The organism is Kitasatospora sp. NPDC088548 (genome assembly GCF_044753005.1).
Taxonomy (GTDB): Bacteria; Actinomycetota; Actinomycetes; order Streptomycetales; family Streptomycetaceae; genus Kitasatospora.
This window is the reverse complement of sequence record NZ_JBIVMI010000005.1, coordinates 169,065-272,549: the sequence shown is the minus strand read 5'-3', so window position 1 is coordinate 272,549 and position 103,485 is coordinate 169,065. Positions and strand designations below refer to the sequence as shown.

78 protein-coding genes and 6 pseudogenes (1 of these 84 cut by a window edge) are annotated in these 103,485 nt (G+C 74.1%); 41 read left to right on the top strand and 43 right to left on the bottom strand.

The window, feature by feature from the left end; translation table 11 throughout:
* Positions 1–130 precede the first annotated feature (130 nt).
* Positions 131–1,618, bottom strand: a complete 1,488-nt coding sequence (locus ACIP82_RS10325; protein WP_363608305.1) for an AMP-binding protein — start codon at positions 1,616–1,618, stop codon at positions 131–133.
* Positions 1,618–1,851 carry an acyl carrier protein gene (locus ACIP82_RS10320; protein WP_363608303.1) on the bottom strand — a complete coding sequence of 78 codons (234 nt, stop codon included), beginning with the start codon at positions 1,849–1,851 and terminating at the stop codon, positions 1,618–1,620. The genes ACIP82_RS10325 and ACIP82_RS10320 overlap by 1 nt, the downstream gene beginning before the upstream one ends.
* Before the next feature lie 257 nt (positions 1,852–2,108).
* On the opposite strand from ACIP82_RS10320, the gene paaA reads away from it, so the two are divergent.
* From paaA to ACIP82_RS10280, 8 genes are all read left to right on the top strand, one after another.
* A complete protein-coding gene (paaA, locus tag ACIP82_RS10315; protein WP_400652751.1) occupies positions 2,109–3,188 on the top strand; it encodes a 1,2-phenylacetyl-CoA epoxidase subunit PaaA in 1,080 nt (359 codons plus the stop codon).
* Complete coding sequence (gene paaB / locus ACIP82_RS10310) at positions 3,185–3,496, top strand: 1,2-phenylacetyl-CoA epoxidase subunit PaaB (protein WP_363608301.1); 312 nt, start codon at positions 3,185–3,187, stop codon at positions 3,494–3,496. The genes paaA and paaB overlap by 4 nt, the downstream gene beginning before the upstream one ends.
* Positions 3,486–4,286: a 1,2-phenylacetyl-CoA epoxidase subunit PaaC gene (paaC, locus tag ACIP82_RS10305; RefSeq protein WP_400652734.1), complete on the top strand. Its 801-nt coding sequence runs from the start codon at positions 3,486–3,488 to the stop codon at positions 4,284–4,286. Before paaB ends, paaC begins: the two co-directional genes overlap by 11 nt.
* Complete coding sequence (paaD, locus tag ACIP82_RS10300; RefSeq protein WP_400652733.1) at positions 4,283–4,789, top strand: 1,2-phenylacetyl-CoA epoxidase subunit PaaD; 507 nt, start codon at positions 4,283–4,285, stop codon at positions 4,787–4,789. Before paaC ends, paaD begins: the two co-directional genes overlap by 4 nt.
* 9 nt (positions 4,790–4,798) lie before the next feature.
* Positions 4,799–5,902 carry a 2Fe-2S iron-sulfur cluster-binding protein gene (locus tag ACIP82_RS10295; protein ID WP_400652731.1) on the top strand — a complete coding sequence of 368 codons (1,104 nt, stop codon included), beginning with the start codon at positions 4,799–4,801 and terminating at the stop codon, positions 5,900–5,902.
* Positions 5,903–5,953: 51 nt separating this feature from the next.
* The gene (locus ACIP82_RS10290; RefSeq protein ID WP_363608295.1) at positions 5,954–6,766 is read left to right on the top strand and encodes a tryptophan 2,3-dioxygenase family protein; all 813 of its coding nucleotides are present in this window, start codon (positions 5,954–5,956) and stop codon (positions 6,764–6,766) included.
* Positions 6,759–7,637 (top strand): alpha/beta fold hydrolase, encoded by an 879-nt coding sequence (locus tag ACIP82_RS10285; RefSeq protein ID WP_400652729.1) that lies wholly within the window; start codon positions 6,759–6,761, stop codon positions 7,635–7,637. Before ACIP82_RS10290 ends, ACIP82_RS10285 begins: the two co-directional genes overlap by 8 nt.
* Before the next feature lie 169 nt (positions 7,638–7,806).
* Entirely contained in the window at positions 7,807–8,868 is a 1,062-nt protein-coding gene (locus tag ACIP82_RS10280) for an NAD-dependent epimerase/dehydratase family protein (RefSeq protein ID WP_400652727.1), read from the top strand.
* Positions 8,869–9,154: 286 nt separating this feature from the next.
* On the opposite strand, the gene ACIP82_RS10275 is transcribed toward ACIP82_RS10280, so the two are convergent.
* The 5 genes from ACIP82_RS10275 to ACIP82_RS10255 form a co-directional block, all read right to left on the bottom strand.
* Positions 9,155–9,964, bottom strand: a complete 810-nt coding sequence (locus ACIP82_RS10275) for a helix-turn-helix transcriptional regulator (protein WP_400652725.1) — start codon at positions 9,962–9,964, stop codon at positions 9,155–9,157.
* Positions 9,965–10,254: 290 nt separating this feature from the next.
* Positions 10,255–11,283, bottom strand: a complete 1,029-nt coding sequence (locus ACIP82_RS10270; protein ID WP_363608287.1) for a carboxymuconolactone decarboxylase — start codon at positions 11,281–11,283, stop codon at positions 10,255–10,257.
* A gap of 133 nt (positions 11,284–11,416) precedes the next feature.
* Positions 11,417–12,292 carry an SDR family NAD(P)-dependent oxidoreductase gene (locus ACIP82_RS10265; RefSeq protein WP_363608285.1) on the bottom strand — a complete coding sequence of 292 codons (876 nt, stop codon included), beginning with the start codon at positions 12,290–12,292 and terminating at the stop codon, positions 11,417–11,419.
* Positions 12,289–12,957 carry a carboxymuconolactone decarboxylase family protein gene (locus tag ACIP82_RS10260; protein ID WP_400652722.1) on the bottom strand — a complete coding sequence of 223 codons (669 nt, stop codon included), beginning with the start codon at positions 12,955–12,957 and terminating at the stop codon, positions 12,289–12,291. Before ACIP82_RS10260 ends, ACIP82_RS10265 begins: the two co-directional genes overlap by 4 nt.
* Before the next feature lie 284 nt (positions 12,958–13,241).
* Positions 13,242–14,795 carry a GMC family oxidoreductase gene (locus ACIP82_RS10255; protein ID WP_400652720.1) on the bottom strand — a complete coding sequence of 518 codons (1,554 nt, stop codon included), beginning with the start codon at positions 14,793–14,795 and terminating at the stop codon, positions 13,242–13,244.
* 283 nt (positions 14,796–15,078) lie between these two features.
* On the opposite strand from ACIP82_RS10255, the gene ACIP82_RS10250 reads away from it, so the two are divergent.
* From ACIP82_RS10250 to ACIP82_RS10230, 5 genes are all read left to right on the top strand, one after another.
* The gene (locus ACIP82_RS10250) at positions 15,079–17,058 is read left to right on the top strand and encodes a CRTAC1 family protein (RefSeq protein WP_400652718.1); all 1,980 of its coding nucleotides are present in this window, start codon (positions 15,079–15,081) and stop codon (positions 17,056–17,058) included.
* Positions 17,055–18,083 (top strand): hypothetical protein, encoded by a 1,029-nt coding sequence (locus ACIP82_RS10245; RefSeq protein ID WP_363608277.1) that lies wholly within the window; start codon positions 17,055–17,057, stop codon positions 18,081–18,083. The genes ACIP82_RS10250 and ACIP82_RS10245 overlap by 4 nt, the downstream gene beginning before the upstream one ends.
* Positions 18,080–23,956 carry an SDR family NAD(P)-dependent oxidoreductase gene (locus tag ACIP82_RS10240; RefSeq protein WP_400652714.1) on the top strand — a complete coding sequence of 1,959 codons (5,877 nt, stop codon included), beginning with the start codon at positions 18,080–18,082 and terminating at the stop codon, positions 23,954–23,956. Before ACIP82_RS10245 ends, ACIP82_RS10240 begins: the two co-directional genes overlap by 4 nt.
* On the top strand, positions 23,953–24,438 hold the full coding sequence (locus ACIP82_RS10235; protein ID WP_363608273.1) for an acyl-CoA thioesterase: 486 nt from the start codon (positions 23,953–23,955) through the stop codon (positions 24,436–24,438). Before ACIP82_RS10240 ends, ACIP82_RS10235 begins: the two co-directional genes overlap by 4 nt.
* Before the next feature lie 117 nt (positions 24,439–24,555).
* Positions 24,556–25,095: a flavin reductase family protein gene (locus ACIP82_RS10230; protein ID WP_400652711.1), complete on the top strand. Its 540-nt coding sequence runs from the start codon at positions 24,556–24,558 to the stop codon at positions 25,093–25,095.
* A 193-nt stretch (positions 25,096–25,288) separates the two neighbouring features.
* Here the strand turns inward: ACIP82_RS10230 and ACIP82_RS10225 are convergent, their stop codons facing one another.
* Positions 25,289–26,647, bottom strand: a complete 1,359-nt coding sequence (locus ACIP82_RS10225; RefSeq protein ID WP_363608271.1) for a cytochrome P450 — start codon at positions 26,645–26,647, stop codon at positions 25,289–25,291.
* Positions 26,644–27,624, bottom strand: coding sequence for a DUF1702 family protein (locus tag ACIP82_RS10220; RefSeq protein ID WP_363608269.1), 981 nt, complete (start codon positions 27,622–27,624; stop codon positions 26,644–26,646). The genes ACIP82_RS10225 and ACIP82_RS10220 overlap by 4 nt, the downstream gene beginning before the upstream one ends.
* 195 nt (positions 27,625–27,819) lie before the next feature.
* Between ACIP82_RS10220 and ACIP82_RS10215 the strand changes: the two genes are divergently transcribed.
* Positions 27,820–28,782, top strand: coding sequence for a hypothetical protein (locus ACIP82_RS10215; protein WP_400652706.1), 963 nt, complete (start codon positions 27,820–27,822; stop codon positions 28,780–28,782).
* Between the two features lie 73 nt (positions 28,783–28,855).
* Here the strand turns inward: ACIP82_RS10215 and ACIP82_RS10210 are convergent, their stop codons facing one another.
* Complete coding sequence (locus tag ACIP82_RS10210) at positions 28,856–29,497, bottom strand: TetR/AcrR family transcriptional regulator (protein ID WP_363608265.1); 642 nt, start codon at positions 29,495–29,497, stop codon at positions 28,856–28,858.
* A gap of 79 nt (positions 29,498–29,576) precedes the next feature.
* On the opposite strand from ACIP82_RS10210, the gene ACIP82_RS10205 reads away from it, so the two are divergent.
* Positions 29,577–30,926, top strand: a complete 1,350-nt coding sequence (locus ACIP82_RS10205; protein WP_363608263.1) for a carotenoid oxygenase family protein — start codon at positions 29,577–29,579, stop codon at positions 30,924–30,926.
* A gap of 247 nt (positions 30,927–31,173) precedes the next feature.
* The gene (locus ACIP82_RS10200; RefSeq protein WP_400652702.1) at positions 31,174–32,004 is read left to right on the top strand and encodes an SDR family NAD(P)-dependent oxidoreductase; all 831 of its coding nucleotides are present in this window, start codon (positions 31,174–31,176) and stop codon (positions 32,002–32,004) included.
* A gap of 83 nt (positions 32,005–32,087) precedes the next feature.
* On the opposite strand, the gene ACIP82_RS10195 is transcribed toward ACIP82_RS10200, so the two are convergent.
* Entirely contained in the window at positions 32,088–33,269 is a 1,182-nt protein-coding gene (locus ACIP82_RS10195; protein ID WP_400652699.1) for an acyl-CoA dehydrogenase family protein, read from the bottom strand.
* A 250-nt stretch (positions 33,270–33,519) separates the two neighbouring features.
* On the opposite strand from ACIP82_RS10195, the gene ACIP82_RS10190 reads away from it, so the two are divergent.
* The gene (locus tag ACIP82_RS10190; RefSeq protein WP_363608257.1) at positions 33,520–34,221 is read left to right on the top strand and encodes a DUF899 domain-containing protein; all 702 of its coding nucleotides are present in this window, start codon (positions 33,520–33,522) and stop codon (positions 34,219–34,221) included.
* Positions 34,222–34,296: 75 nt separating this feature from the next.
* Here ACIP82_RS10190 and ACIP82_RS10185 read toward each other — a convergent pair whose 3' ends face one another.
* Positions 34,297–35,178, bottom strand: coding sequence for an alpha/beta hydrolase (locus ACIP82_RS10185; RefSeq protein ID WP_363608255.1), 882 nt, complete (start codon positions 35,176–35,178; stop codon positions 34,297–34,299).
* A gap of 189 nt (positions 35,179–35,367) precedes the next feature.
* Positions 35,368–36,783, bottom strand: coding sequence for an MFS transporter (locus ACIP82_RS10180; protein WP_363608253.1), 1,416 nt, complete (start codon positions 36,781–36,783; stop codon positions 35,368–35,370).
* Between the two features lie 101 nt (positions 36,784–36,884).
* Here ACIP82_RS10180 and ACIP82_RS10175 point away from each other — a divergent pair, with 101 nt between their 5' ends.
* Positions 36,885–37,727: a helix-turn-helix transcriptional regulator gene (locus tag ACIP82_RS10175; RefSeq protein WP_363608251.1), complete on the top strand. Its 843-nt coding sequence runs from the start codon at positions 36,885–36,887 to the stop codon at positions 37,725–37,727.
* A 70-nt stretch (positions 37,728–37,797) separates the two neighbouring features.
* On the opposite strand, the gene ACIP82_RS10170 is transcribed toward ACIP82_RS10175, so the two are convergent.
* The 3 genes from ACIP82_RS10170 to ACIP82_RS10160 form a co-directional block, all read right to left on the bottom strand.
* The gene (locus tag ACIP82_RS10170; RefSeq protein WP_363608249.1) at positions 37,798–38,442 is read right to left on the bottom strand and encodes a copper resistance CopC family protein; all 645 of its coding nucleotides are present in this window, start codon (positions 38,440–38,442) and stop codon (positions 37,798–37,800) included.
* Positions 38,435–39,025 carry a hypothetical protein gene (locus ACIP82_RS10165; protein ID WP_400652693.1) on the bottom strand — a complete coding sequence of 197 codons (591 nt, stop codon included), beginning with the start codon at positions 39,023–39,025 and terminating at the stop codon, positions 38,435–38,437. The genes ACIP82_RS10170 and ACIP82_RS10165 overlap by 8 nt, the downstream gene beginning before the upstream one ends.
* Positions 39,026–39,179: 154 nt before the next feature.
* Complete coding sequence (locus ACIP82_RS10160; RefSeq protein ID WP_363608245.1) at positions 39,180–40,463, bottom strand: AarF/UbiB family protein; 1,284 nt, start codon at positions 40,461–40,463, stop codon at positions 39,180–39,182.
* A gap of 819 nt (positions 40,464–41,282) precedes the next feature.
* Here ACIP82_RS10160 and ACIP82_RS10155 point away from each other — a divergent pair.
* Positions 41,283–44,639, top strand: coding sequence for a hypothetical protein (locus tag ACIP82_RS10155; protein ID WP_400652690.1), 3,357 nt, complete (start codon positions 41,283–41,285; stop codon positions 44,637–44,639).
* Between the two features lie 161 nt (positions 44,640–44,800).
* Entirely contained in the window at positions 44,801–47,605 is a 2,805-nt protein-coding gene (locus ACIP82_RS10150; protein WP_400652687.1) for an AAA family ATPase, read from the top strand.
* A gap of 16 nt (positions 47,606–47,621) precedes the next feature.
* Here the strand turns inward: ACIP82_RS10150 and ACIP82_RS10145 are convergent, their stop codons facing one another.
* The 12 genes and pseudogenes from ACIP82_RS10145 to ACIP82_RS10090 all read right to left on the bottom strand — a co-directional run bounded on the left by ACIP82_RS10145 (position 47,622) and on the right by ACIP82_RS10090 (position 62,516).
* Positions 47,622–48,791, bottom strand: a complete 1,170-nt coding sequence (locus ACIP82_RS10145) for a thiopeptide maturation pyridine synthase (RefSeq protein WP_363608239.1) — start codon at positions 48,789–48,791, stop codon at positions 47,622–47,624.
* Positions 48,788–49,804 (bottom strand): lantibiotic dehydratase C-terminal domain-containing protein, encoded by a 1,017-nt coding sequence (locus tag ACIP82_RS10140; RefSeq protein WP_400652684.1) that lies wholly within the window; start codon positions 49,802–49,804, stop codon positions 48,788–48,790. The genes ACIP82_RS10145 and ACIP82_RS10140 overlap by 4 nt, the downstream gene beginning before the upstream one ends.
* Complete coding sequence (locus ACIP82_RS10135) at positions 49,791–52,439, bottom strand: lantibiotic dehydratase (protein ID WP_400652680.1); 2,649 nt, start codon at positions 52,437–52,439, stop codon at positions 49,791–49,793. Before ACIP82_RS10135 ends, ACIP82_RS10140 begins: the two co-directional genes overlap by 14 nt.
* Before the next feature lie 13 nt (positions 52,440–52,452).
* Positions 52,453–54,513: a TOMM precursor leader peptide-binding protein gene (locus ACIP82_RS10130; protein ID WP_400652677.1), complete on the bottom strand. Its 2,061-nt coding sequence runs from the start codon at positions 54,511–54,513 to the stop codon at positions 52,453–52,455.
* A 90-nt stretch (positions 54,514–54,603) separates the two neighbouring features.
* Positions 54,604–54,786, bottom strand: a complete 183-nt coding sequence (locus ACIP82_RS10125) for a hypothetical protein (protein WP_363608231.1) — start codon at positions 54,784–54,786, stop codon at positions 54,604–54,606.
* Positions 54,787–54,945: 159 nt separating this feature from the next.
* On the bottom strand, positions 54,946–56,718 hold the full coding sequence (locus tag ACIP82_RS10120; protein ID WP_400652674.1) for a SagB family peptide dehydrogenase: 1,773 nt from the start codon (positions 56,716–56,718) through the stop codon (positions 54,946–54,948).
* Positions 56,711–58,600: a hypothetical protein gene (locus ACIP82_RS10115; RefSeq protein ID WP_400652671.1), complete on the bottom strand. Its 1,890-nt coding sequence runs from the start codon at positions 58,598–58,600 to the stop codon at positions 56,711–56,713. The genes ACIP82_RS10120 and ACIP82_RS10115 overlap by 8 nt, the downstream gene beginning before the upstream one ends.
* A gap of 210 nt (positions 58,601–58,810) precedes the next feature.
* Positions 58,811–59,860, bottom strand: coding sequence for a ketoacyl-ACP synthase III family protein (locus ACIP82_RS10110; RefSeq protein WP_400652668.1), 1,050 nt, complete (start codon positions 59,858–59,860; stop codon positions 58,811–58,813).
* Between the two features lie 28 nt (positions 59,861–59,888).
* Positions 59,889–60,032 (bottom strand): hypothetical protein, encoded by a 144-nt coding sequence (locus ACIP82_RS10105; RefSeq protein WP_363608325.1) that lies wholly within the window; start codon positions 60,030–60,032, stop codon positions 59,889–59,891.
* A gap of 26 nt (positions 60,033–60,058) precedes the next feature.
* Positions 60,059–60,286, bottom strand: a pseudogene (locus ACIP82_RS10100) (alpha/beta hydrolase); the annotation flags it as partial.
* Between the two features lie 51 nt (positions 60,287–60,337).
* Complete coding sequence (locus ACIP82_RS10095) at positions 60,338–61,681, bottom strand: beta-ketoacyl synthase N-terminal-like domain-containing protein (protein WP_400652666.1); 1,344 nt, start codon at positions 61,679–61,681, stop codon at positions 60,338–60,340.
* 481 nt (positions 61,682–62,162) lie between these two features.
* A complete protein-coding gene (locus ACIP82_RS10090; protein WP_400652663.1) occupies positions 62,163–62,516 on the bottom strand; it encodes an ArsR/SmtB family transcription factor in 354 nt (117 codons plus the stop codon).
* 65 nt (positions 62,517–62,581) lie between these two features.
* On the opposite strand from ACIP82_RS10090, the gene ACIP82_RS10085 reads away from it, so the two are divergent.
* The gene (locus ACIP82_RS10085; protein ID WP_400652660.1) at positions 62,582–63,001 is read left to right on the top strand and encodes a GNAT family N-acetyltransferase; all 420 of its coding nucleotides are present in this window, start codon (positions 62,582–62,584) and stop codon (positions 62,999–63,001) included.
* A gap of 147 nt (positions 63,002–63,148) precedes the next feature.
* Here the strand turns inward: ACIP82_RS10085 and ACIP82_RS10080 are convergent, their stop codons facing one another.
* Positions 63,149–63,523, bottom strand: a complete 375-nt coding sequence (locus ACIP82_RS10080; RefSeq protein WP_400652657.1) for a hypothetical protein — start codon at positions 63,521–63,523, stop codon at positions 63,149–63,151.
* Positions 63,524–63,808: 285 nt separating this feature from the next.
* Here ACIP82_RS10080 and ACIP82_RS10075 point away from each other — a divergent pair.
* Positions 63,809–64,465, top strand: a pseudogene (locus ACIP82_RS10075) (MFS transporter); the annotation flags it as partial.
* A 70-nt stretch (positions 64,466–64,535) separates the two neighbouring features.
* Here ACIP82_RS10075 and ACIP82_RS10070 read toward each other — a convergent pair.
* Positions 64,536–65,168, bottom strand: coding sequence for an HD domain-containing protein (locus ACIP82_RS10070; protein ID WP_363608214.1), 633 nt, complete (start codon positions 65,166–65,168; stop codon positions 64,536–64,538).
* A 71-nt stretch (positions 65,169–65,239) separates the two neighbouring features.
* Between ACIP82_RS10070 and ACIP82_RS10065 the strand changes: the two genes are divergently transcribed.
* Positions 65,240–66,181, top strand: coding sequence for a helix-turn-helix domain-containing protein (locus tag ACIP82_RS10065; protein ID WP_363608213.1), 942 nt, complete (start codon positions 65,240–65,242; stop codon positions 66,179–66,181).
* Positions 66,182–66,388: 207 nt separating this feature from the next.
* Here the strand turns inward: ACIP82_RS10065 and ACIP82_RS10060 are convergent.
* Positions 66,389–66,685: pseudogene (locus tag ACIP82_RS10060) on the bottom strand (M4 family peptidase); the annotation flags it as partial.
* Positions 66,686–67,038: 353 nt separating this feature from the next.
* Here ACIP82_RS10060 and ACIP82_RS10055 point away from each other — a divergent pair.
* Both ACIP82_RS10055 and ACIP82_RS10050 read left to right on the top strand, forming a co-directional pair.
* Entirely contained in the window at positions 67,039–68,856 is a 1,818-nt protein-coding gene (locus ACIP82_RS10055) for a hypothetical protein (RefSeq protein WP_400652654.1), read from the top strand.
* An 83-nt stretch (positions 68,857–68,939) separates the two neighbouring features.
* The gene (locus tag ACIP82_RS10050; protein WP_363608211.1) at positions 68,940–69,113 is read left to right on the top strand and encodes a hypothetical protein; all 174 of its coding nucleotides are present in this window, start codon (positions 68,940–68,942) and stop codon (positions 69,111–69,113) included.
* A 53-nt stretch (positions 69,114–69,166) separates the two neighbouring features.
* On the opposite strand, the gene ACIP82_RS10045 is transcribed toward ACIP82_RS10050, so the two are convergent.
* The gene (locus tag ACIP82_RS10045; protein WP_400652651.1) at positions 69,167–72,358 is read right to left on the bottom strand and encodes a discoidin domain-containing protein; all 3,192 of its coding nucleotides are present in this window, start codon (positions 72,356–72,358) and stop codon (positions 69,167–69,169) included.
* A 537-nt stretch (positions 72,359–72,895) separates the two neighbouring features.
* Between ACIP82_RS10045 and ACIP82_RS10040 the strand changes: the two genes are divergently transcribed.
* Both ACIP82_RS10040 and ACIP82_RS10035 read left to right on the top strand, forming a co-directional pair.
* A complete protein-coding gene (locus ACIP82_RS10040; protein WP_363608209.1) occupies positions 72,896–73,207 on the top strand; it encodes a hypothetical protein in 312 nt (103 codons plus the stop codon).
* 391 nt (positions 73,208–73,598) lie between these two features.
* Positions 73,599–74,576 carry an MFS transporter gene (locus ACIP82_RS10035; protein WP_400652647.1) on the top strand — a complete coding sequence of 326 codons (978 nt, stop codon included), beginning with the start codon at positions 73,599–73,601 and terminating at the stop codon, positions 74,574–74,576.
* A gap of 487 nt (positions 74,577–75,063) precedes the next feature.
* Here the strand turns inward: ACIP82_RS10035 and ACIP82_RS10030 are convergent, their stop codons facing one another.
* Genes ACIP82_RS10030 through ACIP82_RS10020 form a run of 3 tightly spaced genes read right to left on the bottom strand, consistent with a single transcriptional unit; the run spans position 75,064 to position 78,142 of the window.
* The gene (locus tag ACIP82_RS10030) at positions 75,064–76,146 is read right to left on the bottom strand and encodes a glycerate kinase (protein ID WP_400652645.1); all 1,083 of its coding nucleotides are present in this window, start codon (positions 76,144–76,146) and stop codon (positions 75,064–75,066) included.
* Positions 76,143–76,997: a sugar phosphate isomerase/epimerase family protein gene (locus tag ACIP82_RS10025; protein WP_400652642.1), complete on the bottom strand. Its 855-nt coding sequence runs from the start codon at positions 76,995–76,997 to the stop codon at positions 76,143–76,145. Before ACIP82_RS10025 ends, ACIP82_RS10030 begins: the two co-directional genes overlap by 4 nt.
* On the bottom strand, positions 76,994–78,142 hold the full coding sequence (locus tag ACIP82_RS10020) for a dihydrodipicolinate synthase family protein (RefSeq protein WP_400652640.1): 1,149 nt from the start codon (positions 78,140–78,142) through the stop codon (positions 76,994–76,996). Before ACIP82_RS10020 ends, ACIP82_RS10025 begins: the two co-directional genes overlap by 4 nt.
* A gap of 38 nt (positions 78,143–78,180) precedes the next feature.
* Here ACIP82_RS10020 and ACIP82_RS10015 point away from each other — a divergent pair.
* Positions 78,181–78,561 (top strand): annotated as a pseudogene (locus ACIP82_RS10015) (RNA-guided endonuclease TnpB family protein); the annotation flags it as partial.
* A 207-nt stretch (positions 78,562–78,768) separates the two neighbouring features.
* On the opposite strand, the gene ACIP82_RS10010 reads toward ACIP82_RS10015, so the two are convergent.
* The 5 genes from ACIP82_RS10010 to ACIP82_RS09990 form a co-directional block, all read right to left on the bottom strand.
* On the bottom strand, positions 78,769–79,920 hold the full coding sequence (locus ACIP82_RS10010; RefSeq protein ID WP_400652639.1) for a Gfo/Idh/MocA family protein: 1,152 nt from the start codon (positions 79,918–79,920) through the stop codon (positions 78,769–78,771).
* Between the two features lie 89 nt (positions 79,921–80,009).
* Positions 80,010–80,990: a hydroxyacid dehydrogenase gene (locus ACIP82_RS10005; RefSeq protein WP_400652749.1), complete on the bottom strand. Its 981-nt coding sequence runs from the start codon at positions 80,988–80,990 to the stop codon at positions 80,010–80,012.
* Between the two features lie 152 nt (positions 80,991–81,142).
* Positions 81,143–82,048, bottom strand: a complete 906-nt coding sequence (locus tag ACIP82_RS10000) for a carbohydrate ABC transporter permease (RefSeq protein ID WP_400652637.1) — start codon at positions 82,046–82,048, stop codon at positions 81,143–81,145.
* Entirely contained in the window at positions 82,045–82,986 is a 942-nt protein-coding gene (locus tag ACIP82_RS09995) for a carbohydrate ABC transporter permease (protein ID WP_400652634.1), read from the bottom strand. Before ACIP82_RS09995 ends, ACIP82_RS10000 begins: the two co-directional genes overlap by 4 nt.
* A complete protein-coding gene (locus ACIP82_RS09990) occupies positions 82,983–84,329 on the bottom strand; it encodes an ABC transporter substrate-binding protein (RefSeq protein ID WP_400652631.1) in 1,347 nt (448 codons plus the stop codon). The genes ACIP82_RS09995 and ACIP82_RS09990 overlap by 4 nt, the downstream gene beginning before the upstream one ends.
* Before the next feature lie 326 nt (positions 84,330–84,655).
* Here ACIP82_RS09990 and ACIP82_RS09985 point away from each other — a divergent pair, with 326 nt between their 5' ends.
* Positions 84,656–86,617 carry a DUF2264 domain-containing protein gene (locus tag ACIP82_RS09985; protein WP_400652628.1) on the top strand — a complete coding sequence of 654 codons (1,962 nt, stop codon included), beginning with the start codon at positions 84,656–84,658 and terminating at the stop codon, positions 86,615–86,617.
* A gap of 6 nt (positions 86,618–86,623) precedes the next feature.
* The gene (locus ACIP82_RS09980; RefSeq protein ID WP_400652625.1) at positions 86,624–87,406 is read left to right on the top strand and encodes a sugar phosphate isomerase/epimerase family protein; all 783 of its coding nucleotides are present in this window, start codon (positions 86,624–86,626) and stop codon (positions 87,404–87,406) included.
* Positions 87,407–87,505: 99 nt separating this feature from the next.
* Here ACIP82_RS09980 and ACIP82_RS09975 read toward each other — a convergent pair whose 3' ends face one another.
* Positions 87,506–88,621 (bottom strand): substrate-binding domain-containing protein, encoded by a 1,116-nt coding sequence (locus ACIP82_RS09975; RefSeq protein ID WP_363608198.1) that lies wholly within the window; start codon positions 88,619–88,621, stop codon positions 87,506–87,508.
* 281 nt (positions 88,622–88,902) lie between these two features.
* On the opposite strand from ACIP82_RS09975, the gene ACIP82_RS09970 reads away from it, so the two are divergent.
* From ACIP82_RS09970 to ACIP82_RS09960, 3 genes and pseudogenes are all read left to right on the top strand, one after another.
* Entirely contained in the window at positions 88,903–90,693 is a 1,791-nt protein-coding gene (locus tag ACIP82_RS09970; protein ID WP_400652622.1) for a beta-galactosidase family protein, read from the top strand.
* Between the two features lie 122 nt (positions 90,694–90,815).
* The gene (locus tag ACIP82_RS09965; RefSeq protein WP_400652619.1) at positions 90,816–91,880 is read left to right on the top strand and encodes a substrate-binding domain-containing protein; all 1,065 of its coding nucleotides are present in this window, start codon (positions 90,816–90,818) and stop codon (positions 91,878–91,880) included.
* A gap of 222 nt (positions 91,881–92,102) precedes the next feature.
* A pseudogene (locus ACIP82_RS09960) lies at positions 92,103–92,386 on the top strand (transposase); the annotation flags it as partial.
* A gap of 235 nt (positions 92,387–92,621) precedes the next feature.
* On the opposite strand, the gene ACIP82_RS09955 reads toward ACIP82_RS09960, so the two are convergent.
* A complete protein-coding gene (locus ACIP82_RS09955; protein ID WP_400652617.1) occupies positions 92,622–94,157 on the bottom strand; it encodes an FAD-binding protein in 1,536 nt (511 codons plus the stop codon).
* 811 nt (positions 94,158–94,968) lie between these two features.
* Between ACIP82_RS09955 and ACIP82_RS09950 the strand changes: the two genes are divergently transcribed.
* The 8 genes from ACIP82_RS09950 to ACIP82_RS09915 all read left to right on the top strand — a co-directional run bounded on the left by ACIP82_RS09950 (position 94,969) and on the right by ACIP82_RS09915 (position 103,031).
* Positions 94,969–96,021, top strand: a complete 1,053-nt coding sequence (locus ACIP82_RS09950) for a serine hydrolase domain-containing protein (protein ID WP_363608193.1) — start codon at positions 94,969–94,971, stop codon at positions 96,019–96,021.
* Between the two features lie 240 nt (positions 96,022–96,261).
* The gene (locus tag ACIP82_RS09945) at positions 96,262–96,561 is read left to right on the top strand and encodes a YciI family protein (protein ID WP_363608192.1); all 300 of its coding nucleotides are present in this window, start codon (positions 96,262–96,264) and stop codon (positions 96,559–96,561) included.
* Positions 96,562–96,754: 193 nt separating this feature from the next.
* Positions 96,755–98,404: a phosphoglucomutase (alpha-D-glucose-1,6-bisphosphate-dependent) gene (gene pgm / locus ACIP82_RS09940; RefSeq protein WP_363608191.1), complete on the top strand. Its 1,650-nt coding sequence runs from the start codon at positions 96,755–96,757 to the stop codon at positions 98,402–98,404.
* 500 nt (positions 98,405–98,904) lie between these two features.
* Positions 98,905–99,408 carry an RNA polymerase sigma factor gene (locus ACIP82_RS09935; protein WP_400652747.1) on the top strand — a complete coding sequence of 168 codons (504 nt, stop codon included), beginning with the start codon at positions 98,905–98,907 and terminating at the stop codon, positions 99,406–99,408.
* Positions 99,405–100,229, top strand: a complete 825-nt coding sequence (locus tag ACIP82_RS09930) for a zf-HC2 domain-containing protein (protein ID WP_400652615.1) — start codon at positions 99,405–99,407, stop codon at positions 100,227–100,229. The genes ACIP82_RS09935 and ACIP82_RS09930 overlap by 4 nt, the downstream gene beginning before the upstream one ends.
* Positions 100,230–100,261: 32 nt before the next feature.
* Positions 100,262–101,071, top strand: coding sequence for an ABC transporter ATP-binding protein (locus ACIP82_RS09925; RefSeq protein ID WP_363608188.1), 810 nt, complete (start codon positions 100,262–100,264; stop codon positions 101,069–101,071).
* Complete coding sequence (locus tag ACIP82_RS09920; protein WP_400652613.1) at positions 101,068–102,462, top strand: hypothetical protein; 1,395 nt, start codon at positions 101,068–101,070, stop codon at positions 102,460–102,462. The genes ACIP82_RS09925 and ACIP82_RS09920 overlap by 4 nt, the downstream gene beginning before the upstream one ends.
* Complete coding sequence (locus ACIP82_RS09915) at positions 102,459–103,031, top strand: hypothetical protein (RefSeq protein ID WP_363608186.1); 573 nt, start codon at positions 102,459–102,461, stop codon at positions 103,029–103,031. The genes ACIP82_RS09920 and ACIP82_RS09915 overlap by 4 nt, the downstream gene beginning before the upstream one ends.
* A gap of 450 nt (positions 103,032–103,481) precedes the next feature.
* Here the strand turns inward: ACIP82_RS09915 and ccsB are convergent.
* Positions 103,482–103,485 (bottom strand): annotated as a pseudogene (gene ccsB, locus ACIP82_RS09910) (c-type cytochrome biogenesis protein CcsB); it runs 982 nt beyond the window's last position.

Sequence of the window (103,485 nt, the reverse complement as noted above, 5' to 3'; positions counted from 1 at the left end):
CGCTCCCTCAAACCCGAAAGATCATCGCGTCCAACAGCCACGGCCCTCGCAACTCCCACAGATCGCGGGTGTTGCGAGGACCGTTAGAACCCAAGGTCGACGGGGCCCCTCACCGTGCACCACGGGCCCGTCAACCGGCCGTCCGCAGCAGCTTCTTGACGATCTTCCCGGCCGGGTTCCTCGGCACCTGCTCGATGAACTCGACCCGCCGGGGCCGCTTGTAGGGGGCCAGCAGCCCGGCCGCGTGCCGCAGCAGCTCGGCCGCGCCGACCTCGCCGTCGGCCACCACATAGGCCAGCGGCACCTCGCCGTAGTCCTCGTCCGGCACCCCGACCACCGCGACGTCGGCCACCCCGGGGTGGGAGCGCAGCGCCCGCTCGATCTCCGTCGGGTAGACGTTCTGCCCGGCCCGGATGATCAGGTCCTTGCTCCGGTCGACCAGGTGGATCCGGCCGTCCCGGTCGATGAACCCGAGGTCGCCGGTGAGGGTCCAGCCGTCGACGGTGATCTCGGCGGTGGCCTCGTCGTTGCCCCAGTACCCGCGCATCACGCCCGGCCCCCGGACGCCGATCTCGCCGATCTCGCCCGGCCCGGCCTCGCCGCCCCGGGCGTCCAGCACCCGCGCCGACATCCCGGGGATCACCCGGCCGCTCGGGATGATGTCGGGGATCCGGTCCAGCGGGGGGTGCTCCTCGGGGCCGAGGGTGACGAACGGACCCCCGACCTCGGTCATCCCGTACACCTGGCGGAAGCCGCAGCCCAGTTCCTCCAGCGCCTCGCCGTACACGTCGACCGGCATCGGCGCCGCGCCGTACAGGATCTCCCGCAGCGAGGAGAGGTCCGTGCCCTGCCGCGCCCCGGCCCGCAGGATGAAGCGCAGCATCTGCGGCACCAGCCAGACGTGCGTGGCGCGGTTCTCCTCGATGGCGGCGAGCGCGGTCTGCGGCTTGAAGCCCGGCATCAGCACCACGGTGGCCCCGGCGGCCAGGTACGTCAGCGAGACGACCACGCTCCCGTGGTACAGCGGGCAGCAGTTGACCAGCACCATGTCGTCCTCGGGCCGGGCGAGCGCCAGCCAGCCGAGCGCGATCGCGCGGAACGACGCGTGGTCCACCGTGACGCCCTTGGCCTGGCCGGTGGTGGCCGAGGTGTGCAGGATCGCGGCGAGCGCGTCGTCCGGCACGGCCGGCAGCCCGGGGGCACCGGCCCCGCCGTCGCCGTCGGCCAGCGCGGCGTACTCCGCGCCGTCCAGGGCGATCCGCAGCCGCACCGGCAGATCCGGGTGCCGGCCGAGCAGTTTCCCTTCGCCGACGATCGCCGCCGGCCCGGTGCGCTCGACGATCCCGCCGATCTCCGCGGTCGTCAGACTGTGGTTGAGCGGCACGAACAGGACGCCGATCCGGGCCAGCGCGAAGTACGTCTCCAGCACCTCGATCCGGTCCAGCGACAGGACCGCGACCCGGTCACCGGCCCGCAGACCCAGCCTGGCGAACCCGTGGGCGAGGCGCAGCGTCCGGTCGTGCAGCTCGCTCCAGGTCACCGAGCGCCGCTCGTCCACGAGGGCCCGGCGGTCCGGGTAGCACTGGCGGTTGCGCTCCAAGAGCTGGGTCAGCCACATCAGGCGGGACCGCCGTGCCCGGCCAGGAACCGCTCGTAGTCGGCGATCGTCGAGAGCCCCTCCAGGTCCCCGGCGGTCACCTCCGCCCCGGTGTGCTGTTCGATCAGCAGGACCAGGCGCACCATGTCGCCCGAGTCGATGCCGCTGGCGGTGAGATCGGCGGTGTCCTCGATCGCGTCGGCGAACTCCGGCAGGCCGGTCAGGTCGACCAGCATCTTTCGTACAGTGCTCATGCCCTGCCTCTCGTAGCGGTCCCGTGCGGGGCCTTGCCGCCCCCGGGCGTGTCTGACCCGCCCTTACAGAGGAGCGGTCGCGGCCTGACCAATCCCTGTCATGTCTGTGATCAGCATCACTGGCGCGGTTGTACGGCCGGGGGATGGAGCACCCCGCCCCGCTCCTCCTCTACCCGTGAAGGCACGCGCCGGGCCGTCGGCCGGAGCGTGCGTGCGACGAGGAGGAGCGAGGGGTGATCCGGGTGCGTTCAGGGCCCGTGGAGGAGGCCGGCCGGGCACCGGCCGGGCCGGCGCCGGACGACGGCGACGGCACCGCAGGACAGCGGCTGGAGGAGCACTTCGAGGCGCTGCTCGCCGCCGACGAGCGGATCGAACCGCGCGACTGGATGCCGCCCGGCTACCGGATGATGCTGCTGCGCCAGATCGCGCAGCACGCCCACTCCGAGATCATCGGCATGCAGCCGGAGGGCTCCTGGATCACCCGCGCGCCCTCGCTGCACCGCAAGGCCTCGCTGCTGGCCAAGGTGCAGGACGAGGCCGGGCACGGGCTCTACCTGTACGCGGCGGCGGAGACCCTGGGCGCCTCCCGCGAAGACCTGCTCGACGCCCTGCACCGCGGCCACCAGCGGTACGCCGCCACCTTCAACCACCCGGCCCTGACCTGGGCCGACACCGGCGCCATCGCCTGGCTGACGGACGGCGCGGCGGTGGTCAACCAGGCCCCGCTCTGCCACACCTCGTACGGCCCCTACGGCCGGGCCATGCGCCGGGTCTGCCAGGAGGAGGCCTTCCACGTCCGCCAGGGCTACGACGTCCTGTGGGCGCTCTGCCGGGGCACGGCCGGGCAGCGGACGATGGCGCAGGACGCCGTCGACCGGTGGTGGCTGCCGGCCGTCGCGCTGATGTTCGGCCCGCCCGACACGGAGGCCGGCGGCCTGGACAGGCGCACCGCCGCCATCGGCGCCGGGGTCTCCCGCCGCTCGCTGGCCTGGGGCATCAAACGGCACACCAACGACGAGCTGCGCCAGCGGTTCGTCGACAACGCCGCCCCGCAGGCCGAGCGGCTGGGCGTGACCCTGCCCGACCCGGCGATCCGCTGGAACGAGGAGCGCGGGCACTACGACTTCAGCCCGATCGACTGGCAGCTGTTCCGGGACGCCCTCGGCGACGACTCGCAGTGCGCCCGGGCCCGGCTGGCCCACCGGGTCGCGGCGCACGAGAACGGCGCCTGGGTCCGCGCCGCGGTGGACGCCTACGCCGCCCGCCTCGACGAGGACGGCACCCTGCCGGACGCGGCGCGGCCCGAGGCCGCCGAACCGGCCGGGCGGCGGTCATGACGGCGACGACGCGGGGGAGCGGACGGGTGCAGACGCCCTGGGAGGTGTTCATCAGGCCGCGCCGCGGCCTGTCCCACCAGCACGTGGGCTCGGTCCACGGCGCCGACGCCGACATGGCGCTCGCCAACGCCCGTGACCTGTACGCCCGCAGGGGCGACCCGGTGTCGATCTGGGTGGTGCGCAGCGACGCCGTCCGCGCCTCCTCGCCCGCCGAGAAGGACCCGCTGTTCAGCAACGCCGCCGACAAGCCGTACCGCTACCCGGAGCACTACGTCTCCCTCACCGAGGACGGCGCCCATGACGACTGACACCACACCGGCCCGCCCCGCCGCCCCGGGCCCCGCCCCCCACCCGGACCTGGCCGGCTACGCGCTGCGGCTCGGCGACGACGCCCTGGTGCTCTGCCAGCGGCTCTGCGGCTGGATCACCCGCGCCCCGACCATCGAGGAGGACCTGGCGCTCTCCAACATCGCGCTCGACCTCCTCGGCCACGCCCGCACCCTGCTCTCCTACAGCGGGCAGCGCGACGGCACCGGACGCGGCGACGACGACCTCGCCTACCGCCGCACCGAGCGCGAGTTCCGCCACGTGCTGCTGGTCGAACTGCCCGACCCGGACTTCGCCGCGACCGTCGTCCGCCAGCTGGTCTTCTCCCACTACGCCGGACTGCTCTACACCGCGCTCGCGGACTGCGCCGACCCCGTCCTGTCCGGCTTCGGCGCCCGCGCCGCCGCCGAGGTCGAGTACCACCGGATGCACGCCGCGCAGTGGACCGTCCGGCTGGGCCACGGCACCACCGAGAGCCGCCGCCGGATGACCACCGCCCTGGACGCGCTCTGGCCCTACACCGACGAACTGTTCGAGGAGGACGGGCCGAGCAGCCGGCTCGACGCCGCCGGCACCGCCGTCGCCCCCGCCCGGCTGCGCGACGCCTGGCAGCGCGAGACGGCCGCCGTGCTCGCCACCGCGGGACTGGCCGTCCCCGCCCCCCGCTGGCGGGCCACCGGCGGACGGGCCGGCCTGCACACCGAGGCGTTCGCCCCGCTGCTCGCCGAGTTCCAGTCGGTCCACCGTCAGTACCCCGGCGGCACCTGGTGACCGCGCCGGCCACCCCGGCCGCCCCGGACCTCGACCGCGTCCGGGCCCGCGTCGCCACCGTCCCCGACCCGGAACTGCCGATGATCACGCTCGCCGACCTCGGTGTGATTCGCGCCGTCGGCCTGGCCCCCGACGGCGCGGTCGAGGTGGTCATCACCCCGACCTACCTCGGCTGCCCCGCGCTGCCCGCCATGACGGAGGCCATCCGGGAGGCCCTGGCCGACTGCGGCCACCCGGACGGCCGGGTCCGCCAGGAGCTCACCCCCGCCTGGACCACCGACGCGATCACCCCCGAGGGCCGCCGCCGGCTCGCCGAGCACGGCATCGTGCCCCCGGGCCCCGCCACCGCGCCCCTGCCGCTGCGCCTCGGCCTCGGCCTGCCCTGCCCCAACTGCGGCTCGGCCGCGACCAGGCCGCAGAGCCCGTTCGGCGCCACCCGCTGCCAGGCCGTGCTCGTCTGCACCGCCTGCCGGGAGACCTTCGCCCACCTGAAAGCGATGTGACGACCCGTCATGACAGCGACACCGGCGGCCGCCCCGCCCCGCACGCCCGGCTGGCACCGGCTGCGCGTCGCGGGCCTGGACCGGCTCACCGACGACGCCGTGGCGATCCGCCTCGACCTGCCCGACCCGCTCGCCCCGGCCTTCGCCCACCGGCCGGGACAGCACGTCGTGGTCCGTCACCGGGGGCCGCGGGGCGAACTGCGCCGCAGCTACTCGCTCTGCCCGCCGCCCGGCGAACCGCGGACGCTGCGCCTGGTCGTCCGCCGGCTCGGCCCCGGCGGCTTCGCGGACCACGCCACGACCGCGCTCGCCGCCGGCGACACCCTCGAACTCTCCACGCCCACCGGCGGGTTCGCCCTCGCCGACCGCCCCGGCGAGCACCATGTGATGATCGGCGGCGGCAGCGGCATCACCCCGCTGTTCGCCATGGCCGCGCACGCCCTGCGCACCGACCCGCACGCCAGGGTCTCCCTGGTCCACGCGGTGCCGACCGCCCGCGCCGCCCTGCTCGCCGACGAACTCGCCGACCTCAAGGACGCCCACCTGCGGCGGTTCACCGCCCTCCATGTGCTCTCCCGCGAGAGCCGGGAGAGCGGACTGCTCTCCGGCCGGATCGACGAGGAACGGCTGCCCGGCCTGCTGACCCTGCTCGGCGCCGCCCCCGGCGACCCGTGCTCCTTCTACCTCTGCGGCCCCTGGGGGCTGGTGCGGACCGCCCGGTCGGCGCTCGCCCGCTGGGGCGCCGAACCGGGCCGGATCCACTGCGAGTTCTTCACCGCCGACGACACCCCGGCACCGGCCGCCGCCCCCGACGCCCGCACCGCGGGCCGCCCGATCACCGTACGGCTGGCCGGCCGCACCAGCGCGGTCACCATGGCACCCGGCGACCGCGTCGTCCTGGACGCGGTGCTGCGCGCCCGGCCCGAGACCCCGTACTCCTGCCGCGACGGCCTCTGCGGCGCCTGCCGGGCCAGGGTCGTCCGCGGCGCCGTCCGGATGGACCGCCACTACGCGCTCGGCGAGCGCGAGGTGGCCGAGGGCTGCGTGCTCACCTGCCGGGCCCGGCCGGAGCCGGACGCCACCGGCGAGATCGCCCTCGACTTCGACCTCTGACACCGCTGACCGGCCGTCCCGGTCGACAGCCCCGATTCCCACGGAGTCCTCATGACCGACGCACCGTTCCTGGAATTCCAGGGAGTGACCCCCTACGAGGACTACGTCCACGCGGACCTCCTCGCCTCGCTCCAGCAGCCGCTGACCGACGCCCCCGACGAGATGGGCTTCCTGGTCACCGCACAGGTGATGGAGCTGTGGTTCGCCCTCACCGTGCACGAGTGGCGCTCCGCCGGAGAGGCGCTGTCCAAGGACGACCCCGAGGCCGCGCTCGACGCCCTGCGCCGCAGCGCCCGCGCCCACCGGGCGCTCAACGACTCCTGGCACCCCATCGCGACCCTCACCCCCGGCCGCTTCAACTCCTTCCGCGCCGCCTTCGGCAAGGCCTCCGGCTTCCAGTCGGCGATGTACCGGCAGATGGAGTTCCTGCTCGGGGACAAGTCCCGCCCGATGGTCGACTCCTACCGGGGCCACCGGGCGGCGCACGAGGCGCTGGAGGCCGCGCTCGTCCGGCCGTCGCTCTACGACGAGGTGCTGCAGTTCCTGTACCGCCGGGGCCTGCCCGTCCCCGAGGCGGTCCGCGAGCGCGACGTCACCGAGCCCTACCGCCCGGACCCGGGCGTCGAGGAGGTGTGGCGCCGGATCTACGCGGGGCCCGCGCACGACCCGCTGCTCACCCTGGCGGAGACCCTCACCGACATCGCCGAACTGGTGCTGCGCTGGCGCGCCGACCATGTGCTGGTCGTCCGGCGGGCGATGGGCGCCAAGACGGGCAGCGGCGGCTCACCGGGCGTGGTCTGGCTGGAACAGCGCGCCGCCCGGCCGGTCTTCCCCGAGCTCTGGACGGCCCGCAGCCATGTCTGACGCCCCCGGCAGCCCCGATGTCCCGGCCCCCGCACCCCGCGTCCGCCCGCCGCTCTCCGCCCAGGGCGCCGAGGAGGAACGCCGCGTCCTCTCCCTGAAGCCGGTGCTCGCGCCCGCGCGCGGCTCCTACGGCGGCCATCCGCACCAGACCTACGACCTCTGGACGGCGAACCGGCCGGACGCCCCGCTGGTCGTGCTGCTGCACGGCGGCTACTGGCGCTACGACCGGCTGCACCTGACGCCGTTCGCCGCCCACCTCGCCCGCCAGGGCTTCGACGTCCTGCTGCCGGGCTTCCGCCGCGCGGGCGGCGCCGGCGGCTACCCGGCGACCTTCGACGACGTCGCCCGGGCCGTGGACACCCTGCCCGCCGGGCGGCCCTACATCCTGGCCGGCCACTGCTCCGGCGGGCACCTGGCCCTGTGGGCCGCCGCCCGGGCGCTGCTCCCCGAGGACTCGCCCTGGTACAGCACCCGGCTGCCGGACGCCGTGCTCGGGCTCGCGCCGATCACCGACCTGGCCGGCGTGATCCGCGACGGCCTCAGCGACGACGCCGGGCTGCTCCTGCTCGGCGGTGACGGCCCGGCCGTCGAACGGCTGCCCGCGGTGGACCCGCTGACGCTGCTGCGCGGCGCGGGCACCACCGGCGTGCCGACGGTCGTCCTGCGCGGGGCGAACGACGAGGAACTGCCGCACGACCAGTTCACCGGCTACCTGGCCGCGCACCGGGACGCGCGGGAGATCGTGCTGCCCGGCACCGGGCACTACACCCTGATCGAGCCGGGCTCGCCGGCCGCCGGCTCCGTCGTCCGGACGCTCACCGACCTCGCGGCCGGCCTGCCCGGCCGAACCCCGCCCGGCCGCACCGCCTGACCGAACCCGGCCCGGCCGAACCACCTGGCCAGGGGGCGGGGTTCGGCCCACGGGGGGCACGCTGTGAGAAGACGCCGTCCACCCCGCTGCGGCACGATGGCCGGGCCACCGCGTCCACCCGGACCGGCCGGCTGAACGGGACCGTCGTACGGCCGAGGGTGGAGGGCTCATGCTGGTCTGTGTCACGGGGGGAACCGGGTTCGTCGGCGCCCATTCGGTAGCGGCGGTTCTCGCGGCGGGCCGCCGGGTACGCCTGCTGGTCCGCGATCCGGCGGCGGTGGGCCGGGCGCTCGGGCCGCTGGGCGTCGACCCGGCCCGGGTCGAGGTGGTGGTCGGCGACGTCACGGCCCCCGACGCGGTGGCCCGGGCGGTCACGGGAGCGGACGCGGTGCTGCACGCGGCCTCCGTCTACTCCTTCGACAGCAGGAAGTACGCGCAGGTGCGCCGCGTCAACGTGCAGGGCACCGGGCTGGTCATCGAGGCCGCCCGCCGGGCCGGGGCCGACCCGATCGTCCATGTCTCCAGCGTCGGAGCGCTCTTCCCCTCCCCGCAGGCCGAGCTGGGCGCGCACTCGCCGGTCGGGCGGCCGCGGGAGGCCTACCTGGCGAGCAAGGCGGCGGCCGACCTGCTCGCGCGCGGGCACCAGGAGGCGGGCGCCCCGGTGGTGATCAGCTACCCGCCGGCGCTGCTGGGGCCGCACGATCCGTACCTGGGCGACCAGAACGCGCGGCTGCGCAACGAGTTGCGCGGCCTGATGCCGCTCTGGCCGTCGGGCGGGCTCCCGCTCGGGGACGTCCGGGACACCGCGGCCCTGCACGCCGCGCTGGTCACCAGGCCGGCCGGCCGAGTCCCCGCCGCCGACCGGTACTTCGCGCCCGGGAAGTTTCTGACGACCCGTCAGTATGTCGAGGCGGTGGGGGAGGTGACCGGTCGGCGGCTGCCGGCCGGGTATCTGCCCGCCCGGGCGATGTTCCCGGTCGGCCGACTGGTCGGGCTGCTGCAGCATGTGTGGCCGTGGTACATCCCGGCGGAGTTCGGCGCGGTCTACACCTGCGCGGTGGCGGCGCCGGTGGCCGCGGACGCGCCGTCGCTGGGGCTGCGGGCGCGACCGCTCGCGCAGACCCTGGCCGACACCGTCGGCTGGCTGCACCGCTCGGGGCGGATCTCCGCCCGGCAGGCCGGCCGGGCGGCCGGCGGACACCCGGATACCGTCGCGTCCGGCCGGGTCTGAGCGCGTCCGGGTCGGTGCGTCCGGTCCGGGCGAGGCCGGTCCGGGCGAGGCCGGGCGGGCCCGGTCGGAGGCGGGCCGGGGCGGGACCGGCGGTCGGGCTTCCGGCGGCGGGACACCCTGGTCCCGGCCTGCTCCCCGAGGCCGTCCGCGGTGGGGGTGACGCGGCAGGGCACGGCTCGGCGGGCATGGTCGGCAGGGCACGACACGGCACGGTGGGGCGTGGTCGGCCGGTTCGTTCGACGGCACACCGGCCGGCGGTCCGGGGTGCCGGGTCCCGGCCCGGCCGTCAGGCCGGGTACGCCTGCCGGGTCAGCTCGGACCGCGCCTCGCGGCTCCACGGCGAGGACGCCGCGGGTGTGCACGCGGATCCCGAGAAGTGGCAGTCCAGTTCGGGCAGGGCGAGCAGGATCGGCATGTCCAGCAGACAGAGCGGTCTGGTGTCGATGTCGGCCTCGGCGCGGCCGCTGCGGACCGTCATCGGCGCGCTCGACCCGACGAACAGCGGCTGGTGCGAGCGCCGGCGGGGCTGGGAGTCCAGCGCGAGGACGGTGGCGCGGACGTACCAGAGCCCGTCGGGCAGCGCGTCGAGCCGGTAGCGCCCGGGGCCGTTCAGGACGGCGCAGGCCACCGGGAAACCCTGCACGATCGGTTCCTTGAAAGCCCCGACATAGACCCGGACGGCGCCTTCGGTGGGCGGCACGGTGACCGATCCGGTGACCGTGGAGACCCGTTGTCCTAAACCTGCCGCCGGCGGGCGGTTAATATCGTGAATTCCGGTTCGGGTAAACGCGCGAAATCGCGCCGGCGACATTCCGACGCTCCGGGTGAAACGGCTGGTGAATGTTCCGAGGCTGTTGTAACCGACCTGATAGGAGATGTCGGTGACGCTCAGCAGGGTGTGCTGGAGCAGGCCCTTGGCCTTGAACAGGCGGATGGCGGTCAGGAATCTGCCGGGGGAGGTGCCGGTCTGGTCTCTGAAGACACGGGAGAAGTAGAACTTGCTGAGGATGGCGGTGTCGGCCAGGTCGGCCAGCGAGAGCGGCTCGTTGTAGTGGTCCCACATCGTGTTGATCGCACGCTCGACAGCAGCCCGCATGACATCTCTCCAATCGGGGGAAGAGGTGCGCGGCATGAGACCGCGGGCGCCGCGGGAAGCGGCGCCCGGATCAGATGGCGCATGGAACCGGCCGGGCGCAGCCTCCGTCGAGCCTGTGGCGGCGCGCGGCCGTGGAATTCCGCCGATTCGGCGGGACGCTCTGTTCCGTTAGTGGAGAAACCGTCGTCAATTTGTGATGCCCCCGTGTTATGGGCCGTTACGTTAGCGGAGTCGTATGTCGAACTCAAGGTCACGCCCGAGGTTCGGGCCATGCCCGGGCGGGGTAGCCCTCAATGGCCGGTGGCGTCCTTCCGGCCGGTCTGCCGGTAGGTCCGGTCGCCGATTCGGCGGGCCGCCTCGAAGCTCGCCCAGGCGGTGATTTCGACGATGTCGCGGTCGGTCCGGCCGGGCCGCGCGGCGGCGACGGTCCGGTCGTCGACGCGGTAGGAGGCCATCGCGCTGAGCAGGGCCAGCCGGCCCGCCGGCCGGTCCTCGGCCGACAGGCCGGCCAGCGCCCGCTCCGGCCAGGGGGTGCCGAGCCCCGGCGGCTGCCCGTCCCACTGGTCGAGTTCGGCGGTCACCACGGCCCGGACGGCGGCCGGAACGGCCCGGCGGCCGGCCTCGTCGAGGGCGGCGCAGGCCCGGGCGAAGGCGTCCGCGACGCTCGGCTCGCCCGCCGCCCAGCGGAGGTCCTCCGGCAGCTCGGCCGCGGGGAGCAGGCCGTGATTGCGCGAGCGCGGGGAGGCCGTCCGGCCCGCCGAGCGGATCAGCCAGGTGAGCACCCGCAGGACCGGGCCGAGCGAGGTCCTGGGGGCGCCGGGCGGCAGCGGGACTTCGCTCAGGAAGACGTTGACCATCCGGTTGAGGTAGTGCATCACCACCAGGGTCCCGATCAGTTCGGGCACTTCGTCCGCCGGGACGGGGTCGGGCAGCCCGTCGCCGCCCGCGACGGTGGCGGGCTGCCCCGGACCGGCGCCGCCGCCGGGCAGCAGCACCGCCAGGGTCGCGGCGTGCATCCGGACGCAGAAGGGGCAGGAGTTGGCCTCGGAGACCGCGACGGCCACCGCCTCCTTCGCCGCCCGCCGCGCCCGGCCGGGGGCGACCAGCGAGGCGCGGAGGACCAGCCAGCTCGCGGTCATCACGTCCGGCGCGGGGGAGTGCAGTGCGATGGGCGGGGCGAGCACCCCGAAGTCGCGCTCCACCTCCCGGTAGACGCGGCGTACGGGCAGTCCGCCGCTGTGGTAGCCGGCCGGCGAGACGTGGCGGATCTGGGCGAGCGACAGGTTGCGCAGCCCGCGTTGGACGATTCTTCGGTGCACGCGGTTCCCCTGTAGTAGGTGTGTGGGCCGGAGGGACGGGAACGGGGCCGGACGTCCGGTGGGCGCCGGCGGGACCGGCGGTGGTTGGGGAGTCCGACTGAGTGCCAGTCAGGAACGTTCGGTGGACCGCATGTTAAGGGATCGGGAAGAAAGCTCGCACAAATCGCTCGAACATGCGGTCGCCGATGGTCCAGCGCATCCGGGGCAGCAGCCGGGACGGGACCCCGATCCGGTACCTGATCCTCGGGTTGTCGCTGGCCACCGCCCGCTCCACGACCTTGGCGACCGTTTCGGCCCGGACCGCCATCCGCCCGCGGCCGGTGGGGTGTTCGGTCTCGCGGTAGGCCCCGTGCCAGTCGACGAAGTGCTCCCAGAACGCGTCGTACAGGCCGGACTTCTCCTGGCCGGACATCCCGAGGTCGGCGACGCTGGTCGGCACGAAGCCGCCGAGGATCGGCGAGGGCTCGACCAGGACCACCTTGATCCCGACGTGGGCGACCTCGTGCCGCAGCGAGTCCCCGATGGCCTCCAGCGCGTGCTTGGTGGCCTGGTAGTAGCCGCGCCCGGGGGTGGCGAACTGCCCGAAGATCGAGGACATCATCACGATCCGGCCCTGCCCCTGCTCGCGCATGCCGGGCAGGACCAGCTGGGTCAGCCGGGAGAGCCCGAAGACATTGGTCTCGAACTGCCGGCGGACCTCCTCGATCGGCGTCTCGCCGATGGTCCCGTTGAGGCTGTAGGCCGCGTTGTTGACGAGCACGCCCACCGCGCCGTGTTCGGCGGTGATCCGCTCCACCGCCGCCAGCATCGACTTCTCGTCGGTCACGTCCAGGCGCATCGTGGTGATGCCCTCCGCGGCGAGCGGCGCGAGCATCTCGGGGTCGCGGGCGGTCGCGTACACCGGCCAGCCGGCCCGGTGCAGCCGGAGTGCGACGGCCCGGCCGGTGCCGGAGGAGAGGCCGGTGCCGGAGGAGGCGCCGGTGAGCAGAACGGCGCGGGAGGCGTTCACCGGGCGGCGTCCTCGGTGTCCCCGGCGTCCCCGGCGTCTCCGGTCGCCTGCTCCCCGGTGTCCTGCTCCTCGGTGTCCTGCCGGGAGATCCGGCTCTCGCGGACCGTCGTGCCGAGCCCGAGGCCGTCGACCAGCCGTGTGATGAAGTTGAACAGGGCGGCGACGAAGACCGCCTCCAGCAGTTCCTCGTCGTTCCACCCCGCGGCGGCGGCCCGCTGCCAGTCCTCGTCGGTGACCCGGTAGGCGCCGGTGGTCACCTTGGTGACCAGCCGCAGCAGTTCGGCGGTGGGCGCGTCGACGGGCAGCTCGTCGGGGGAGCTCGCGACGGTGATGGCGTCGGCGAGCTCCTTGCTGCCGCCGAACTGGAGCAGGAACCAGTTGTGCGTCCCGACGCAGTACGGGCAGCCGCAGACCTTCGACGTCCAGGCGGAGATGAGTTCCCGGGTGCCGCGCGGCAGCACGCCGTCGCTGAAGACCCCGGAATAGCCGGCGAGTACCACCTCCAGGAGGGCCGGCCGGGCGGATACCAGCCGGAACATGTCCGGAACGAAGGGAAGCTTCGTCGTCTCCTTGATGCGCTCGTACAGTTCCGCGGTGCGGCCGGTGGCCTCGGATTCGGACACCATCGGGACGCGGACCCCGGGGATCTGCTGCTGCTCCGTCATGTCAATCTCTCCTGCTCTCCGAGTGGTTCGGATATTCCGCGGACGGTGATTTCGGTGCTTTGCTTTCCCACGATGGTGGCACCGGGCGGTCGGTCTGGTGTCTCCGAGATTGCCCTCTGCCAGGTGGATTGAACGACCGGTCGGCCGGTTGGTCAAAGGCCGGACCGGGCACGGGTATTGGTCATTTCGGCCGGCCGGCGTCCCGGGTACGCGAACGGCCCCGGGCCCGTCCGCCTGGTACGCGAACGGGCCCGGGGCCGGCCGGCCGTGGCGGCCGGTGGCGGTCAGTCGCGGCTCAGCCAGTCCGCCAGCCGCTCGCCGATCATGATCGAGGTCAGGTTGGTGTTGCAGCTGACGATGTTCGGCATCACGGAGGCGTCGGCCACGTACAGGCCGTCGACACCGTGGACGCGCAGGTACTGGTCGACCACGGCGCCCGGGTCGTCGGCCGGCCCCATCCGGGCGGTGCCGACCGGGTGGTAGGCGCTGTCCAGGCTGACCCGGATGTACTGGCGCACCATGTCGTCCTGCTCGACCAGCCGCTCGTTGAGCACGATGAAGGACTCGCCGTACGGGCGGACGTCCGGGTGGTTGGCCAGCTGCCAGCAGGTGCGGACGCCGTCGGCGAGGATCCGCATGTCCCGCTCGGTGGAGAGGAAGTTCAGCCGGACGTCGGGCGCGGCCGCGGGGTCGGCGGAGGTGAGGGTGATCCGGCCGCGGGACTCGGGCCGCTGGTGGACGACCATGACGCCGAGGATGACCATGCCGCCGGCCAGCATCTGGAGGTCCGGGAAGAGTGTCAGGTCGAAGTGGTTGACCATGTAGAACTGCAGGTCGTTGAACTGGTCGGAGTCCTCGGCGGTGGTGCGCAGGATGGTCTGCAGGAACGGTGCCGCGGTGTCCACGGCGCCGGGCCGGGGCACCATGAAGACGCCGGTCCGCGGGTGGTCGATCAGGTTGGCGCCCACGCCCGGCAGGTCGGTCCGGACCGCGATGCCGTGGCGGGCCAGCTCGTCGGCCGGGCCGATGCCCGAACGCATCAGGATGGCGGGTGAGTTGACAGCGCCGGCGGACAGCACGACCCGGCGGCCGAGCAGTTGCTCGGCCGCGCCGCCCGCGGTGGACACCTCCACGCCCGTGGCGCGCCCGTCCTCCAGCAGCACGCGGTGGACGAGGACGCCGGGCCGGATGGTGAGGTTGGGGCGCTCGCGCACCTCGGCGGTCAGGTAGGCCATCGCGGTGGAGACCCGGACGTCCAGCGGCTCGCGCCGGTTGGAGGGGATCGGGCCGACGCCGGTCGCCTCGGGGTCGTTGTGGTCCTTGACCTCGGGGTATCCGGCGTCCAGGGCGGCCTGCAGGAACCCCCGCTGGATGTCGGTCAGTTCGTCGGGCTGCCAGCGGCGCACCGGGTACGGGCCGCCCCGGCCGTGCACTTCGCCCTGGTCGTGGTCGGCGTCGTCCTCCAGGCGGCGGAAGAACGGCAGGACCTTCTCCCAGGACCACTCGGGGTTTCCGACGGCGGCCCACTCGTCGTAGTCCTGCGGCACGCCGCGCAGGGCGATGGTGGCGCCCACCGCCGAGGAGCCGCCGGTCACCTTGCCGCGCGGGAAGCGGACCCGCCGGCCGTCGGCGATCTCGGCCCGGTACTTCCAGTCGTGCTCGTCCAGCGACATCGCGGCGCCGCTGCGGAGGTCCTCGGGGGTCCCGTCGATGTCCGGAAAGTCCGGGCCGGCCTCCAGCAGCAGGACCCGGCGGGAGGGATCGGCGCTGAGCCGGGCGGCCAGGGCTGCGCCGGCCGAGCCTGATCCGACAATGATCTCGTCGTACGTCTCTGTCATGACATGTCCTCGCGGCGTAGTACCGGTGGCGGCACCCCCGTTCGTGGTGGATCCACGGGGCGTGCGCTCGGGCGATCTGCCGGAGAGCATCACACGTGCCCGGGCCGCGGTCTTCTCCGAACGTGCCCATATCGGCCGTATCGGTGGGCAATGCGGGAGAAGCGTTTTCCGCGGACTCCGATCCATCATTCATTCTGCGAACTCCTGGCCATATCCGCCGTTCTTTTGACGGTATTTCACTGGTCCTGGCAGTTCCGTCCGTGCCCGATCCGAAGGGAATGAGATGCCTCTCCGTGAGCGGTTTCGCCGGATGATACCGGGGGTGGCGACCATCGTGGTCGCCGCCTCCCTGTTCTTCGCGGTCAGGACCTCCGTGGCGGTGGCCGGAGGTGACGAGGCAGCCGCCGCGTACGCCTTCCAGGAACTGCCGATCGCGATGCCACCGGGCTACGAGAACCGCCCGATGAAGACCGTCCGGGAGGTCAACCCGGCCTACTACAAGATCCGTTCGTGGATCTCCTCGGTCGGCGCCAGCATCGCCATCAACGACCTGACCGGACACGGCGTCGCCGATGGCATGTGCATCGTCGACACCCGGACCGACCAGGTGATCGTCACCTACACGCCGACCGCCCGGCCCGGCGACCGCTTCACCCCCTTCGTCCTCGACGCGGCGCCGCTGCCGATGGACGCCGCGATGGCGCCCACCGGCTGCACCCCGGGCGACTTCAACGGCGACGGCCGGATGGACCTGCTGGTCACCTACTGGGGCCGGACCCCGATCCTCTTCATGGCCAGGACCGACGCCACCGAGCCGGCGCCCGGCGCGTACGTGCCGCGCGAGGTCGTGCCCACCGCCTCGCCGGACGGCAAGTACCACGGCCCGCGCTGGAACACCGACGCGGACTACGTCGGCGACCTCGACGGCAGCGGCCACCCGTCCATCGTGATCGGCAACTACTTCCCGGACTCCGACGTCCTGGACCCGCACGGCCTCAACAACGTGGCGATGAACGACTCCCTCTCCAGCGCCCGCAACGCCGGCGGCGACCACGTGCTGCGCTGGGTGTCCGCCACCACCGGCAGCGACCCCACCGCCGCCTTCGTGGAGGAGAAGGACGCGATCCCCTACGACGCCTCCACCGGGTGGACGCTGGCCATCTCCGGCGCCGACCTGACCTCCGACGCGCTCCCCGAGCTCTACATCGCCAACGACTTCGGCCACGCCCACCTGCTGTACAACCGCTCCACCCCGGGGAAGATCCGGTTCACCGAGGCCACCGGGGAGCGGACGCCCACCACCCCGAAGTCGTTCGTCCTCGGCAAGGGCTCCTTCAAGGGCATGGGCGTCGACTTCGGCGACCTCAACCACAACGGCAACTTCGACATGTTCGTCAGCAACATCACCGAGGCCTGGGGCCTGGAGGAGAGCAACTTCGTCTGGGTCAACGAGGCGAAGGACGAGGCCGACATGAAGCGGCAGCTCGAACGCGGCACGGCGCCGTTCACCCAGAAGGCCCAGGAGCACGGCATGGCCTGGACCGGCTGGGGCTGGGACGCCAAGATGGGCGACTTCCTCAACAACGGCGACCTCTCCGTCATCCAGGCCACCGGCTTCGTCAAGGGGAACATCGACCGCTGGCCGTGGCTCCAGGAACTCGCCATGAGCAACGACAACCTGCTCTCCAACCCCCGGATGTGGCCGCACGTGCAGCCCGGTGACGACCTCGCCGGCGACAACGTGCTCGGCTTCTACGCCAAGACCGCCAACGGCGTCTACGCCAACGTCAGCAAGCAGCTCGGCCTCGCCGTCCCCACCCCCACCCGGGGCATCGCCACCGGTGACACCACCGGTACCGGCGCCCTCGACTTCGCGGTGGCCCGCCAGTGGGGCCCGCCCGCCTTCTACGCCAACATGGCGTCCAACCGCGGCGACTACCTCAACCTGAAGCTCTACCGCCCGGCCGGCGACAGCGCGGCCGGCAAGGGCCTGGCGGGCACCGGATCGCCCGCCTACGGCGCCCGGGTCAAGGTGACCTCGGCCCTCGGCACCCAGGTCTCCCAGCTCGACGGCGGTGGCGGCCACGGCGGATTCCGCAGCTTCGACGTGCACTTCGGCCTCGGCGCCACGAGCGGCCCGGTGACGGTGAGCCTCGAATGGCGCGACGCCGGCGGCACCCCGCACCAGAAGACGACCCAGCTGACCCCGGGCACCCACACCCTCGAACTCACCAGCGACATCAAGGAGGTCCCGAGCCGATGACCGCGACCGTACAGTCACCCGTCAGCGGCGTACCGGCCGGCGCGTCCCCGTCGCCCGCGCCCGGACCGAAGCCGAAGCCCGACCCCCGCTACCTCGCCCTGCGCAACTTCGCGCTCTCCATCAGCGTGTTCAACATCTTCGGTTACACCCTGCTCGGCTTCGAGCAGCCCTGGCTCTGGCCGATCCTGGCGGTGCTCACCGGCTACGCCACCGAGATCGCCTTCGAGCTGCTGAGCGCCTGGGCGCAGAAGCGCGGGCCGCGGTTCCTCGGCCACGGCGTGCGCGGCGTCTACGAGTTCCTCCTGCCGTCGCACATCACCGCGCTGGCCGCGAACATGCTCCTCTACGTCAACAACCAGCTGATCGCGATGCTCTTCGCGGTGGTCGTCGGCGTCTCCGGCAAGCACGCCCTCCAGGCCCCGGTGGCCGGGCGGATGCGCCACTTCATGAACCCGTCGAACTTCGGGATCACCGTCTCGCTGCTCTGCTTCGGCTCCTGGCTGAGCATCGCCCCGCCCTACGAGTTCACCGAGAACGCCAACACCTTCTTCCGGATGATGATCCCGCTGATCATCGCCACCGCCGGCACGGTGATCAACTCCCTGCTGACCAAGCGCACCCCGCTGATCGTGGGCTGGCTCGGCGGCTTCGCCATCCAGGCGTTCCTCCGGCACTGGATCTGGGACGTCTCGCTCTACTCCGCGCTCGGCGTGATGACCGGGGTGGCGTTCGTCCTCTTCACCAACTACATGATCAGCGACCCCGGCACCACCCCGTCCAAGGCCTGGCCGCAGTTCATGTTCGGCTCCGGGGTGGCCATGATCTACGGCCTCCTGATGGTCTTCAACGTCGTCTACACGCTGTTCTTCGCCACCTCCCTCGCCTGCGCGCTGCGCGGCGGCGGCTGGTGGGTCGCCCACCTGCTCAAGCGACGCCGCGAGCGCGCCGCGGCCGGCCCGCTCGGCGCGGCCGGCAACCCGCAGGCGGTCGGCCGGCAGTCCGGCACCGAGGCGGTGTCGGTATGAGCGACCGCCGCATCGCCGTCGTCGGCATCGCCTGCCGCTACCCCGACGCCGACTCCCCCCAGCAGCTGTGGCAGAACGTCCTGGCCGGGCGCCGGGCCTTCCGCCGCATCCCCGACGAGCGGATGCGGGCGGCCGACTACTACGACCCCGACCCCGCCGCACCGGACCGCTTCTACAGCCCCAACGCGGCCGTCATCGAGGGCTTCGAGTTCGACCGGGTCGAGCACCGGGTCGCCGGCAGCACCTTCCGCGCCACCGACATGACGCACTGGCTGGCCCTCGACACCGCCGCCCGGGCCCTCGCCGACGCCGGCTTCCCGGCCGGTCACGGGCTCGCCGACGCCAACACCGGCGTCGTCGTCGGCAACACCCTGACCGGCGAGTTCAGCCGCGCCAACGTCATGCGCCTGCGCTGGCCCTACGTCCGCCGGACGGTCGGCGCCGCGCTGCGCGAACAGGGCTGGGACGACGCCGCGCTCGGGGAGTTCCTGGACGGCCTGGAGGAGCGCTACAAGAGCCCGTTCCCGCCGATCGGCGAGGACACCCTGGCCGGCGGCCTGGCCAACACGATCGCCGGCCGGATCTGCAACCACTTCGACTTCAAGGGCGGCGGCTTCACCGTCGACGGGGCCTGCTCCTCCTCCCTGCTCTCCGTCATCACCGCCGCCGACGCGCTCGCCGACGGCCGGTTCGACGTCGCCGTCGCCGGCGGGGTCGACCTCAGCATCGACCCGTTCGAACTGATCGGCTTCGCCAAGACCGGCGCCCTCGCCACCGGCGAGATGCGCGTCTACGACCGGCACTCCAACGGCTTCTGGCCCGGCGAGGGCTGCGGCATGCTCGTCCTGATGCGCGACGAGGACGCCCGCGCGCAGGGCCGGTTCCGCTACGCCACCCTGCCCGGCTGGGGCTACTCCTCGGACGGCCGCGGCGGCATCACCCGCCCCGAGGTCCAGGGACACCGGCTGGCCATCGAACGGGCCTACCGGGCGGCCGGGTTCGGCATCGACTCGGTCCACTACCTGGAGGGCCACGGCACCGGCACGGCCGTCGGCGACGCCACCGAACTGCGCGCCTTCTCGCAGGCCCGCCGGGCCGCCGACGCCACCGCCCCACCCGCGGCCATCAGCACCATCAAGGGCAACATCGGGCACACCAAGGCCGCCGCCGGAGTGGCCGGGCTGCTCAAGGCCATCCTGGCGGTGCGCCACCAGATCATCCCGCCCGCCACCGGCCACACCGAGCCGCAGGCCGAACTCACCGGACAGCAGCCCGCGCTGCGCGTCCCGGACACCGCCGAACTGTGGCCGGCCGAGGCGCCGATCCGCGCCGGGGTCTCCTCCATGGGCTTCGGCGGCATCAACGCCCACGTGGTGGTCGAGCACGCCGACGGCGTCCGCAAGAGCGCCCTCGGACGGACCACCGAACGGCTGGTCCGCTCCCGGCAGGACTGCGAGCTGCTGCTCGTGGACGCCGCGAGCCCGGCCGACCTGCGGGCCTCGGCCGCCCACCTCGCCGACCTGACCGCCCGCCTCTCCTACGCCGAACTGGCGGACCTCGCCGCCACCCTGCAGTCCCGGCTGGCCGGCCGACCGGTCCGGGCGGCCGTCCTCGCGGCCAACCCGCAGGAGGCCGCCCGGCGCTTCGAGCACCTGCTCGGCCTCCTCGACGGCGGCACCCGCGCCGTCGTCGACCCGGCCGGCGGGGTGTTCCTCGGGGTCGGCTCGGCCCGGCCCCGGATCGGCCTGCTCTTCCCCGGGCAGGGCGCCGGACGCCGGGGCGACGGCGGCGCGCTGCGCCGCAGGTTCGCCACCGTCGACGCGCTCTACCGCGACCTGCGGCTGCCCGCCGACGGGGACCTGGTCGCCACCGACGTCGCCCAGCCGCGCATCGTGACCTCCTCCGTCGCCGGCCTGCGGGTGCTCGCCGCCCTCGGCATCGAGGCGGTCGGTGCCGTCGGGCACAGCCTGGGCGAACTCACCACGCTGCACTGGGCGGGCGCCCTCGACGAGTCCGCCCTGCTGGAGACCGTCGCCGTGCGCGGCCGGGTGATGGCACACGCCAGTGACGGCAACGGCACGATGGCCGGGATCGCCGCGCCGCCCGCCGAGGTCGAGCCGCTGCTGGACGGACTCCCGGTGGTCGTCGCCGGATACAACGGCCCGACCCAGACGGTGGTGTCCGGCCCGGTCGACGCGGTCGAACGGGTCTGCGCCCGGGCCTCCCGGCAGGGGCTCGGCAGCAACCGGATCAACGTCTCGCACGCCTTCCACTCGCCCGCGGTCGAACCGGCCGCCCACGCGTTCGCGGAGCACCTGGCGACCGTCCCGTTCACCGCGCCGCACGGCCGGATGTTCTCGACCGTCACCGGCGCCGAACTGGCCGAGGGGACGGACCCGCGCGCCCTGCTGACCCGGCAGGTGCTCGACCCGGTCCGCTTCGCCGAGGCCCTTTCCGCCCTGGCCGCCGACACCGACCTGCTGCTGGAGGTCGGCCCCGGGCGGGTGCTGCGCGGCCTGGCGGCCGAGATCGCGCCCACCGTCCCGGTGCTCTCGCTCGACACCGACGGCACCTCGCTGGCCGGCCTGCTCGGCGCGACGGCCGCGGCCTGGACGATGGGCGCGCCCGTCGAGCACGCGGCGCTCTTCGCGGACCGGCTGGTCCGCCCGCTGCCGCTGGACAAGGAGTTCCGGTTCTTCGCCAGCCCCTGCGAGGAGGCCCCCGAAGGCGACTTCGGCACCACGGCGGCGGCCCGCCCGGCGGAGCGCTCCGAGCCGGCCCCGGCCCGCGAACGCGCCCGGACGGCGGACCGGGAGACGCCGTCCGACGGAGGCGACGACACGCTCGCCGTCCTGCTCCGGCTCGCCGCCGAGCGCGCGGAGCTGCCGCTCGCGGCGGTGCACGGCGGCATGAACCCGCTGGACGAGCTGCACCTCAGCTCCATCACGGTCGGCCAGATCGTCAACGACACCGCCCGTGAACTCGGCCGGTCCGTGCCGATGGCCACCTCCGCCTTCGCCACCTCGACCCTGGCCGAACTCGCCGGACTGCTCGACGAGCTCGGCGACGGCGACGGCCCCGGGACGGACGGTGCGGCGGCCGTCCAGGGGGTCGCCCCCTGGGTGCGGGCCTACGCGGTCGACCTCGTCCCGGCCGCCGCGGGACCGGCCGGCGCCCCCCGGCCGGGGGGCGACTGGCAGCTCTTCAGCACCCCCCACCACCCGCTGGCGGAGGACCTGCACCGCGCCCTCGGCCGGGCCGGACTCGGCGACGGCGTGCTGCTCTGCCTGCCCGCCGACTGCGACGAGCGGCACGCCGGCCTGATGCTCGACGCCGCCCGGGCGGCACTCTCCGCGGCCGGACCGGTCCGCCTGGTCGCCGTGGGCGACCGGCGCGGCGCCGCCGGACTGGCCAGGACCCTGCACCTGGAGGCGCCCGCGGTCGCCACCACCGTGATCACCCTGCCGCTCGCGCCCGGCCGGGACACCGGACCGGGCGCCGGAGCGGGCGCCGACACCGTCGCCCGGATCGTCGCCGACGTCGCGGCCACCCGGGGCTTCGCCGAGGTGCACTACGACCCCGACGGCACCCGCCGCGTCCCCGTCCTGCGCCCCCACCCGACCGCGGCCGCCGAGGAGGGCGCCGACCTCGGCCTCGGGACCGGCGACGTCCTGCTGGTGACCGGGGGCGGCAAGGGCATCACCGCCGAGTGCGCCCTCGGGCTGGCCCGCGCCACCGGCACCGCCATCGGTCTGCTCGGCCGCTCCGACCCGGACGACGACCCCGAACTCGCCGCCAACCTGGAGCGGATGGCCGCCGCCGGCGTCTCCTACCACTACGTCCGGGCCGATGTGACCGCCGCCGACGAGGTCAAGACGGCCGTCGCCCGGATCCACGCCGTCCTGGGCCCGGTCACCGCCGTCCTGCACGGTGCCGGCCGCAATGTGCCGCACGCCCTCGCCGACCTCGACGAGGCGTCCTTCCGGCGCACCCTCGCCACCAAGATCACCGGCCTGGAGAACGTCCTCGCGGTGACCGACCCCGCCTCCCTGCGGCTGCTGGTCACCTTCGGCAGCATCATCGGCCGGGCCGGACTGCGCGGCGAGGGCGACTACGCCACCGCCAACGACTGGCTCACCGACCTCACCGACCGGGTCCGGGAGGACTACCCCGACTGCCGCTGCCTCGCGCTCGAATGGTCGGTCTGGTCCGGCACCGGCATGGGCGAACGGCTCGGCGTCCTGGAGTCGCTGCTCCGGGCCGGCATCGAACCCATCCCGGCCGAGGAGGGCGTCGCGCTGCTCGGCCGTCTGCTCGCCGACCGGACGGCCCCCGGCACCCTGGTGGTGGCCGGCCGCACCGGATCCCTGCCGACCCTCACCCACGAGACGGCCGAACTGCCGCTGTACCGCTTCCTCGACCGCCTCCTGGTGCACCACCCCGGCGTCGAACTCGTCGCCGAGACCGACCTGTCGGACGCCACCGACCCCTACCTCGGCGACCACCTGCTCGACGGCTCGCTGCTCTTCCCCGCCGTCCTCGGCATGGAGGCGATGACCCAGTGCGCCGCCGCCCTGACCGGGCACGGCACACCGCCGGCGCTCCAGGACGCGGAGTTCCTGCGGCCGATCGTGGTGCCGACCGACGGCACCACCACCATCCGGGTGGCCGTCCTCGCCGCCGAGGACGGCACGGTCCGGACCGTCATCCGCAGCAGCGAGACCGGCTACCAGGCCGACCACTTCCGCGCCACCCTGCGGTTCGACGCCCCCGCCCCCGCCGCCCTCGGGACGGCACCCGGTGGCGCCGTCCCGCTGGACCCGGCCCGCGACCTCTACGGACCGGTGCTCTTCCAGGGCGGCCGCTTCCAGCGGCTGCTCGGCTACCGGGCGCTGGCCGCCAAGCAGTGCGTCGCCGAGGTCTCCACCCGCGCGGACGCCCCCTGGTTCGCCGGCTACCTGCCGGACGGCCTGGTCCTCGGCGACCCCGGCGCCCGGGACACCCTCATGCACGCCATCCAGTGCTGCGTCCCGGACGCCACCCTGCTGCCGGTCGGCGTCGAGCGGCTGCACCCCGCCGGCCCGGGGGCCGGCGCGTCCGGCCCGCTCGTCCTGCACGCCGTCGAGCGCCTGCGCGACGGTGACACCTACCTCTACGACCTGGACGTCCGCGACCACGACGACGCCCTGGTCGAGAGCTGGCGGGGGCTGCGGCTCCAGGCCGTCCGCAAGCAGGACGGCCGCGGTCCGTGGGAGCCCGTCCTGCTCGGCCCCTACCTGGAGCGCCGGGCCGAACTCCTGCTGTCCGCCGCCGTCGACTGCGTCGTCCACCCGGACGACGGCGCCCCGCCCCGGGGCACCGCCGAACGGCGGCAGCGCACCGCCGAGGCCGTCGCCCGGCTGGTGGGCGGACCGGCCACGGTCCGCTACCGCCCGGACGGCCGCCCCGAGATCGAGGGCGGGCCCACCGTCTCCTCCTCGCACGGCGCGGGCGTGACCTTCGCGGTGGCGGGGGAGCGGCCGGTCGCCTGCGACGTCCAGACCGTCGACGAGCGCACCGCCGAGGACTGGGCCGGCCTGCTCGGGGCCGACGGCCTCGCCCTGGCCCGGCTGATCGCGGCCGAGCAGACCGAGGAGCTGTCCGTGGCCGCCACCCGGGTCTGGGGAGCGGTCGAGTGCCTGCGCAAGCACGGCCGGGCGCTCGGGCGGCTCACCGCCGACCCCGCGACCGGGCCCGCGACCGGCCCGGCCACCGGCCTGGACGGCTGGCTGGTGCTGCGCTCCGGCGCCGCCCGCGTCGTGACCTTTCCGACCGCACTGCGCGGGCTCCGGGAGCCCGTGGTGTTCGCCATCCTGACCGAGGGGGACGAGTGAGCGACCGGCCGTACTTCGAGCACCGCCATCTGGTCGGCTTCGAGGAGACCAACCTGGTGGGCAACGTCTACTACGTCAACTACGTCCGGTGGCAGGGGCGTTGCCGCGAGCTCTTCCTCCGGGAGCGGGCGCCCGAGGTGCTGGCGGACATCCGCGACGACCTGAAGCTGTTCACCCTCAAGGTGGACTGCGAGTTCTTCGCCGAGATCACCGCCTTCGACGAGCTGTCGATCCGGATGCGGCTGGAGGACCTCACCCAGACCCAGATCGGCTTCACCTTCGACTACGTCCGGCTCCGCGAGGGCGGCGAGGACCTGGTCGCGCGGGGCCGGCAGCGGGTGGCCTGCATGCGGGGGCCGAACAACGACACCCGCCCGGCCCGGGTGCCCGAGCCGCTGCGGCTGGCGCTGGCGCCCTACGCCGCCGGCGCCGTCCCGGACGTCCCGGAGCCCGTTCCGGTCCGCAGCGGAAGCGGGGTGTAGGCCGTGGGCGCCACTGACGGCCGGTCCCTGACCGGGCTCACCGCACCGCCCGTACCGGCGGCGCCCGGGACACCGGCCCGGCTTTCCGGGCTGCCTGGGCTGCCTGGGCTGTCCGGGTTGGCCGGGCCGCCTGAGCCGGCCGGGCTGTCCGAGCGCCTCCCGCGCGGGGTCCACGACCGCTCGGCCCTGCGCGGAGCGCTCGGCGCCTTCGCCACCGGCGTCACCGTGCTGACGGCCGGACGGGAGAACCCGTGCGGGATGACGGCGAACTCGTTCACCTCGGTCTCGCTCGACCCGGCGCTCGTCCTGGTGTGCGTGGTGCGTACGGCCGCCGTGCACGACCGGATCCTGGCGGAGGGGGGCTTCGCGGTGTCGGTGCTCTCCGACCGCCAGGAGAAGCTCGCCCGCTACTTCGCGGACCGCCACCGGCCGCGCGGCGCGGCCGAGTTCGAGGGCGTCCCGGCGTCCCCCGGGCGGCACACCGGCGCGCCGCTGCTCACCGGCGCGCTGGCCTGGCTGGAATGCGGGCTGGCCGCCGTGCACGACGGCGGGGACCACTCGATCCTGGTCGGGTCCGTCCTCGGACTGGGGCGCGGCGAGGCGGAGCCGGCGCTGGTCTTCCACGCCGGCGGGTTCCACCCGCTCGGCCGTTCCTGAGCCTGTTCCCCGGCCCTCCCGGTCCCGATCGGGAGGGCCGGGGGCGGCTGTGCCCGGCCGTGCAGCGGCCCTCACGGGGAGGGCCGCTGCACGGCCGGGCCTGTCGTGCTGTCCGGACGGGTGCCGGCAGGGCGTCAGGACCGCGAGAAGACCCCCGGGCCCGCGGGCCCGGGGGTCTTCTCGTACGGGTGGTTCAGCCGACCGGCCGGACCGTCATCGGCAGCCCGCCCCGCACCCGCAGGGTCAGCATGGGCTCGGGGACGACCGGGTACCCGGGCACCTCGGTGAGCCGCACCCGGCGGGCGACCGCCGCGGTGACGACGGCGGCCTCCATCATGCCGAGCCCGCTGCCGACGCAGACCCGCGGCCCGGCGCCGAACGGCAGATAGCTGTACCGGGAGCGGTGCGCGGCGCGCTCGGGGGTGAACCGCTCCGGGTCGAAGCGGTTCGGGTGGTCCCAGAACTCCGGGTGCCGGTGCAGGGTGTACGGGCAGATCAGCACATCGGCGCCGGCCGGCACCCGGTACCCGCCGATCTCGTCCTCGGCGAGTGCCTTGCGGGGCAGGATCCAGACCGGCGGGTAGAGCCGCATCACCTCCTGCAGCACCATGGTGGTGTAGCCGAGCCGGTGGACGTCCCCGATGCCGACCGGGCGGTCGCCGAGCACCTCGACGGCCTCCTCGTGCAGCCGCTCCCAGACCTGCGGGTGCCGGGCCGCCAGGTGGAAGGTCCAGCTCAGGGTGGACGCGGTGGTCTCGTGCCCGGCCAGCAGCAGGGTCACCAGTTCGTCGCGCACCCGTAGCCGGCGCACGGCCGGCGGGTCGTCCCGGCTGGACTCGACCAGCCGGGAGAGCACGTCGTCCCGGCCCCCGGTCGACGCCGAGGCCCGTTCGGCCGCCAGCGTGGCGGTGATCCGTTCGAGCTCGGCGCGGGCCCGGCGGAACCGGGTCTGCCCCGGCAGCGGGATCCAGGTGGGCACCGCCCCGAGCGACATCATCTCGAACATCGCCTGGTCCTGGACGGTCTCGAAGTGCTCGCCGATGCCCTCGTAGGCGTCGAGGTCCGCGTCGAGCAGCGTCCGGCCGAGGACACCGAGCGTCAGACCGGTCATCTCCTGCCGGATGTCGACCGGCTCCCCGGGCGGCCTGGCCAGCAGCCGGGCGACCAGCTTCTCGGCCTCCTCCCCGACGGCGGCGGCCTGCTGGGCCAGCCGCTTGGGCTGGAAGGCCGGCTGGATGGTCCGCCGCTGCTGCCGCCAGAGCGCGCCCTCACTGGTGAGCAGCCCGTCCCCGAGCGCCCGCCGGGCGTGGGTGAGGCCGATCCCCTTGTGGTAGTTGGCGCCGTTGTCGGCGAGCACCCGCCGGGCGTGGTCCGGATGGTTGAAGAAGTGCAGCGTCTTCGGGCCGAGCGGCAGCCGGACGGCGTCGCCGTAGGTGCGCGCCGCCCAGGTCATCACGGAGAGCCGGTCCCGGGCCATCCGGGTCAGCAGGTCCAGGGTGCGCCGGCGGGACGGCCCCGGCGGCCGTCCGCCGGGCCGGGCGACGGTGCTCATACGACCGCGCCCGGGCGGGATGCGAACCGGGCGGCGATCGTGCGGCGCCACACCTCGTACGCGGGCAGCTCGCCGTCCACCACCGGCACCGGCCGGACGGCGGTGCTGAACTCCGCGGCCTCCTCCGGGGTCAGGCCGCACAGGACGCGGGCGGCCAGCCGGGTGTGCTCGGTGACCAGCCCGGCCTCGATCCGGGCGGTGGCGGCGAAGACGGAGCCCTGGGCGACCTCGCCCCGGTACTTCTCCGCCCGCCGCAGGAAGGCCCGCAGCTCCGCCTCGTCGCCGCCGCCCGCGTAGGTGGCCGCCAGCCCGGCGCCGCTGTAGAGGTCGGGCCGGCGTTCCTCGGGGAACCGGTCGAGCAGGTCGGCCACCCGCTCGGGGTCGGCGCCGCCGACGAACCAGCAGGCCCGGCCGACCCCCTGGTCGACGGCGTGCGGGACGTAGTCGCGGGGTCCGTCGCAGGGCCAGGGCAGATCGGTGTCCCGCCGGTGCCCGTGGACGTACTCGGCGGTGCGGAAGTAGGCCTGGTGGAAGCCGTAGCCGTCCAGGGCGAGCCAGCGCAGCAGCGGGTCGTCCAGGGACAGCGCCGGCCAGCGGAAGCGGGGGAGCCGGGCCATCGCCCAGCCCACCCCGACGTAGGCCATGTAGACGTGGTCCCGGCCGCGCCCGGCGAGCAGCCCGCGGACGTGGTTGCGGCCGCCCAGCGGCAGGCCGTCCAGCATCGCCAGGGCCATCGCCGCGCCCTCGTAGGCGAAGCCCCGGAACTCCTCCGGGACCTGTTCGAGACGGCGCTCGGCGTCGGGTGGGGTGCGGGCCTCGGCGGCGTACGCGTAGCCGGTGAGGAAGGTGGCGCCGACGTTCTCCAGCAGGTGCCGGGCGGCGGGGTCCTTCTCGTGGAAGCCACGGGTGGAGAGCAGGGTCTCCGAGATGTCGGGCGTCAGGATGCGGCGCCGCAGCGCGCGCCAGTAACCGGCCAACGTTCCCTCCAGCGGGGCGGGGTGGACCGCGGTGATCCGGCTTCACATCGTGCTGGCGGCGGACGCGGCGGGCCTACTCCGAACGTGCCCGACCCGGTCGGCCGGCGGACTGGGCAGGACGGAAGAAGTCCGCCGCCCGGCGGCGCCCCATACTCCAAACGCCCTGTCCCGCCAGCCCGCAGGAGGCCCACAGCCATGAGCAAGGTGATCGACGCCCGGTCCGCCGTCCGTCCGGCGGTTCCCACCTCCCTGTTCGTCAACGGACACCGCCCAGGACGGCTCGGGCTGACGCTCGGGCTGAGCGTCCTCGGCGGCCTGTTCATCGCGTACGCCTGGAACTCCGAACTGGTCGACCGCGAGATCGGTTTCAACACCGCCACCGCCCTGCTCGGGCACGACGCCCACGGCACCCCGATCGCGGGCATCGCCTCGGGGGTGCTGTTCGCGTTCGTCACGGGCCTGGCCGGCTCCTTCACCGCCTGCAACATCGCGGTCTTCGGCGCGGTCGGCCCGCTGGTCGGCCAGGAGAGGACCCGCCGGGCCAGACTCCTCCAGACGGTGCGTCCGCTGCTGTGGATCGGCGCCGGGCTGGTGCCGGTCTCGGCGGCCTACGGCGCGCTGGTCGGGCTGGCCGGGACCCACCTCCCGCAGTTCGCCACGGCCCCGACCAGCGGCCTCTCGCCGCGGGCGGCGCAGTCGATGACCACCTACGGTCTGATCGGCCTGGCGATGGTGGTGCTGGGCCTGGCCGCCGCCGGGGTGGTCCGCGATCCGCTGGCGGCGCTCTCCCGCCGGTTCCCCAACGCGCCGCTGGTGCTGATCGGCGTGCTGGTCGGCGGCTTCCTGATCGGGCGCCCGTACCCGCTCTTCCGGGACCTCTTCCGGCATGCCGCGAACACCCACAACCCGTTCTACGGCGCGGGTGCCTTCGTGCTCCAGTCGATCGGCAACATCGTGGTCATGGGGCTGCTGTTCGTGCTCCTCTCGGTCACCCCGGGCGACCGGCTGCGGGGCTGGCTGGCCGCCAGGCCCGCGCGGGCGAGCGCGCTGACCGCCGCCGCCTTCCTGGTGGCCGGGGTCTTCACGATCGTCTACTGGGACATCCGGATCCTGGGCCGGCTCGGCTACCTCTGGTTCCCGACGGCGCCCTGGAACTGACCCCCGGCGCGTTCCGCACGCTCTGCACGGCCCGCCGACGGGCCGCGACCGCGGGAGCCCCGGGCCCCGGAGATCAGGCCCGGAGCTCCCGCGCTGTTTTCAACGAGGCCATGGTGTCGGCGAGTTTGTCGCCGGCGCCGACGATCAGGCCGCAGACCTGGGCCTCGAAGCAGGCGTCCGCGTCGTACGGCTCGACCAGGTAGCCGCCGAGCTCCAGGGTGACCAGGCCGTGCAGCGCGATCCACATCTGGTGCGCGACCAGCTGGGCGTCGTGGGCCCGGAAGCGGCCGGCCGTCATGCACCGGACGACGGCCCGGACCAGGATCTCCAGGGTGTAGCGGCCGTGCTGGCGGTCGGCGTCGGTCAGGGCGAAGCCGCCCAGGCCGGCGCCGCCGAACATGATGCCGTACAGGTAGCGGTGCTCCAGGGCGTTGTCCCGGTAGGCGTGGCCGAGCGAGGCGACGTCGGTCACCGGGTCGGGCCCCTCGCCGATGGCGCTCATCCGGCCGTTGAGCCGGACGAAGCCCTCGTGGACCACGGCCCGGACCAGGTCGTCCATGCCGCCGAAGTGGGTGTAGACCGCGGTGGTGGAGGTGCCCACGGCGGCGGCCAGCCGGCGGGTCGAGAGGGCCAGCGGGCCCTCCTCGGCGAGGAGGCGGGCGGCGGCCTCGATGAGCTGCGCGCCGAGTCTGGGGTCTGCTTGACGGGGACTCACCGTTGACATGCTGTCACGGCAGCGGTACACCTGAATAGTAACAGTGTTACGTAACGCCGAGACGCCATGGCGGGTAGCGATGTTGACGCAGAGCCAGTCCGACACCCTTCTTCGCGCCACCCGCCGGGAGCCCCGGCCGGTCGCGGGCGAACAGACCGTGCACGCCCCGCGGGTCCGGGGCGAACTCCCGGCCGGACTCGACGGCCTGCTGCTGGCGGCCGGCGCCGGCCCGGGCGCCGGCCCGGACGCCGGCCACCACCTGCACGGCGGCGACCCGCTGGTGCACGGGCTGCGGCTGCGCGACGGCGAGGCGCAGTGGTACCGCAGCCGCTGGCTGCGCACCGACCGGGCCTGCCGGCGGCTCGGCGAGCTCACCGTCCCCGGACCGCGCCGCGCCCTCGCCGACGACGCCGGGGCCGCCCTGGTCGGCCACGGCGGGCGGATCCTGGCGCTCGGCGACGACGGCGCGCTGCCGGTCGAACTCGGCCCGGAGCTGGACACCGTCGCCCGCGGCGACTTCGACGGCACGCTGCCGAACGGCTTCGCCTCGCACCCGGTGCTCGACCCGGTCACCGGGGAACTGCACGCGGTCGCCTTCGACCACCGCCGCCCCTACGTGGAGCACGTGGCCGTCGACCGGACCGGCCGGGTGCGGCGCGCCCGCCGGATCACCGTCAAGCAGTCCCCGATGATGCACGCCTTCTCGCTCACCGAGCGGTACGCCGTCCTCTACGACCTGCCGGTCGTCGCCGACGGCCCCGGACCGGGCCCGCGCTACCAGTGGGACGACCGGCACGGCGCCCGGCTCGGCCTGCTGCCCCGCGACGGCGGCGACGACGACATCCTCTGGATCGAGATCGAGCCCTGCTACGTCTTCCACCCCGTCAACGCCTACGAGACCGGCCGGCACCTCGTCATCGACGCGATCCGCCACCCGGCGCCCCGCCCCGGGGCGCACCCGCTCGACCCCGGGCAGGCGGCGCCGGGCCTGTGGCGATGGACGGTGGACCGGCTCTCCGGCACCGTGCTGGAGGAGCAACTCGACGACTTCGTGGAGGAGTTGCCCGGCATCGACCCCCGCCGCAGCGGCCTGCCGCACCGCTACGCCTTCACCACGGCCGTCCGGCCGGACGGCCGCGGCGCCGCCACCGGTACGGCGCTGCTCCGGCACGACCTGCTGACCGGGCGGACGGCGGTGCACCGGGTCGGCGCCGGCCGCACCGTGGGGGAGGGCGTGTTCGTCCCGCGCGGCCCCGGCGCGCCGGAGGGCGACGGCTGGGTGCTGGGCCTCGTGCACGACCGGGAGCGGGACAGCGGCTCGCTGGTGGTGGTCGACACCGCCGACTTCACCGGCGCCCCCGTCGCCGAGGTGCTGCTGCCGGACGGGCTCCCGGCCGCCGGGCACACGGCCTGGGTGCCGGGGGGCTGAACCGGGCGCGGCCGGGCCCGAACGCATGTGCGTCAGCGGACGGCCCGCCGGACCGCCCGCCGGACCGGACCGCCCGCGCGGCCGCCGCGGCCTGCGGCGTCGCCCGGAGCGCGGCGCGGACCGGGACCCGCTCGGCTCGCGGCCCGCCCGGACCTTCCTTAGCGTGGATCGGACGTGTCCGCCGTTACGGCGGTGCCGAAGTCCCGCGGGCCGCGTGTCCGGCTCGCCCGAGGGAAGGTGAAACCCGATGGAGAGTCTGCTGGCCGGGAAGACGGCGGTGGTCTACGGACCCGGCGCGATCGGCGGTGCGGTGGCCCGGGCGTTCGTCCGCGAGGGCGCGCAGGTGTTCGTGGCGGGCCGGGGCGAGGCGGCGCTCAAGCAGCTGGCCGACGAGCAACCGGCCGACGAGCAGCCGGCCGACGGGGCCGGGCCGGGGCCGGGCTCGCTGGTCACCGCGCAGGTCGACGCGCTCGACCGGGAGGCCGTGGAGGCCTTCGTCGACTCCGTCGTCGAGCGCACGGGCCGGCTGGACGTGTCGTTCTGCGCCACCTCCACGCACCGCCCGGGCGGGGAGCAGGGCGCGGCCCTCGGGGAGCTGTCCTTCGACGACTTCGCGCTGCCGATCATCGACTTCACCCGGGCGCAGTTCACCACCGCCAACGCGGCGGCCGCGCGGATGGTGCCCGCCGGGCGCGGCGTGATCATGATGGCGACGGCGGTGCCCTCGCGCATCCCCTACCCCTACACGGCCGGCTTCGGCCCGGCCTGGGCGGCGGTGGAGGCGTTCTCCCGGACGCTGGCCGCCGAGGTCGGCCCGGCCGGTGTCCGGGTGCTCTGCCTGCACTCGGCCGGTTCGCCGGAGGCGCGGGCCAGTATCGAGAGCACGCTGGCGACCGACCTGCCCGACCTGCCGGGCCGGGCGGAGGGCTGGAACCGCCGCTCCGCCGCCCGCAGCCTGCTGGACCGCGGGCCGTCGCTCGCGCAGGTCGGCGACATGGCGGCCTTCCTGGCCTCGGAGCGGGCCGACGCGACCACGGCGGCCCTGGTCGACCTGACCGGCGGCATGGCGGCGCACTGACGGCGGGACGGCCGGGTACCGACGGCGACGGGCCCGCCGCCCCGGCAAGCGGGACGGCGGGCCCTGGTCCGGCCGCGGACGGCTCAGATGTAGAGGGTGTTCGGCTCCAGACCGCAGAGGATCCGCCCGTACAGCTCGGCGTTGGTGTCCGGGTTGATCAGCGCGTGCAGACCGGCGGCCTGGATGTCCCGGGCGATCCGCTGGAGCGCCACGTCCAGGTAGATCGCGGAACCCCCGCTGATGCTGACGAAGGTGTCGACGGCCTGCTTCGCCAGCCGGGTCGCCTCGCCCTGGTCGTTGCGGACCCGTGCCCGCTCCTCGATCTTCCACTCCTCCCCGCTGGCCGCCTTGGCGTCGACCACGGCCGCGGCCCGCAGGGCGTGGAACTCCGCCTGGTCGATGCGGTTCACCGCCTCCGCGACCCGAAGGTGCGTCACGGGGGCCTCGTTCTGCGCGGTGTAGTCGGTGTAGGTGATCTGCCGGCCGGGCAGCCGCTCGAAGAAGACCTCCTTGGCCGCCTTCGCCAGACCGACCGCCACGCCCACCCCGGAGGCCGCCGCGACCAGGGTGGCCGGGGTGCGCCAGACGGGGGAGTCGGCGTTGGCCTGCGAGAGGCCCTGCGGGCGCATCGCCGCGCTCATCGGGATGATCCGGTGCTGCGGGACGAAGACGTGGTCGGCCAGCGTGGTGACGCTGCCGCTGCCGCGCAGGCCGACGGTGTGCCAGTCGTCCGCGATCTCCAGGTCGGACATCGGGACGAGCAGCATCAGCGGCTCCGGCTCGGCGTCCGGGCGCAGCAGCACGGCGGCGACCTCCTGCCAGCCGGCGTGCCAGGCCCCGCTGATGAACTTCCAGGAGCCGTTGAGCACGACGCCGCCCTCGGCCGGGACGGCGGTGCCGGTCGGGCTGTTGGTGCCGCAGACCCGCGGGTCCGGGGTGGTGAACACCTCGTCCTGGGCGCTGTCCTGGAAGAGCCCGGCGATCCAGGTGGGGATCCAGTACACCGAGGACGTCCAGCCGATGGCCCCGTCGGCCCGGCCGAGCTCCATGGCGACCTGCACCAGCGTCGTCGTGTCGCACTCGTACCCGCCGTAGCGCCGCGGCGTGCGCAGCCGGAAGACGCCGGCCTCCGCCAGGGTGGCGATCGTCGCGTCGCTCAGCCGTCGGTTCTCCTCGGACCAGACCGCCTGCTCCCGGAGGACGGGCACCAGCGCCGCGACCCGGTCGACGATTTCTTCCCGCGTCGGTATTCCACTGGACGACATCATGGCCTCCTGGGCGATTGGGGATGGGTGACCTGACCGTATTTCCGTACGGTGCGGGCGGTCACCGGGGAAACGATTCCACCGGGCCGCCCGGGTGGGCATCTTCAGAATTGCCGAACCCGGCCGGACTGCTTTTCGGTCAGGGCAATCGAGAGGAAGACACGGCGGCGTCCCGCGTGCCACGCTGGACCGACGCATTCGTTCCCGCCCATGCCGTCCCGGTGGGCGGATTTGTCCCCAGGAGGACAACATGGCTATGCCGCCCGTCGTGACCCGGGAGGAATGGCTCGCGGCCCGCAAGGAGCTGCTGGAGCGGGAGAAGGAGCTGACCCGTTTCCGGGACGAGGTCGGGGTGCTCCGGCGCTCGATGCCGGTGGTCAAGGTGGAGAAGGAGTACGTCTTCGAGGCGCCGGGCGGCAACCCCACCCTGCTCGACCTGTTCGCCGGCCGCCGCCAGCTGATCGTCCGGCACTTCATGTTCGAACCGTCCTGGGAGCAGGGCTGCCCGGGCTGTTCGATGCAGGCCGACTCGGTCGGCCACCTCTCCCACCTGCACGCCCGGGACACCTCCTTCGTGATGGTCGCGCTGGCGCCGATCGCCAGGATCGAGCCGTTCCGCGAGCGGATGGGCTGGGACATCCCGTGGGTCTCGTCCTACGGCACCGAGTTCAACCGGGACTTCCACGTCACCACGGACCGCGGTGAGATCCCCGGGGTGAGCACCTTCCTGCGCGAGGGCGACGAGGTCTTCCACACCAACTCGGTGTTCGACCGCGGCGGCGAGGCCACCCTCAGCCCCTACAACTACCTGGAGATGACGGTGCTGGGCCGGCAGGAGGAGGGGCTGGAGCACCCCTGGGACTGGTGGCGCCACCACGACCGCTACGAGGACGCCAACGCCGTCGGCCCCGGCCAGAACTGGTGGAACGGCCAGGACAAGTTCAGCTCCTGAGCGGGCGTCGACCGAACGGCCCGGGCGGCCGGCCTCCACAGCCGGCCGCCCGGGCCGTTTCGGTGCACCCGCCGGTCAGAGCTCCCCGGCGAGGAAACGCAGGATCAGGCTGTTGACCTCGGCCGGCTTCTCGACCAGCCCGACGTGGCCGGCCCCCGGGACGACCTCGGCGTGCGAGCCCTTCGGCAGCGCCTCGGCGATCGCGGCCAGGACGTCCGGGGTGATCGCGAAACTCGGGTCCTCGGAGCCGAACAGGTTGAGCACCGGCTGGCTCGGCGGCGCCCCCCAGACCGCGCCGTGCTCGGCGGCCCAGTCAGGGGTGCCGAACGCGGCCGGGGGGAAGGCCGTGCGGTACAGCGCGAGCGCCGCCCGCAGGTTCTCGGGCGCGCGCAGCGTGTCCTTGGCGTGCGCCACGTCCTCCGTGGCGTCGAACCCCTCGGCCGTGAACTTCCGGTAGACCCAGTCCAGATAGGCCATGTCGTCGTCGGCGATCACCTGCTCCGCCACCGCCATCTGGAAGAACCAGAAGTGGCTCAGCGCGTCGGTGCCCCGGGGGGTGAGCACCATCGGGCCGAACACCGGGAGCGGGGGGACGTCGCAGACCACCAGCTTCGACCAGCGGTCGGCGGCCTGCGCGGCGCCCCACACCGCCGGAGCGCTGAAGTCGTGGCCGACCAGCACGGCGTCGCCGTCGCCGCCCAGCGCCTCGTGCAGGCCGTTGACGTCCGCCACCAGGTCGGCGATGGCGAAGCCGCCGTCCGCCGGGACGGCCGAGGGGGCGAACCCCCGCAGATACGGCGCGACCGCCCGGTAGCCCGCCCCGGCCAGGGCGGGCATCAGGTGGCGGTAGGTCGCCGGGGACATGGGGAACCCGTGCATCAGTAGGGCCAGCGGCCCTTCGCCGAGTTCCAGATAGGAGATGTCGATTCCGTTGACGGCGATGCTTTTGACTGCCACAGGTGGTCCGTTTCCTCGGGGTGGAAAAGAGAGGGTGTCGGCCGGTCCGGTTCGGGCCGGAACGCGGTCACGCGAAGCACGGAGAAACCCGCGGACCGTGCCGCGGGTTTCTCCGTGCCGGGGGCGCTGTTCGATAATCCCGGGAAATCGGACGGATATCTTCTCCGAATGTGCTGAGACCACCCGGTCTCAGTGGCTGGCGGCCCGCTCGCCCACCTCGACCGGCGGCTCCTGGGCGGCCGGGGAGGCGGCCCCGGAGCGGTTGCGCAGCCCCACCCAGAGCAGGCCCACCGCGACCAGGGTGACGGCCACGTCGACGCCGAGCGCGAGGTGGATGCCGTCGAGCTGCACGCTGCGGGTGGCGGCGACCGCACTGAGGATCGGGATGCCGATCGTCACGGCCACCTGCTGGCTGAGCGCGGCCAGGCCGGTGGCCAGGCCCTGCTCGGAGTCCGGCAGCCCGGAGGTGGCGGTCACCGTGTAGGCGACGATCGAGGTGACATGGCCGAAGAAGCTGATGAACAGGGCGGGGAGCGCCACCGCCAGCATCACGCGGTCGCTGCCGACCAGGACCAGCGGGGCGGTGGCCAGGCCCTGCACCGCCAGACCGACCGCCAGTACGTTCCGGGTGCCGAACCGGCCGATCGCCCGGCCGGCGACCACACCGGCGGCGACGGCGGCCAGGCCGGGCACACCGAAGATCAGCCCCGTGGTCAGCGGCGCGAAGTCCAGCACGTCCTGCAAGTACAGCGTCATCAGGAAGATCAGCGCGCTCTCCATCGAGAACACGACGAGACCGGCGAAGTTGCCCCACTTCACGCTGGGCCGCTTGAGGATCCGGACGGACGCGAGCGGTGCGGGCGACCGCAGTTCGATCAGCCAGAAGACGCCCAGCAGCAGCACGCCGACGGCCGAGATCAGGATGCTCTTGTCGATGACGCCGTAGACGAAGGCCAGCAGGCCGGCGGTCACCGTGACGGCACCGGGCACGTCGAGGCGGACCTTCTCCGGTGCCCGGCTGTCCTCGATCAGCCGGGGCGTCGCCACCAGGATCACCAGCGCGACCGGGACGTTGATCAGGAACGCCCAGCGCCAGCTGAGCAGGCCGACCAGGGTGCCGCCGACCAGGGCGCCCACGGTGAACCCGCCGGACAGCAGGGCGCCGTTCAGGCCGAGCACCCGCTCGCGCATCGCGCCCTCGGAGAACGAGGTGGTGAGCAGGGACAGCGCCGCCGGAGCCGCCATCGCGGTCGAAAGGCCCTGCAGGACACGGGCGGTGAGCAGCAGACCGGGGTCGTCCGCCACCCCGCCGAGCACCGAGGCGACGGTCAGCAGGACGATGCCCGCGAGGAAGAGCCGGCGGCGGCCGAAGAGATCGGCGATCCGGCCGAACAGCAGGGTGAAGCCCGCGGCGGGCAGCGCGTACGCCGACGCGACCCACGGTAGGTCTTCGCTGGACATCCCGATCCCGGAACCGATCTGGGGCAGCGCGACGTTGAGGATGGAGAAGTCGACGGAGAGCATGAACTGGGCGCCCAGCAGGACGAAAAGCGTGAGTTTCAGCCGGGTGCTCATGCGCTGCCGCGAGTCGGGATGCGTGGTCATGGAGCAAGGGTGGGAGAAGACCCGACTCCTAGCCAGACTCTTGTCGTTCGTCTCACCAGGAAGGCTAGCCTTCCCAGTCGTACCTTCAGCATAATGAAGCCATGGATGAGTTAGGCGCATTCCTCAAGTCCCGTCGGGGCCGCATCAGTCCCTCGGACGTCGGACTTGTCCGCTACGGTGAGCGCCGCCGCGTACCGGGCCTGCGGCGCGAGGAGCTCGCCCAGCTCGCCGGGGTCAGCGTCTCCTACTACGCCCGGCTGGAGCAGGGGCTGGGGCAGAACGTCTCGGACGCCATACTGGACGCGCTGGCCCGCGCGCTGCGGCTCGACGCCGCCGAGCGCGCCCACCTGGCGGTGCTCGCCCGGCCCCGGCGGGCGGCCGCCGGAGCGGCCCGCCGCGAGGACGGCCCGCTGCCCGAGGGCCTGGAGCGGCTGCTGGCGATGATGGCCGGGGTGCCCGTCATGGTGCTCTCCCCGACCTCGGACGTACTCGCCTGGAACGACCTCGCGCACGCCCTGTTCGCCGGCCACCGCACGGAGCTGCCGAACATGACCCGGATGGTCTTCCTCGACCCACGGACCCGCGAGCTGTTCGTCAACTGGCCGGAGAAGTCCCGCTCCGTCGTGGCCCACCTCCGGATGGTCGCGGCCAGGCTCCCGGGCGACCGGCGGGTCCGCGCACTCGTCAACGAACTCCTCAGGGCCAGCCCGGAGTTCGCCTCCCTCTGGCAGGACCACTCGGTGGCCACCTGTGATTCCTTCACCAACGTCCTGCGCCACCCGCTGGCGGGCGAGCTGACGGTCCATCAGGAAGTGCTGCGCGGCGACGACCCGGAGCTGATGGTGGTGGCCTTCACCGTCGAGCCCGGATCCCCCTCGGAGGCGGCGCTGCGACGGCTGGCCGCCGCCGGAACGCCGCTGGACCGGCGGGTGCCGGTCGCCTGAGGGCGCGCCCGCCGGGGGCGTGCCCCGGCCGCCGGGCGCCTTTCACCGGGCGCCTTTCACCTGGCACCCGTCACCTGGCGCGCGGGCGCCGTACCACCAGCGGCACCACGACGGCCAGCAGCACCGCGTCCACGACCAGCAGGCCGATGTTGAACGGCCCCTCCATGTCGTGGCCGTGGCTGTGGCCACCCGCCGCCGACTCCTGCGAATCGTCCTCGTCCGGGTCGGCGGACCGGGAACCGGTGCCGGAACCGACGGTGAACTCCGTCGTCCCCGACACCACCCGGCCCCGGTCCAGGCCCAGCCGGTAGGTGACCAGATACGTGCCCGGCCCGGAGACGGCGACCGGCACCGACAGCCGGCCCCCGTCGAGCACCGGGCTGCCGGTGGTCACCGAGGCGCCGTCCGGCGCGTTCACCGCCAGCATCACGGACGAGGAACGCACCGGGCCGTCGAAGTCCAGTGACACCTCGGTGGGCGCAAGCTCGACCGTGCCGCCGGCCGCGGGGCTCGCCCGGCCGAGGCGGACCGGCTCCGCCGAACTGATCCACGCCACCGCCGCCAGCACCACCGCCAGCAGGGCGATCCCGACCGCCATCGTCCGCTGGAACGACCGGGCGGCCCGCCGTTCGGGCCGGTCGGCCGGGTCCGCCCGCCGGTCCGCTTCCTGTTCCGCCTGCTGGTCCGCCACCGGGGCGCCGACCAGTTCAGGCATGGCTGGCGACCGTCGTCCGGGACGGCTCCTGCGCCCGGCAGCTGCACGTCATCTCCGCCAGCTCGGCCTGGCTCGGCCGCAGGTGGAGATACATGCCGATGACCATCGGGATGAAGACGATGGTGTTGTAGAAGAGGTGCAGCTCCACCCGGGCGATCAGCAGCTGCAGGACGCTGGTCGGTGCCGACTTGCCGAAGAGGTAGTGGCCGGTCTGCGCCTGGATGATCAGCAGCAGGTGTTCGATGTGGTGCCAGAACTGGATGCCCAGCGCGATCGTCCACCACGTCCGGCTGCGCCCGGTGAAGCCGCGGCGCAGCGCGAAGAGACCGATGATCATCACCAGCGCGTAGCCGTAGTGCAGCCACTCGGAGGTGACCAGCCAGGGATAGGCGAGGCCGAGTGCGCCCTTGGCCTTCGGCACGGGCCAGCCGAGGCCCCAGATCTGGTACGCCTGCGTGATGTGTTCGGCCCAGTGCCCGAGGACGATCAGCAGGAACCCGTTCAGTGCTGCGCGGTGATGCGATCCGTTGAGGCGGTCCAGCAGAATGCTGCCGGTGGCTCTCGGTTCCCCGGTCTTCGTCACAGGAACTCCAGTGGGGCGTAGGTGGGTGAGGGGGCCCAGCCGGCCGCGGCGGACACGCCGTGGGGCCGCGCGGCGCCCGGACCAATGTGCCCGAGCCGCCCGCGACCGGCTTCTTCGAGGTTGCCCAGGTGGCGCGAAGTCACCTGTTGCCGGGTCAGTCGGCCGGGGCCCGCAGCGCCTCCATGAGAACGGGCACCGCCTCCGCCTGGAAGTCCACCCCCGCGTCGAACTCCTTGATCATCCCCTCGATCACCAGCATGGAGAGCAGCGGGAAGGCGAACTCCGCCGCGGCGAAGATCCCGTGGTCCCGCTGGACCCGGAAGAGCCGCGGCGCGAAGGCCGCCAGGTCGAAGTCGCCGGACAGGGCCCCGGTCGCCTCGGCGACGAGCTTCTCCACCGCCGCCCGGAAGCTCTCCAGATCGCACGTCTCCGGCACCACGGCGGCGCTCTCGATGGTGATGTCCGCACACCGCCGGCCCCGGCCGAGCGCCATGTTCAGGAAGAATTCGCCGAACAGCCGCCGCACCCGGTCCGGCAGGCGGACGACGAACCCGGCGTCCAGGACGACGACCTCCGAACGGTCCGTCAGGTAGAGGTTCCCCGGATGCAGATCGCAGTGGACCGTCCCGTCCAGGAAGAGCATCCGGTACACCGCCAGCAGGACCGTGCGCACGATCTCCCGGCGCTCCGGCGCGGGGCGCGCGTCGGGGCTGAACCGGCCGAGGCCGGTCATGAACTCCATGACCACGGTCTCCTCGGAGCAGAACGCGTCGTACGGCTCGGGCAGCCGGACGCCGGCCACCCCGGCCAGGTTGCGGCGCAGGGTGTGCAGGGAGGCCAGCTCCGCCGTCAGGTCGAGCTGGCCGAGGATGGCCCCGCCCACCTGGCGGACCATCTCCTCGGCCGGCAGCTTGCGCAGCGCGGGCACCCACCGGCCGGCCCGGACGACGGCGGTGATCAGCCGCAGGTCCGTCTCCAGGGCGCGGGCGACGCCGGGGCGCCGCACCTTCAGCGCCACCTCGCGGCCGTCCAGCAGGACCGCCCGGTGCACGGTGGCGATGCTCCCGGCCGCCACCGGCTCCCAGCCGACCGAGGCGAACGGCCACCGCTCCGGCGGCCCGTACGCCGCGCGCGCGACCGCCTCGATCGCGGCCGCCGGCGGCGCGGGCACCGCGTCGGTGAGCCCGCCCAGGGCCTGGCAGATCCGAGCCGGCAGCAGATCCCGCCGGGTGCTCAGCAGTTGCCCGCCCTTGACGAAGAACGGGCCGAGCGCGATCAGCAGCGCGGGCAGCGCCGAGTCGGCGCGGGCGGCCCTGCCGCGGCCGGGGGAGAGCCGCCGGGCCGCCGCCCTGAGCAGATGGCGGCCGACGATCAGCAGGACCTGGCAGAACCTCGCGACCAGGTCCCACCGGCCGACTTTCCTGGGCTGTCCTGTCATGGTGATCCGTCGCCTCGCTTCCGTCATCAGTGGGGGAGCGGCCCCGGCCCCGCCGCCCGCCCGCCCTCGGGCGGGCAGGCCCGGTCCGAACCGCTCCGTGGCGCCGTACGACTGCCCGGGAACCGCCGCGACGGCATGCCGGAGGAGGACAGCCGGCCCGGCACGTCGTACGGCCGTGGGTCGCGCCCCCTGTCCGCCATGAGTATTGCGGGCCCGAATCCAGCGGCAATCTTCGGTATTGCCCTCTCTGTCGCGGACCGGCCTCCCCGCACCCTCCACCGTCCTGATGGACCGTCGGCCCGAGTGGCAGTCATTCGAGGCCGTGGCATGCGAACCTGACGGCGAGGGATCGGGTAGGGCCGGACGGGTGCTTTCCGGCGCGATGTCACGTCCACGGCGTCATTCGCACCGGCCGAACCCCTCTTCCAAGGTGATGCCCGGCTGTCGAACGCGAAGGCCGGGCATGGCCGAGGAGAGCGTGACCGACCGATGGACGACACCTGCTTCCCGCGTCTGCGGGCGCCGCACGCGGTCCCGCGCGCCTTCCCCCGTGTCCTCCCGTGGGCTCTTCCGCACCTCTTCTGCGGCCTCCTGCCGCGCGTCCTTCCGAACCTCCTCCCGCACGCCGACGCCTACGCCGTGCCGGCCCGGCGCCCCGGCGCCCGTCCTCCTCCCGGCCGTGGAGGAGCTGTCGCTGCGTTCCTGGTCCGCTGATCCGCGGCGGTGGCCGGAGGTCCCCGCTTCCTCCCGGCCGACGCCGCTCCGCCTTGCCATATCGAGACGGTGCGTGTGCGCCTGTATTTCTGGAAGGGATCCACCATGAGACGATGCGCGGTCTCGCGCCTGGCCCGGGAGCGGCGCAGAGCCGGCCCGCCGGATGCCGGTTCACCCCGTGCCGCCGGTCCCGCCGCCGGCCGGTCGCCGGGTACGAGGGCGTTCGCGCTGCTGGTCGCGCTGTGGGGCGTGGTGCGTCTCGCGGCCGGCCGGACCGCGTCGCGGGCCCGCCGAGGGCCCGGGCGTCCGCCGAGGGCGGCCCGGGCGGTGCTCACCGTCCTCGTCGCGACGGCCGCGGCGGTGTCCTCGTTCTCGCTGCCCGCCTCGCTGACCTCGTTCGCACCCCCCTCGGCGAACGCGGCGAACGGGACGAACGGGAGCAAGGCGCCGGCACCCCCCGCACCGTCGCGGGCCGCCGTCCCCCCGTTGAGCAAGACCGGCGTCGACCTGACGAACGGCAGCACGACCACCGCCGACCACGGCGACACCCTCCAGTGGGTGGTGTCGTACAGCAACCCGGCCTCCACCGTGCAGCCGGCCACCGTCACGGACGTGATCCAGGGCGGTCCGGGCAGTACGCCGCAGACCCAGACCTATGTGCCGGGCTCGCTGAAGGTCCCGCCCGGGTTCACCCCGCAGTGGTCCACCGACGGCGGCACCACCTTCCAGACGACCGATCAGGGCACCGCCACCAACGTGGTCCAGGCCGCCAACCCCAACACCGGGTCGCCGGCCACCAGCACGACCAACCTGATCCCCGCGCCGTTCACTCCGGTCGACACCGCGACCGGCGGGGACGGCTTCATCCCGATCCTGTTCACCGCCACCATCAACGGCCAGCCGGTCCGCGAGGCGTGGAACATCTACCACCACGCCGGAACCTCGCCCCTGCCCATCGTGGTCTGCACGGATCTGGACACCAACGGACCGTGCCCCAGCCCGACCGGCGCGCCGCAGACCTGGCCCCGGCCCCTGAACTCCTCCGCCGCCGGTGCGACCACGGGTGACGTGCGCACCACGCGCAAGGAGCAGTACGTCCTGCTGGGCGACCAGCTGTACTACCCCGCGTCCCTCACCTCGACCCCCACCCAGATCGGCGTCGGCTGCCTCAACCTCCAGACCCAGCAGAGCTGCGGGTTCACCTCCCTGCAGAGCGCGACCGCGGCCGGCGGAAACGGCATCGGCGGTCTGGTGCAGGCGGCCAACGGCCTGATCTACGGGGTGTCCACCAGCGGGCAGGTGCTCTGCTACGACCCGACGACCAACACGGGCTGCGGCACCTTCAGCATCGGCCTGGGCCCCAACACCAGCGCCACCAACAGCCCGACACCCAACGACTACTTCGGCACGACGGACCTCGTCAACGGGAAGATCTACATCACCGACACCGCGAACATCGGAGGGGTCAACACCTCGCAGATGTCGTGCTTCGACCCCGCGACCAACGCGGCCTGCACCGGCTGGGCCGTCCCGAAGACGCTGGCCGTCGAGACCGGCGTCCCCAACTTCACCGTCGTCAACGACAACATCTTCACGGACTACGACGCGGCCGGGAACATCCTCGGTGTCTGCACGACCGTGGGCGCGGACAGCACCGCGTCCTCGAACCCGGCGCAGGGGACCGTTCAGTGCTTCAGCCTCACCGGTGCCTCCATCGCCGTGCCCCCGGGTCTTCAGGCCCTGGTCGGCGCGCATGCCGCGCCCCTCGGGCAGAACGTCTACATGAACCCGTTGACGATCACCGCGCCGAACGGGCACCTGGAGACCGAATTCCCCTACTGGTCGAGCACGCCCACCGTCGCCGACTACAACTACTGCTACGACTGGGTGACCCAGGCCCCGTGCGCCTCCTACGGCACGGGCGGCACCCTGTCGGGGCCGCCGAACGTCAACGGCGGCGTCACCCGCCCCTACGGCTACGCCTACGACGGGCAGTGCAAGTACGGCCTGGGCGACAGCGGCTACCTGTGGTCCATGGACCCGGTCACCGGCGCCGCCCCCTGCCTGAGGCTCACCGCCGTCTCGATGCTCAACCCGGCCCAGTTCTACTGCGACGGGAAGACCGGACACGTGACCTCGTACGGCACGGTGTCACTCGCGGACATCGATCCGACCACCGTGAACTTCGCGGCCTCGTCGGTGACCGTGAAGGACTCCAGCGGCAACGTGCTGGGCACGTTCCCGTTCAACCCCACTACCGGGACGGCGGACATCTCCTCCATCCCCGTGTCGACGTCACCCATCACGGTCGACTCCAACATCTCGCTGCTCAACAGCTCGTCGTTCACCCCGACCAACCACCCGATGACCGTGGTCTCGTTCGTCGGTGACCCGCCGCAGGTCTGCTTCGACACCACCGTGGGCACCGACTGCTCCATCACCTCGGTCTCCAACCAGGCCACCGCGGTCACCGGCACCCTGCCCGCCGTCACCTCGAACACGGTGACCTTCGAGGTCACCCCGGGCGCCGGCTGCCAGCCGGCGATGACCGTGCTCAAGGAGGTCTGCACCAGCTCGAACCCGGCCGACTGTCAAAGCGGCGGAATCGGACCATGGGCATCCAGTACCTCCGTCCCCTCCGGCGGGACGGCGTACTGGCGGATCACCGCCACCAACACCGGTCAGGTGAACCTCACCGGGATCACGCTGAACGACGGCGTCGCCCCGTCCTGTGTGACGGCCGCCGGGACGTTCAGCTTGGCCGCTGGTGCGAGCATGCAGTTCTTCTGCTCGAGTGCCAATATCACGACCTCGACGACGAACGTGGTGACGGCGTCGTTCGTGCCGCCGGGTTCTCCGCCGGGGACGCCTCCGGTCACGACTCCGCCGTCTTCGGCGACGGCGAATGTGTCGTCGTTGACGATCGACAAGGAGGTTTGTGGGTCGACGACGGTTGCTGACTGTCAGTCGGGTGGTGCGGGTCCGTGGGTGAAGGTGACGGATGTTCCGTCGACGGTCGAGGGTGCGGCCGCCACCGAGGCCGCGGGCGTGCTCGGGCTGTCGCCCTCCGCGGTCTCCGCGCTGGCCTACCGCGCCCGGGAGGGGCTGCGCCGCGCCTATCTCAGCCAGCACGCGGGGGCCGGCGGTGAGGCCTGCCGCAGGTTCATCGAGAGGTTCGGTACCCACGCCCGAGGCGGCCTCGGTGTCCAGGCGTCGCGGCTTCAGGAGCGTCACATGCGCGAATGCGTTTCCTGTATGGCCGCGTTCACCGAGGTGCGCTCGGTCGAGCGGCTGCTCCATGCGTCGCCCGCCCCGCTGCCGCGGTGTGCCCGGACCTGCGGGTGCGCCCACCGGGCGGCCTCCGGCGCGGTGGGCCGGGCCGTTCTTCCGGAGGCCGGGGCGGGTGGCCGGGTGCCGGGTACGGGGTACGTGAACAAGCCACCTGCGGAGACGGGTGGTTGAAGTACATATGACATGGGGAGTGATGATCGCGTCATGAGTATTTGTCGGGCCTTGTCATAGAGTGACCGCGTTCTATCGCGTTCGAGTGCCGATCATCGCGGCGCCCGGCCGTCGGCGGACCGCGCGGTGCCGAGGCCGTGGTGGGCGGTGCGGGAGGGCGGATGACCTCGTTGTCGGGGGCCGGTCGTGGATCCGAACTGGCGCGGCTGAGGGCCGTCGTCGAGAGAGCGCGCACCGGTCGGCCGACCACCGTACTGCTTGACGGCGAGCCGGGCAGCGGGAAGTCGGCGGCCCTGGCGGAACTCGCCACCATGGCCGCCGAAGCCGGCTTCCAGGTGGCCGTCGCCAAGGCGCGCAACAGTCCGGACACGCCGTTCGCGGCGGTCGAAGGTCTCCTCGGCGGCCTGCTGCCGAGCGCCGCCGCACTGCCCGCACAGCGGGCCCCATCAGACGAACTCCTCTGCGAACTCGCCGGGTTGGTGCGGGCGCAGGCCCGGCGCACACCGATCGCGGTCTGTCTGGACGACGCGGCCCACGCCGATCCCTGGTCGCTGCGCTGGCTGTCGGCCCTGTCCGAGTCCGCGCTGCCCACTCCGCTGGTGATCGCGCTGTCGGCGGGTGACTGCGGCTCCGGCCACGAACCCCCGTTGACGGCCGAACTCGCGGCGGGCGCCGAGCACATCCGTCTCGCCGGGCTGCCCACGGCCGCCCTCGCCGACTTCGCCGCGGCCCGCTGCGGTGTCGAGCTCGACGAGGAATCCGCCGCCGCGTGCCGCGAGTTGACGGGCGGAAACCCCGGTCTGCTGGTGGCCCTGTTGTCCGCCCACACCGGCGCCGCGCCCACCGCGGAGGAGGTCCGGGCCACCGCTGGTCCGACGCTTCTCCCGGACGCCGAACGGTGGTTGGGCGGCCTGGACGAGCCGGCGCTCGCCCTGGCCAGGGCCGTCGCCGTGCTCGGGGTCGATGCGGAGATCGCGCTGGCCGCCGAACTGGCGGGGCTGACCGTCGGGGAGGCGCTGGCCGGGCTGGACGTCCTGGTCGGCCGCTGCCTGCTGGCGAACCGCACCCCGCCGGCCTTCCGCCACCCGCTGCTGGCCACCATGGTCGTCAGCGGCATCCCGGTCGGCAGCCGGGCCGCCCTGCACCTGAGGGCCGCCGAGATCCTGCGCGACGGGCACTACGGGGTGACCGGCGTCGCCCGGCAGCTGGTCGCCGCAGGACCGCTGGGCCTGGGCTGGACGGTGCGGCCGCTCAGGATCGCCGCGCGCCGACTGGCCCGGGAGGGCCGGCCCGAGGACGCCGCCCGGCATCTGCGCGGGGTGCTGCGCGAGCGGCTGCGGCCGCGCGTCCGGTCGGCGGTGCGGCGTGAACTCGCCACGCTGGACGCGTTCGTCGATCCGGACCTCGCCGCCCGCCAGCTGGACGCGGCCCGGCAGGAGGCCGAGGAGCCCGAGATCACCACCGACTACGCGGTGGCCCTGGCCGGTCTGCTGACCGAGTGCGGGCGGCCGGCGGACGCCGTGGCGGTCCTCGACGACACGGCGGAACGGCTCGGCGGGGCGGCCCCGGTACAGAGCTGGCGTCTGCGGCTGCACCGGGCGTTCATCTGCGCGGGTGGCCCCTCCTGGCTGGCGCGGAGCGCCGACCGGGTCGACGACCTCGTCGCCGAGGCTCCCCAGCCGGGAGAGAAATGCCGCGAGTTGTCCATGCTGCGGGCCGCCGAGGCCGTCAACGCCGGCGAGGACCGGGCGGCGGCCGTGTGCCATGCCCGGCAGGCGCTGGCCGGTCGCGCGGACGGCCAGGCCAGGTACCTGTGGTACGGCTGTAGCGCGCTCGTCCTGGCGGACGAGCTGACCGAGGCGTGGACGCACTGCGGCCGGGCCCGCCTGGCCAACGGGGCGCCGCCCGGGCGGTGGGAGGACGTCGCGGCGGAGCTGCTGCGGGCCGTGATCTGCCGGGCACGCGGCGACCTGGCCGGCGCGGCCGGGGCACTGACCCCGATGGCGGAGCTGCTCTGCGCGGCGGCGTCCGCGTCCCAGCTGCTGGCCGTGCTCGCCGTGTCGGCGCTGGTCGAGGCGCGGGCCCTGATGGGGGAGCCGGATACCGCCCGTGCGCTGCTCGCCGACTGCGGGCTCGACCACGACCTGCCACTGCGGCAGGACACCCCCGCGGTGCTGTCCGCGCGCGCCGTGCTGTGGGAGCAGACCGGTGATCTGCCGCGCGCGGTGGAGGACCATCTCGCCGCCGGCCGGCTGCTGACCGAGTGCGGCGTGCGCAATCCGGCGGTGGCGCCCTGGCGGTCGCGCGCCGCGCGGCTGCTCGTCGAGGCGGGCGAACTCCCCGAGGCCGCCCGGCTCGCCGCCGCCGAGCTGGACGACGCGCGCCGCTGGGGCACCCCGCGCGCCATCGGCACCGCCGAGCACGCGCTCGCGCTGGCCGAGACCGGCGCGCGGCGGACCGGTCTGCTCACCAACGCCGTCGCCACCCTGGCCGGCTCCCCGGCCCGGCTGGAACTCGCGTCCGCCCGGCTGGACCTGGGCGCCGTCCTCGGTGCGGCCGGCCGGGTGGACGAGGCACGCGCCGAGTTCACCGCGGCGCTGTCCACGGCCCGGTCCTGCGCCGCGCGGCCACTGGTGCAGCGGATCACGGCGGCCCGGCAGGCGGTCTGCCCCGGGGACGCGGACGAGCCGGTGGATCCGCTCCTGGGCCGGCTGACCCCGCAGGAGCTGAAGATCCTCCGCCTGGCCCGGGCGGGCCACACCAACCGGGCGATCGCCGACCGGCTGTACGTCACGGTGCGGACCGTCGAGTTCCATCTGTCCGGCGCCTACCGCAAGCTCGGCATCGCCGGGCGCCAGCAGCTCGCCGAGGTGATCCCGGCGACGGAGCCGGCCACGGCCACGGCGACGGCCAGAGCGACAGCCACCGGGACGGCCGCCCGGCCGGGGCACGCACACCCCCGGTAGGCGGCGCCGCGCCGGCTCAGCCCAGCCCGTCCGCCCACTGCTCGCCGAGGCCGGCCCACTCGGGCACGCCGGTGGCGGGCGAGGCGACCACGTACCGCTGGAAGCTGCCGACCGCGGAGACCCCGTGCACCGTCTCGACGGTGTTCGCCGCCAGATGGCAGAGCAGCCCCCGGTCCACCGGCCCGAGCCCGAGGCGGTTGAGGTGGACGTACAGGTAGTTCACCACCAGCCGGAAGGAGGCGAACCAGTGGTCGGTGCGCAGGAAGTCCGCGTGGCCGTGGTCGCTCTGCAGCAGCCGGTGGAACTCGCTGACCTGCCGGGTCGGCATCCGCGGCGCCCGCCCGGCCCCGCTCAGCGACACCTCGCCGGACACCAGCAGCGGGTACGCCGCCCGCTGGCAGCGGCGGACCGCCTCCGCCCACTCCAGGACGAACGGCGGGCCGCCCCCGTCGCCGGCCAGCGCGGCCTCCACCGCGCGCAGCCGTTCGGCCAGCGCGTCGGCCTGCCGCCGGTAGCGCCCGTCGAACGCCGCCCGGTACCCGGCCGGGTCCTGGGTCCGGGAGAGGAAGGCGTCGGCGTGTGAGCGCAGCGAGAGGAAACCGCGCTCGATCGGCGCTCCTCCCTCGTCGAACGGGACGGCGGCCACCGACACGGTGGCCCACATCAGGTCCAGCGCCAGCGGCGCCAGGGCCCCGCCGGACCGGAGGTGGTCGTACATCCCGAACGCCAGGTCGTTGGTGTCGCCGAGGAACCCGGCCAGCAGCTCGCTGGCCCGCATCGAGCCCAGGACCGGCAGCCGGTGGTCGTAGGGCCGCTCGACGACGGTGTTGTCCGCCACCCAGGGGCGGAGCGGCCCGGTCTCCATCTCCAGCTCCGCCAGCCGCTCGTGCACCGGGGCCAGCGCCGCCTCGTCCAGCCGGGCCGTGGACGGACGGGCCCGCACATGGGCGTCGATCTGCGCGGCCACGGCCGGTCGCACCAGGGCGGCCCAGTCCTCCCCGGACACCAGGAAGTTGAGGCGCAGGTGCGGCCCGCGCAGCCAGTGCCGGCCGAACCAGGCGCCGTCGACCAGCGGGCGCACGGCCTCGAACGCGGGCCGGACGGCGTCCAGGACGAGCGCGGCCTCGGTCCGCTCGTCGTGGTGGTGGACGTGGAGACTGTGCCAGCGGGCGGACGGCCGGCTCACGAGGCCGCCAGCGCCTCGGGCAGCTCCGCGAGGACCCGGCCGACCAGGAACCGCAGCTGGTTCTCCTGCCACAGCGTCAGCCCGAGCCGGTTGTTGACCAGGTGAGCGCAGCGCAGCAGCACCAGGCTGGTGGCCGGGTGGTCGGTGGCGGCCAGATGGAGCGGCTCGGCCAGCGGCGAGTCGGCCCACTCGGAGGTGAAGCCGCCCGCGTCCTCCAGCGCGTGCAGGTCCTCCCGCAGCCGGCGCACCGACGCGAGCCAGTACGCGCGGTGGTCCCCGCCGTCCGGCCGGGCGGCCAGCCGCCAGGTGCGCTGCGCCCGCTGCTGGAGCTTCTCGCGCTGGGCCAGATAGCGCGGCTCGACATCGGCCGCCTCCGGACCGCTGCCGAAGGGCAGCGGCGGGCCGCCGTGCCGCACCCAGCGGTCGCGCACCTCGTCGCAGAGCGCGAACACCCCGACGACCAGGTCGAACGCCAGCAGCGCGCGCTGCTCCACCGACGCACCGGCCGCCACCACGGACAGCGCCAGCTCGCTGGACTCCAGGAAGTGCCGCTCGACGGCGGCGACGGCCGGGCCGTAGCCGTAGTCCCCGTGCTCGCGCCGGTAGGGCAGGAACTCCACGGAGTTGTTCGGCCGCACCGCCTCGTCATGGCCGGCGCGGCCCTCCAGGCCGGCCAGGCCCTCGGCCACCTGGGCGAAGCGCGTCCGGTCCACGACGTCCGCGGCCGGGGCGGCGGCCAGGAACGCGCGGATCCGCCGGGCCGCCCGGTGCTCGATCTCGGCCCGGTCGGCGGGGAACGAGGGAAGCAGCCGCAGCCGGACGTGCGGCCCGCCCTCCCAGTAGCGCAGGAAGAAGTAGCGCTGCACCAGGCCCTCGGCCGTCAGCGCCGCGACCAGCGGCCGGACGCAGCCGGCCAGCAGCGCGTCCTGGTCGGTGTCGTAGAAGATGTGCGCGCACACCCAGTCGGAGTCCTCCGCCGTGTCCGGGTCCAGCCGGCCGCTACCGCTCAGCATCGTGTCCTCCATTGATCTCGACGAGGTATTCGGTCACCCGGGAACCGTGGTCCCCGTAGTCCGGGGTGTCGGCCGGGTCGGGCAGGGCCTCCTGGAGGAACAGCACATGCCCCCGGTCGGCCAGCATCCGCTCGAAGACGCCGACCAGCAGCAGGTTCGCGAAGTCGACGTACAGCGGCTTGCGGGACTTGATCCGCCACACGCTGCCGCCGACCACCGAGGACGGGTCCAGGCCCCGGACGAAGCAGCGTTGCGGCATCCCGTGCTCGTGCAGCCACGCGGCCAGCCGCAGCAGATAGGGCCGGTCCCGCTCGCCCTTCAGCCGGGCCGGCACCGCGTCCGCCGGGAAGACCCACTGGCGGCGGCTGACCGTCGTCCGGCCGATCACCACCCGGGGTTCGGCCAGCATGCCGTCGACCCGGGCCAGCGAGGTGTCCCCGAACATCCGGCGGCCCGGGATGAGCAGGTTGGCCGTGGCGCCGAACGCCTGCATCAGCAGCCGGATCGCCGGCGGCAGCCACAGCTCCGCGATGAGGTTGGGGTGGACCGGGCGCACCACGGCGTCGCGGTCGCGCGAGCGGAGGGTGAGCAGACCCAGGGCCGGGTCGTGCCGCACCACGAGGTCGGCGAGCGGAAGGCGGTCGCCGGTGCCGCGCAGGCTCGGCCCCTCGGGGTAGTCGATCTCCACGGCCAGCGCCGAGGTGCGCAGCCCGACGTTGCTGCCGTAGTGGCGGCAGGTGTCCGCGACGAGCACGCCGTCGGGTGGCGGCGCGGTGGCCGCCTCGGCCGTGATCCCGGCCTGGGCGAGCAGCCGCCGGATCCGGTCGCGGCCCCGGCCGTGACCGGAGTTGACGGCGTTGAGCACGAACCGGGGCCCGTCGTCGCCGGGTTCACCGCCGCCGCCTCCGCCGCTGATCGGTTGGCCGTAGAAGGCGACCGAGTCCGGCGGCCGCATCCAGACCGGCCACCGGTCGGCCAGCGCGGAGAGCCGGTCCGGGTCCAGCCACAGCACACCGTGTCCGTCCGCCCGCCCGTCCGCCGCCTCGGCGCACAACCGGGCCCGCAGCAGGGCCAGTTCGCGGATCCGGGGGAGCCGGTGGTGGGTCAGGGCCTGGTAGCCGTGCGTGCCGATGGAGAGCAGGCCCGGCAGGCCGGCGTCCTCGCGCAGCCACTCCTGCACCGCCCGGTGGAAGACGAGGAAGGGCACGGTGGCGCCGGGGCCGATCCGCTCGGCGAACGCCTCGGCGAGCGCCACCCGGCCGGGCAGGGCCGGGTCCAGGACGGCGTAGCAGCGCCGCACCACGTCCAGATCGCGCAGCACCGGCTCCCAGGCGTGCCGGTCCGGCCCGGGCGGCGGTGCGACCAGCAGGGCGTTCTCGATGACGCTGTTCTTGGCGGGCAGCTCGATCCGATCCGGTCCGGCCAGCAGACTGATCCGCCGCAGGGCGGCCTCGACTCCCCGGGTGCGCCGCAGCCGGTCCTCCGGGTCCGCGGCCGCCGGGTAGCCGTCCAGGTGCTCGGCCAGCCGGGCCAGCTCGCCGCCGATCCCGGCGAGGTCCGGCCCGGCGCCGTCCACCCAGGAGCGCAGTTCGGCGAGCGGATCCAGGGCCTGGTCGGCGAAGGGGCGTTCGGCCTCCAGGAGCCCGAGCTCCACCAGCCGGCCGAGGTAGGCGTCGGCGGCGGCCGGCGTGCTGCCGGTCCGGGCCGCCAACCGCTCGGCGGCGTCGGCGCGGGCGCGGCCCTCCTCGGCCACCGCGTCCAGGCAGGCCCGGACGGCAGCGGTCGCCGGCAGGGCGCGCAGCGGCTCCTCGGAGCCCGCGCCGAGGAACTCCCAGCGGTCGCCGATCAGCAGCGCGCTCGGGTTGAGCCGCAGCCGGAGGCGGGCCGCGAGGACCGGATGCCCGCTCAGCCGCCGGACCAGCTGCTGGACCACCCAGACGTTGATCTCCGTGACGCTGCGCACCGTGAAGCCGGCGGACGCCGGAGTCGGGAGGGCCGCAGTCGCGGGGGCCCGGTCCTGCCAGGTGCCGAGGCCGCTGACGGTGAAGGTGCTGAACGGGCTGGTCTTGGTGGTGATCCGGGCGAGGTACTTGGCCAGCCGCAGGGCCAGCCGGCGGTCCGGGACGGTCTCCTCCGGCTGGGCCAGCCAGGTGCGCAGCCGGTCGTGGAGCACCGGGCTGCTCAGGACCAGCCCGTGCTGGAAGGCGGGATCGCCGGCCGCCTTCCGCAGCAGCGCGTACGGGGCCTTCGTGTGGTGCTCGACCAGTTCGTCCAGTCGGGTCAGGTCGCTCTGGTACGTCGCCACCAGGGCGAGCCAGGACCGCACCCCGTCGGTCAGGGCGGGCGGCAGCAGCGCGCGGACGTCGTCGTTCCAGCACCGGGGCGTCGGCGGCCGGCGGTTGTGGACCGACCGGCGGAGCGCGACCAGCAGGGGCCGGCCGTCCGGCCGGTGTCCGATCACCTCGAACAGCGCGTCCGAGAGCGCGGCCTCGGCGGTGGTCAGCTCACGGTCGGCGCGGAGCACCGCCTCGACCCGTTGCCACAGTTCCGGTGAGCGCATGTCGTCCAGCATCGACACCGGCAGCCCGCCGAGCCGGATGCCGAAGGTGTCCGGGGTGGAGAAGTCCTGGGGCATGAGTCGACTCCGGTCACGGGAACGGATGCGGGTGGGGGTTGACCTGCTCCGGCGCCAACGGCCCGGCTCGGTAGCCGAGTTCGGCGGGGAGGTGGCGCAGCCGGGGCAGGCCGGTGGTGCGGCGCATGCGGTGGCCGAACGTCATCGGCAGCAGTCCGGGGACGATCACCTTGGCGCAGGCCAGGCCGCCGGCCCGGTGCTCGTCCGTGGTCTGGTCCACCACGACGACGTCCTGGCCGCGGCGGGTGAACCGCGCGACCACCTCGGCCAGGTCGGTGCGCAGGTCCTCGCCGCGGGGCCGGCAGGTGGCCCGCGCGAACGCCTCGGCCACCGGGAGGGCGGCGCCCGAGCCCGTACCGGTGCTCCTGCCGTCGCCGGAGTTGCTGAAGTCACCGGGGTCGCCCGGGTTTTCCGGATCGCCGCCGAACAGGAAGCCGAAGCGGTCGAACGCGGCAGGGTGGCAGTACAGCAGGGCGTGGTCGCGCATCTCCCGCACCAGGTCCGGATCGGCGACCATCGCCGCGATCCTGGCCGACTCGGCGCGGTAGGCGGACCGGTTCCACCCCAGGTTCGCCGCCAGCTCCAACAGCCCGTTGAGCAGGGCCCGTTCGGGATCGAAGTGCGCACCGGCCGCGCAGATCGCGGCCGGTTCAGGGCCGGGCCCGGGGTGCACCGCCATCACCCAGGCGGTCGGGATGCCGTGCTCCGGGGTGGTGGCGAAGGCCGCCACCCGGTGACCGCTGTCCTGCCTGATCCGCTCGGCCAGGATCGCCACCCGCGGCTCGGTCACCGTGGCCAGGTCCACCCGGGGCACCGGCAGCCGGGCGTACCAGGTGAGCAGGAAGGCGTCCCGCTCCGCCAGCTCCACCACCCCGTGCAGCGCGGCCTCCTCCAGACAGCCGCCCAGGGCGCAGCCGTTGGACACCTCGTAGGCGAGCGGCCGGGCGAGCGGATTGCCGTGCCGGGTGCGGTAGTAGGCGTAGTCCTCGGGCACCAGCACGGGCGCGTCGCGGGCGAACGAGTACCCCCAGACCCAGTTCAGCTCCTGGTCCGGATCGAACGGGGGATAGGGGAAGTCCGGCTCCGCGTACCGTTCCGGCGGGTACAGGCCCAGCTCGGTCGGGCAGAGCGCCTGCTCGGCCACGCTGCCGTAGCCGGCCCGGACCACCGTGCGCCGGCCACCCGGCCGGGCACCGCCGAGCCGCTCCAGCGCCTCGGCCAGCGCGGTGCGCTCGCAGCCGGCGTAGTCGAGATCCCGGCCGAACCCGGCCTCCTGTTCGCCGCCCGGCAGGTGCAGCGGCGCGGACACCATCGGGTAGCGGTAGTCGGTGCGCACGTCGAGCTGGCGGACCACTCCGGTGCGGCCGTCCACGTAGGTCCTCACCAGCCCGTCCCAGCCGGCCCCGAGGTCGCGGACCCGGTAGGTGTCCCGGCCGAGCTTCGGCCGCGGCGCCCCCATCAGGACGGGCGGTTCGTCCGGGGGCAGCCCGCCGCACTGGGAGCAGGAGGGATCGGGGAGGAACGGGTGGGCGTCGACCGCCAGGCTGGTGAGCGAGAGCACCAGGATGCCGTCGGTGGTGCGGCGGCGCGGCGGCGCGGCCGGGCCGGCGCGTCTGGCGTGTTCGGAGTGTTCGGTGTGTGCCACGAGCTCCGCCGCCACGAGTCCGCCGACGGCGTCGCGGGCCCAGGCCGACAGCAAGGGCGTGGTGCGGTCGGCCAGCCGGTCGCCGAACCGGTGGACCAGCGCGGCCCGGGGGCTGTCCGGGCCGAGCGCACGCTCCCGCCGGGTCCGGGCGCACCGCGCGCAGCCGGGCCGGCCCGGCGTGACGTACGGGCCGATGACGACGTTGCCCAACTCGACCCGGACCGGCAGCCAGGCGGCGTCGGACCGGTGCGGGGCCGTGCCGGTGGTCCAGCCGTCGTCCGCGGTGACGATCGCGGCGCAGTCGGCGTCCGTGTCCGCGACCCGCCGGTGCGTGCGGTGGACGGTGGCGCGGATCGCGGCGGCGAGCAGGCCCGTGCCCAGCACGGCGACACCGGTCGGGTGGGTCGTGCCCGGGGCGGCGTGGATCATCGTCTCGCCTCTTCCTCTCTCGCCGGGGGTGGTGACACACGCCCGTGCCCGGCGGACTGGCTGCCCGCCAGGCACGGTCATGCGGTCAGGTCAGCAGCAGCAACAGGAGCAGCAGCTCGCGGGCGTGCCGGTCGAGGTGCAGTTGGACGCGCCGATCTCGACCATGGCGTGGCCGACGTTGATCGACTCCAGGCTCGCGCCCGGCGAGGTCGGCAGGATGTCGAGCTCGTCCACGCTGAGGTCAGCGAGGTCCAGGACCAGGTTCGTCTCCATCGGTGTCCCCTTTCTCCCGGTTGTCGGGTGTTGTGACGGGTGGACCGGATCCGGTCCACCCGCCCCGAATCCTGTGTCGGCGGGCGGCCCCCGGTCTTGACGGTCGGACCGAAGACCGGGCCGTAGGATCTCGCGGGCCGGGGGTTTCGGTCCGCGAGATCACCAGGTCAGCGGCGGTTCGTACTGTGCGGTGGCGCGACGGCGGCCCAGGACGAGGGTGAAGACGGGCACCTGCGCGGGACCGGCGCCGATCAGCGCGCGGACGGCACCGTCGTGGTAGCCGTTGGTGATGCGGGCGGAGAGACCGGCGGCGGCCGCGAGCACGCTGATCCGCTGCGCGACGATGCCGCCCTCGTGGTGCAGGATCCGGTACCCGCGATCGCCGAACCAGCGGTCTCCCTGGACCCGGTCGACGCTCAGGAACACCACCGCGTTGGCCTTCGCCGTGTTCACGGCGGGGGTCCGGTCGCAGAGCATGGACACCACGCCGTGCCACGCGCGCCCCGGCAGCGGGACCAGCTCGGGCGCGGCGACCGGTCGGGGACCTGCGTCCGGTCGGGGCCCCGGGCCCCGCCAGGGCTCCGGCTCCGACGAGGGCTCCGGCTCCAACGAAGGCTCGGCGTCCAGCCGGTAGAGGCCGGCGGGCACGCCGTCGACGTTGAGCACCAGCACATGGCAGTCCACCAGCGGTCGGCAGGCCGCCTCGGTGTGGTCGGAGGCCACCGGCTCCAGCGCGTACCGGAGCAGGCAGGCCAGCTCGTGGGCGGGCAGGGCGGCGCCATCGGGCAGGAACATCCGCCCGCCCGAGTCACGCGCCCGCAGGGCCCGCGCCAACTCGACGCCCCCGGCGGGCGGTTCCTCGCCCGAGGTCGGGATCGGGCGCGCGGAACGGGGGCGGTCGGCCGGGAGGTGGAAGGCGGCCGGCTCCACCGGCGCGGCCAGGCCGGCGCCGGCGCCGGTCAGCCGGCCGGCCCGGTCCAGTTCGGCCAGGCCCGACCAGGCGGCCGGATCAACGGTGTTGGTGCGGAGGTGCGACGGCCGGATCGGTGGCAGCGGTGCCAGTGTCAGCGGCGTCCGGGGCTCGGCGGGTTCGGTGGGCTCGCCGTCCAGGGGCGTCGCCCCGGTCGCGGCCGGTCGCGCGGGGCCCAGGTCGAGTACCGCGAAGGCGGTCTCCTCCACCCCGTCCAGGCCGAGCGCCCGGTTGACGACGGCATCGTCGAACCGGTGGTGCACACGTGCGCGCAGACCCAGCGCACCGCCGACCAGCAGCACGTTCCCGACCGTCATGCCGACCTCCTGCGCGCACAGCCGGTAGGCGTAATCGCGGTAGCGGAAGGCCGACTTGCGGAAGCACACCGCGGCCACCACCAGGGCGAGCGTGTCCTCGCCTCCCGCGCCGGTGGCGGCCCGCAGCTCCGTCGGGAGGCCACCGGGCCTGAGCCCGGTCAACGCGTGGTGCGCCGGGTCGTAGTGGTAGCAGCCGGCCGGCAGCGCGCCGGCCGGACGGGCCAGCCACAGATACAGCTCCACCGGGTGGAAGCACCGCGCGGACGCCACCGCCCGGTGGTACGGCCAGGCCGCGTGCGGGCCCAGCTCCATCCGCACCAGCCCGTAGGCGTGCTGCAGCAGCGCCGACAGGTCTGGCTCGTCCAGCGCGGTGAGGCGGGGCGCGCCCCCGGCGTGTGCCCGCAGGAACCCGGGGAAGGACCACCGCGCGTCACCGATCCGGCGGGCCGGTTCGCTCAGTACGTGGCGCGGCAGGCCGCGGAAGACCTTGGCCGGCAGCGGGTCGTCCTCGTCGCCCTCCTGCCCGTGCCCCTCCGCGAACAGCTCCTGGACCGCTTCGAAGGTGCGCCACCAGAACCGGAGACCGGCCGAGCCGACCAGGTCCGGGGCGGGTACGGTCTCACCCGTCCACGTGGCCTCACCCATCGGTCAGCACCACCCGGAGCACGGCGGGCAGGACCTCGTGGACGGCGGGATCGTGGTCCAGCGGCACCGCCACCGGGCGAAGGTGACGCCCAGTCAATGCCTCTGCCATGTCAAGGAGTTCCGGCAGGTCGGGCCAATCGGCGCCGGGCGTCGGATCAGGCGCCGGGCCCAGCCCCGGGACGAGGGCCGGGGCGTAGGCGCGCTCGCCGGTCAGGGCGGCCTGGCGTTCCAGCAGCACCCGTTCCAGCCCCTCGGCCACCGCTCCCGGACCGCACGTCACCGCGACCGGCCGCCCCTCCTGCCACCACGCGAGCACCGCGATCCCGAGGGCGCCGCCGATGTCGGCGACGGCGGCCGAGCCCCCCGCCGACCGCAGCAGGCCCAGGTACCGCCGCGCCCTGGCATCCGGCGCCGCTCCGGCCAGGTCCAGGGCGAGCGGCCGCGCCCGGCCGAGAAGGACATCGGCGGTGGCGAGGGCGGCGCAGTGCTGCGCGATGCCGTCGGTCACGGCGTCGTCCCAGCTCAGTTGTGCCGCCAGCCCCGTTCCCCGGACGAACGCCTCGGCCGCGGGCACCGCCCTCGCCCGTTGGCCGGTGACGTCCCAGCCCCGGACCGTGGCGCCGGGGCCGAACCTGCGGGGGTCGGCCGAGACCGCCGCGTACCGCGCGAGGCCGCGCAGCGCGGCACACCGCCGCGCCTCGGCGAAGTCCAGGCCCGCGCCGAACACCCGGGCCGCACCGGCGGTGTGCGGCACGGCCTCGGTCACGTGCAGCGGCAGCTGGGTGAAGTCCCGCTCGTCCAGCCGGCGCAGGACGCCGACGTGCGGGTCGAAGCAGCGGGACGCCCGGGCGGAGAACTCCTGCTCGTCGATCGGTCCGGCCTTCCTCAGCCGGTCGATCCGCTCGGTGAACGCCGTCTCGCTCTCCGGCTGGGCCGGCCGGGTCGCCGGATGCGGGAGGAACGCGTGGGTGGAGGTCCGCAGGGTCTCCAGGTCGATCCTGGTCAGCCCGCCGTCCTCGGCGGCGGCGACACCCGTCACGGCACGGAACGCCGCCAGCCCCAGGTGGCCCGCCACGACGGCGGCGGCGGGACCGGTGAGGAACTCGCCCTCCCGGTAGGGGCCGTGGGCGCCCAGCCGCAGCCAGGCCGACTCCCAGGCCGGACCGGCCGGCCCCAGCCAGGCGACGTCGTCGAGCACCACGCCCTGCACCAGCAGGGTGCCCGAGGCCCGGCACAGCCGGTCCAGCCGCAGGGCGCGCTCCACCCCGTGGGCCGAGGCCACGTGCAGTACCACGTCCGCACCGGCCAGCCCGGCCAGCTCCGCGTCGGACAGTTCGACCTGGGTCAGGGTCTGGCCCGGGTCGCGCTGCCGTGCCTCGGCGGCCAGTTCGGCCAGCCGGGCGGTGTCGGTCGCGGTCTCCGGGGTCCGCACGGCGCGGAGCCGGCGGACCCCCGAGTGCAGCGCGGAGCAGACCAGCGCGACGAACGCCGGGCCCGCGCCCAGCACCACCACCGCGCTGTCGCGGTACGACTCGAACCGCCGGGCGGCGGAGTCCCGGTGGTACTCGACGAAGGCGATCTCGGCCGCGTACGTCTCCAGCTCCCGTGCGGTCAGGCCGTGCGGGAGGTCCTCGGCGGCGTCCACCAGGCAGCCGGCCTCGTGCAGCCGCCGCACCAGCGTGTCGACGACGCCCCGCTTCTCCTCCGGAAGGCCGCGGACCAGGTCGTCGAGCTCGGTCGAACCGTTGAGATGCGGTGCGAGGCGGTCCAGCCACTGGTAGGCGGACCGGCCGTTCAGCGCGATGTCGGCTCCCGCGCCGAACACGTGCACGCCGTCGCTGGTGGGCACATAGAGCACGTCGGACTTCAGTTTCGGTCGCATCGCCAGCCCTCGGATCGGTGATCACCCGAGTATCACGGCCGGACCCGTACCGGTCTTGACGGTCCCACCACAGGATCGACCGCAGGACCGTCCCCAGGACGCCCCATGACCCGCCGGTCCCGCCGAAGCCGCCTCCCGCCCTACCCGTCGGCCGATCCGAGCGGCCCGGCCCGGGCGGGGCGAGGGCCCGGAGGTGCCGCGCGGGCGTACTCAAGGGGCGGCCGCGGACTGCTCGGGCCAGACGGGGGGAGAGTCGATCCGGACCACCACGCTCGTCCAGCTGAACCCGATCCCCACGCCGACCAGCAGCACGTGATCCCCAGGGCGCAGCTGCCCGGTCTCGGCCAGGTGGGCGAGGCCGGCGGCCTGGTCTCCCGCGCCCAGGTGTGACACGTGCCGTCCCCAGTCCCAGAGGGTGCGTTCGGGCCCGATCTCCATCGGTTCCAGGAACTCCCATTCGAGGGTCCCCCTGCCCAGGTTCGGAAGCACCACCCGGCGGATCGACCGCAGGTCGGTGTCCGCCTCGTCCAGCGCCTGCCGGATGTTCCGTTCGGTTCCGGAGACGAGGCGCTCGGCTATCCACCCGTAGCCCGCCTTCTGGACGTAGCGCTGCTTGCGCGTTCGCAGGTCGAGAGGTCTGTCGTCCTGGTGGGGGCGATCGGTGAAGCCGGTCGTGTCCCGGCACATCTCCTCCAGCTCCGGGTCCGAGGTCGAGACTATGGAGCAGATCTGTGCGAAGCCGGCCCGCCGGGAGAGCACCGTCGCTGTCGCGCCGTCCGCGTAGACGACTCCGATGTCGCTGTTCCACCGGTCGAATCCCGGTTCGCAGTAGCGGTCCGCCGTGGTCACCAGGGCCGCGCTCCGGCTGCTGTCCGCCGCCATGAAGCACGCTGCCAGCTCCCATGCCGCGAGTCCTCCGTTGGACCCCTGCTGGATGTGCACCGCGGGGCCGCCCCCGCTGACCGTGTGGTGCTGGATGTAGGAGGCAGGTGTCCAGAAGTCCTGTCCCTGGTGGTAGAGGCTGGCGTGCAGGACCAGTGAGATCTCGCCGGGTTCGTGCCCGGACCGGCCGAGCGCGAGGCGCCCGGCGGACACGGCCATGTCCGGTGCGGACTCGGCGGCGGAGATCCGGGTTGCCACGAGCTGGTTCAGCCGGTTGTCACGGGGGTCGTAGCGGCCCGTCTCGACGGCCTCGGAGAGCGGGGTGGCCGGCGGCATGAAGACGCCCAGGCCCGTGATCGTCAGTTCGTTCCACTTCATGGTTCATTCACCCGGTTTCATAGGCCAGTTATGCGATGTCGCAGGGGAGTTCGGAGACCGACAGGGCACCGCCCAGCTGGAAGGACCGGGGAGGCGCGGTGGAGCGGATTCCGGGCAGCTGGGTGAACAGCTCCCGGAGCAGGATCGCGAGTTCGAGCCGGGCCAGGTGCATGCCCAGGCGGTGGCATCGGCGACGGTCCGCAGACCGTAGTGCCCGTCCGCGGGCTTGACGCTCTCCCCGTGGCCGCGCAGGTCCGGGGCGAAGACCTCGCCCCGGCGGGAGAGGTCCCGCGCCGTGCGGGTCCAGGTGAGGGACGAGCGGCTGGCACCGTGGAGGAGGACGGCGGGCGGGTGGTCCGGCCGGGCACCGGTCCAGTGGCGGTAGCGGAACCGGCCGGCGGGGAGGTCGACGGAGGAGGCTCTCATCCCGCCCGCCCCTGGTCCGGGGCCTGCGGGGCTGATCCCGGTACGCACGGTTCACACCGTCGGCTCGATGTTCATGAGGATGTTCTCCACCAGCGCGGAGATCGAGGGCGAGGTCCGGATCACGGTGCGTGGGATCTTCATCCCCAGGCTCTGTTCGAGCCTGTTCCGCAGGGCGAGCGCCATGAGGGAGTCCGGACCGATGCTCGACAGCCGGGTGCCGTCCGTCGCGAGGTCCCGGCTCTGCTGCCGGAAGCCCACCGAGGGGGGAATCACGCCGTGGTGCAGCGCGAGGACCGTCTTCAGCGGTCCGGCGGCACCGGAGACGGCCTCGGTGTGCCCGATGTCCCCCTTGGCCGAGCCGAGCGCGCACGGACTCGGACCCTGGCCGTACACCGCCGTCGAGGCGAACCCGATGGGATCGCCGACCGGAGCCCCCGGTCCGTGGGCCTCGACCATGTCGATGCGCGACGCCTCGACGGCCGCCCGGTCGAGAGCCCGCCGGAAGACGGCCTCCTGCGCGGCCTGCGAGGGAGCGGTCAGCCTTGCGGAGCGCCCGTCCTGGTTCACCGCCGTTCCCCGGATGACGGCCAGGACCCGGCCCCCGTCACGGTGGGCGTTCGCCAGGCGTTTCGGGACGACGACTCCGCCCCCCTCACCACGGACGAACCCGTTGGCCTCCGCGTCGAACGGCAGGCTCTGCCCGGTGGGGGAGAGCATCCCCCACCGGGCGTAGGAGACCCCCGGCCCGGGCGCGAGGATCAGCTGCACACCTCCGCAGAGGGCGAGGTCCGACTCGTCCCGCTGGAGGCTCTGGGACGCCAGGTGAATGGCGACGAGGCTGGACGAACAGGCCGTGTCCACGGCGATGCCCGGACCGTGCAGATCCAACAGGAAAGACACCAGCGTGCCGTGGCTGGAAAAGCCGAAACAGGCGCTCGTGCGGCCCGCGGGACGCCGGGCCCACAGCGTGTAGTCGCGGGAGAAAACGCCGGCGAAAACGCCCGTACGGGCCCCGCCGAGCGAGGACACCGGAATTCCCGTAGGCTCGCACGCCTCCCAGACGACCCCCAGAGAGAGCCGGTGGTTGGGATCCAGCCAGGGTGCTTCGTCCGGGCTGATGCCGAAGAGTCCGGGGTCGAAGCCGCCGATGCCGGAATCGAGGAAGCACCCCCAGCGCAGACGCTCCGCGATGTCCGGGTCGAGCCCCGCTAATTGCCGTTGGGTCCAGCGGCTTTCCGGCACCGGGCCGATCGTGGCGGTGCCGTCCGCGAGGAGTCTCCGGAACGAGGCGGGATCCGTGGCTCCTCCGGGGAACCGGCATGCTGCCCCGATAACCGCGACAGGGGTGTCCGCTCCGTTGGATGGCGTCGTGATGTGCTCGGACAGTTCGCGCATGGCAGTTCGCCTCCTCCACGCCGACCAGTTTCAGATTACTCCGCAGGGCCGATCCGGCTCGGGGGCGGTGGCGGGGAGGCCTGGCGAGGGGGCCTGGCGAGGGGGCTTGAACACGGAACACGGAATGTCGCGACCGGTGGTGCGGAGCCTTGCCGAGCGGGCGGCCGGAGGCGGGCAGGGACGTCGCGATCGGCGATCGCCTTCGCGGCGGATCTGTCCAGTCGGTCAACGGTGTCATTGACGGATGGTCGGTCGCGGGTTTCCGGCGCAGGGTCCAGCGTTTTTGGAATGGCGTGAACCCGGCTCGGGCGTTTTCCCGAAGCTGTGCGATTGCCGGAGCTTTGACGTCCCGTTCCTTCTGGAAGTCCGGAGACCGCCCTCGATGCCTGCCGTGGCCGCTGCCCGTACCGCTGCCGTCTGCTGGACCGCTCCGCGACGGGCGTGGTGGCGCAGCCGGAGAGCGGCTGACGGTCGGCCGGGTTCAGTCCGCGGCAGGGGAGAGGGTGGCCGGTTCGAGCGTCTCGTCGTCGCGGGCGCCGGCCAGGACGGCGTCCAGCAGTCCGGGGTAGCGGGCGTCCAGGTCCTCGCGGCGCAGCCGCAGCAGGTTCTCCCGGCCCGAGGGCTGCTGCCGGATGACGCCGCTGTCGCGCAGTACCCGCCAGTGGTGCGTCATCGTCGACTTGGCGGTGACCCCGATGGTGGTGAGCACGCTGCCGCAGTTGTGTTCCCCGCCGCTGTCCAGGACCCGTACGGCGGCCAGTCGTACGGGGCTGCCGAGTGCGGACAGGACGTCCTCGATCCGGATCTGGTCCCGTTCGGGGTGGCGGTAGATCATGGTCCCACCGTACCGCGACCGTCCCGCCTGCGACCCTGGCCCCGGCACGCACTACCCTGTAACGAGTGAACATTAATACCGACCCTTACGAGCTGCGGGTGGGCGTGCCGAGCGTCGACACCTTCCGTCACCTGCGCACCGCCGCCGGCATGAGCGACCGCCCCGCCGGGGCGGTCGCCGCCGGACTGCCCCACACCTGGCACGGTGTGACCGCGCACCTCGGGCAGGAGACCGTCGGCATGGGCCGCATCGTCGGCGACGGCGGCGCGGTGTTCCAGATCGTCGATGTCTGCGTCCTGCCCGCCCACCAGGGCCGTGGCCTGGGCCGGCGCATCATGGCCCACCTGACCGCCGAACTCGAACACCGCGCCCCCGCCGGCGCCTACGTCTCCCTGATCGCCGACGGCGACGCCCACCGCCTCTACGCCCACTACGGCTTCACCCAGACCGCCCCGCACTCGGTCGGCATGCACCGCCTGGTCTGACACCCCCGCGTCGACGACCACGGCCGCCCCTTCCGCACCGCGGGCATCCGCGACGCGGCGGCCTACTTCCACAACGGGAAGAGCCGGGCCCGGACCGAGCCCGACCTCTGATCCCCCGTGTCGCGGGCGACGGCCGACCGCGCCCCGTCACAGCACGGAGAGGACGTCCTCGTGCAGTTGGTCGAGGACGAGGCCGTTGTCCCACCGGACCCGGACCGTCACGCGCCCGCCCCGCCCCCGGTACGCGGCCCACTGCGGCTCCAGTTCGGCGATCTCCGCCTCCAGCCGCTCGCGGCTCGCCTCCGGCATGGTGTGCCCGTAGTCCTCGAAGAGCGCCTTGAGTCGCTGGTACTCGCGGACTTCCTGGCTCTGGGGGAGTTCCCCGTTCACTCGCTCGACGGTGCCTTCCATCCCGGCTCCCAGCGCGAGGAACCCGATGACGGCCCCGGGTTCCCCGGCGAGGGCCTCACCGATCCCGAGGTCCTCGGCCAGCCTGACGCGGCGGCCCTCCTCCAGGGTCATCCGTTCTCCGCCTCTCCGTCGATCGGTGCCGCTGCCGCTGCCACAGCCGGCCTCGGAGGTCACGGTACCCGGCTCCCGGCGACGGGTGACACGCGACCGGCGGGGCGGCGCGCCTCACGATCGGTGAGCCCATCGATCGTGTTCGGCCCTTCCTCCGGCTGATGGGCTGATCGCATGACGAACCCGCGAACCATCGCACCACCGGCCGCTCCGCCCGCCGTCCCGTAGCGCTGGTCGCCGGTCCTCGCCGTCGTGCTCGCCATCTTCACCGTGGTGTCCTCCGAGATGATGCCGGTCGGTCTGCTCACCGCGATGGCGCACGGCCTCGGGGTCAGCGACGGGGTCACCGGACTCTCCCTCACCGGCCTGATCGCCGCCGCCCTCGCCCCGTTCACCCCGAGGCTGGTCGCCCGGCGCGAGCGCAGGGCCGTCCTGGTGACCTTCATGGTGCTGCTCGGCCCGGCGAACGCGCTGTCCGCCCTGGCGCCGAACTTCGCCGTCCTCGCCGTCGGCCGGATCCTGCTCGGTGCGGCGATGGGCATCGTCCGGGGCCTGGTCACGAGCCTCGGCCCGCGCCTGGCCGAAGGCCCGCGGATCGGCCTCGCCATGACGCTGATCTTCTCCGGCGTCTCCATCGCCTCCGTGCTCGGCGTCCCGCTGGGCACCTTCCTGGCCGCGCTGCTCGACTGGCGCTTCGCGTTCTGGACGCTCGCCGCCCTCGGCGCCGCCTGTGCCGCCGTCGTGCCGGTGCTGCCCGCACCGCCGGTGCCCGAAGGCGGACGGCCGGGCGGGCCGGCCGCCGCGCTGCGCCACCGCGGCGTGGCCGTGGGAATCGCCGTCACCGCCTTCGTCGTGCTCGGCCACTTCGCCGGCTACACCTACGTCCGCCCCGTCCTCGAAGCCGACGCGGGCCTGAGCAGCGGCGTGACCGCCGCCTGCCTGCCGGCCTACGGGCTGGCGGGCGGTGGTTCCACCTCGACAGCCTACGCCCGGCCGCGCACCCCGCCCCGGGTCATTCCCCCCAGGGGCAGGAGGCCGCGGCGCGCTCCAACTCGGTCACGCCGTCGGCCCGGCGTTCCCGCAGCAGTTCGCCGCCGAGGGAGTAGCGGGGGGACGCGGCGTCCGACCGGGCGGCCCGTTCCACGATCGCGTCGACGAGGGAGCGGACCATCGACAGGCGCGGATGGGCGGCGTGGATCCGCTTCTCCCACGGGGAGACGACCGCGGCGTTGCGCCCGAAGTCGCTGCCCACGCCCTCGCGGGTGAGGTAGCACAGCAGGCCGCGGCGCTCGGCGATACCGGGCGAGGTGTGCAGGGCGATCGCCTCCCACACCCGGTCGACGTCGGCCTCGGGAACGTCGTGCCGCCGCAGCAGATCCGCCGCCAGGTCCGCGCCCTCCACCTCGAAGCGGGCCGCGCCCGGCGCCAGGTCACCCGCGCCCAGATCGTGCAGCACGGTCGCGGCGAACAGCAGGTCGCGGTCGTACGCGGCGTCCTCCAGGCATCCCTCGTGGGCGGCGACGAGCTCGGCGAAGAGGAAGCTGCGCACGCTGTGATTGGCCACCGAGGGGGTCTCGGAGGCCCGCACGGTGGAGAGGACGGCTTCGGCCAGGGGGCCGGACGGCAGGTCGAGTGAGAAGTCCATGGGCGCAGACTACGAATGCTCCGCCGGCCGGTGACAGTGGCACGCGGGGCAGGTACCGCTAGGATCGTGCCATGTCGGCTGTGGAGGAGCATCGGGTCGCGGTGCTGGCGCTTCCGGGGGTGCTCCCGCTCGACCTGGGCATCCCGGTGCAGACCTTCGGCACGGACCCGCACTACCGGGTCACCGTCTGCGCGGACCCGGCGGCCGGGCCGGTCCGCAGCGGCGGGTTCACCGTCACCGCACCGGCCGGGCTGGAAGCTCTGCGGGACGCGGACACCGTTGTCGTCCCCGGCTACGAGGACCCGCAGGCCGCGCCGCCCGCCGCCGCGCTGTCGGCGATCCGCTCCGCGCACGCCCGAGGCGCACGGCTGGTGTCGATCTGCACCGGGGCGTTCGCGTTGGCCGCCGCCGGGCTGTTGGACGGGCGCCCCGCGACGACCCACTGGCGGGACGCCGCCGCCCTGCAGCGCCGGTACCCCCGGATCGACGTACGTCCGAACCGGCTCTTCGTCGACGACGGCGGCATCCTCACCTCGGCGGGAGTCACCGCCGGCATCGACCTGTGCCTGCACATCATCCGGCGCGACCACGGCGCCGCGGCCGCCAACAACCGCGCCCGGGCACTCGTCGCCCCGCCCCAACGGCCCGGTGACCAGGCGCAGTTCATCGAACGCTTCCGGCCCGCCGACCGCGGGGAGGAACTCGCCCCGGTCCGGGCCTGGATGCTCGACAACCTCGCGCACCGCCACAGCGTGGACGAACTGGCCCGCCGCGCGCACATGTCCCGGCGGACCTTCATCCGGCGCTTCCAGCAGGAGACGGACACTTCGCCGATGGCCTGGCTGACCGCCGCCCGCATCGACTGGGCCCGCGAGCTCCTGGAGACGACCGCGGCCCCCGTCGAACAGGTCGCCCGGCTCAGCGGCCTGGGCAGCCCCGCCGCCTTCCGGGCGGCCTTCCACCGCCACGTCGGCACCTCCCCGACGGACTACCGCACCACGTTCCGCGCCTGACGCCGCCGCGTCCGCGCCGCCGAGTACGGTCTCCCAGGCGAGGCGGCCGCTGTCGCTGTCCTTGACGCGCACGACGGGGCGGCGGGAGTCGACGGAGTCGACGACGGCGAGCTTGGTGCGCGCGGTCTTCTCGGCGTTCTGGGCGCTGATCCGGGCGGTGGTGGCGCCGCCGATGCGGCCGGAGGCGGCGGACTGGAGGCCGCGGACCTTGCCCTGGGAGTCGGCGAGCACGACGGCGTCGCCGCCGACGACGGGCAGGCCCTTGTAGCTGCGCTCGTAGGCGACGGAGTAGAGGCCGCCGACCCAGGGGGTGACGTTCGTGCGCTCGTACGTCTCGTCCGGGCCCTTGGCGAGGGCGTCCAGGCCGGCGGCGGCCAGGGCGCTGGGCGGCGCGGGGGTGGGCGCGGCGGTGGCTGGGTCCACAGTGGCGGCGATGGTGCCGGCCAGCACGGTCAGGGTGGTTGCCGCGGTCAGTAACCGGCCTGCGGTAGCACTGCGTTTCATCGAGGCTCCTAGCATGTGGGGGTCCTCGACCGCGGAAGGCATGGCTGATGGCGCACCGCAGGGCCGTGTTCGGGGACGGCCGTGCGGGCCTTGCTGGTCGCCGGCCCGACCCGCACCCCGGGCAGGCCGGCCTGCGCCGTTCTGCCGCGCCACCCCGTTCCGGTGTTCCCGGAACCGACCGAGCCTTCGCGCCGTCCCCTCCTACGACTGAGGTCCGGGACCCGCGAACGGAGCCGCCCGCCCGCCGATCAACCGCCGCCGCCGGGCTTGCCGGACGGGCGGGGTGGGAAGGACGGGGCAAAGGCCCGGATACGGGGGAGCGAGCGGGCGGCGGGGCGCGGAGTGGGGGGCGTGTGACGAGTCGTGTCAGGCATGCGGTGCGGGGCGGGGCGGTGGGGCTGGCCGTCTGGTGGCTGTGGATGCCGCTGCTCGCGTTCGTCGTCCGGCTGGTCAAGCACGTCGCGTTCGGCGGCTTCGGGCAGCAGGACCAGAGCTATCTGCTGCTGATCGAGCGGGAGTTCTTCCCGAACGGCGGTCCACTGGATGCGGCGCCGCTGTTCTGGTTCTGGGTCGCGGTGGGGCTGTGCGGCACGGTGTGGGGGGTCGTCCACATCGCGGACGAGGCCGGGGCGGGCCTCGGCGGGTGGCGGGTACGCCTGACCGTGGCGGTGGTCGTGGTCGCGATGGCCGGCTCGCTGGCGCGCGCCGGCACCGGGCTGTGGGACGCCGACAAGGACGCCGGCCGCTTCTACGCGGCGGCGACCGTGCTCGACATCCCGGCCGGCGGCGCGGGCACACCGCGTTCGGTGCTGCCGGTGACCGAGCACACCCGCCCCGGCGACGGCGGCCGCTGCGACCTGGTGGGCACCGCGGACGTGCCGGCCTGTGTGAAGACCGCGCCGATGCCGGACTTCGACTTCGAGGCGCGCACCGCCTCCTACGCCGCCGCGACCAAGGCGCTCACCGACAGCGCCGGCCTGACCTCCGGGATCCACCTGCTGGGGCACAGCCTGCACTACCTGCCCGACGACTCGGCGGGCGGCGGAGTGTGGACGGCCGTCCTGGACGGCTCCGGCGAGCAGCCGATGGAGGGCGTCGCCGTCTGGGACGGCCGCTCGAACTCCGTGGTCACCTGCGCCTTCCGCGGCGACCACGCCTTCCGCCGGGCCTTCGGCGGGACGGGGGCCGTCAGCCTGCGCAACCTGCTCGCCGAGCGCTTCCCGGGCCTGGTCTACAGCGACCAGGACATCTGGGGCTACTGCGACGGCACCGACCCGCGCACCGCCCAGCCGGTGGTGGTCATCTCGGTGGCGCGGCAGACCGGCTTCCGGCAGCGCACGGTGCTGGAGCCGGCCGGTGTGCTGGTGCTGCGTGGCTCGCCGGACGGCCGCCCGGAGGTGTCCTACCGGGCGAACGTGGCCCCGGGCGAACTCCCGGGGGCGGTGTACCCGGCCTCGGTGGTCCGCTCGCAGATCCACGAGGTGCAGTGGCTCGGTGGGCGCGGCGCGAAGGACGACCGCGGCTTCGGCTACGCGCACACCTCGGCGGCGACCAACGCCACCAACCCGGGGGAGTTCCTGCTGCGCTCGAAGGCGGACGGGCACCTCTACTACGTGACGCCGCTGGTGCCGAGGGACAGCTCCTCGCAACTGGTGGTGGCCTTCGCCGTCGTGCAGGCCGACCGCGCCGGCGGCGGCCTCAACGACCTGCACGTGTACGTGCGCGGCGACGACGACCCGTCGGTGAACCTGGACGTGCTGGCCAGCCGGATGGTGTCGTACATGGCGCAGCAGACGTCGATCACCATCAGTGCCGGGAAGGACGGTGCGCTGCAGGAGATCATCCCGTTCGGCCGGGACAAGTGGCGCGGTTTCGTGGACTTCAACGGGCAGACCCAGGACTACATCGACCTTTCCGGCGACGCCCGGGTGACGCCCAATCTGGTCTCGCTGAACGGCAGTATCACCGCGCCGGGCGGCCGGCCTCCCCAGGCCCCGTCCCCGTCCTCGTCGCCGAACCCGGCCTCGCCCTCCGCGCCCGCGGCTCCGCCGGCGGGCGGATGCGGCGACGACCCGGGGAAGTTGACGACCGGGCAGCTCGCGGCCTGCGTCGCGGAGCTCTCCAAGGCGCTCCAGGGCCGCGTCCAGGACCAGGCCACGCCCCGGCCCTGACCCCCGGGGCACGCGCCGTCGACCGCCGGTCCGCCTCGCCGGCCCCGTTCGCCCGGCCGTGGCCGCCGGCCGCCTGGCCGGACGTGCCGACCAGGTTCCTGCTGTCCGCCGACGACCGCTTCTTCCCGGCCGGATTCATGGGGGTCGCCGAGCGCCTCGGTCTGCGACCGGACGAGCTGTCCGGCGACCACTGCCCGATGCTCGGCCACCCGAAGGAGGTGGCCGAGCATCGGGAGGCCTGCCGCACCGCGCTCTGAGCGCGACAGGGCGGCAGGGCGGCAGAGCGGCAGAGCGACAGGGCCTCGGACCGTCAGGAGACGGCGATCTCGCCGAGCTGCAGGTAGTGGTCGCCGAACTGGTCGGTGCTCAGCCGAGTGCCGGTGACCTTCACGTAGCGGGCCGTGGCCGGTGCGAATGGGAAGGTCAGGGTGCCGCCCGGGCGGGGCTGGTCGTGGCGGTCCTCGACGGTGGTCCAGGTGGTGCCGTCGGTCGAGACCTGGACGGTGTAGTCGACCGGGAACCCGAGGCCGGTGTTGGCGCCGTCGGTGCGCGGGGTCAGCCGGACCTGCTCGATCCGGCTCGCGCCCTGGAGGTCCACGACGACCGACTCGTTGGCCGCCGCCGTCGGCGACTTGAGGCTGCTCCATCCCATCGAGTAGCCCGCGGCGGAGTTCAGCACGCCGTCCGTGGCCGCGGCGCGGCCCCAGCCGGAGCCCTCGATCGAACTCGACGTGGTCACCGGCCGGTTGGCAGCCAGGTTGTCGCCGGCGGCCTCGATCTCGGCGAGCTGCATGTGGTAGTTGCCGCGCGGGTCGGTCCGCAGCCTGGTCCCGGTGACCTTGACATAGCGCACGTCGGTGGGCGCGAACGCGACGGCCTGGGCCGAGGCGTCGGGCCGCGGCTGGTCGTGCCGGTCGGCGACGGTGGTCCAGGTGCTCTTGTCGGTCGAGACCTGGACGGTGTAGTCGACCGGGAAGCCCAGGCCGGTGTTGGCGCCGTCGGCGCGGGCGAAGAGGTCCAGCCGGCTGATCCGGCGGTTCGAGCCGAGGTCGACGGTGACCGACTCGGTGTGGTCGGTGGACACGTTGTTGATGCTGCTCCAGCCGAGGGTGCCGGTCGGCAGCGACCGGCGGCCGTCGGTGAGGGCGGCGCTGCTCCAGCCGTCGGCCTCGTAGCTGCTGGTGGCGGAGACGGCGGCGGCCTCGGCGGGGTCGGTGCCGGGGTTGAGCCGCACGTTGTCGAAGCGGGCGGCGGCGCCGCCGGTGACGAGGCCGATGTTGCCGACCGGGTAGCCCGAGTCGTCGACGGACATCAGCTTCGTCGCGCCCGCGTACACGTCGAGCGTCGAGCCGCGGGTGACGACCCGCAGGGTGACCGTCTGACCGGGGGTGAAGCCGGGCACGTTGGCGGTGCGCAGCATGGTGTTGCCGCGGTTGACGAAGACCTCGCCGTTGTTGCGCAGCGCCACCAGGTAGCCGGTCTGGCGGTCGACCGGGTTCTGGCTGTGGACGGTCAGGCCGGCCCAGTTCGCGTTGCCACCGCTGGCGTTGGTCCCGGTGATCCGGACGTCGACGGAGGCGGCGACGTCCCCGTAGGCGCGTCCGGCCACCGCGGCGACGTTGTTCCACTCGTCACCGGCGCTGGTCTGCGCGTAGCCCTGGTCGCCGGTGACGGACCAGGAGCCGTGGGTGTGGCGCCACTGGGTGTCGGCGCCGGAGGAGAAGTCGTCGGTGAACGGGTAGGAGGCGTCGGGTCCAGGGGAGGTGAGGGCGTCGAGGATCTGCTTGTGGCGGTAGTCGATCTCGGTGCCCGAGGTGGTGAACTCGGTGGAGCTGGTGATCAGCGACGAGGTCAGGGCGTGGGCCAGGACCGGCTTGGTGGCGGCGAGCTGCTTGAGCAGCTCGTAGTCCTGCACGCCGGCGAGCAGGGCCTCGCTGCGCATGCTGTCGAAGACGTCGGGCGCACCGGGCTTCGGGTTCGGGCGCACCAGGAACGGGTCGCCGCTGGTCCAGCCGTTGAAGGTGTCGACGCCCTTGTACTTGCCGGCGTTGGCGTCCCACTCCGACCAGATGTTCCAGCCCCAGTGGAGGAAGCCGTTACCGCCGATCGCCGACACCATCCACGGCGTCAGCCGGGAGTCGGAGAGGGGGTAGCTGATGAGGCGGTTGGCGTGGCCGTCCTCGGGGCTGCCGCTGAAGTAGAGCCAGAGGTCCTTGCCGGCCAGGCGCTTGTCCTGGTAGTAGGCGGCGTTGGCGTCGTAGTCGTCGTCGACGTGCGGGGTGAGGGTGGAGAGCGTGTTGTCGACGGAGGGCCCGGTCCACAGGTGGGCCTCGTTGGTCATGCCCTGCGGGAAGTACTGGTGGAAGCGCTGGTAGAGCCAGTTGGAGTTGGCCGCCCAGCCGGTGTTGGCGGGGTTGGGCTCGTCGGACGCGGAGAGGTAGAACACGTCGCTCCACCGGCGGCCCGGTGCGCAGACCGTTCCCGCGTCCAGGCACTTGGTGTCGAGGTGGGCCTTGAGCGCGGGCAGGGCGGCGGCGAGGTACTTCTCGGCCTGGTCCGAGCCGGGTGCCACGCGGGCCATCCGCACCCCGCCGCTGCCGTCCGGGACGAGGACCTCCACGTTCGAGCCGTCGTCCTCCAGGAGGTGGGGGGTGTAGATGTACTGGAGCGCTCCGGCGTCCTGGAAGAGCTGGACGAAGCGGTCGAAGGTCGTCCAGTCGAAGGTGTAGGTGCCGTTCACCAGCGTGGTGCCGGGGATGGCGAGTGCCTGGAAGTCCGCGAAGACCGTGTTGTTGCGGTGCTTGGCGTGGTTCTTGGCGATGTTCCCCATCAGGGTCCACCAGTCGGGGGAGTACGCGTCCACTCCGTACTGGCTGGGTATCGAACTGGCCGTCAGGGTGTAGTCCCAGCCGACCGAGGTGAACCAGTTGTTCAGCCGGAAGGTGGAGCGGTTCGTCGGGGGCAGTTCGGCCGCGTACACCGTCACCGAGACCGGAACGTCCACCGGGCCCGCCGAACTCTTCACGGTGGCTTTCCCGGTGTAGGTGCCGGGCGCCTGCCCGGGGGGCACCGCCACGCTGTAGTGGTACGGCTGGGTGGTGTTGGTCGCCAGGTTGTAGGGGTCGTTGCCGACGAGCGCGTCGTAGTACTCGTTGCCGCCGTTCGGCGGGTCCTGGCGGTGCGGGCTGTTGTTCTTCGAGATGTTCGGGTGGTTGTATTCCCGGTTGACGGTGATCCTGGAGGCCGGGATCACCGCCCCGCCCGGTCCGGTGAGGTCGCTCGCCTGCACCGACAGACCGGTCAGGCTCCCCCCGGAGCGGACGGCGATCTGGGCGGTCTGGACCTCGTTCCGCGCGGCGAACATGGTCACCGGACCGGTCGGCCGCTGGGGGGCCGGCGAGGACGAGAAGACATGGTCGGCGCCGCTGGCGACCCAGACCGAGGGCGGGGCGGCGGCCCCGGCCTGACCGGGCAGCACGGAGGCCGCGACCAACGCCGCCAATGCCGCTATCGAAGCCCTTGTGGACAGTTTCCCCACGACATCCCCTTCATCGTATTCATACTGCTCCGCGCACGGTCGATCCGTGGCGCTGCAAGTCATATCGCATGAAGAGCAGGTTGTTTGAGGTTTTGACAGAAAAGCGGGATCTTCCTCAGCGTTGCCGCGGACGGCGCCCCGGGGCCGGGTCGAGGGGGAGCCGGTCACCGGTGGTGCCGGCTTCCAGCCGTCGTAGTTCGTCAGCACGTGCTGACGGAGGATCCTGGTCACGGCGACACCGTTCCGATCGGTTGTCTGCCCGGCCGCGGGGGGCGGCGGGGGCGGGCGTAACTGCGGGGACGCGCCGCACCCTAGCGATGGTGATCAGCTCCGAACAGATCGGGATTGACCGTTCGGCATATCCACCCGAAAACGATCATTCAGAGATCGGCCTGTTGTGCACCGCGCGGGCCGGGCCGGAGCAAACCCGGTGACACACGTGGGTTACGCAAGGAGACTGTCTGCGGAGACACGGACAACCGAAGGCTGAGGGGCAACACGGTGGCACTGGCCAAGAAGGGTTCCCGCCGCATCGTCGTCGACGGTGTCGAGTACCGCTGGCGGGTGAGCAGGCGGCACCTGTGCTGTGACTACGAAGGCGGCACCTTGGGCTACGTGGCGGAGGAGGCGGCCCGCCCGGGGGCGACGCTCGTCGTGGAGACCGGACGGCGGGCCTTCGTCGCCCCGGACCTGGTGCCGGACCAGGTCGTCCTGCCGGGGGAGGTCGCCGCCGGTATCCGGGCGGCGCGCTCGAAGGGCTGGACGCCGAGCTCCAGCGGCTCGCCCTTCAAGCTGGACCTGTCCGCCGGCTGAGTGGGGCGGCTCGGGCTCCGCCGGTCCCGGCCGCTGCCGCGACAGCGCCGGGGCGTCATCGGGTATCGGAGAGCGTGGCGCCCGCACCTGAGGCCAGGGCGTCCCCCAGCGCCGTGCGCTGGTAGAGCACGGAGCGCCCCGAGCGGGCGCGGCTGAGCAGGCCGGCATCGAGCAGGACCGCGAGGTGGTCACCGACCGCGCCGGTCGCCAGCCGGAGCTGGCGGGGGTGTCCAGCGCGGCGAGGACCCGGGCCCGCGAACGCCCGATCAGCGCGCCGAGGGCCTGGGGCGGGCCGGCGGGCGGTGTCCCCAGGAGGGCGGCGGTGCCGCGGGCGGGGTAGATCAGGGTCTTCGGCCAGGGCGGCGCCGTGTGCGCCGCCACGGTCGGGACGATGAAGACCGAGGGGATCAGCAGCAGTCCCTCCCCGGCCAGCGCCACGGTGTCGCCGGCAGCAACGCGGACCTCGATCGCCCCGTCCCGCCACGACACCCCGTCGTGCAGGCCGGCGATCACGGCCTCCCACCCCTGTTCGCCGATCAGGCCCACCCGGTGCACCACGTCCCGCTCGCTGACCGGCGATGCCTATGTGCTGGGGCGGTCACTGAACAGCATGGCCTCCTCGGTCGCCCAACTGGCGGGCCTGGCCGTCGGCGGGGCCGCCGTCGCGGCTCTCGGCACCCGCCAGGCGCTCGCCGTCGGCGCCGCGCTCCACCTCACGGCCGCGGTGGCGGTGCGTCTGGGCCTGCCGCGAATCGACCCCGGCAGCGGTCCGTCCGGCTCCGTGGCGAAGGCCGGACTGCGCGGGACCGCAGCCCTGATGAGCACCCGGTGCCCGCGACGGCTGCTGCTCGCGCAGTGGCTGCCGGGCGCCGCCACGGCCGGCGTCGAGGCGCTGATCGTCGCCTACGCGGGGCAGCGGCACTTCGCCCCCGGCACCTACGCCCTGCTGATGGCCTGTGTGCCGGCCGGCATGCTGACGGGCGCCCTGGTCGTCGGCCGCCTGGTGCGGCCGCCCGTGCGGGAGCGCCTGGTGGCCCCGCTCGCCGCAGTGATGGGACTTCCGCTGCTGGCCTTCGCGGCCGGTCCCGGCGCCGGGTTGAGCGCGGTCCTGCTGCTCTGCGCCGGGACCGGCTTCGCCTACTCCCTGGGGCTGCAGCGGGCCTTCCTGGACGCCGTGCCCGCCGCCGCCCAGGGTCAGGCGTTCGGGCTGCTGCACTCCGGCACCATGACCCTGCAGGGCGTCGGCCCCGCCTGCTTCGGTGTGCTCGCGACCGTGGCGGGCACCGGCGCCGCGATGGCCGCGGCCGGCGCCGCCACCTTGGCGACCGCCTGCTGGATCGCCACCTGGCACACCGCGACCCCGTCGTAGTCGCGGCCCAGGGCCGCCCTTTGCCCGGGCACCCGCTCGCGGGGTCCGGAAAAGTGTCGACTCCATCATGGCCTGTCAGGGGGCCTGTCCGGTAGGACCGGGAGCACAGCCGATCGCCCTTGTCCGGCGCCTCGGCGACGCGCAGACTCGACGTCATCCACTCTCCCCGGCTCCGTGCCGGCGCCCGCTCCCGGGCGCCGGCACGTACGTCGTGCTGCCCTGCGCGGCCGCCGGGGAGGGGGCGACGACGAAGGGGGACACGGTGAATCAGGATGCGGTACTGCGGGCGAGGATGCTGCTGCTCGGCACGGACCGGCGGGTGCTGCGGGGGCGGCGGGGGCTGTGGGCCTACCGGGTGCTGACGCAGGTCTCGCCCGAGGTGTACGGATCGAAGCCGGCCCGGGTGCTGGTCGACGCGACCCGCTTTCCGGTCCGCTGCTCCCACCGCGGGCACCACGCGGGGGCGCCCGGGGGCGCTGCTCGGGCGTCAGCCCGCGCTGTGGGTGCGGGCCAGTCGGGCGCCGGCGGCGGTGAGCCAGTGGGCCGCCCGGTGGCGGGCGTCGGCCGGGTCGCCGGACAGTGCCGTGAGGGTGAGCGCGCCGGGGTCGGAGGCCTCGCCGGCGACGACCCGGGCGGGGATGCCGGCCCGCTCCGCGCGGGCGAGGACCTCGCCGACCGCCTTGCCGTGCAGGCTGGTGAGGTCGAAGAGGCCCTCGCCGGTGATCACCAGGCCGGCCCCGGAGAGGGCCGCGTCGAGTCCGGTCAGCCCGGCCACCGCCGCCGCACCGGGGACCACCCGGGCGCCCCAGGCGTTCACCAGGCCGTAGGCGGTGCCGCCGGCCGTGCCCGAGCCGGGGAGGTCCGGGTCGCCCCCGAGCAGGTCGGCGAAGCGCCGCAGCCCCGCCTCCAGCAGGGCGATCCGGGCCGGGTCGGCGCCCTTCTGCGGGCCGTAGACCGCGGCCGCCCCGGTGGGGCCGAGCAGCGGGTTGGTGACGTCGGTCAGCAGCCGGACGCCGCCGGGCGGGGCGGGGCGCAGGGCGGTTCGGTCGAGCCGGGCGGCCCGGGTGAGGGCGCCGCCGCCGTCCGGGAGGTCGGCGCCGGTGTCGTCCAGCAGCCGCAGGCCGAGGGCGGCCAGCAGTCCGGCACCGCCGTCGGTGGACGCGGAGCCGCCGAGCGCGACGGTCACCTGCCGCGCGCCGGCGTCCAGCGCGGCGGCGATGGTCTCGCCGGTGCCGCGGGTGCCGGCGGTGAGCGGGGCGAGGGCGTCGCCGAGCAGCGGCAGGCCGCCCGTGTCGGCCAGTTCGACCAGCGCGGTGCCGTCCGGCAACAGCGCGAAGCGTCCGGCGACCGGCCGCCCGTCGGGGCCGGTGCAGCAGGGGACCAGGTGCAGGACGGCGCCGGGGAGGGCCGCCGCGAGCGCGTCGAGGGTGCCCTCCCCGCCGTCGGCCATCGGACGGATCAGCAGTTCGTCGCCCGGCCGCACCGAGCGCCAGCCGGAGGCCAGCGCCAGGGCGGCGTCCCGGGCGGTGACGGTGCCCTTGAAGGAGTCCGGCGCGACGACGACCCTCACGGCGTGGCCAGGTGGGTGCGGTGCCGCTCGATGAGGGTGCGCAGCGTCAGCTCGCCCGGGGTGTCCCAGATCTCCTGGTTGAAGATCTCGACCTCGATCCAGCCCTCGTACCCGGCGGCGGTGACCAGGTCGGTGAGGGCACGGAAGTCGATGTGGCCGTCTCCGACGTGGCCGCGGCCGAGCAGGGCGTCGGTGGGCAGCGGCAGGGTCCAGTCGCACACCTGGTAGGAGGCGATCCGGCCCTCCCGCCCGGCGCGGGCGATCTGCTCGCGCAGGGCCGGGTCCCACCAGACGTGGTAGCTGTCGACGACGACGCCGACCTGCCGGGCGGGGTGCAGGGCGGCGAGGTCGAGCGCCTGGCCCAGGGTGGAGACCACCGCCCGGTCGGCGCAGAACATCGGGTGCAGCGGCTCGATCGCCAGCCGCACGCCGAAGTCGCCCGCGTGCGGGGCGAGTTCGGCGAGCAGGTCGGCGACGGCGGCGCGGGCGCCGACCAGGTCGCGGCTGCCGGCCGGCAGGCCGCCGACGACCAGCACCAGGGTGTCGGTGCCGAGTTCGGCGGCCTCCTCGACGGCCTGGAGGTTGTCGGCGAGCGCGGCCCGGCGTTCCCCGGGCCCGTCGGCGGTGAGGAAACCGCCCCGGCAGAGGCTGCTGACGGCGAGTCCGGCGTCCCGGCACAGCTTCGCGGAGCGGGCCAGGCCGGTCTCGGCGACCTTGTCGCGCCACAGCCCGATGGCCGGGATGCCGGCGTCCGCACAGCCCCGCACGGCCTGCGGCAGGCTCCAGCCCCGGGTGGTGATCTGGTTGAGCGACAGCCTTTCGAGGCCGTTCATCGCGTCGGCGCCGTTCATGCCGTCACCCCCGCGACCGCGAGCAGCCGGCGCATCCGCCCGGCGGCGAGGTCGGGGTCGGGGAGCACCCCGGCCGCGTCGGCGAGCCGGAACAGCTCCACCAGGTGGGGCACCGAACGCCCGCTCTGTGCACCGCCCACCATGGTGAAGTGGTCCTGGTGGCCCGCCAGCCAGGCGAGGAAGACCACGCCGGTCTTGTAGTGGAAGGTCGGTGCGGCGAACAGGTGCCGGGCCAGCGGCACGGTCGGCGCGAACAGTTCCTCGTAGCGGTCGAGGTCGCCCTCGTCCAGCGCCCGCAGCGCCGCCGCGGCGGTGGCCGCGATCGGGTCGAAGACGCCCAGCAGGGCGTGGCTGTGGCCGAGTTCGTCGCCGCGGATCAGCTCGGGGTAGTGGAAGTCGTCACCCGTGTACATCCGCACGCCGGCCGGCAGCGCGCGGCGCAGGGCGATCTCCCGGCCGGCGTCCAGCAGCGAGACCTTGATGCCCTCGATCCGGTCGGCGTGCGCGCCGATCAGCTCCAGCACGGTGGCGGCGGCCGCGTCGAGGTCGGTGGAGCCCCAGTAGCCGGCCAGGGCGGGGTCGAACATCTCGCCGAGCCAGTGCAGCAGCACGGGGCGCTCGGAGCCCGCGATCAGCGCGCCGTACACCTCCAGGTAGTCCTCCGGGCCGCGCGCGGCGGCGGCCAGGGCGCGGCTGGCCATCAGGATCGGCTGCGCGCCGGCCTCCTGGACCACGGTCAGCTGCTCCTCGTAGGCGGCCCGGACGGCGTCCAACGGGTGGGTGCCGGGGGCGAGCTGGTCGGTGCCGACGCCGCAGGCCAGCCGGCCGCCGCAGGCGCGGGCCGCAGCCCCGGAGCGGGTGATCAGCTCGCGGGTGGCCGGCCAGTCGAGGCCCATGCCGCGCTGGGCGGTGTCCATCGCGTCGGCCACGCCGAGGCCCAGCGACCACAGGTGCCGGCGGAAGGCAAGGGTGGCGTCCCAGTCGACGGCGGCGGGTGCGCCGGGGGCGTTGTCGCCCAGCGGGTCGGCGACCACGTGGGCGGCGGCGAAGGCCACCCGCGAGCGGGCCGGGGCGGGCGAGGCGGGCAGGGCCGCGGGCTCGCGCAGCCGGATCCGGCCGTGGCCGGGCAGGTCGATCTCGGTCATCGGAATTCCTTCGTGGATACTCTCGGCTTTGGCCGGGGGAGCGGCTCGTTCGTGAGAACCAAACGATCGTGATCGAGGATCTGACCGTCCGGAACATGCTCAGGAACCGGACGCTTGCCCGTGCCGTCTCGGACGCGGGCTGGGCCGAACTGCGGTCCATGCTGGAGTACAAGGCCGACTGGTACGGCCGGGACCTGGTGGCCGTGGACCGTTGGTTCCCCTCGTCTGAACTGTGTTCGGCCAGCGGCATCCTGCGGGGCAGGATGCCGCTGAACGTCCGTGAGTGGACGTGCGGCTGCGGTGCGACCCATGACCGGGACGTGAACGCGGCACGCAACATCGTTGCCGCCGGGCTGGCGGTTGCAGCCTGTGGAGGCGGTGCAAGACCTCAACGCAGTACTCCGGGCGGTCGTCGGTGAAGCAGGAAGTAGTCCCACCGCCGCGCTCGCGCGCAGCGGCTCAGCCGCGAGGCTGAGGGGACCTCCCTCTCCTCAGGAGGGGAAGGAAGTCAAGGTGTCAGTGCATCCGTCTCGTCGGCGGGCGGCTGCGGGGCGGTCGGGTCCCCGGCGGCCGGGTGCGGGGTGGCCGGGTGCCGGCCGGCCGGCCCGGGTGCGGCCGACGGGCGGTCACAGGGACAGTTCGTGGACGTCCATCCGGCGTCCCTCGTGGGCGGAGCGCAGGCCGAGTTCGGCGAGCTGCACGCCCTTGGCGCCCTCCAGCAGGTCCCAGTGGTAGGGGGAGCCGGTGGTCACGTGGCGCAGGAACAGCTCCCACTGAGTCTTGAAGCCGTTGTCGAACTCCTCGTTGTCCGGCACTCGCTGCCACTGCGCGCGGAACGGCTCGGTCACCGGCAGGTCCGGGTTCCAGACCGGCTTGGGGGTGGCCGCGCGGTGCTGGAAGCGGCACTCGCGCAGTCCGGCGACCGCACTGCCCTCGGTGCCGTCCACCTGGAACTCCACCAGCTCGTCGCGGTCCACCCGGACCGCCCAGGAGGAGTTGATCTGGGCGGTGATGCCGCCCTCCAGCTCGAAGACGCCGTACGCGGCGTCGTCGGCGGTGGCCCGGTAGACCTGCCCGTGCTCGTCCGTCCGCTCGGGGATGTGGGTGGCGGTGTGCGCGTACACCGAGCGGACGGGGGCGATGATGCCGTCCAGCACGTAGCGCCAGTGCGGGAACATGTCGAGGACCATGCCGCCGCCGTCCTCGGCGCGGTAGTTCCAGGACGGCCGCTGGGCCTGCTGCCAGTCGCCCTCGAAGACCCAGTACCCGAACTCGCCGCGCACGGAGAGGATCCGGCCGAAGAACCCGCCGTCCACCAGCCGCTTGAGCTTGCGCAGGCCGGGGAGGAAGAGCTTGTCCTGCACGGCGCCGTTGCACACCCCGGCGTCGCGGGCGAGGCGCGCGAGGTCGAGCGCGGCCTCCAGCGACTCGGCGGTGGGCTTCTCGGTGTAGATGTGCTTGCCGGCGGCGATCGCCGTGCGCAGCGCGGTCTCCCGGGCGGGGGTGACCTGGGCGTCGAAGTAGATCTCGGCGAGGGGGTGGGCGAGGGCCTCGTCGAGCGAGGTGGTCCAGTGGGTGAGGCCGTGCCGGTCGGCGAGGTCCTCGAGCTTGGCGGCGTTGCGGCCGACCAGGATCGGTTCGGGCCACAGCGTCTCGCCGTCGCCGAGCGGCAGGCCGCCCTGGTCGCGGATGGCGAGGATGGAGCGGACCAGGTGCTGGCGGTAGCCCATCCGGCCGGTGACGCCGTTCATGACGATGCCGATCACCCTGCGGGGCATGGGGGTTCTCCGATTCGTTGCTGGTGCGGGGACGCGATGCGGGGGCACGCGATGCGTGTGCACGTGGTGCGGGGCCGCGCGGCGCGGGATCACGCGGTGCGGTGGACGTCCTCGGCGAGGGCGGGGTGAGCGAACGGCTGCCCGGCGGTGTAGCGGGCGAGTTCGTCCGCGGCGGCGGCCGCCATCCGGTGCAGCTCACCGCCGAGGGAGCCGGCCACGTGGGGCGTGAGGAAGACGTTCGGCAGGTCGTAGAGCGGGGAGTCGGCGGGCAGCACCTCGGGCTCGGTGACGTCGATGACGGCGTCGAGGCGCCCGGAGGCGACCTCGCGCACCAGCGCCTCCTGGTCGACCAGGGAACCGCGCGAGGTGTTGACCAGAGTGGTGCCGTCGCGCATCAGGGCGAGCCGGCGGCCGTCGATCAGGTGCAGGGTGGCCGGGAGTTCGGGGGCGTGCACGCTCACCACGTCGGAGGCGGCGCAGAGCTCGTCCAGGCCGACGGCGCGCGCGCCGAGCCGGGCGGCCTCGGCGGGGTCGACGTAGGGGTCGTGCAGCAGCAGGTCGAGGTCGTGCGGGCGCAGCAGTTCCAGCACCCGTCGGCCGATCCGGGAGGCGCCGACGACGCCGACGGTGCGCCGGTAGTTGCCCGCCGCGGCGTACGCCAGCTGCCAGTCGTGCGGGGCGCGGCGGCGCCGGTACTCCTCGCGGATCGGCAGCAGCCGCTTGTTGGCGAGCAGCACGACGGCGACGGTGTACTCGGCGACCGGCAGGGCGTTGGCCCAGGCCGCGGAGGTGACCTGCAGGCCGCGGCGCCAGCAGGCCTCGGTGACGTGGTGCTTGACCGAGCCGGCGGCGTGGATGACGGCGCTCAGCCGCGGGGCGGCGGCCAGCACCTCCTCGTCGATCGGCGGGCAGCCCCAGCTGGAGACGATCACCTCGGCGTCGGCGAGCGCCGCGCGGGCCTCGGGGGTGGTGAAGTCGTCCAGGACGAGCGCGGGGTCGAGGTCGGCCAGCGCGGTGAGCCGGGCCAGGGTGTGCGGGTCGATCAGGCGGCCGGCGAGCTCGCGGTGCATGGCGAGGACGGCGCGGGGGCGGTGGGCGGGCCGGCCGTCGGGCACGGTGGTCTCCCGGTCGGGCGTAGGGGCGGGCGTAGGGGCGGGCGCGGTCACGGAGAGGGTGCCGGTCACGCAGGCGGTGCCGGTCACGGCGGTGGCGGGGTTCGGGTTCACTTGACGCTCCCTGCGGTCAGTCCGGCCTTCCAGTGCCGCTGGAGCAGCACGAACGCGAGCACGAGCGGCACGATGGCGAGCAGCGAGCCGGTGATGACCAGCGGGTAGTACTCGGGGAAGGCCTTGGTCTGGGCGTTCCAGCTGAACAGGCCGAGGCTGACCGGGAAGAGCCGGTTGTCGGAGAGCATCACCAGCGGCAGGAAGAAGTTGTTCCAGATGGCGGTGAACTGGAACAACAGCACGGTGACGAAGCCGGGCATCACCATCCGCAGCCCGATCGACCAGAAGGTGCGCAGTTCCCCGGCGCCGTCCATCCGGGCGGCCTCCAGGACCTCGTTCGGTACGTAGCCGGCGCAGAACACCCGGGCCAGGTAGACGCCGAAGGGGTTGACCAGCGAGGGCAGGAAGACCGCCCAGAAGGTGTTGACGATGCCGAGCTCGGAGGCCAGCAGGTACATCGGCAGGGCGAGTGCCGTGGTGGGCACGAGCACGCCCAGCAGCACGAGGCCGAACAGCTTCTCCTTGCCGGGGAAGCGGTAGACGTGGAAGGCGTAGCCGGCCGCGACGCACACCAGTGCGCACAGCAGGGAGCCGATCCCGGCGTACAGCAGCGAGTTCAGGTACCAGCGGAAGTAGATGCCGTCGCCGGTGGTGGCCAGGTCGTGCAGGTTCTGCCCGAGCCGGAAGTTGTCGGCGCCCAGGGCGTTCCCGCCGAGCAGGTCGGCGGTGTTCTTGGCGGAGGCGGTGAGCAGCCAGCCGAGCGGCCACAGGGTGTAGACGGTGGCCAGGACGAGGGTGCCGTTGACGGCGGTCCCGGAGAGCGTCCAGGGGCGGCGCGGCCGGTTCGCCCGGGTCGGCCGGCCCGGCGGGGCGGTGTTGGGGCGGGTGGCGGTGGTGGTCATGCGTCGGCCTCCCGCCGGGGTCCGGAGCGGCCGCGGGTGAGCCGGGTGACGGCGAAGGAGAGCCCCGCCGCGGCGAGGGCCAGCAGCACCGAGGAGGAGGCGGCGAGCCCGTAGTCGTGGCGCTCGAAGGCGGCCGTGTAGGCGTACATGTTCGGGGTCCAGGAGGAGGTGACGCCCGGCGAGGTGCCGTAGAGGATCACCGGCTCGGTGAACAGCTGGAGCGAGCCGATGACGGTGAACAGGCCGACCATCGCGATCGACGGCCGGATCAGCGGCACCTTGATGCTCAGGGCGGTGCGCAGCGGTCCGGCGCCGTCGACGACGGCGGCCTCCAGCACCGTGCGGTCGATGGCCTGCAGCGCGGCGTAGAAGATGACCAGGTTGTAGCCGGTCCACTGCCACAGCGCCATGTTGACCACGGCGGGCAGCGGGTGGCCGAGCGGATCGGGCTGGGTGCCCAGGGCCTCCAGCGCGTCGAGCACGGGGCTGATGCCGGGGGTGTACAGGTACATCCACAGCAGGGCGGCGATGATGCCGGGCACGGCGTGCGGGATGAACAGCGTCAGCTGGAAGAAGCGCCGGGCGCGGGCCAGCGTGGAGTCCAGCAGCAGGGCCAGGACGAGCGCCAGGCCGGTCATCAGCGGGATGTAGAGCAGGCAATACTGCGCGGCGGTCAGGAACCCGCCGCGGAACGCCTCGTCGCTCAGGGCCCGGGTGTAGTTGCCGAGCCCGGTGAAGACCGTCTCGGCGTCGCCGAAGCCGAGGCCGGAGCGGCGTTCGGTGAACAGGCTGAGCCTGATCGCGTAGCCGATCGGGATCAGCGTGCAGGCGGTGAAGAGCAGGAGGAACGGGGCGAGCAGCACGGCCGGTGCCCCGTACCGCCCGCTCCGCCGGCCGGCAGCGCGGGCGGTACGGCCGGGATGGGTGCCGGAGGTCACTGGGCGACCTTCAGTCCGCGGTTCTTGAACTCGGCGAGGGTGGCCTGCTGCGCGGTGGTGAGCGACTCGTCGATGGTGCCGGTCCGGCCGGCGACCTTGCCGAAGGAGTCCTTCAGCGAGCCGTTGGTGACGCCCATCGCCGGTCCCCAGGTCCAGCCCGGCTTGACGGACTTGGCGGCGTCCGCGTAGAGGGCGTAGAGGTCCTGGCCGCCGTAGAAGTCGGTGTTGAAGGCCTGCTTGGCGACCGGCACCAGCTCGGCGGCGGCCGGGTAGGCGGAGGAGGTGCCGGAGGAGATCCGGGCCTTGAAGCCGTCCGCGGTGGTGGTCGCCCAGGTGGCGAACTCGACGGCCGCCTTGGCCTTCTTGCTGTCCTTGGACACGGCGAAGGTGGTGCCGCCGAGCATGCCGCTGGCGGGGCTGCCGTCCCAGCTGGGCATCGGCGCGGCCGCCCAGGTGCCGTTGACCTCGGGGGTGGTGCCGACGTTGGCCTTGAGGACGCCGCCGCCCCAGGTGGCGCCGAGGTAGCCGGCCGTCTCGCCCTTCTGCAGGGACGCGGTCCACTGCTGGCTGAAGGACGGCATGACGCGCACGAGGTCCTCGTCGGCCAGCTTCTGCCAGTACTCGGAGACCTTGCGGGTCTCCGGCCCGGTCAGGTCGGCCTTCCAGGCCTCGTCGGCGGCGGCGAACCAGTGGGCGCCGTTCTGCCAGGCCATCGCCTCGAAGGTGGTCGGGTCGTCGGGGAAGAAGGTGGCGATGCGGGTGTCGGGCTGGGCCGCCTTCAGCTGCTGCGCCGCGGTGCGGAACTCGTCCCAGGTCCTGGGGACGGTGATGCCGGCCTTGGCGAAGAGGTCCTTGCGGTAGTAGAAGACCTGGGGGGAGGCGTCCAGCGGCAGGGCCCAGGTCCGGCCGCCGAGCGAGGTGAGCTCGACGGCCTGCGGCAGGTACTTGGCCTTGAGGTCGTCGCCGACGAGCTTGCTGATGTCCTGGACGGCACCCTGGCTGACGAAGTCCGGCAGCTGCGGGTACTCGACGTTGAAGACGTCGGGGGCGTTGCCGGCCTTGACCGCGTTGGAGAGCTTGGCGTAGCCGCCGGCCGCGCCCGCCGGGATCTCCTCGAAGGTGACCTGGATGTCCGGGTGGCTCGCGTTGAACGCGGCGACCACGTCCTTGGTGCCCTTCGCCCAGCCCCAGAAGGTCAGGCTGACCGGCTTGCCGTCGTCCGCGGCGGCGGCCCCGTCGCCGCTGCTGCCGCAGGCGGCGAGCAGGGTGACGCAGAGCGCGGCCGAGGTGGCCGCAGCGGCGGCGCGGAGGGCTCTGCGCCGGGAGATGGGGGTCGAGCGCATGGGTGGGCTCCTTACGGCGAGGGTGCGCGGGCCCCGGGACGGTCGGCTCCGACCGGGGACCCGCAGAGGGTGGGGGCGATTGGCTGTCATCCTGAGCAGGTCGGCGATCGGAGTCAAGAGATTTGGATCAAATGATCTGACCTGATCGACCCGTCCGGTCGTCGGCAGAGCCGCTGTGACCTCGTGAAATCCCGAAAAGTCGGGGCAGATGGCCCCTGGGGCGGCAACATCACAATCCGATCAAGCCGCTCATTTGATCGCCGTGGCTTGACGAATGATCAAGTGCTGCCTAGATTCCGGCTCACCACCCGATCACGGAGGACCTCATGCGCCTGCCCCCGGAGGACCGCGACCTCAGCCCGTACACCGGCTGGACCAGGGAGCACTGGGAGGCGGTGGCCGACGCCCTGCTGACCGCGGTCCGCCCGTACGCCAGTCCCGCCGGAGCGCTGATCGACCTGCCCGGCCCCCGCCCGAGCCGCTCCGGGCGCCGCTCCGACGGCCTGGAGGGCTTCGCCCGCACCTTCCTGCCCGCCGCCCTGCGGGTGGCGGGCGCGGGCGGCGCCGATCCGCACGGCCTGCTGGCGCACTACGCCGCCGGACTCGACGCCGGCACCCGGACCCCCACCGGCGAGCGCGACCTCGCCGACGGCGACCGAGAGTCCTGGCCGCTGATCACCGACCGGGGCCAGGCCATGGTCGAGGCCGCCTCCATCGCCTTCGCGCTGCGCCTCACCCGCCCCTGGCTGTGGGACCGGCTGCCCGGACCCGTCCGCGACCGGGTCGGCCACTGGCTCGCCGACGCCCTGCACCGCGCGCCCAACGACAACAACTGGTGGCTCTTCCCGCTGTCCGTCGGCGGCTTCCTCGCCGAGGCCGGCATCGCCGAACCCGAGGCCCGCGCCGCGGTCCGCCGCGGGCTGGAGCACATCGACCGCTGGTACCTCGGCGACGGCTGGTACACCGACGGCCGCCCCCGCGCCTTCGACCACTACAACGGCTGGGCCCTGCACCTCTACCCCGTCCTGCACGCCCACCTCGCCGACGACCGGGCCCTGCGCGCCGAGTACGGCGAACGCCTCGCCGCCCACCTGGCCGGCTACGCCCACACCTTCGGGGCCGACGGCGCGCCCGTCCACCAGGGCCGCTCGCTCACCTACCGCTTCGCCGCCACGGCCCCCCTGTGGGCCGGGGCCCTCACCGGCCAGACCCCGCTCGCCCCCGGCACGACCCGCCGCCTCGCCTCCGGCGCCCTGCGCCACTTCGTCGACCGCGGCGCCGTCGACGACCGGGGCCTGCTCACCCTCGGCTGGCACGGACCCGACCTCCGGCTCGTCCAGGTCTACTCCGGCCCCGCCTCCCCGTACTGGGCCGGCAGCGCCTTCCTCGGCCTGCTGCTCCCGCCTGGCCACCCGGTGTGGACCGCGCCCGAGGGGCCCGCACCCGCCGAGGAACGCGACACCGTCCTCGCCCTGCCCGGGCCCGGCTGGCTGGTGCAGTCCACCGCCGCCGACGGCCTGGTCCGGCTGCACAACCACGGCAGCGACGACCAGCCCGCGGACGCCGTCGGGCCCGACGACCCGCACTACGCGCGGCTCGCCCACTCCACCGCCACCGGGCCGGCCTTCGAGGGCCCCGCCGACAACCACCTCGCCCTGCTGACGGACGCCGGACCCACCGAACGCGGCCGCGTCCACCCCCTGGGCACCGGGCCCGGCTGGGCCGCCTCCCGCTGGCACCCGCGCGTCGGCGGCCGTGAACTGCCCGGTGTCACCGTCACCTCGCTCACCCTCGCCCGTGGCGCCGAGGAGGTCCGGGCCCACCTGGTCACCGGCGGGCCGGATGGCACCCCGGTCACCCAGACCGGCTGGGCCGTCGCGGGCCGGCGCACCGAGCAGCACGCCGTCACGGGCGTCCGCACCGGGCAACACGCCGGCGCGGGCGTCCGGGCCGACGGTCGGCTCGTCTCCGAGCTGCACGCCCTGTCCGGCTTCACCGCCGCAGACAGCGAACGGGTCCCCGGCGGCACCGCGTTCGGCCCGGAGGCGGCGCTGCCCCGGCTCACCGGGGAACTGCCCACCGACGGCCCCGCCCTGTTCGCCTGCGCCGCCAGGCTCACCGTCGCCGAACAGCCGCCCGCCCTCGCCGACGCCCTCACCCTGGAGGTCCGGCCGGACGAGCGGGACCCGGCGGCCGTCGTGTTGATCGTCCGCCCCGCCGGCGCCCCGGGCCTGTGGATCCGGCTGGCACCCGGCGCGGTCACCGTCCTCCCCGCCGAGCGGGACTGAACCGCCGTGCCCCTCGCCCTCGCCACCCTCGGCCTGCCCGGGCTCCCGCTGGACCGGGCCGCCGCCCTCGCCGCCGAGCACGGCTGGCACGGCCTCGAACTGCGCTGCGCCGACGGCCAGCCGGTCCGCCTCGGGCTGGACGCGGACGAACGCCGGCGCGCGGCCCGGCTGCTGTCCGCCGCCGGGGTCGTCCCGCTGACCCTCGCCTCCTACGTCGGTGTCGCCGCCCCCGGGCCGGACGCGCCGGTGCTCGCCGGGCTGACCGCCCACCTGCGGCTGGCCGCCGACCTCGGCTGCCGCCGCCTGCGGGTCTTCCCGCACGGCGGCCCCGGCCCGGCGGCCGAGGCCGACGAACGCGCGGTCCGCAGGCTGCGCGGGGCGGCCCCGCAGGCGGCGGCCCTCGGCGTGCGGATCCTCGTCGAGACCCACGACTCGCACCGCGCCGGCGACGCGCTGGCACCGCTGCTGCGCCGGGTGGGTCACCCCGCGGTCGGCGCGCTCTGGGACCTGCTGCACACCTGGCTGGCCGGCGAGACCCCGGCGCAGACCTACCGGGCGCTCGGCCCCCACCTGGGGTACGTGCAGGTCAAGGACGTCGCCTCGGCGGACGACCTCACCCCGCTGCCGCTCGGCGCGGGCGTGCTGCCGATCGCCGACTGCCTGCACCTGCTGCCGCCCGGTGCCTGGGCGGCCTGGGAGTACGAGGCCCCCTGGCACCCGCGCGCCGCGCCCCTCGCGCCGCAGCTGGGCCCCGGGGCGCGGCACCTGTCCGCGCTGCTTCCGGGCTAGCCGGGGCGGCGGGGCCGGCCGGGTCGGTCGTCCCGGCCAGCCGCACCCGGTGCGGGTGTGCCGTGCACGAAGCGTCCCGGTACCCGCCCGCCGGGCCCCTCACACCAGGGGCGCGGCGTTTGCGCGTGGTGCCGCCCGATCGGCCCCGCAGGAGGCGCGCACGTGCAGGACCGGGAGCAGCGCGGTGCGGTGCACCGGCAGGTCGGCGCCGGACGCCAGACGGCGCAGCAGCAGGTCGACCGCGGCCCCGCCCACCGCGCGCTTGGGCGGGGCGACGGCGGTCAGCGGGGGTGCGGCGAGCGCGGCGAAGACGTCGTCGTAGGCGACCAGCGCCACGTCCGCGGGCACCGCGAGACCGGCCGCGCGCAGCAGCGGCGCCAGCCGCAGCGCGTCCTGGTCGTTGTGGACGAGCGCCGCCCGGGTCCCGGACCGCACGGCCTCGGCGATCCGCGCCACCAGCAGCTCGGGGTCGGCCGGCACGTTGCCGGGCCCGAGCGTGTCCAGCGCCGGCAGGGCGGGCAGCCCGAGCAGCCGGGTGCCCTCCTGGTACCCGGCCCGCACCTCGGCGGCCGTCCAGGAGTCGCCCCGGGCGGCCAGCAGCACGCTCCGGTGGCCGAGCCCGGCCAGGTGGCGCAGGGCGCTCAGCACCCCGTGGCGGTGGTCGGAGGCCACGGTGTCCAGTCCGGACCCGGGGCCGTCCGGGGTGGGGGAGCGGCGTTCCACCAGCACGGCGGGCACCGGCAGGGTGTCCAGCCAGGCGTAGTCCTCGACCGCCCGGCCGGGGACCAGCCCCGGGGCCAGCAGGAGGCCCTCGGCGCCGGACTCCAGCAGGCGCTCGGCCTGCAGCCGGTCACCGCCCGCCCCGTACGGGGCGATGCCCAGGACCAGCCGGGCCCCGGCGGTCGCGGCGGCGGCCCGGGCCCCGGCGATCACCTCGTCGAAGTAGGAGCCGACCGAGGGCACCAGCAGGCCGAGGGCGCGGCCCTCTCCGGGGCCGGGGGCGATCGGCGGTCCGGCGGCGTCCGGACGTTCCAGGGAGACGAAGCCGTGCGAGCGGGAGAGCCGGCCGGCGTCGGCGAGCGCGGCGACGTCGCGGCGGACCGTCACGGCCGGGATGTCCAGCCGGTCGGCCAGCTCCGTGAGGCGGACCCGCCCGCCGAGCTCGCCGACGGCCGACACGATCAGCCTGCGGCGCTCTTCCCCCGAAACGGCCATCCTGGCCTCCCTCTCTCGTGCCCGCCGAAGCGTCGTCCGGAAGCGGTCCGCCGATGATATTCCGATCGAAGAGTATCGTTCGATCGAAAATTGATCAATAATGCCGGTGATTGCCGATCGATTGACCGTGCGATCACCGAGCTCCTAGGGTGTCCCCGGTGGCCGCCGCGCCCGCAGCCACCCGCGCGGCCGTGCGCCCGGACCCACCCGAGGTCCCACGCCCTTCACTCCCGCCTTCTCGTCACCCCCCTCACTCCCGCTCCCCTCCCGCGGAGGACCCGATGGCCGACCAGGCCCCCCACCCCGCCCTCACCACCGACGGCGATACCTTCCTGCGCGACGGACGTCCGCACCGGATCGTCTCCGCCGCCGTCCACTACTTCCGCATCCGCCCCGAACAGTGGACCGACCGCCTCACCCGGCTGCGCGCCATGGGCGTCAACACCGTCGAGACCTACGTCGCCTGGAACTTCCACCAGCCCACGCCCGACCGTGCCGACTTCACCGGCGACCGCGACCTCGCCGCCTTCGTCCGCGCCGCCGGCGACCTCGGCCTCGACGTCATCGTCCGCCCGGGCCCGTACATCTGCGCCGAATGGGAGTTCGGCGGCCTGCCCGGCTGGCTGCTCGCCGACCCCGCGATGCGGCTGCGCCGCCTGGATCCGCCCTTCCTCGCCGCCGTGGACGCCTGGTTCGACCACCTGGTGCCCGTGCTGCTCCCGCTGCTCTCCTCCCGCGGCGGCCCGGTGGTCGCCGTCGCCGTGGAGAACGAGTACGGCAGCTACGGCAACGACACCGCCTACCTCGAACACCTGAGGGACACCCTGGTCGCCCGCGGCGTGGACGTCCTGCTGTTCACCGCCGACGGCGCCGAGGACGGCTTCCAGCTCGGCGGCCGGGTGCCCGGACTCCTCACCACCGGCACCTTCGGCTCCCGCCCCGAGGAGTCCCTCGCCTGCCTGCGCCGTCACCAGCCGGTCGGCCCGCTGGTCACCATGGAGTACTGGTGCGGCTGGTTCGACCACTGGGGCACGCCCCACCACGTGCGCGACGCCGAGGACGCCGCCGCGGTGCTCGACGCCCAGCTCGCCGCCGGCGCCTCGGTCAACATGTACATGGGCCACGGCGGCACCAACTTCGGCTGGTGGAACGGAGCCAACCACGACGGCACCACCTACCAGCCGGACGTCACCAGCTACGACTACGACGCCCCGGTCGGCGAGGCCGGCGAACTCACCGAGAAGTTCCACCGCTTCCGCGAGGTGATCGAACGCCACCTCGGCCCCAACCCCCATCCGCTGCCGCCGCTGCCCGCCCGCCTCGCCCCCCGCACCGCCCCCGTCACCGCGAGCCGCCCGCTGCTCGGCGCCCTCGGTGAACTCTCCACCGCGCACCGCCTCCGCGAGCCCCGCCCGATGGAGGAACTCGGCCAGAACCTCGGCCTCATCCACTACCGCACCCGCCTGCGCGGCCCGCTCGCCCACGGCGACCTGCGCGTGGACGGCCTCGCCGACCGCGCCCAGGTCTTCCTCGACGGCGAGCCGCTCGGCGTCCTCGACCGCAACCACCCGGAGCAGGCCCTGCCGCTGCGGGTGCCCGAGGGCGGCGCCGTGCTCGACCTGCTCGTCGAGAACCTGGGCCGGATCAACTACGGCCCGCTGCTGCACGATCCCAAGGGCATCACCGGCGGTGTCCGGGTCGACCGGCAGTACCAGTTCGGCTGGGAGGTGCGCCCGCTGCCCCTCGACGACCCGACGGCCCTCGCCCTCGGCGCGCCCTCCACCGTCGACGGGCCCGCCTTCCACCGCGCCGAACTGACCGTCGACACCCCCGCCGACGGCTTCCTCGCCCTGCCCGGATTCACCAAGGGCATGGTCTGGCTGAACGGCTTCGCGCTCGGCCGCTACTGGGACCGCGGCCCGCAGCGCACCCTCTACGCCCCGGCGCCGCTCTGGCGGGCCGGCGCCAACGACCTGCTGATCCTCGAACTCCACCGCCCGGGCGACCACGTCGAACTCGTCGAGGGCCCCGACCTCGGCCCGGTCGTCCCCGAGGAGCGGTACGGCTCCTGACCCCTCCCGCCCCGCGGGTGCGCGCCGGCCCGCCCCGCGGGGCGGGCACCGGCCGTCCGTCCGCTGACCGAGTGGTAGGTTCCTGTCCACTTCGACAGACCGGCCCACCGACAGGGAGTGCCATGCCGATCCCGGCGGACGATCGCCGCGCCCGCATCCTCGACACGGTGCGCGGCCTGGGCACCGTCCGGGTGGTGGACCTCGCCGAGCGGCTGGGCCTGCCCGCCGTCACCGTCCGCCGGGACGTCGCGGCCCTCGCCGACGCCGGCCTGCTCCGCCGCACCCACGGCTCCGTCTCGTTCGGCGGCCCTGCGGCCGCGGCCGCCCCCGCGCCGGCCCGCCCCGCCGAGGCCCCCACCCTGGGGCTGCTCGTCCCCGCCGTGGTGCAGTACTTCGACGAGGTGATCACCGGCGCGCGCACCGCCGCCGCCGAGGCCGGCGTCCACCTGGTCCTCGGCATCTCCTCGTACGAGGCCAGCGCCGACCGCGTCCAGGTCGACCAGCTCCTCGCCTCCGGCGTCCAGGGCCTGCTGCTCGCCCCGAACTGGACCGCCGCCGACCGCCCCGAGGACCACGCCTGGGTGGCCGAACTCCCCGTCCCCGCCGCCCTGCTGGAACGCCGGCCGGTCTCTGGCAGCCCCGCCGACGCCCTCGACGCGGTCGGCTCCGACCACCGGCACGGCGTCCTGCTCGCCCTGCGCCACCTCGCCGCCCTCGGCCACCGCCGGGTGGCCCTGGCGGCCCGCACCGACACCTGGACGGCCCACCAGGTCCGCCTGGGCTACGCCGAGGCCTGCCGCACGCTCGACCTGCCCGCCGAACCCGTCATCGACGTCCGCACCCTGGCCGACGGCGTCGACGGCGTCGCCCATCGGCTCGCCGCGGCGGTCGCCGACGGCGTCGGCGCCGCGCTCGTGCACAACGACCAGGACGCCCTGCAACTGCTTCCCCTGCTGCGGGCCAGGGGCGTGCGAGTCCCCGAGGATCTCGCCCTGGTCACCTACGACGACGTGTTCGCCGCCCTCGGCGCCCCGCCACTGACCGCCGTGGCCCCGCCCAAACGCGCCGTCGGCGCCGCCGCGGTCGACCTCCTGCTCCGACGCCTGGCCGCCACCGGACCCGCCCTGCCGGTCCACCACCTGGACCTCCTCCCGACCCTGACGGTACGCGAGTCCTCCGGAGCCTGACCGCGGCCGGGCCACTGTGCTACCGAGTCCTCGACGCCATCCAGGACCTGATGCGGCCCAGGACCGGCGAATGCCCCCGTGGGGTCCTGTCCGGCACGGCAGGAGAGCAGGACGTCGGGGCCCTGGGCGCTCTCCCGGCGCAGGATGTGAGCTGCTCCGGCCTTCGTGGAGTCCCTGATGTCTGGGTTTGTTGCGATCCAGGCGTAAGGAGAACCACGAGCAATGCCAGCACCACGCAAGTACCCCGATGAACTCCGCGAGCGCGCCGTACGCGAGTCGCCCATGTGGCCCGCGACCTCGGCATCCACCAGGAGGCCCTGCGGTCCCGGGTCCGGCAGGCCGAGGCCGACGCCGGAGAGCGGGACGACCGCCTCACCACCGTCGAGCGCGACGAGCTGAAGGAACTCCGCAGGGAAGCCGCCGAGTTGAGGCGGGCCAAGGAGATCCTGAAGGCCGCCAGCGTGTTTTTTGCCCAGGAGATCGGCCGTCCCCGGACGAGGCCGAGCAGGTGATCGACCACCTTCGTGACGGCTTCGGGGCCGATCCCGTCTGCCGGGTGCCCGCCGAGGACGAGCATCTTCGACTCGGACGGCAGCACCACGCGACGCCCGAGCTCCCACTCGCGGCACAACCCCGACGTCCGCATCCCGGGGACCACCTCACGGCGGGCACGCACCGCCTGGTCCGACCCCCCTGTGTCCGCCCTGGCCCGGCGGCCGGGGCGGACACAGGGCGCGCCCGTCAGGCGTGGATGCCCTGCCCCGGGGTGAGGATCCCCGCCGGGTCGAAACGCCGCTTCGCCGCCACCACCGACGACCACCGCGCCCCGTAGTGTCGGCCCCAGTCCGCGCCCGTCATCCCCGGGATCGCTCCGATCAGGTAGCGTTTGCCGCCCAGTGCTACCGCTCGTTCGTACAGCCGTCGGTTGCGGGTGAGCATAGCTGCGGTATCCGTGTCGGGGCCGGGGAACGCCAGCAGGTCGAAGTGCCAGCCCACCGGTTCGTCGGGTATCACCGCCAGTGGGCGGGTGAACCGTTTCGCCGTGTACGGGTAGAACAACAGGATCCCCGCTCCCAGATCCTCCGGCGTCAACACCTCCGCCGCCTCCCGCATGAACGTTTCCGCACGCGAGGCCGGCAGGAACAGGCTCAGCCACGGCTTCGGCAGCCCCCAGTACCCGGCCGCCTTCAGGTATCCCGCGAAAGCGTCGACCCGGAACGCGTACTCGCGTACCCCCTGGTCCGTCACCGTCGTCTCACCCGCCGCGCACCGCAGTCCCCGCAGCAGCGCATCCCGGTCCGGTAGCGTCGTGCCGTCGTAGTGTGCCACCGCTTCCACCTTGTACCGCCACCGGGTACCGGCCGTGTCCCGTACCACCTCGCCGACCTGCAGGTCGAACCGTTCCTCGGCCATCAGCCGTTCCTGGTCCGCCAGATACGTGCCCAGGTCGTCGTAGAACAGGTTGAACACCAGTGCCCGTTCCCGTGCCGGTACCAGCCGCACCGTCGCCCGTACGATGATCCCGACCTGACCGCCGCCGGCCAGTACCGCGTCGAACAGTTCCCGGTTGCGTGTCGCGCTGGCCGTCACCAGCTGTCCCTGCCCGGTCACCACGTCGACCGACTCGACCGTGTCCGCCTGCAGTCCGAACCGCTGCACACCACCGCCGATCCCGCCGACACTCAGCGTCCCGCCCACCGACAGGTGCAGATAGTCCGTCAGGCACGGGGGCATCCACCCCTTCGCCAGCGCCGCGTCCGTCAGCCGCGCCCACGTCACACCGGCCTCCACCACGGCCCGCCCCGGGGCGAGGGAGACGATCCGGTCCAGACCCCGGGCGTCGATCGCGACACCGCCGGGCGCACCGGCCTGCCCGTAGCTGGAGTGCGACTCCAACTGCGCCGCGCCGGTGCCGGTGTCCGGGTTCCCGCTCTGTCCGTTCATGGCGACGGGGATCCGGTGGCGGCGGGCGAAGCCGACCACCTCCACGATGTCGCGTACCGATCCGGGGCGCAGTACGGCGCGTGGCGCGGCGTTCACGAGGTGTCCGAAGTCGCCGGCGAACCGGGCGAGTTCAGTGCCTCCGGTGACCATCGTCCCGTCCAGGCGCGGCAGTGCCGCGACTCCCGGCGGCACGCCCGCGCCGGACTCCCCGCCACCGGGGGCACCGGGGGTGCCGGGGGCGAGGGCCCATGTGCGCCCGGCGGTGTTCCAGCCGATCACCGCGGCCGCCGCTCCGGCGAGGAGACCGCGGCGCGGCAGATCCGACCTGCTCATATCAGGATCCTCCGATCAATCGTCAAAGAGGGATTGTTGTACCGCAGCAGGCACCTACCCGCGCAATCCCCGCGTCGCTGAAGCCGCTCCGACCACTCCAGCCGCGCCAGTGCCTCCAGCGCCCGGGCGAGCACCTTCGCCCGGTACGGGGGCCTCGTGAAGCGCCCGCGCCACCCGCCCGGCCTCCTCCAGCAGCGCCCACCGGGCCCGCGGCAGCTTCCGTACCTCGGGCCACTCGCAGGCCCCCATCAGCACGTACGCCAGCTTCGACCCGTACACCCGCGGACTGACCTCCGTCAGCAGCCGGTACACCCACCGTGCATCCGCGCCCGCCTGCGCGGCACCCGCCGGTCGCACGTGGGCAGCAGCGTCTGTGCCTGCCACGTCAGGTCCTGGTCCACCGTCATGTTCCTCCTCGTTCCTTCGCGTCTCTTCCGGGGCCGGGCGGCAGGGCACACGTGCCGGCTTCCGGCGGGCGGGTGCGGGTGCGGGTACGGGGTCGGGGGAGTGGGTGACGATGAGTCCGCGCCTGCCCGCCACTGCCGGGCAAGGCGGAACCGGCGTGCGCTGTGTCCTGTGGTGCGGAGGCGGGTGTCCGGTGTTGTGTGGTGCGGCAGCGTTCTGCCGTGTGGATCCGGGTGTTCGCTGCCGTGTGGTGTGGTCGTGTCCGGGTCTAGCGTGGGCGTCCATGAGGACACCCGTACTGGCCATCTCTCTTGTCTCCCTCGTCTGTCTTGTGACGGGCGCCGCCCCGGCCGCCGCCGGGCCCTTACCGGACGCGAACGGACCCGGTTGCGGCGACCACCGTGCCGTGGCGCATGCACTGGAGCGGCTCACCGGCGAGTACCGGCTGGCCGGAGCGGTCGTGGAGGTGGCCGATCCCGTCTGCGGACGCTGGAGCCTGGCCTCCGGCCGGGCCGACCTGGACACCGGGCGCCCGGCGAGTGCCGGGGACCGTCTGCGGATCGGCAGCATCACGAAGACGTTCACCGCGACCGTGGTCCTCCAGCTCGTCGACGAGGGCCGGCTCTCCCTCGACGCCACCGTCGACGACTACCTGCCCGGACTGGTCCGCGGCAACGGCTACGACGGCCGCACCATCACGGTGCGCCAGCTCCTCCAGCACACCAGCGGCCTGCCCGACCACGCCGACGCGTTCGCCACCGCCGACACCGACTGGCTGCGCCACCACGACTTCACGCCCAGGGAACTCGTCGAGGCGGCGCTGCGGCTTCCCCCTCCCGCCACCACCTGGCACTACTCGACCACCAACTATGTCCTGGCGGGTCTGCTGATCGAGCGGGTCACCGGCCGCAGTTACGAGAGCGAGACGGAGCGGCGGATCATCCGGCCGCTGGGGCTGCGTGACACCTACTGGCCCGGTGGCTCCGAGGTCATCCGCGGGCGGCATTCCCACAGCTACTTCACCGTCGAGCGGGACGGTGCGGCGGTGCGGGTGGACGGTACCCGCTGGAACACCTCCGCGGGCGGCGCGGGCGGCGCGCTCGTCTCCACGCCCTCCGACGTCAACCGTTTCCTCGACGCCCTGCTCGGCGGGCGGCTGCTGTCCCCGCGGCAGCTCGCCCGGATGCGGGACACGGTGCCCGGCGATCCCGGCCGGCTGGGCCCGGGCGGCCGTTACGGACTCGGGCTGATCACCTCCCCGCTGTCCTGCGGCGGGCAGTGGAGCGGTCACACCGGGTCGACCCGGGCCGGGCACCACGCCATCACCGCGATGGCGCCCGGCGGCCGCCACCTGACGGTCGCCGTCAACGAGACCCCGACCACCGAGGAGAGCGTCGCCGCCTTCGTCGCCGTCGTGGACACCGCCCTGTGCGAACCCCCGGCACGGCACCCGGCCTAACGCCCGGCACAGCGCCCGGCCGGGCCCACGGACCCGGCGCGGGCCCGGTGCGGCACCGGCTGACGGGGCGTCGCGGGCGGGGGCCTGTCGTCAAACCTCCCGCCTGCGCGCCGACGCCCCCAGCTTTCGGCCGGGAGGTGCCCCCACCGCATCGCGTCCCTCCTCCGCCCTTGCGATGCACGCATCCCAGCGTCGTCACGCCCGCCCTCCGGGCGGACGACGGGGGCTAGCCTTGGTGTCATGTTCGTTCTGGAGCTGACCTGTACCGCTTCCCTGGATCGCGTCGACGCCGCGCTCGCGCGGCACGTCGACTGGTTGCGCGAGCACTACGAGGCGGGCACGTTCCTCGCTTCCGGCCGTAAGGTGCCCCGTGACGGCGGTGTCATCATCGCGGTCGGCGGGGACCGGGCGGCGGTCGAGGAGCTCACCCGTACCGACCCGTTCGCCCGTGAGGGCCTGGCCTCGTACCGGGTCACGGAGTTCCTCGCCACCACCACCGCCCCCGCCCTGGACGCCCACCGCCAGCAGCCGCCCGCCTGACACCCGCCCGGACTCTGCCCGGGCCCCTGCCCGGGCCCCGTCCGGACTCTGTCCGGGTCCGGGCCTGGTGTGCTGTGGTGCCCCGTGCGTTGGGTGGGGTCGTGTGCTGGTTACGATCGGTGAGCGCGGGGGAAGGATGCGCGGGGCCGTGGGGGCCACGCGTGCGGGCAGGGAAACTGGCGGGAGAAGACGTATGGCACACGCACGGGCCGGACAGCCGGCGCAGCCGGGTGATCTGGTGGATGTCGCGCGGCTGGTGACGGCGTACTACGCGTTGCATCCGGATCCGCAGGAGCCGGGGCAGCGGGTGGCGTTCGGTACCTCGGGGCACCGCGGGTCGTCGCTGGACGCGGCGTTCAACGAGGACCATATCGCCGCGACCACGCAGGCGATCTGTGAGTACCGGGCGGAGCAGGGGGTCAGTGGTCCGTTGTTCCTCGGTGCGGACACCCACGCGCTGTCCGAGCCGGCGAGGGTGACCGCGGTGGAGGTCCTGGCGGCCAACGGTGTGAGTGTGCTGCTGGACAGCGCGGACGGTTACACCCCGACTCCGGCTCTCTCGCACGCGGTCCTTGCCCACAACCGCCGTCATCCGCAGGCGCTGGCGGACGGTATCGTGGTGACGCCTTCGCACAACCCGCCGCGTGACGGCGGGTTCAAGTACAACCCGCCCAGTGGCGGCCCGGCGGGCTCGGAGGCCACCGGGTGGATCCAGGACCGTGCCAACGCCCTGATCCGTGAGGGTCTGCGCGGGGTCAAGCGGGTGCCGTACGCCCGCGCGCTGGCGGCGGCGACCACCGGCCGCTACGACTACCTCACCGCGTACACCGAGGATCTGGTGTCGGTGCTGGATCTGGACGCGGTGCGGGCGGCGGGCCTGCGGATCGGTGCGGACCCGCTGGGCGGGGCGTCGGTGGCGTACTGGGGGCGGATCGCCGAGACGCACCGCCTGGACCTGACGGTGGTCAACCCCCTGACGGATCCCACCTGGCGGTTCATGACGCTGGACTGGGACGGCAGGATCCGGATGGACTGCTCCTCGCCCTTCGCGATGGCCTCGCTGATCGGGCGCCGTGACGAGTACGCGATCGCCACGGGCAACGACGCGGACGCCGACCGGCACGGCATCGTCACCCCGGACGGGGGCCTGATGAACCCCAACCACTACCTGGCGGTGGCCGTCGACTACCTCTACCGTCACCGCGGCGAGTGGCCCTTGGACGCGGCGGTCGGCAAGACGCTGGTGTCCTCCTCGATGCTCGACCGGGTCGCCGCCGACCTGAAGCGCGAGCTGGTGGAGGTGCCGGTGGGCTTCAAGTGGTTCGTCGACGGGCTGCTGGAGGGCTCGATCGCCTTCGGTGGCGAGGAGTCGGCCGGGGCGTCGTTCCTGCGCCGCGACGGCGGGGTGTGGACCACCGACAAGGACGGCATCCTGCTCGCGCTGCTGGCTTCGGAGATCACCGCGGTCACCGGCCGCACCCCCAGCCAGTACTACCAGGACCTGACCGCCCGTTTCGGTACCCCCGCCTACGCCCGGGTGGACGCCCCCGCCGACCGCGGGCAGAAGGCGCTGCTGGCCCGGCTGTCGCCGGAGCGGGTACGCGCCGGTGAACTGGCCGGCGAGCCGGTCACCGCCGTCCTGTCGCACGCCCCGGGCAACGGCGCGGCCATCGGCGGCATCAAGGTCTGCACCGAGAACGCCTGGTTCGCGGCCCGCCCCTCCGGCACCGAGGACGTGTACAAGATCTACGCCGAGTCCTTCCACGGCCCGGAGCACCTCGCCCGGGTCCAGGACGAGGCACGCCAGCTCGTCGGCGAGGTCCTCACCGGCCCCACCACCTGACACCCCCCCGCCCGGGCCGCCGAACCGGGCGGCCGCCCGCACGGGACGCCCGGCCGGAACCCCCGGCCGGGTGTCCCGTGCCCGTGGCGGGGCGGTCTCGCCCGCTCCTGCCGGAACCGCCGCGCGGGCAACAGCCCGCGGTGGCGGCCGACAGGTGTCGTACCCCCGGGTCCCACGCCCCGTGGGCGGCCGGCACGCCCGGGTCCCGCGTCCTGCGGTCGGCCGCACGCCCGTGAACACCCCCGGTCGGCACACCACCCCGCCGTCATCAACCCCCCGTCATCACCTCCCCGGTGACCGGCCCCTGTCGGCGGCCCCGGCCCGGTCGCCGTCACGGACCGCACCCCCCGCCCCCCCCGCTGCCCCCGGCCACCCCTCCCGGCGTCGTGACGCAGATCACGGCGGGCGCAGAACCCGCGCGCCGTGTCCGGCGTCTGGCTGGTGTGAGATCACGCAGGAGAACACCGGACGGGCTGGACGAGGAACACCTCTTGCGGCTGGTGGCCAGAGGCGACCGCGGGGCGTTCGACGAGCTGTACCGGCGTACGGCGCCGTGGCTGGCGGTGCGGCTGCGCCGCCGTTGCGCGGACGAGCAGATCGTCGCGGAGGTCATGCAGGAGACCTATCTGGCGGTGTGGCGCGCGGCGGGCGCGTTCGCCGGCAGCGCGGTCGGCGGGTCGGCCGTCGGGTGGCTGTGGACGATCGCGGCTCGCCGTCTCGTCGACGCGTTCCGGCGCCGCGCCCACCACGCCGAGCCGCCCGTCGCCGCCGCGGAACGGGCGGTGGTGCCCGCGGCGGAGGAGGAGGCACTCGCCAAGGCTGTCGGCGGCGACGTGGGTGATGCCCTGCGGCGCCTGGCGCCGGAACTGCGACAGGTACTGCAGGCCACGGTCCTCGACGGGCTCTCCGTCCGGGAGACCGCGGTCCTGCTCAGACTGCCCGAAGGCACGGTCAAGACCCGTGCCCGCCGGGCCCGGATCGCGATGCGGGAGGCGCTGGCATGAGCGGGGAACACGCGTCGGGGCGGCTGATCGACGACTACGCGCGCGGTGACACGGCGATGGCCGCGGACACGGTCTGGGCGCTGGAGGCCCACCTGGAGACGTGCGCGCCGTGCCGTGGCCGCCTGGCGGCCAGCGTGGCCACCGGGGTACCCGGCGTCGCCGCGCTCGTCGACACCGTCCGGGCCGGTCTGGAACCGCAACTGGACGCGGCCGTGCCGGCACCCGCGCGCCGCCGCCCGAGGTGGGTGTCGGCGTGGCTGACACCGGTGATGACCCCGTGGCTGGCGATGACCGCCGCCGTCACCCTGATGGCGCTGCTGCTGGACGCGGTCGCGCCGGCGAGGGTCTTCGGCGACGCCTCACCCGTGCTGCTGATCGCGCCCGTGCTGCCGCTGTGCGGCGTCGCCGCCTCGTGGTCGCGCGCCCTGGACCCGGCACACGAACTGACGGCCTCGACCGCCCGGGCCGGCCTGCCCCTGCTCCTGCGGCGCACCACGGCGGTCCTCCTCGTCGTCCTGCCCGGGCTCCTGCTGGGGGGGTGGCTGACCGGGACCATGACGGCCGCCCAGTGGCTGCTGCCCTCCCTGGCCTTCACCTCCACCGCCCTGGCCCTGGGCAGCGTGATCGGCCCCGCCCGCGCCGCCACCGCCCTGGCGGCCGCGTGGGGCGCCGTCGTCGTGGCACCCGCCTGGGCCACCGGCCGCACCCCCTACGCCCTGCAACTCGCCCTGCAGCCGGACCGGCTGCCCGTATGGGCACTGCTCCTCGCGCTGGCCACCGCCGCCGTGATCGCCCGCAGGAACGCGTACTCAACGCTGTGAAACCACCACTGACCCCCGAAAGGCACCACCGCATGACACCCGTGACGAGCGCGGCCGACACCGCGCCGAAGACCTACGCCTGGGAGATCCGCGCCGGCGCCCTGAAAGTGCGCGCCGCACGCAAGAAGACGGCCGTCGACGGGCTCGACCTCTGCCTGGGCACCGGTACCCACGGCCTCCTGGGACCCAACGGGGCGGGAAAGACCACCCTGATCCGGGCACTGGCCACCGTGCTGCCCCCCGCCGGGGGCGAACTGGAACTGCTCGGCACCCCGGTGGGCCGGGTGGGCGACCACCGGGCCCTGCGCCGCCGCATCGGCTACCTGCCGCAGGACTTCGGCTACTACAAGCGCTTCACGGTACGCGAGTTCGTCGAGTACATGGCCTGGCTGAAGGAGGTCCCGAAGACGGACATCCCCGCGGCCGTCCAGCGCGCCGTGGAACGCGTGGGCCTGGCGGACCGCGCCGACCACCGGATGAAGACCCTGTCCGGCGGCATGGTGCGCCGCGCCGGCATCGCCCAGGCCATCGTCAACGACCCCGCCCTGCTGCTGCTGGACGAGCCGACGGCCGGCCTGGACCCGGCACAGCGGCTGCGCTTTCGCGAACTGCTGCAGGAACTGGGCCGCGAGGCCTGCGTGGTCGTCTCCACCCACCTGGTCGAGGACGTCGCGGCGGCCTGCTCCGACGTGGTGCTCTTCGCCGACGGCCGCCTCGTCTTCCAGGGCACACCGGACGATCTGGCCGCGGCGGGCGGCACCGAGCACCCGGGCGACAGCCCCCTGGAGCGCGGCTACTCGGCGCTGCTGAGCACCCGCGGCCGGCAGGCAGGCACCTGGTGAACACACGTGTCCTGCGTACCGAGCTGAAACGCTCCGTCGCCCCGTGGGCCGGCGTCGTCGTCCTGGGCGGCAGCCTGGCGTTCCTCTGCCTGATCGACGGAATGTGGTGGCGGGGTGCCGCCGCGTGGACGGCCCAGTGGACGTCGATGGCGCTGACGACCCGGTGCATGCTGGCCTTCATGTGGCCACTCGCGGCGGGCTTCGGGGCGGTGCACGGGCTGCGTGATTCCCGCTCACGGATGACCGAACTGCTGACGACCACACCACGGCCGCCCTGGCACCGCGCGGCACTGCCGGTCGGCGCGACGGCGATCACACTGGCGTCGGGCTTCGGCCTCCTCGTCCTGGTGGGCGCGGTCCAGGTGGCGCTCGGCCCTGCCACCTACACGCCGCCGTCCTGGCCGGTGATCTCGCTGGTGGCGGTGCTGGCCCTGGTCGCGGGGGCCGTGTTCGGCATGGGCGTCGCGCGGGCCCTGCCCTCCGTGTTCACCCCGCCGCTCCTGGTGGTGCTCTTCCTGGCGGCGACCGTCTTCCTGCGGCTGTTCACCGACGGGGCACTGCCGTCGGGTCACCTGCCGAACCGGCTCTGCCTGCTGTCCCCGGTGACCGAGATGCCACGGCAGATGCTGCTGACCCTGTCCGGCGCCGTGGACTTCGGCCAGACGCTCTGGCTGCTCGGCCTGCTCGCCACCGGCTTCGCACTGCTGATCGCCGCGACCCGCCGGGCCCGGCTCCTCGCGGTGGCCCCCGTCCTGGCCGGCGCGGCCCTGGCCCTGCTGATCCTCCCGGCGGCCGCGCGCGACACCTACGTCGTCGACAAGGCCGCCGCCACCCTGGTCTGCGACGGCCCGGTGTGCGTGACGCGGGCGCACCGCTCACACCTGCCCGAACTCGCCCCGCGCGGCAGGGAAGCGCTGCGCGTGCTGCACGACGCCCTGGGCGACCGGGCGCCGGTCTCGGTGCGGGAGGAGACCACGCTGCGCGCGATCGCCGGCGAACGCGAACTCTCCGGCGACGTGGTGCTGATCGACTTCGACGACCCACTGCTCACCGGGGCGGCGGGGCCGGAACTTACCCGCCGGCTGGTCGCCCAGGGTCTGGCACCGAACTGCCGACCGCGTACCGTCTGGGAGGGCGGGGGGCTGGCCGGCGTCCCGGTCCAGAGCATCGTTGCGAGCTGGGCCCTCGGCGATCACGAACTCCGGCCGCTGCGGGAGCCGGAGGCCGACGAGTACGCGCGCCGTGCCTGGGCGGACGCCGAAGCCGCCTGGGAGAAGCTGACGGCCCTGCCTCCGGCCGAGCAGCGCTCGCGGATCGCCCAGGTGCACGGCGCCGCGCTCTCCTGCGCGGACACGCAGCTTGCGGTGCTGGCGGGGGAGGCGTCGCGATGAGGTGGCTGATGCTGTACGCGCGTTCACGGCAGGTGCCCGCCTCGGCCGCCGCGGTCCTGCTCGTCGCGTCGGCGGTGTGGGCCTTCAACCGGGGCGGCCCGGGCCCGATGGACCTGGGGATCGCGGTCCTGGTCCTGGCCGCGAACGTGGCGGCCGCCTCCGTCGGGCTCGGCGGGCAGGACGCCGCGCTGGAGCGGACGGCCGCGATCCGGTGGGCACCCCGGCGGGCGGCGCACGTGCTGCTGACCGGCGCGGCCGCCGGTGCGGCGCTGCTGGCGGTCCAGACGGCGGGAGCGGAGCTCGCCCCCGCCTGGGTCGTCGTCCGAGACAGCGCGGGCCTGGCCGGCCTGGCCGCGCTCGGTGCGGTGCTGTGCGGGGCGCAGTTCGCGTGGACCCTGCCGACCGGCTGGCTCGCGTACGCCCTCCTCGTCCCGGCGCTGCGCGGCACCGCGGGAGAGGTGGCCAGCTGGATGATCTTTCCCTCCGGTACGGCGGCGGCCACTGGTACGGCGTGGGCCCTGCTGGTGACCGGTACCGCGGTCTACGCCGTGGCAGGACCGCGACGGTAACGGGCCCGCCCGCCCCGTGCCCCGGTCGGCACGGCGCGGCCTGCCGGGTACCGGACGGTCTGCGGCAGCGGCACCTTTCCTCCAGCGGGGGTTGTCGCCTCTTGGGGGTCCGGCCGCCCGGCAGGCCGGTCCGCGGACGGTCGGCCCCGCGCCGCCGCACGGCCGACCACACGGGAGGGCACGCGGCGGGCCTTTCCCGGCAGGCGGTGCCCCGCTCCGAGAGGCCGCCATGACAGCACCCGGGGCGGGGGTTCGAGGGGTGGCCTCCTGAAGCCCCCCGGAGCGCGGACCCTGCCGGTCCCGCGTGGATCGCGACCACCCTTTATCCGTTCGTCCTGCTGGCGGGTGTCGGCGCAGTGCTCCAGCGAAGGGATTCCTGAGACCCGGTTCCACCGGGTCGAGGTGATACCGGGAGAGGGAGGCCCGCGCGCCTCCCTCTCCCGTCGGCCGTCAG

Bases quoted from the DNA above. Each gene is read 5' to 3' on its own strand.
- ACIP82_RS10325 (WP_363608305.1), bottom strand. From the start codon at position 1,618: ATGTGGCTGACCCAGCTCTTGGAGCGCAACCGCCAGTGCTACCCGGAC.
- ACIP82_RS10320 (WP_363608303.1), bottom strand. From the start codon at position 1,851: ATGAGCACTGTACGAAAGATGCTGGTCGACCTGACCGGCCTGCCGGAG.
- paaB (WP_363608301.1), top strand. From the start codon at position 3,185: ATGACGGCGACGACGCGGGGGAGCGGACGGGTGCAGACGCCCTGGGAG.
- paaC (WP_400652734.1), top strand. From the start codon at position 3,486: ATGACGACTGACACCACACCGGCCCGCCCCGCCGCCCCGGGCCCCGCC.
- ACIP82_RS10295 (WP_400652731.1), top strand. From the start codon at position 4,799: ATGACAGCGACACCGGCGGCCGCCCCGCCCCGCACGCCCGGCTGGCAC.
- ACIP82_RS10290 (WP_363608295.1), top strand. From the start codon at position 5,954: ATGACCGACGCACCGTTCCTGGAATTCCAGGGAGTGACCCCCTACGAG.
- ACIP82_RS10285 (WP_400652729.1), top strand. From the start codon at position 6,759: ATGTCTGACGCCCCCGGCAGCCCCGATGTCCCGGCCCCCGCACCCCGC.
- ACIP82_RS10280 (WP_400652727.1), top strand. From the start codon at position 7,807: ATGCTGGTCTGTGTCACGGGGGGAACCGGGTTCGTCGGCGCCCATTCG.
- ACIP82_RS10275 (WP_400652725.1), bottom strand. From the start codon at position 9,964: ATGCGGGCTGCTGTCGAGCGTGCGATCAACACGATGTGGGACCACTAC.
- ACIP82_RS10260 (WP_400652722.1), bottom strand. From the start codon at position 12,957: ATGACGGAGCAGCAGCAGATCCCCGGGGTCCGCGTCCCGATGGTGTCC.
- ACIP82_RS10255 (WP_400652720.1), bottom strand. From the start codon at position 14,795: ATGACAGAGACGTACGACGAGATCATTGTCGGATCAGGCTCGGCCGGC.
- ACIP82_RS10250 (WP_400652718.1), top strand. From the start codon at position 15,079: ATGCCTCTCCGTGAGCGGTTTCGCCGGATGATACCGGGGGTGGCGACC.
- ACIP82_RS10245 (WP_363608277.1), top strand. From the start codon at position 17,055: ATGACCGCGACCGTACAGTCACCCGTCAGCGGCGTACCGGCCGGCGCG.
- ACIP82_RS10240 (WP_400652714.1), top strand. From the start codon at position 18,080: ATGAGCGACCGCCGCATCGCCGTCGTCGGCATCGCCTGCCGCTACCCC.
- ACIP82_RS10225 (WP_363608271.1), bottom strand. From the start codon at position 26,647: ATGAGCACCGTCGCCCGGCCCGGCGGACGGCCGCCGGGGCCGTCCCGC.
- ACIP82_RS10215 (WP_400652706.1), top strand. From the start codon at position 27,820: ATGAGCAAGGTGATCGACGCCCGGTCCGCCGTCCGTCCGGCGGTTCCC.
- ACIP82_RS10205 (WP_363608263.1), top strand. From the start codon at position 29,577: ATGTTGACGCAGAGCCAGTCCGACACCCTTCTTCGCGCCACCCGCCGG.
- ACIP82_RS10200 (WP_400652702.1), top strand. From the start codon at position 31,174: ATGGAGAGTCTGCTGGCCGGGAAGACGGCGGTGGTCTACGGACCCGGC.
- ACIP82_RS10195 (WP_400652699.1), bottom strand. From the start codon at position 33,269: ATGTCGTCCAGTGGAATACCGACGCGGGAAGAAATCGTCGACCGGGTC.
- ACIP82_RS10190 (WP_363608257.1), top strand. From the start codon at position 33,520: ATGGCTATGCCGCCCGTCGTGACCCGGGAGGAATGGCTCGCGGCCCGC.
- ACIP82_RS10180 (WP_363608253.1), bottom strand. From the start codon at position 36,783: ATGACCACGCATCCCGACTCGCGGCAGCGCATGAGCACCCGGCTGAAA.
- ACIP82_RS10175 (WP_363608251.1), top strand. From the start codon at position 36,885: ATGGATGAGTTAGGCGCATTCCTCAAGTCCCGTCGGGGCCGCATCAGT.
- ACIP82_RS10170 (WP_363608249.1), bottom strand. From the start codon at position 38,442: ATGCCTGAACTGGTCGGCGCCCCGGTGGCGGACCAGCAGGCGGAACAG.
- ACIP82_RS10160 (WP_363608245.1), bottom strand. From the start codon at position 40,463: ATGACAGGACAGCCCAGGAAAGTCGGCCGGTGGGACCTGGTCGCGAGG.
- ACIP82_RS10155 (WP_400652690.1), top strand. From the start codon at position 41,283: ATGAGACGATGCGCGGTCTCGCGCCTGGCCCGGGAGCGGCGCAGAGCC.
- ACIP82_RS10150 (WP_400652687.1), top strand. From the start codon at position 44,801: ATGACCTCGTTGTCGGGGGCCGGTCGTGGATCCGAACTGGCGCGGCTG.
- ACIP82_RS10140 (WP_400652684.1), bottom strand. From the start codon at position 49,804: ATGCTGAGCGGTAGCGGCCGGCTGGACCCGGACACGGCGGAGGACTCC.
- ACIP82_RS10135 (WP_400652680.1), bottom strand. From the start codon at position 52,439: ATGCCCCAGGACTTCTCCACCCCGGACACCTTCGGCATCCGGCTCGGC.
- ACIP82_RS10130 (WP_400652677.1), bottom strand. From the start codon at position 54,513: ATGATCCACGCCGCCCCGGGCACGACCCACCCGACCGGTGTCGCCGTG.
- ACIP82_RS10125 (WP_363608231.1), bottom strand. From the start codon at position 54,786: ATGGAGACGAACCTGGTCCTGGACCTCGCTGACCTCAGCGTGGACGAG.
- ACIP82_RS10120 (WP_400652674.1), bottom strand. From the start codon at position 56,718: ATGGGTGAGGCCACGTGGACGGGTGAGACCGTACCCGCCCCGGACCTG.
- ACIP82_RS10115 (WP_400652671.1), bottom strand. From the start codon at position 58,600: ATGCGACCGAAACTGAAGTCCGACGTGCTCTATGTGCCCACCAGCGAC.
- ACIP82_RS10110 (WP_400652668.1), bottom strand. From the start codon at position 59,860: ATGAAGTGGAACGAACTGACGATCACGGGCCTGGGCGTCTTCATGCCG.
- ACIP82_RS10105 (WP_363608325.1), bottom strand. From the start codon at position 60,032: ATGCACCTGGCCCGGCTCGAACTCGCGATCCTGCTCCGGGAGCTGTTC.
- ACIP82_RS10095 (WP_400652666.1), bottom strand. From the start codon at position 61,681: ATGCGCGAACTGTCCGAGCACATCACGACGCCATCCAACGGAGCGGAC.
- ACIP82_RS10090 (WP_400652663.1), bottom strand. From the start codon at position 62,516: ATGATCTACCGCCACCCCGAACGGGACCAGATCCGGATCGAGGACGTC.
- ACIP82_RS10080 (WP_400652657.1), bottom strand. From the start codon at position 63,523: ATGACCCTGGAGGAGGGCCGCCGCGTCAGGCTGGCCGAGGACCTCGGG.
- ACIP82_RS10070 (WP_363608214.1), bottom strand. From the start codon at position 65,168: ATGGACTTCTCACTCGACCTGCCGTCCGGCCCCCTGGCCGAAGCCGTC.
- ACIP82_RS10065 (WP_363608213.1), top strand. From the start codon at position 65,240: ATGTCGGCTGTGGAGGAGCATCGGGTCGCGGTGCTGGCGCTTCCGGGG.
- ACIP82_RS10035 (WP_400652647.1), top strand. From the start codon at position 73,599: ATGAAGACCGAGGGGATCAGCAGCAGTCCCTCCCCGGCCAGCGCCACG.
- ACIP82_RS10025 (WP_400652642.1), bottom strand. From the start codon at position 76,997: ATGAACGGCGCCGACGCGATGAACGGCCTCGAAAGGCTGTCGCTCAAC.
- ACIP82_RS10020 (WP_400652640.1), bottom strand. From the start codon at position 78,142: ATGACCGAGATCGACCTGCCCGGCCACGGCCGGATCCGGCTGCGCGAG.
- ACIP82_RS10010 (WP_400652639.1), bottom strand. From the start codon at position 79,920: ATGCCCCGCAGGGTGATCGGCATCGTCATGAACGGCGTCACCGGCCGG.
- ACIP82_RS10005 (WP_400652749.1), bottom strand. From the start codon at position 80,990: ATGCACCGCGAGCTCGCCGGCCGCCTGATCGACCCGCACACCCTGGCC.
- ACIP82_RS10000 (WP_400652637.1), bottom strand. From the start codon at position 82,048: ATGACCACCACCGCCACCCGCCCCAACACCGCCCCGCCGGGCCGGCCG.
- ACIP82_RS09990 (WP_400652631.1), bottom strand. From the start codon at position 84,329: ATGCGCTCGACCCCCATCTCCCGGCGCAGAGCCCTCCGCGCCGCCGCT.
- ACIP82_RS09985 (WP_400652628.1), top strand. From the start codon at position 84,656: ATGCGCCTGCCCCCGGAGGACCGCGACCTCAGCCCGTACACCGGCTGG.
- ACIP82_RS09975 (WP_363608198.1), bottom strand. From the start codon at position 88,621: ATGGCCGTTTCGGGGGAAGAGCGCCGCAGGCTGATCGTGTCGGCCGTC.
- ACIP82_RS09970 (WP_400652622.1), top strand. From the start codon at position 88,903: ATGGCCGACCAGGCCCCCCACCCCGCCCTCACCACCGACGGCGATACC.
- ACIP82_RS09965 (WP_400652619.1), top strand. From the start codon at position 90,816: ATGCCGATCCCGGCGGACGATCGCCGCGCCCGCATCCTCGACACGGTG.
- ACIP82_RS09955 (WP_400652617.1), bottom strand. From the start codon at position 94,157: ATGAGCAGGTCGGATCTGCCGCGCCGCGGTCTCCTCGCCGGAGCGGCG.
- ACIP82_RS09945 (WP_363608192.1), top strand. From the start codon at position 96,262: ATGTTCGTTCTGGAGCTGACCTGTACCGCTTCCCTGGATCGCGTCGAC.
- pgm (WP_363608191.1), top strand. From the start codon at position 96,755: ATGGCACACGCACGGGCCGGACAGCCGGCGCAGCCGGGTGATCTGGTG.
- ACIP82_RS09930 (WP_400652615.1), top strand. From the start codon at position 99,405: ATGAGCGGGGAACACGCGTCGGGGCGGCTGATCGACGACTACGCGCGC.
- ACIP82_RS09925 (WP_363608188.1), top strand. From the start codon at position 100,262: ATGACACCCGTGACGAGCGCGGCCGACACCGCGCCGAAGACCTACGCC.
- ACIP82_RS09915 (WP_363608186.1), top strand. From the start codon at position 102,459: ATGAGGTGGCTGATGCTGTACGCGCGTTCACGGCAGGTGCCCGCCTCG.